Genomic DNA, 115,343 nt, shown 5'->3' on the forward strand with positions numbered 1-115,343 from the left:
TGGTCGATCGTCTCGATGCCGGGTACATTCGCGGAGTCGCGAAAGCGAGCACGGGCTTACCCGGGGCTTCCCGCCCCCGAGGGCGCGGTCTTCGGACCGCGCCCTCTTTACTTTCCCCGCGCGCCGAGTTCACCGCGCTCTCCTGCCGGATCCGCGAGGTGAGGGGCGACGAACTCGTCGCCGTCGAACACGGCGGCCAGGCCGCGCTCGTGCTCGTAGAACGAACCGACCCGTCTCTTGATCCAGCGACCAGGGCAATCGTCCTGGCCGCCTGAACCTGCCCGCACCGGGGTGCGGCAACACCCGCACTCCGGGATATCTGCCGCACCTTGGGAGCGACCCCATCAGATCTAAACGAGATACATCAATTGGTGATGATACACGCATATGTGACAGTCACAAGATTTAACCTTGTGTATCATATTCACAACATGATTCACTGGCGTCGCACAATCGCCCCCACCCCCGGAAAGCGAGCCCCGCCATGCACGGAAACCCGCAACATCCGCAGTACGGCTACCCCCAGCCCCCTCCGCAGACCGTGATCGTGCAACGGAGGGGAGGCGGCTGCCTGCGCGCGTTCCTCATCGGCGCCGCCGTACTGGCCGGCCTGGTGGTGATCGGCGGGCTCCTCGGCGGAGGCGACAAGGACGGCGGGGACCCAGCGAGTTCGGCCGACACCACGGTCGCCGAGGCCGCCCCGGCGGAGAAGAAGAGCAAGCCGGCGGGACTCGGTGACACCGTCAAGGACGGCAAGTTCGCCTTCAAGGTCACCAAGGTCGAGAAGGGCGTCGCGCGGGTCGGCGACGAGTACGTCGGATCCGATGCCCAGGGGCAGTACATCCTGGTGCACGTCACCGTGAAGAACATCGGTGACGAGTCCCAGCTGTTCAGCGGCTCCTCGCAGAAGCTCATCGACACCAAGGGCAGGCAGTACGACCCCGACTCCGGCGCCGCCGCCCTCGGGCTGAAGAATTCCAACGCCTTCCTCAACACCATCAACCCCGGCAACGCGGTCAACGGGATCCTGCTCTTCGACGTCCCGAAGAACTTCAGGATCAAGGCGATCGAACTACACGACTCCCCCTTCTCCGGCGGTGTCACCGTCGCCCTGAACGACTGACCACGCGCCCCCTTTCGGACCGAACCACCGGTAAGATCCGGATCCGGCTATCCCCAACGGGCGCCCGATGCCCAACCTCTGGCAAGAGGAGTCCCATGTTGGTCGCGCAGCGCTACGAGCTACGGCAGCCGATCGGCCGGGGCGGCATGGGAGAGATCTGGGAGGGCGTCGACACCCACCTGAACCGCAAGGTGGCCGTCAAACGTGTCCGGCGCGACCGGCTCACCGAGGAGACCGTCCGGCGATTCAGGCGCGAGGCCCGGATCATGGCCTTGCTCCGCCATCCCGGGGTGCCCGCCGTCCACGACTTCGGGCAGGACGACTACGGGTTCTTCCTGGTGATGGAGTTCGTCGACGGCTGGCCCGTCACGCACGTGCTCGACGCGCACGAGAGCCTCCCCGTCTCCTGGGCCGCGCTGATCGGCGCGCAACTCTGTGCCGTGCTGTCGGCGGCGCATGCTCGCTCGCTCGTGCATCGGGATCTGAAGCCGGGCAATCTCATGCTCTGCCGCGACGCGACCCTCGTCGTGCTGGATTTCGGAGTCGCGACGGTTCAGGGTTCACCTGACTTCTCAGTGATCACCGGAACGATGGGGGCGCCGGGCACCGAGCTGTACATGGCTCCCGAGCAGTTCCACGAGGGCAGGACCAGCGCGCTGACCGACCTGTACTCGGTGGGCTGCGTCCTCTACGAGATGCTCACCGGTCGGCGTGCCTTCCAGCCGGTGGGCTTCGTCACCGAGATGGGCGGACATTTCAGCCGCCCCTCGGCGCCGCTGGGAGCCGCGGTGCCCAAGGAGCTCGACGCGCTGGTGACGGCCCTGCTGGAGCGGGAACCCGGCCGACGTCCGCAACGCGCCGACGAGGTCTTTCACCGCCTCCTGCCGTTCGTACGGGACCTGCCTCCGCTGCCCGGCGTGGTCGATCGGGTGATGAGGCCAATCCACCTGTATGCCGGAGCGCTGTCCCGGGTCAGCTGGTGACCCGCATCATCACCTCGGCGGCCGTCGGCCGGCCACCCGGGTCCTTGGCGAGGCAGGCGGCCAGCGGAGCCTGGAGCGCTGCCAGCAGCACGGACAGATCCGGATGACCCGCCAGCGCCGCCGCCGTCCCGATGGCCAGTCGGGTCAGGCTGTCACCGCCCCTCGGCCCTTCCTCTCTGACCAGCCGTTCCAGTGACGGGCCGGGCACGTACTCGCTGATGATGTAGGCCACGTCCCCGACGACGCCGACGTCGATCACCCTGGCCGTGGCGAAGGGGCGCACCCGCCGGGCCATGGCGGCCTCCCTGATGAAGCTCTCGCGTTCGGCCGCACCGCCGATGATCCGGCTGTGCAGCACCTTGACCGCCACCGGCTGCCCGCCAGGACCGTACGCGAGATAGACCGCGCCCTGGCCTCCTTCGCCGATCTTCTGGTCCAGCCGGTACGGCCCGATGCTGTCGAAGGGACGAGAGCCGGACGCGGTGTCCGCCGGGTACCACGGAGACGGGGAGGACGGCGGGGTCGGGGTCGCCTGGTAAGGCTGAGGCGTGGATGCTTGATAAGGCCGGGGTGCTGGTGGCGGACCGTCGCCATCTCGGAAGGCCCGAGTTCCAGGGTGAGGCGCGGGTGCGTGGTAAGGCCCGGTCGGGGGCATCGGAGTCCGGTGGTGGTGCGGCGGCACGGGGGTGTACCGCCAGGTCCCCGAAGGGAAGTGAACCGTCGGCCGAGTCCGGAAGACGGATGATCGAAGAATGAACGCGTGCACCGTTGCGCCCAGCCAGTTCACAAGGATGAAGACCCCCACGATCACGTCGACCTCCGGCTCCTTGGTCGTGGGGTCATTGTCGCTATAAATTCCGGAAATGATGACGAACGCAAGCAGGAGAATGCTGTAGATACCGGTCGCGAATCCGGCGATTCGGCTTTTCAGCCGCACCGCTGCGTGTCCGATGATGAGGGGGGTCGCGAATCCGGCGGTGCCCAGTGGGACCAGCGCCCAGACCACGCTGAGCGGGAGGTTCCACCAGGGAGGCTTGCCGGGAACGCGCCCGTCGGCGCCGTAGTGATGGTGGAAGGCAGGACCACCGGCTGGGAACACAGCGCACATGATACGGACCCACCACTGCCGACGGGGCGGGGCAGACGACGCCCCAGGCGACCGCCGGTGCGATCCGGCGGTCGCGGCGGGTCGTCGCGGCCGGTGACTCCGCACGGCTCGAACCGGTCGTCACCTTGCCGTTCACCCCGCATTCCACACGTGACCCGATCGACCCGGGATGATTATCCACAGTGCTGAGCCAGATATAGCCGATGACCTGAAACGACCTGATAAGTACGGAAAACAGGTGAGAGCGGTCAGACGGAGCCGATGGCCCGAAACCGCAGCGGACGAGCGTTTCGCTCCAAACCAGGAAATCGGCGTCCGTACCGCGCGGAGCCGCGGAGTCATCTCATTACGGGAACGATCCATTCCTTCACGACCCGGCCACCACTAAAATCTCGTCCACTCGGAATCGTTCCTCCGAAGAGAAGCCCTGCTCGCGCCCGACCTCTGACGTCGCTCGTATCCCCAGGTGCCCATCACCTCGCCTCACCCCCACGACTCGAAGGAGAAGGGAAGCACGTGAGCGTGCAGCAGTCCCGGGCCCGCGATCCCCAGCTGATCGACTCCAGCACGCGCCTGGTGGAGTTTCTCCGCCACCTCGCGTCGGCCCGCCGGGCCCCGATCCGGGATCTCCGCCACCACAGTCAGGTGCTCTGGCTGGCAGACCTGCCGAACGAGGTCAAGCCGGATCGCGAGGCCGGGCTGGGCGAGGTCTTCCTCTCCGTCGATCCCGTCCGGAGCGCGCCACACCCGGCTCCCCCGGACAGGCTCGACGGCTGGCTGCGCCACGAGGAGCTCATCGACGCCGAACTGGACGCTCCGGAGCTGTCCGAGACCGGTCCACGCCGCATCGAGGAAACGGACGAGAACGGGCAGACGACGTCCCGCCGGGAGACCCGGCAGGACCGGCCCGAGGTGGTCAGGGCCTATGGCGACTGGCTGCCTTCCTGGCAGGCCTGGGCGGAGGCGGAACGGGAGCGGCAACGGCAGCAGCACTGGTACCGCGACCTCTACTCGATCTCCAACCAACTGGACCAGGTCGAGGACCAGTTGGAACTGGTGCTGGCGACCGGCCTGCTCTCCTGGGAGGTGCCTGGCGGCCCGCGCGTCCGTAACCATCTACTCGCCACCCGCCTCCATCTCCGGGTCGACCGGCACACCCAGCGGGTGGACGTCCTGCTGGGCGAGACGGCGACCGTACTTCAGGACCGTGAACTGCTGGCCGACCTGGATGGGTTCGCCCCGCAGCGGACCGACCACCTCCGCCGGCGTGTCCGGGAGGGCGAAGGCGTCGGCCTGCGGGATTCGATGGCAGAGATCCTGGAGTCCTGGTGTGACCGGGGCCTGGACACCAACCCCGGCCCTCGATACCGGCACGACTGGTCTCCGGGCGACATGTCCGCCAGAGACGCCGAGGTACGGCCGGCGCCCGCGCTCGTGCTCCGGAAACGGGACCACGGTTCCCTGATCTCCTACTACGACCAGATGATCTCCACGCTGACCGGACCGGCACCCCAGACGCCCCTTGGGCTGGCGCAACTCGTCAGCCCTCTCGAACCGGCGGAGCGGATGGCCTTCATACGGGACGGAGGGACCGCCTCAGCGGATACTCTCGGCCAGGATCCGCTCTTCCCGCTGCCCGCCAACCCCGAGCAACGCACGATCATGACTCGGCTGCGCTCGGACAACGGCGTCGTCGTACAGGGTCCACCGGGAACCGGGAAGACCCACAGCATCGCCAACCTGCTGTCGGCGTTGCTCGCGCAGGGACAGCGAGTGCTGGTCACCAGCCAGAAGGCGCAGGCGCTGCGCGTCCTGCGGGATAAACTCCCGCAGGAGATCGCCGCGCTCTGCGTCTCCATGACCGACATCGGCCGTGGCGGCTCCGCGGAACTCGAAGGCGGCGTCAAGGCGCTGTCGAGCCGTTTCTCCTCCTTCGACCCGGCCCGGCAGGCCAGGGCCATCACCGAGAAGCGGCACCAACTCGACTCCGCCCGTCGTGCGACCGTCGAACTGACCGAGAAGATCCGGGCGCTGCGCGAGTCCGAGACCTACCAGCACGCCGAGATCGCGGCCGGCTACTCCGGCACTCTCGCCTCCGTGATCCGGCGCCTGCGGCAGGAGGAGCCGGAGTGCTGCTGGATCCCGACCCCTCTTCCCGCCTCGGCACGCCCCGTACCGCCGATCTCGACCGGTGAAGCCGCGGAACTCATCACCCTGCTCGCCGGAGAGACCCCCAGGCGCAGGGCGAGGCTCTACCAGCGCCTCCCCGACGTGGCCGCACTGCCCGGCACTGAGACGCTCAAGGCCCTGATCGCGGCGGAGAGCAGCGCGCACAGTATGGCCCGGCACGCCCAGACGGGCATCTCCGCGCGCCTTGAACACCTCGGTCTCGATCTGCTCTCCCGGCTTGAGGCGGTGGCGACCGATGTCACCCTCCGGCTGCGACAGCTCGGCATGCCCGAGGAGCCGTCGGCCTGGGATCCAGCCGACTGGACGGTCCGTGCGCTGGACGATGGATTCGGCGGCCGCGAGACCGCCGTGTGGGACCAGCTGGCGGCGCACACCCACCGTCTTGACGCGGCCCGGGACGCGATCAGCCGCATCGGCTTCCGCGAAATCCGGTACCCGTCGCTGGACGCGCCGGGCGCGGCGGGTTCGTACCTCCAGTCCGTTCAGGCATTGCGCGACTACCTCGCCGCGGGCAACCACCTCAAACGCGGCCTGTTCAAGCCCGCCGTGCAGAAGCAGGCCGAGCCGTGGCTGGCCGGCACATCGGTCGACGGAATCACACCGTCCAACGCGGAACTGCTCTCACTGGTCATCGCCGAATTCGAAGGCCGGGCCGCCGTCGGAGAACTCCTGCGCGGCTGGCGGCTGGTCGGAGTGGAGTTCCCGCGAGACCAGCCCCTGCAGCGTACGGTCGCACAGCTCGCCGATGCCTTCGACCGGCTCGATCAGGTGCGTCAGGTCGTGTCGGCGGTGACGGAGACGGCCCGGCTGCTCGCCTCGACCGGCGCGTACGTCGCCCTCGGCACTCCCGCGCAGTGGGCGTCGTACGTGGCGGCTCTGCACGCCGTGCGGCTCCAGGTCGAAGCCGAACAGGCCACCTCGGAACTCCAGGCCCTGTACGAGAGGATCCAGCGGGAATCCCAGCTCGGCCCTCCGCCCCCGGAGCTGCTGGAGGCCGGACACGCGGTGAAATCACGTGACGACATCACCTATCAGCTCTGTCTCGGCCTGCTTGCCGACGCGCACCGAGAGCAGGCCGAACAACGACGCTGCGACGAGCTCGCCGGCCGGGTCCGCGACGCGCACCCGGCACTGCTCGGCCTGCTCACCGAAGCTGGAACCTGGCAACCGCACTTCTCCACCTGGGGCCGCGCCTGGGCATGGGCCAAGGCACGGACGTTCTTCACCGAGCAGCGCCGGCCGGGCCTCGAACAGCAGCTGGAGTCCGACCTCGAAGCCGCGACCGCCCGGGAGATGCGCCTGACCGCGGAACTCGCCGCCGAACAGGCCTGGCAGGCGGCGCTGAGCCGGATGAACTCCCGCCAGACGACGGCGCTGCGGGCCTACCAGGATCACATCGGCAAACTGGGCAAGGGCACCGGACGGTACGCCGACAGGTTCCAGTCCCGCGCACGCGAGGCCATGCACGACGCGCGCGACGCCGTCCCCGCCTGGATCATGCCCATCCAGCAGGTGCTGGAGACGATCCCGCCGACCCGCGACTCCTTTGACGTCATCATCGTCGACGAGGCCAGCCAGGCCGGTATCGAGGCGCTCTTCCTGCTCTGGCTCGCGCCTCGGGTCATCGTCGTCGGCGATGACAAGCAGTGTGCGCCCTCGACCGTGACCCACGGCGAGCTGGAGCCGATCTTCGCGAAGCTGGCGACCTATCTCCCGGACATGCCCGCCTACCTCCGGGACGCGTTCACCCCCAAGTCCAGCCTCTTCGACCTGCTGGCGACGAGATTCGGCACGGTTCTGCGGCTCAAGGAGCACTTCCGCTGCATGCCGGAGATCATCGACTTCTCCTCCCGGCAGTTCTACGCGGACGAGCCGCTGGTACCGCTCCGGCAGTTCGGCGCCGATCGGCTGCCGCCGCTACGGGTGGTGCGCGTCACCGGCGCGCTGAGCGAGGGAACGGCGACCCGGCTCCGTAACGTCGCGGAGGCCGAGGCGATCGTGGATCGGATTCTCACCTGCGCGGAGGATCCGGCGTACCACGACAAGACCTTCGGCGTCGTGGTCCTGCAGGGCACCTGGCAGACCCAGCTGATCCACAACATGCTGCTCGATCGGCTGGACACCAAGGAGTGGGAGCACCGGCGCCTGCGGGTCGGCACACCCCCCGACTTCCAGGGCGACGAACGTGACGTGATGTTCCTGTCCATGGTGATCGCCGAGAGGCGTTCGGCGGTGACGAGCACCGAGTGGCAGCGCAGGTTCAACGTGGCCGCCTCCCGGGCCAAGGACCAGATGTGGCTCTTCCACTCCGTCAGCCTCGACCTGCTCTCCCCGATGTGCCTGCGCCGATCGCTCCTCGGCTACATGCTGAACCCGCCGACGACACCGCTCAGCAGCTCGTTGAGCGATGTGACCCCCGACAGCCGTCATCCGGAGTTCGACTCGCTCTTCGAGCAGCGGGTGTTCCTCCGTATCCAGGAGCGCGGGTACAACGTCGTTCCCCAGGTGGAGGTCAACGGCCGCCGGATCGACCTCGTGGTGAGCGGGGCCGAGGGGCGACTCGCGGTCGAATGCGACGGCGACTTCTGGCACGGCACCCCCGAACAACGCGAGGCTGACCTCGACCGGGAGCGCGAGCTCAAGCGCGCGGGGTGGCGGTTCTGGCGCATCCGCGAGAGCGAGTTCTACTTCGATCCGGCGACGGCCATGGAGTCGCTCTGGGCCGAACTCGACCGCCGAGGCATCTCACCGGGCACGACCGTCGACGAGGGGAACGGCTTGCCACTGTCCTGGAGCGCCCTGGCCCTGTCGGAGAAAATCGGCTGGGACGGGCTTGAAGACGGAGACTTCAATGAGATGGACGAATCACCGATCAGGATGGTGACGGCGGCCCGTCTCGGTAGCCCCTCCTCAACCGGGGTGCCCACCGCGCAGATACGCACCTGGGCCCGCAACCAGGGGTACTCCATCGGCGACCGCGGCCGCCTTCCCGTAGAGGTGATCGAGGCATACCGGCAGTCGATGAACCCGGAACGGGCTTTCCCCGTTTCAGAACATGGCTGACACTGAACGCATGTCGAGACGCACACTGGTCTGGTTGGGCGTGACTGGGGTGCTACGAGGGTCCCGGACAGATCCGGATGATGAGGGAAGATCTCCCGGTAGACGAGGGGTGTGGAACCGGCGTCGAAGAATATGGCCGCGGCCCATTTGCTCTGCGCGTTGGGCGAGTCCAGGTCGCGTTGGCCACCGTGCTGATCGGATTGGCGGCTTCGTGTTCCATTGCAGCAACCGCGTTTTCAGCCTGGCCACAAGGCGAGCGTCCTAGGGCAGGCCTCGGCGTCCGGGTCTGGGCCGGCGTCCTGCCCGCGGCGCCGGATACCCCGGAAAGCCGGGTCAGACGGCGCTGGTTCGCGCCGCGGTGACCGCCATCGTGGTGTAGGGCATCGTGAAGCCGCCCCCGATCGCGTCGATGGCGGCCCCGACGCCTGCCAGCACTTCGGCCAGCTTGTCCGCCGGGAGCCGGGTGAGGCCACCGGTCGTGGGCAGCAGATCCAGCCATTCATCGCGGCTGTAGAACCGCTCCCAGTCGAATCGCCACTGCTCCGGGTCGCCGAACTCATCCGCCTTTCGGATTCCGTCGGCGAACATGGTGAACATCGCCTGGTAGATGTCCTGGGTCTGCTTCGGCGGTTGGCCGTTGAACGGCGAGTCGGGCACCACCCGCCGATAGACCGTCGTGAAGGCTTCAGCGATGGCGGGCGGAGGCTCGAAGACATGCGCGAACACCGCCAGCCGGCCGCCGGGCCGCAGGACCTGGGCCGCCTTCACGGCGCCCGCGACCGGGTCCACCCAGTGCCAGGCCTGGCCCGCGATGACCGCGTCGAACGTTCGGCCGGCCGGATCCCAGGCCTCGAACGTCGCCACCTGCACCTCGACCCCGCTGCGCCGCGCGAACTCGGCCATTCGCTCATCGGGGTCGACGCCCAGCACCGTGCAGCCGGCCGCCTGGAACTGCCGGGCCTCTATGCCGGTGCCGCAGCCGACGTCCAGGACGTCAGGCCCGGGGCCGGCGGCGACGATCCGCTCCACGAGGGCGTCGGGATAGCGGGGTCGGGCCCGGTCGTAGCGTTCGGCGTCCGCCCCGAACGACTCCGCCACCTGTCTGGCCTTGTGCGGCTCATTCTCGGAAGGGTGCGATTGTCCCTGCGGTATAGTGGGCATGCGCCCACCATAGTGGGCACATGCCCACTCGCCAACAGGGTAGCGATTCGCGATGAGCGTAAGGAGGAACGCGCGGTGCCGACCGGGGTGCACATCCGTGACGCCCGCCGGCAACTGTTCGACGCCGCCGAGCGCGTCCTGCTTCGGGACGGGCCGAACGCGTTGACCAGCCGTGCGATCACCACCGAGGCCGGCGTCGCCAAGGGCGTCCTGCACCGGCACTTCGCCGACTTCGACGCCTTCCTCGCCGAGCTCGTGCGAGACCGTATCGCCCGGATCGACGACCAGGCCGCCGCCTTGCGCGAGTCCGCCGGGACCGGCACCGTCGCCGGCAACCTCACCGGCGCGCTGACAGACCTGTTCGACCCGGTCGCGGTGGCGATCGTCAGTCTCGTCATCTTCCGGGACGAGCTGCGCGCCCGGCTGCGCCACACCAGGCCGGGCCACGGTATCCCGGTCATGACGGAAGCCGCGGCCATGATCGCCTGCTACCTCAACGACGAATGCGAGCTGGGCCGTATCGCGGCCGACGCCGACGTCGACGCGCTCGCGCTCTCACTGATCGGGGCCGGGCACCTGCTGTTCGCCGGCCGGGAAGGCGCCCCGGTGGAGGCTGGAGCCGTCGGCAAGGTGGTGACCACGGTCATCGCCGACGTCGTACAGAGACGGCTGTTGTGAACCACCCACCGGAGTGCCGTCCAACATATGCTCCGCGCAGGTAGAACGTACAGCCAAGCCGAGTGGAGGCGGGCATGGCTCGTTCCTGGGAGGCTGGCCCTTCCGCGTCATTCGAGCGGCGATTAGGGAAGTCGGCCAAAGAGTTAGACCGTTCGGACGGCCGCGACGAATGCCCAGACATCTGGCAACTCGACAACGGTGACATCGCAGCGATCGGCTGCCGGAAGTGGTCATCCTCGGCGGCCGAACTCTCTACCACGTTCTCTACACCGAAACCGGCGTCCCGAACGGTGCGGTTCGCTACACCGATCCCGGCCTCATCGGCGGTTGGGAAAAATACATCAAAAGCCTCTACGAGGCCGGTGAAGATGTGATGTCCTACTTCAACCGCGAGGTGGCACCCCTTCCCTCGCCCACAACGAAGACGGAGTAGGCGGCAAAAAGCCCGGAGAAGACGAGAAGCGCCCCGGCAGTTCGCATTCCGAACTGTCGGGGTCTTCGCGTGATGTCGTACAGGCCAGGGGTGTCAGTGCCGGTACCAGGCCCCCCTCAAGGTGGTGCAGCTCCACCGCCTCCAGATCCGAGGGCAGCAGAGCCGTCCACTCCGGCACATGCCCTCCAGCGTCGAGCAGGCGAGATGGGCCATTGGCGGACTTTGGTGAAAAATAAATAATTATTCGATGAATTGTCCACTTATGGTCGTGAATCGCAGATCGAGCACCCGTCGAAACGCTGTCAATAATTCTTTTTCCGTTGACACGGAAGAGCGGAAATGACACGTTTATCAATGCCTGGCGCCATTACCTGAGATCAGCACCGCGCACATTTCCAACCGCCAGACAGGATTCGCACGACAGCTCCTGCCCCTGCTCGACTCGACTCAGCACGGAGGTACGATCATGCGTCAATCACTCCGCAAGATCTCCATGACGGCTGGCATCGTAAGCGCAGCGCTCCTCGGGATGTCGCAGACCGCGGCGATCGCGGTTCCGTCGGCGTCCGTCCTCGCACCCCCTCCCACCCCCGCTCCGGCTCCCGATACCGGCCGGGCTCCCGCGGGGAGCGAGGCGAGCCTGGAGAACACCGGTTCCGCGACGAACACCCGGGCGCTGTGCGTCTTCAACACCGCGGGGGACTACGTCCACGTCTCCTCGTCCGCCTTCGAGGCCTCCGGGCACGGCTGGTGGGTCAACGGCAACTGCAACGCCACCCTGGCGGTCGTCACGGTGCAGCTGCAGCAGTACTACTCCGACGGCAGCTGGAGAAACGCCGGCACGGCGGGCAGTGCGACGGTGCGGTCCGGCGGCGGCGCCGGCAACCGCGCGACCGGACGCGGCGGCTGTAACAGCAACAGCCTGACGGGATGGCGTAGCGTCGTCGACGTGGACCTGGTCGGCCTGGCCGACGACCCGGGCAAGCTCTACACACCGAGCCGGAACATCTACTGCAGGCGATAGCGGAAGAGGGCGACGTGAGCATCAGACCCGACAGCACCATGTTCGCGGCTCTGCACGGCGAGCTGGCGTTGCATCCGTGGCGAGATCCTCGCGTCGCCTCCTCGGACGCGTACAGTCTGTTCGTCGCGAGGTCGTCCGCGATGGGATGGCTCACCGAGGCCATCGAGAACGCGTCCGGCGGCCTGTGGGGGATGAACGACGCCGGGCAGGGCCCGGAGCCGTCGCGCATCGCGTGGTTTCAGGTGTCGTTGACCGAACCGGTTCCCGACCGCCGGCCGTTGCCGGTTCAGGCGTTCCTCTCGTGTGCGGGCGACGTGGTGGCGCGTATCGGCACTCCGCGCCTGCGAGCGGTTCAGCTCCTGCTGCCGGTGCAGAGCCTTGACGCCTCGTCGCGGGTGAGCGCTGTGCTGCCCCTGTTCCAGGACGCCGGCTGGTTCGCCGACGTTGACCCGCGGTGGAGAACACCGGTACGGGTGACGTTGGACGGCGGGCAGGATCCGTCCATCCACTCGGCGGCACCCGAGATGCTCCGGTGGATACGGAGTTTCACGCAGGACGTCTTCGCGTGCGACTCGTTCTCCCTGACCGACGACCTGACCGACGACGGCATGGTCCTGGAACCCGCCGTCATCGACGAACTGTGGCGCGGGCCCGCCCGGCACCGGGCCACATTCCACGGTCTCCTCACCGAATGGTCGTTGGACGCGCTGGGATGGCTGGCCGCCTTCCTCGCCGAGGCGGCCTCCCGGAACGGGGTCGGCACCCCGTTGATGCTCACGGCCGACCGGCTCGAAGGATCGCGTTCACGAGTCGATTGAGTTCGGCGGCGCCCATCGACTACGAAGCGGCGCTTCCCTGGGCCGACCTGGGAGAAAGCGAGGACCGCTCCTCATCGGGCAGGCGGACCTCAACAGCACGAGGACCCGGCGACATGACAACGGGGCACAGATCCAGGATCACTGTTTCAGACGAAGGACACTAGCGGCCCCCCAGTTCGGCGGTGATGGTGTCGGCGTAGCGGCGGACGAGGACGCCGATCTCGGCGACGGCGTCGGCACGCATCTCGTGCTTGAGCGCCGTCACGCTGATCGCGCCGACGCAGGTGCCCGTGCGGTCGAGCACGCTCGCACCGATGCACACGACTCCGGCTGTGTCCTCCTCGTCGTCGACCGCGTAGCCTCGTTCAGCGGTGCGGCGGAGGTCTCGTAGCAGGGTGTCGACATCGACGATGGTATTGGGGCCGCGCGCCGGGAGGCCGGTCGACTTGATGATCCTATGGATCTCGTCGTCGCCAAGGGTGGCGAGCATCGCCTTGCCGATCGCAGTGGCGTGTGGCAGCTCGCGGCGGCCGAGGAACGGGGCGATACGGATCGTGCCGGGGCCGTCGACTCGTCCGATGGCCACGGCGTACCCCTCATCGAAGATCGCAAGACGTGAGGTCAGGCCGGCGGCTCGGGTCAGTTCCTCCAGATAGGGCATCGCGACCTCGCGGAGCCCGGTCTGGGAGGTCACCCGGTCTCCCAGGTAGGCGAAACTCAAGCCGAGGCGATACCTCCGAGTCGGGCCACTCCCCTGGCTGGCCACGAATCCGCGTCTCAGCAGCGTCTGCAGGATGGAGTAGGCGCTGCTCTTGGACATGCCGACGGCGGTCGCGACCTCGGTGACGGCGAGGCCGTCGCGCCCGCCGTCCGCGAGCGCCTCCACGACGTCGATGGCGTGGTCCAGGCTCTTCACGCGGTACTTGTCGGCGTTGTCGGTGTTTGGGGTCACCGAACGATTATCGGTATCACCGAACGCAGACGTCAAGCTCCTCACCTAAAGTGGCACATACCTCCTTGACGTCCGTAATTTCCGAATGCCATAGTTTCGTATCACATAACCCCGTTTGGTGATACCGAACAAGATTTAGGGTGGAACGTATGCTCCGCTATCGCTCCTGGTCGTTAGGCGTGGCCGGCCTCACGGCCGTCCTCGTGGCCGCAGGTTGTCAGAGCCCGGAAACGCCGACCGCCACGGGGATCGAGGTGCCTGCCGAGGCGATGTCACACACGTTCCCGTGGGGTGGGTTCAAGCTCGCGCCGCGCATCGCCGAGAAGATCAAGAAAGGCGAGCAGGCGAACATCGTCATCGACATCCAGGGCACCGCACTGCCGATCCAGGGCGCGCAGATGCGCATCGGCATGCAGCGCGGCTGCGAGAAGGAAAAGGCCCGGCTGGGGATCGCGTGCCGGCTCACCGGCCCCGTCACCACCAACACCTCGGCACAGCTGGCCGAGCTGGAGACGCTGCTCAGCGGCAACCAGGTGGACTGCCTGGGCCTTCAGTCCCCCCTCCCCGACCAGTACGTGGGCATCATCGACAAGTACGTCCAGGCGGGCATCCCGGTCTTCACCCTGAACAACGATGTCCCCAACTCGAAGCGGTTCGCGTTCTACGCCCTGAACGAGCAGCAGTCCGGTGAGATCAACGGCAAGACCACCGCGGCCATCGTCAAGGCCAAGGGTTATCAGCTCGACACCGTCGCCCTGGGAAGCGGCCAGCCGGCCGGGCCGTGGGCGCAGGCCCGCATGACCGGCTTCGTCGCCGGGTTCACCTCGGTCTTCCCCGACGCCCGCTTCTTCAACGATCCCAAGAGCGGCATCCCCACCGGCGACAACTTCACCACCCAGGAAGTGCTCAACAGCGTCGGCCCGTTCCTGCTGGCTCACAACGACGTCAACCTGTTCTTCCACACCGACCAGGGGGTCGAGGGAGTCGGCGACATCATCAAGAGCAAGAACCTGGCAGGCAAGGTGTGGACCTCCGGCTTCAACGTCAGCGGTCCGATCCTCGACTCGATCGACGCGGGCCGGACGCTGGTCACCATCGACCAGGGCTTCGACAACCAGGCCGAGGCGCCCGTCTCGGCGTGCGTGGACTACCTGACCAGCGGAAAGGTCCCCGCAGAACCCCTGCAGTACCTGGAGCCGATCGTGATCACCAAGGACGGCGGCTCCGGGCTCATGACCACCGCGGAAGCACGCAAGCGCCTCGCCGACGCCACGACGCCGTAGACGTGCGTCTCGTCGAAACAGTCGTCACGCCGACGAACCGCCCAATGCGCATCGAGTGCCAGGAGGTGTCACATGTCAGCCACATCCGACGTCGTTAGCCCGCCCGCCCAACGCGCGGCGCTGCCCTTGGAGCGCCTGCGAACCCTCGGGCTGGTGCTCGCGATCATTCTGATCGGCCTGTTCTTCCAGTCGCAACGGTCGACGTTTCTCAGCGGCGACAACCTGCTGACCCTGCTGCGCTCGATGTCCTCACTCGGCATCATCGCCTTCGCGCAACTGCTCGTCATCCTGCTGGGTGAGATCGACCTCGCTGTGGGCGCGATCTACGGCCTGGTCTCGACCTCCCTGGCGGTGCTGTGGCTGGGCGGCGGAAGCCTCCCCTTCACGCTTCCGTTCCTCCCCGCCCTGGCGGGGGCGTTGCTCATCGGCCTGTTCGCCGGCGCGCTGAGCGGGTTCCTGACCGCCTATCTCAAGATCCACTCATTCATCGCGACCCTCGGGCTGCTCAGCCTCGCCTCCGGCACGGAACTGCTGATCAGCAACGCCTCCACTTTCAACCCCGCGTACAACACGCCGCCCCCGCCATCATGGGAGCTGCAATTCTTCCAGGCTCTCGGCGGTACGCAGCTTCCGTTCGGCATTCCGATCCAGGTGCTGTGGCTCGCGCTCTTCTTCGGCGTCTTCTGGTTCCTCCGCCACCGGAGCATCGCCGGGTTCCGCCTCCTGGCGATCGGGGGCAATCCCAAGGCCGCGGCGATCGCGCGTCTGCCGATCCGGCGCTACCGGATGGCGGTATTCGTGATCAGCGCCCTGATGGCGGCCATCGCCGGCATCCTGGACTTCTCCTACGTCGGCTCGGTCGGGCCGAACTCCGCCGGCCAGCTCAACCTCCAGGTGATCGCGGCCGTGGTGATCGGCGGCGCGAGCCTCATGGGTGGGCGCGGGACCATCTGGGGAACCCTCCTCGGAGCGATGCTGCTCGCCGTACTGGCCAACGGTCTCGCCCTGCTCGGCATCGGCGCCTTCGCCCAGTTGCTCTTCGTGGGCTTCGTGACCATCGGAGCGGTGATCCTCGACCGGGTGACGAGTGACCTCGGGAGCCGTCGGCGAGGACTGGCGGTTGCGGGGGCGGCCTCGTGACCACCATGGAGATCCGGGGGGTACGCAAGCGGTTCGGAGGTACGCAGGCGCTGGCCGGAGTCGACCTCACCCTGCGCGGTGGCGAGATCCTCGGCATCGCCGGGCCCAACGGCGCCGGTAAGAGCACCCTGACGAAGATCCTCTGCGGGGAGGAGTCGATGGACTCCGGCGAGATCCTCGTCGACGGACGCCCCTGGCAGCCGGGAGACGCCTCGGACCCGATCGCCATCGTTCACCAGGAACCCCAGGTGTGGACCAACCTCACCCTTGAGGAGAACCTGCTCGTGGGAAACGAGGGCTCCCGCTGGCGAGCCCCGGCGGCGGGAGAGGAGCAGCGGCGCATCCTGCGGTCGCTCGGCGTGGCCCACCTCGCCGACCAGCCACTGGAACGATGCACGCTCGCGGTGCGGCAGCGGACGGAGATCGCTCGCGCTCTGGTCAGGTCGGCCCGGTTCTTCCTCTTCGACGAGCCGAACTCCGCCCTCACCGACGAGGAGTCCCATGCGCTCTTCGCCTTCATGCACGGTCTGGCGGATCAGGGCTACATCGTGGTCTTCATCTCCCACCGCCTGTCCGAGATGGTCGCGCACTGCGACCGTGTCGTGGTGATCAGGGACGGCCTGCCCGCGGCGACCCTGACCGGGGACGCGCTCACGGAGACCGCCATCGCCGTCGAACTCGTCGCCGGCCAGGCGGTGCGTACCGAGCACCGCGCGACCTCCCGGCTCACCGATGGCGAGACCTCCGCCGCGGAGGTGCTGGCCGTGACCGGTTGGAGTGACGGGGCCGGGTCGTTCCGCCCATTGGACCTCGTGCTTCGCCAGGGAGACGTGCTGGCGGTCGTCGGCGTGGAGGGGTCCGGCGGGCGTGAGCTGGTGGCCTCCCTGGGCGGGCATCGTCCCGCGACCGGCACGGCACGTCTGAACGGCGCGCACGGCGCCAAGGCCCTGCGGGCGAGGACCTCCTATCTCTCGGCGGACCGCCAGGAGATGCTGTTCCAGCACATGTCCGTGGGTGAGAACCTCGTTCTCCGTCTCGGACGGCGCGAGATCTGCGGGCCGTTCGCACGCCTGCGCCGACGGGAGATCCAGTCCCGGTCCCGTCAGATGATCGAGCGGTACGGGGTCCGCACCTCCGGACCTGCCCAGAACCTGTCGGCGCTCAGCGGTGGGAACCAGCAGAAGGTGGCCATCGCCGCCGCGATGGCCACCATGCCCGACGTGCTGGTCATCGAGGAACCCACCCGCGGCGTGGACATCGGCAGCAAGGCCGAGATCTACACCATGCTCAACGAATTCGCCGCCGACGGCCGCGCCGTCGTCGTGTTCTGTACCGAGGCCCCCGAGGTCTTTGAGGTCGCCAACCGGGTGATGGTCCTGGAAGGCGGCCGGATCGTCCAGGAGCTGGCGGTCCGCGACTACGACACCGTCGACGCCTTCGCGCACGCCCTCGCGCTGCTCGAAGGCGTCGACACGCCCCAGGACCAGCCCTCGACCGGTCTTACGACCCTCGTCGGCCCGTCCGAGAGAACGGAGAAATCATCGTGACGACCTCGCCCCGCTGGCGCGTCGGGATGGACACCGGTGGGACGTTCACCGACCTCGTCGCCCTGTCCGACCAGGGACAGTTGCTGCTACGGAAGGTCAGCTCCACTCCGCGGCGCCCCTCGGACGCCGTGTTCGCCGCCCTGGAGCGCACCGGTCTGGACCTGACCCGCGACCTCGACGACTTCGTCCTCGGCACCACGATCGCCACCAACGCGGTCATCATGCGCCGCGGCGCCCCCGTCATCCTGCTGACCACGGCCGGTTTCGAGGACGTTCTCTACATCCAGCGCATCGACCGGCCCGGCCGGTACGACCTCCAGTGGGTCAAGGCGGAGCCCTATGCCTCCCGCCGGAACACGGTCGGGGTCGAGGAACGGGTACTCGCCGACGGGACGGTCCGCCTCGCGCTGGCGGACGAGGAGGTCGACCGGGTCATCGAGACCGTCGGCGGCCTGCTGGCCGAGCACGAAGGCGCCGCCATCGCGGTCTCCCTGCTCAACAGCTACCTCAACCCCGACCACGAGCGTGCCCTGGCGGCGAAGCTGCGTGCGGCGTTCCCGCAGGTGGCGGTCTCGCTGTCCGCTGAGGTGGCCCCCGTGTGGCGCGAGTACGAGCGCACCGCGACCACCGCGATGGACGCCTACGTGAGCCCCATCGTCCAGCGGTTCGCGCACACCCTCGCGACGGGCCTGAACGAGCGGGCCATGTCCGGATGGCACGCCCTCATGAAGTCCAACGGCGGCCAGGTGCCGCTGGAGCACTCCGCCGACCGTCCCATCGAGCTCGTCCTGTCCGGGCTGGCCGGCGGCATGATGGGCGGTGGCTACTGGGCGCGCGCGGTCGGGTCGGAGAAGGCCGTCACCCTCGACATGGGCGGGACCAGCGCGGACGTCGGAGTGGTCGTGGACGGACAGCTTCAGTACACCGGGCTGTTCGAGGTGGAGTGGGGCGTGCCCATCGCCGTACCGATCATCGACGTCTCGACGATCGGCGCGGGCGGAAGCTCGCTGGCCTACGTGGGCAACGACGGGCTGCTGCACGTGGGGCCGGCCAGCGCCGGGGCCGACCCCGGCCCGGTCTGTTACGGCCGGGGCGGCACCCAGCCGACGGTGACCGACGCCAACCTGGTCATGGGACGGCTGCATCCCGATCACTTCCTCGGCGGAGAGCTCACCCTGGACGCGGAGCGCGCCGGGACGGCGGTCGCCGAACTGGCGGACTCCCTGGAGCTGGGAGTCGACGCCGCCGCCGAGGCGGTCCTCACCTTGGCCGTGGAGAACATGGCCGGCGCGGTCCGGCTGGTCACCGTCGACCGGGGGCACGACTACCGCGAGTTCGACCTGGTCGCCTTCGGCGGTGCCGGCCCGCTCCACGCGGCGGCCATCGCCCGGCACATGCGGATGCGGCGGGTCATCGTGCCGCCGACGCCCGGTCTGGTGTCGGCATTCGGAACGATCATCTCCGACCAGCGCGTGGACCGCAGGATGACTGCCGTCCGCCGGCTCGACGCCCCGGAGGCGACGGATCTGGCCGGTATCCTCGCCCGCCTCGCGCGCGAGGCGCACGCGGAACTGGCCGCGCAGCGCCGCGCCGACGCGACCGGCGACATCGTCGTCACCACCTACGTCAGCTGCCGGTACGTGGGGCAGAACTACGAGCAGGAGATCCGGACCTACCGGGGCCACCTGGACCGCTCCTACGAGTCACTGCTCCCGGCCTCTCCGGACGATCCGGATCTGGACCGGCGCCTGGTGGAGATGTTCCACGCCTCGCACGCCCGCGTGTACGGGTACGACCTTCCCGAGCAGGCCGTCCAGAGCGTCTACGTCGGCGCGACCGCCCTCCTCTCGGGAGGAGAGGTGCGGTTCGTCCCCTACACGCGTACCACTCAGAACCCGCGGATCTCCACCAGGAGGGTCCAGGTCGGCGAGGGCGTCTGGGCCGACACCGTGGTCGTCGACCGCGAGGAACTCCAGCCGGGCTACACGCTGAACGGGCCGGCGATCGTGGAGGAACCCAACTCCACCACCTTCGTCCCTCCCGGGTACCGCATGGAAGTGGACGGGACGTACTGCCTGATCATCGAGGCCGTCAAGGGTCTCGGGGAGAACCTCGACACGGGAGCGGACGCGTGAGCACACGGACGGGCACGGACGTTGACAAGATCACCCTGACCCTGGTCCATCGCCAGCTGGTCAACACCTGCGACGAGATGGCCGTGTCCATGATGAGGACCGCCTACTCGCCGATCTTCTCGGAGGGGCTGGACTTCTCCACGCTCATCCTCGACCGGGACGGCAACCTCGTCGCCAACGCGGGCCTGAATCCCTCGATGCTCGGGGCGTCGCTGTACGCGGCGACCTGGATCGTGCGAGAGGTCGGCGCGGAGAACTTCGCCGAGGGCGACGTCTACATCCACAACGACCCCTACCGGGGCGGGTCGCACATGCCCGAGCACATGATGGTCATGCCGATGTTCGTCGACGGAGAGCTCGTCGCCTTCATCGGCAACATCGCCCACATGGCCGAGATCGGCGGGATGGCGCCCGGGTCCTTCGCCGCCACCGCCACCGATGTCTACCAGGAAGGGCTCCGGCTCCCCCCGGTCCTGTTCTACCGGGGCGGTGAGCCCGTCCGGGACATCTGGCGGATCATGCTCGCCAACCACCGGACGCCCAACGACTCCTGGGGCGACCTCCACGCGATGTACGGGTCACTCCAGGTGGGCCGGCGGCGCCTGGAGCAGCTGATGGAGGAGCGTGGCATCGATCTGGTGACCGGCGTGTTCAGCGGCATCCAGGACTACACCGAGGCGGCGCTTCGGGAGAACATCCGGGCGCTGCCCGACGGCGTCTACCACGGGATGGAATGGTTCGACGACGACGGCATCACCGCGACCCCGTACGCGATCCGCCTCAGCCTGATCGTCGACGGTGACGAGATCATCTTCGACTACTCCCGCTCGGATCCCCAGGCGACCGGGCCCATCAACGCGCCCTACGTCGTGACCATGTCCGCGTCGCTGAACGCGCTCCTGTACATGATCGGAACCGACCTGCCGGTCAACGCGGGGCTCAACCGCCCGGTACGGATCGTCACCAAGCCCGGCACCATCTGCTGCGTCCAGCTGCCGGGTGCCTGCGTCGGCGGCCAGACCGAGTACCAGCCCCGGGTCATGGAGATGATCATGGGTCAGGTCCTCGGTCCCCTCCTGCCGGAGCGGGCCGCCGCGTCCAGCGGCAACACCTCGCTCAACTTCCTGTTCGGCGGCACCGACCCTCGGACGGGCGACTACTACGCCCACTACCACTTCGAGGCGACCGGCTGGGGCGGCCGGATGAGCACCGACGGCAACAACGCGACCATGCCTCCCCACGCCAACTGCCGCAACACGCCCGTTGAGATCTTCGAACTGCGGTGGCCGTGGATCCACGAGAGCTACCGGCTCGCGCGCGACGAGGTCGGGGCCGGCAGGCTGCGCGGCGGCGCGGGTGTGATCCGGGTGCTGGAGGTCGCCGCGGACACCATCTCGGTGAGCGCGCTGTCCGACCGGGCCAACCAGGAGCCGTGGGGCCTGTTCGGCGGGTCCGACGGCAGTCGCACCAGGATCGACATCAGCCCGGCGGGAAGCGACGAGTTCGTCAGCTTCCAGCAGCACTTCGGGCTGGTGAGCCCGACCAAGTTCACCAACGTCCGCCTGCACCGGGGCGACCGGGTACGCCTGACCTCCCCCTCGGGCGCCGGTTACGGCCCGGCGTCCGAGCGCCTCCCTGAGCTCGTCGCACAGGACGTCCGTGAGGGCTACGTGAGCCCCGAGGACGCGGAGTCGGTGTACAGGGTCCGCCTGGACGCCGCCGGCGACGTCGACCCCGTGTCCACCGCCCGTCTCCGTGAAGGGACATCCGCATGAGCTGGCAGGATCTGACCAAGAGCTGGCAGGACACCTCCGTCGACTACTGCGACGTGTGTGGAAACCTCCTGATCCACACGTACTGGCAGTTCACCGACGGCGACGCCACCCTGCGGGCCTGCCGGCAGGGGGACGAGGCACTGTGGCACCGCCTCAAGCGCCTGCGGGCCGACTACCCGCCGATCGACCGCACCTCACCGGCCGGCCTGGTGGCCGCGCGCGACGCGCGCGAGTGAGACCCGTCCCACCGGCCGTCCGCCTTCCCTCCCTCCCAACCTTGGCGTTCTCATCGAGGAGAAAAATGCCAGCGCTACTGAACCAGACCTACCGACTGCCGTACCGGCACGGCGTCCCTTTGAGCGGTGGTCGCTTTCCGGACGGCGCCGGCTTCCGCATCGAGATACCCAGCGTCGAGGGCCCGGCGGTCCTTGAGGCGGTCCTGTCCGCCGCCGCGGAGTACGGCGTCGTGGTGAACCGCGTCTCGCAGGGATCGGGAGCCATGCTGCTCACCGTGTCCGAGCTACGCGACATGGCCGCGATGGGCGCCGAGAACGGCCTTGAGGTGTCGCTGTTCGTGGGGCCGCGCGAGTCCTTCGACGTCGGCGCCAACGCGCGCACCCCCGAGGGGGCGGGCCGCGGAGGGCAGCTGCGCGGGCTGCGGCAGCTCATGTACGGGGTCGAGGACATCATCCGCGCCGTGGACGCGGGCATCCGGAGCTTCCTCATCGCCGACATCGGACTGCTCGTCGCCCTCCGCGACCTCCAGCGGACCGGTGACCTCCCCGAGGAGTGCGTGTGGAAGATCAGCGTCTCCCTCGCCCCCTCCAACCCGGCGGCGCTGCGGGTGCTCGCGGACCTCGGGGCGTCCACGGTCAACGTCCCCTCGGACCTGACCTACGCCGACCTGGCCGAGATGCGGGCGGTCACCGACCTCCCTCTCGACCTCTATCTCGAGTCGTCCGACGGCCTCGGGGGCGTCGTCCGGGGTCATGAGATCGCGGACCTGGTCGCGATCGGGGCACCGCTGTACGCGAAGTTCGGCCTGCGCAACGCCCGGGACGTCTACCCGTGCGGGGAGCAGATCCTCGAGGACGCGATCCGCAACGTCCGCGCCAAGGTCCATCGGGCGGCGGTCGCCCTGGAATGGCTGGCCCGCTCCGGTGCCGACGCGGTCCAGTCCGGACCGCACGCGGCGGGGCTCGGCGTTCCCCGCCGGGTGGCCTAGCGTGCGCGCCGACCGTGGACGAGGGGTGCGGGACGACCGGAGGCGGTGGTCCCGGCCGTGACGCCGTCATTGCGCAGCGCCGCGTGGTTCGAGGGTGACGACGAGGTCGCCGTCGAGCACCGGGCCGCCCTCGGGTCGCTGGGGATCGCCGTCTCGCCCGGCGACCCCCGGCCGGTCATCGGCATCGCGCAGTCCGTCAGCGACCTCAACCCCTGCAACGAGGGACTCCGCGACCTCGCCGAGGCGGTGAAGGAAGGGGTGCGGTCCGCCGGGGGAATTCCCCTGCAGTTCCCCACCATCAGCCTGGGCGAGGACCTCATGAAGCCCAGCGCCATGCTGTACCGCAACCTCATGGCCATGGACGTCGAGGAGACCCTGCGGGCCCACCCGATCGACGGGGTGGTCCTGCTGGGCAACTGCGACAAGACGATCCCCGCCCAGCTCATGGCCGCCGCGAGCGCGGACCTCCCGGCGATCCAGGTCGCCGGTGGGTCCCGGCCGGTCGCGACCTTCCGGGGAAGGCCGATCGGCGCGGGGACGGACCTGTGGCGGCTCTGGGAGGAGTACCGCAACGGCCTGCTGAGCCCGCAGGACTGGGCCGCGCTGGAACGCTGCCTCGGTTGCGGTCCCGGCGCCTGCAACACGATGGGGACGGCGTCGACGATGGCGCTGCTCACCGAGTCCATCGGCATGTCCCTGCCCGGAACGGCGTCGATCCCGACCGGCGACCCGCGCGCCCGGGTAGGAGCGGAACAGGCCGGTCGCCGCATCGTGGCCATGGTGGAGGAGGGACTCCGCCCTTCGGCGATCATGACCTCGGCCGCCTTCGACAACGCGGTCACGGTGCTCGCCGCGATCGGCGGGTCGACCAACGCCGTCATCCATCTCTGCGCGATCGCCGGTCGGCTGGGACTGCGAATCCCTCTCGAACGGTTCCAGGAACTGGGCCTTCGAGTACCCGTCCTCGCCGACGTGTCGCCGTCGGGGCAATACCTGATGGACGCCTTCGATCGGGCCGGCGGGCTGCCCGCCCTGCTCGCCGAGATCGCCGACCATCTCGACCTTCGGACGATGACGGTCACCGGAGGCCCGCTGGGCGACTACGTCGCCGCTACCGGAGGATCCCCGCGCGGCGCGATCAGAAGCCTGGACTCCCCGGTCCGGGAGCACGGCGGCATCGCCGTGCTGCGGGGCAACCTCGCTCCGGACGGGGCCGTCCTGAAGACCTCCGCCGCGAGCCCCGAACTGTTCCGCCACCGTGGCCCCGCCCTCGTCTTCCGGGGGTGGCACGATCTGCGGCGGCGGCTGGACGACCCCGACCTGCCGCTCAGCGCGGACACGGTCCTCGTGCTGACCGGTTGCGGCCCCAAGGGCGTGCCCGGAATGCCGGAATGGGGGATGATCCCGATTCCCGCGCGCCTGGCGGCATCCGGGGTCAAGGACATGGTGCGGATCAGCGACGGGCGGATGAGCGGGACGAGTTTCGGGACCTGCGTGCTCCACGTGGCACCCGAGGCGGCGGCCGGAGGCCCCCTCGGGCTGGTCCAGGACGGGGACATGATCGAACTCGACGTGGAGGCCGGCCTGCTTCAGGTCGATGTCTCCGAGTCGGAGTTCGAGGCGCGCCGCCGACTCGCCGAACCCTTCCGCACCCCGCATCTACGCGGCTGGCCTCGCCTCTACCAGGACCACGTGACCCAGGCGCCCGAAGGATGTGATCTCGACTTCCTCCAGGCTCCGACCCCTGAACACCGCCGCTTCGTGGAACCCGTCGTAGGGCGTTCTTGAAGATCTACGAGGCCGCCTTCGTGCGGCCTCGTCCGAATCGCACTCCCAAGGAAACAGCTCCGATGCCCCCTCATGCCCCCGGCCAGACGGCCGAGCCGACGACCTTCCGTGCGACGTCTCCCCTCACGGGCGAGAAAGGTCCTTCGATTCCCGAGACCACCGCAGCCCAGGTCACGGCCTCCGTGGCGGCCGCCACGGACGCGTACCGGGTCCTGCGGACCTGGCCGCCGTCCCGGCTGGCGGCCCTCCTGAACGCCGTCGCCGACGCATTCGAGCACCGGAGCCACGAGATCGTCGCCGCGGCCCACCTGGAGACGGGCCTCGCCGTGCCCGCCCTGGAGGGAGAGTCCGTACGCACCATCGGCCAGCTCCGGATGTTCTCCCGCCTGGTGCTCACCGGTCGCCACCTTGAGGCGACGATCGACCACGCGGATCCCGGTGCCCGCCCGCCTCGCCCCGACCTACGCCGGATGAACGTGCCGGTCGGTCCCGTCGCGGTGTTCGAGGCCAGCAACTTCCCCCTCGCCTTCGGGGTGGCCGGCGGCGACACGGCGTCGGCTCTGGCCGCCGGGTGCCCGGTCGTCGTCAAGGGCCACCCGCTGCACCCGGTCACCTCGACGCTGTGCGCGGAGGTCGTCCACGCCGCCCTGCGCGATGTGGCCGCACCTCCTGGCACGTTCTCCCTGCTCCAGGGAGGTTCCCACGCGGTCGCCCGCCAACTGGTCACCGAGCCGGGGATCAAGGCCGTGGGCTTCACCGGATCGACGGGCGGCGGACGGGCGCTCCACGACCTCGCCGCGGCCCGCCCGGAACCGATCCCGGTCTACGCGGAAATGGGCAGCGTGAACCCATTAGTGATCTTCGAATCCGCGTTGAGGGTTCGCGGCGCGCGGATCGCGACCGAGCTGGCCGGATCGCTGCTGACCCGCGCCGGCCAGATGTGCACCAGCCCCGGCCTCCTCTTCGTTCCCGAGGGAGAGCCCGGCGACGCGCTGGTGGCCGCGCTCCGCCGGGAGCTGCTCGCCGGCGGCCGCGGGCCGATGCTGAGCGCGGGCATGGCCGAGTCGCTAACCTCCGCGCTTGAGGAGGCGTGCGCGACACCGGGAGTGCGTCTCGCGGCCGGGGGCCACCGGCTGTCGGCCGTCGAGTTGGAGAACACCCTGGTCATCGCGGACGCCGACGCCTTCTTCGCCGGTCCGCACCTCCGGGAGGAGCACTTCGGCCCCGCGTCCGTCGTGGTCCGATTCGGTCCACCGGCCGAGCTCCTGTCGATGTTGGACCTCCTGCCGGGCAGCCTGACGTTCACCATCCACGCCGAACCGGAGGACGCCCTTGCCCCGGTGGTCGCCCTCGCCGCCGACAGGGCCGGGAGGATCGTCTGGAACGACTACCCCACGGGGGTCGCGGTGACGGAGGCCATGCATCACGGCGGCCCGTACCCCGCCACGAGTTCGGCCGCCCACACCTCCGTGGGACCTGCGGCGATCCGTCGATTCCTGCGACCGGTGTCGTACCAGAACACGCCCGAAGCCGTCCTACCGGCAGCGCTGCGAGAGCTCAATCCGCTCGGTCTCCCCCGCCTGGTCGACTCCGAGTGGACTCCCGCCAGCGGCACGGGGCCCGAGCCGGCGGTCGGGTGAAGAAGAGGAACTTGGCGGTTCATCCGGTAAGAAACGTCGCACTAGGGGATCTGTCCGGGTTCGTCGACGACTCCCGACGCGACCTCGGCGGTCGCGAAGAAGCTCCCCTCCGGGAAGGCCACCTCACCGTTGATGAGCTGGTCCCGCAGGTAGTCCGTCCGCGAGCCGAGATAGCGATAGGTCGTGCTGTCGAGGATGACGTAGGACCGCTCGGTGACCTGACCGTTCTCGTCGCGCCGCGTGCCGAAGCCCGGAGCGCCGACCTCGTAGGCGATGCCCATACCTGACCTGCCCGCCGCGTCGCGGATGCCGAGGTCCACCCGGACTCCCGGAATCCGGGCGAGAGCGCGGAAGATCGCAGCCTCCAGCTTGGGCGGCAGGGGGAACTCCTGGCTGAGGTAGACCGACAGCACCCCGAATGCCCGCGCGTCTGGGTAGTCGGCGCGCCCCCGCTCCTCGTCCGGCTTGTCCTTCCAGTGCCGGTCGCCCTTGACATGGGCCAGCAGCCGGTCCGGGTCGGTGGGCAGCTTGGCCAGCCTGGCCGCGTACTGCCGGGGGGACAGGTCGTCGTCACCCGGGTCCGGCCCGATGGTCCGCGTCTCCATCGGGCGCCGGCCCAGCCGGGTCGCCTGCCGGGTGCCGTCGTAGCGCGTCCAGTACTCCTGGGTCTCGACCGAGCCGTCAGCGGGCTGCCTGACGACGCTTTTGCGGTACAGCCACTGGTCGGGACGGGGCGAGATGCCGTCCGGCAGGCGCTTCTCGGCCATCAGCGCCGCCTGCCTCAGCATGACCTCCGCGCTCACCGGCGTCGCCTCCGCGGTGTCGGGTGGCCGCGTGACCGGCCGTTCGTCGTCGTGCACCACCACGACCACCGCCGCGATCACCGCGACGGCCGCCGTCATGGCCAGCGGCAGTGAGAGCACCGGCCGCAGCCGGCGGCGGCGCCGCAGGGAACGCGCCCGCAGCGCGCGCAGGCGGTCGGCATCGGGCTCGGGCGCGTCCGCCCGCAGCGCGCTCAGCAGTTCCAGGTCATCCACGGCCGGTCTCCTCCGAGATAGCGGACGGATCGACCCCGCCCAGGGCCTCACGGGTCTTCCTCCTGGCGCGGTGCAGGCGCGAGCGCACCGTGCCGATCGGGATGCCGAGTGCCCGCGCCGTCTCCTCGTAGCTGAGATCCGCCCAGGCGATCATCAGCAGCACCTCGCGATCCTTCGACGCCAACGCGGCGAGTGCCCTCACCAGATCGCGCTGCGCCGCCGAGGCCGTCACCCGGGCCTCCACCCGGTCGGCGTAGCTCTCGGCCACCTCGTCCACCCCGGTCCTGGCCAGCGAGAGGTACGCCCTGACCTCGGCGCGGTGGTGCTTGCCGATGAGGTTGGCGGCGATGCCGTACAACCAGGGGCGGGCATCGCGATAGTCGGTGTCGTAGCGCCCGAGCCGCCGGAAGGCGGTGAGGAACGTCTCGGCCACGATGTCGTCGGCCATCGAGTCCCCCAGGCGCCGCGTCACGTAACGGTGCAGGGCGGGGGCATGTCGGTCGAACAGCACCGAGAAAGCGGCGGAATCACGCCGGGCACGCCTGATCACCTCCGCGTCGTCCAGATCTGTCTCCGCACTCAAGCGTGAACTCCGTTTCCTGGGTCCGGTCACTCCCTTTCACCCGATGCCGCGGATCGAGTTCTCCACGCCTCCGTTTCACGGACCTGACCCACCGTGCCGCACGGCACCGTCCGCGCCCGCCGTCGTCGGTCCGGCGTGCTCTCCTCCGCAGTGGACCGTTCTTTCCGCCGACATGCGCGCCATATGCCAAAATGATCACGCCTCTCGGAGGCGTGAATCGGTCCATCCGGATTGCCGAAAAGGCGCTCGGCGCCATCAGGAGAGGATGTCGGTTGTCCGTGACGGATCTGGAGCTTGCCGGCGAGCTTCGCGAGCTCGCCGATCACCCCCACCTGGCGGCCCGTCAGGACCAGCTACGTGATCTCGCGGACGCGGTCACCGATCCCGACATGGCCGGACACTGGTGCGAGGTCGATCTGTTCGCCGCCTTCTCCCCCGACGACACCATCCTGGTGGACGGGGAATCGGCGGGAACCACGTCCTCGCCGAGGAGACCGGGATGGCGACGAGGGCTCAGCGGCGCCATCGGTCCCGCCCTCGTCTTCGTACCGATCTTCATCACCTGGCTCGGCCTGATGATGGCCACCGGCGCCTACGGCGACGTCCTCGCGGCCGGCGGCCTGGACGCGGCCCGACGGCCCTTCCTGGAGATGTGGCAGCAGGGCTTCGACGGCAGGTTGCCCGGGTTCTTCGAGTTCGACAACATCGCGCTCTGCACCCTCGCGGCCATCTTCTGCCTCATCTGCTGGACCGTGTTCGACAACATCACGCAGAACAGCAGGGAGGAGGCCGCGGAGCGGGAGCTCCGCGGCCTCCGCGTCCGGCTCCGCGGGGCGCTGACCGAGGCGAGCCTGGTACTCGGCCAGGTCCGGCTCTCCTCACCGGAGCGGTTCGGCGCCGAGCTCAACAAGGCGGCGGCCGACATCGGCTTCGTCGGGACCACGGCGCGCAAGGTGCACACCGAGCTGGTCGAGGCGCTCACCCTGACCCTGGAGGCCACCCGCAAGACCACGGACGCGCTGGCCGGCAGTGCGATCGACGTGCGCGACGCCGTCGAGCATCTGGGCGGGCACCTGGCGGCCGTCAACAACACCTGTGACGACCTCGCCTCGGCGGTGGCCCGGTTCTCGGCCATGATCGACACCGCGGGCTCCACGACCGGCCAGGCCGTCACCGATGCCGGGAACCAGTTGTCGACGACCATCTCCCGGACCACCCTCGACATGCGCCAGGCGTTCAACGACGAACTCGTACGGTCCATGAAGTTGGTCCAGGGCAGCGTCTCCGGCCTGGACCTCCGGATCAACGAGCTGGTCGGCGCGACGGCGGGCATCGGCCACGCCGTCGACCGCGCGGCCATCTCGATCGATTCGGTCGGCTCGTCGACGGAGAAGGCGGTCGACCTGCTCGGCGCACGGGTCACCGACACCATCGCGGGCACGGCCAGGGAGTTTCACCGGACCTTCGAGGGCGCCGGTACGGAGATCCGGGAGGCCCTTGAGAGCTGGTCCGCCGCCACCGGGATGCACGCCTCCCGGATCGACACCACCGTCGAGACGGTCGCCTTGCTGGAGCGGACGCGGGAGGTGCTCGACCGGCTGCCCACCACGCTCGCCGGCGCGCTGGCCGACCTGCCCTCGAAGGAGCTCGCCGAGCGCGAGGCCACCGACTCGGAGCGGGCGAGCACCAGGCTGCGGCTTCCGGCCGACGGCCTCTGGGCTCTCCCGGCCGGCGGTCCCGGCAAGGACGGGGAGAGCGACAAGGGCAGCGGCGACGGCGAGGGCCCCAGCGGCGGCGGGGACAGCGGAGGCGTCCGGGCCGACGGCGGCGACAAGGACCAGGCCAACGGCAACGGCAACGGCAACGGCAACGGCAACGGCAACGGCAACGGCAACAACGAAGCAGACGACAGCGGTGACGACGAGCCGGACTCACGCCGGAGAGCTCGGACCCCGCTGTGACCGCCCGCCGAAGAACCTCCAGCACGACCATGATGGCCGGCTGGCTCTTCGCCGACCTGCTGCTCGGGCTCACGATCATCATGTTGGGAGCGCAGGCACCACCCCCCTCACCCACCGACCCCGTGACGGACACCGCCCGGTTCCAACCGGACCCCTTCCAGCCTCTGCCTGACTCCACCCGGCCCCCGTCCGAAGAGCCCTCGACCGAAGAGCCCCCGGCCGAAGGGTTGCCGGCCAAAGAGCCCCTGGCCGAAGAGCCTTCAACCGAGAAGCCGCCGGGGAAGAAGGCCCCGGAGAAGGAAACCTCGGAGAGAGAACACCGGCCCGAGGAGCCCACGGAGAAGAAGAGCCCGGTCAAGGAAAAGCCCGGCCCCTCGCCGTCCCCCTGCACCGGCCTCGTCGGAGGCGTCCTGGCGAAACCGGTCACGCTCTCGTTCCGGGTCACCCCAGGCGCCGCTGACGGCGTCCTGGCCGCACAGGTCCGCCAGGAACTGCGCAGGCACAAAGGCAACCTGGCCGGACGGCGCGTCGGCATGGTGCTGACCTTCGGCTCCGACTCCGACGGCGGCGCCAGCGGCGGCGTTCAGCTGGCCACCCGGGTCAACACGGCCATCCGCGAGACGTACCCGCGCATCTTCGGAACGGCCGTGACCCGGAACTTCCACGACCTCTCCGCCCCGAGCGGGTCGATCTCCATGGAGATCTACTTCGTCACCCACGGCTGCCCCGCCACGTCTCCGGGGACACCCGGTCACTAGAACTCAAGCTACGTGACTGCCGTGATCACGGAGACACTGACGGCGGCGGCGAGAACGGTTATGAGGATTTCCGCATCTGTGCTCCTCCTCGGGGAACGATGTTGAACAGGCCACAGACGCTGTCTCGCTTCTGGCCGAGCTCGTCTGAATAGGAACCGTGCCGCCACGGCGCAGCCGAATCGAACGACACATGATCCACAGCACTCACCCAGTCGATTGCGTCCTCCGCACCCATGGATGCCCCACGCCGAGCGTCGTCATCGGCGCGGCTCCCAGCGGAAGATCCGGGAAGCCAGCGCGACGGCGACAACGACCCAGCTCAGCGTGGGCGCCAGGAGAACCAGGGACTCCGTGACGGGAACGCCGCCGTTCCAGGCGTTGACGACCAGTTCGGTGGCCGAGCCGCCGGGAAGCAGCCGCTTGAGCAGGGTGAGCTCCTCAGTGCCGGTGATCCCCACCCAGCTGGTCACGGCGATGGTGCCGAGGCTGATGGGCAGCGTGGTCACCTGGGCGTGCTCGGGGGAGTCCGTCAGTCCCGCCGTGGCCAGTCCCAGGCCGAGCATCATGATCACCATCGAGAGGACGGCCGCCGCCAGGAGGAGAATGTTGTCCGGCCGGCCGGTGACCACGGCCAGCACGGTCATGATCACGACCACCTGGACCAGCGAGATGACGGTGACCGGGAGCAGCAGCCCGGAGAGGATGCCGGCGTCGCTCGCCGCAGTGGAGCGCAACCGCTTGAGGAAGAGGTTCTGCCGGCGGGAGGCCAGCGTGGTCACCGCGGTGGTGTAGAGCCCGAACGCCCCCACGGTGAACATCACCACCGCCGCGATGTATCCGAGGCTGCCCAGGGCCGCGAAGCCCTCGTGCTGGTAGATGAAGAACGCGCTGACCACCGCGGGCATGACGACACTGGTGACCAGAACCAACCGGTTCCGGAAGATCTGGACCAGCTCACTGAGAGCGATCGAGAGCATGGCGAAGGTCCTTTTCCTGAAAGTCGGGGAGTGGTCTAGTCGCTGTCGAGGGCGCGGAAGACATCGTCGAGCCGGGTCGGTCCGGCTTGGAGTTCCCGCAGCTCCACCGCGTGGTCCTGCGCCCAGCGGAGCAGGGTGTACAGGTCCTTCTGCAAGCCGAAGGTCTCGATGAGGAACTTCCCGTCACTCTCGCGCGTGGCCTGCAGCGGCAGCGCCGGTGCGGGGGCCGCAAGGGAGAAGCGGATGGCGGCCGGCAGGGTCCGCGTCAGTTCGGAGACGGTCCCCTCCCGGTGGAAGGTGCCCTTGTGCATGAGACCGATGCGGTCGGCGTACTGCTGCGCCTCTTCCAGGTAGTGCGTGGTGAGAACGACGGTGGAGCCGTCTTCGCGCAGCTTGTTCACGGTGTCCCACAGATCGTCGCGGGACTGGATGTCCAGGCCGGTGGTGGGCTCGTCCAGGAAGATCAGCTCAGGCGTCCCGTACACGGCGGTGGCGAAGTCCAGACGCCGCTTCTCGCCGCCGGAGAGCTGGGACACCTTGATGCCGGCCTTGCGAGTGAGATTCACAACGCTGAGCACGCGTTCGACCGTGTCCGTGCGCTGGGTGAGTTTTCCGATCAGCCGGACCGATTCCTTCACCGTCAGGTCCGGGGAGAACCCGCTGTCCTGCAGCATGATGCCCATCCTGGGCCGCACGGCGCGCCGGTCTCGTGGACTCTGCCCGAAGACCCGCACGGTGCCCGAGGTGGCCGTACGGTGGCCTTCGATGGTCTCCAGGGTCGAGGTCTTCCCCGCCCCGTTCGTGCCGAGCAGAGCGTAGAGCTCTCCGCGCTCCACCTGGAAGGACAGGTCCTTCACGGCATGGAAGTCGCCGTAGGTGAGGTTCAGACGTTCAACGTCGATGACTGGTGTCGAGGACATGCTGTTGATCCCAGCAGCCGCCGCGCTCACCGGGCAGTGCGACCACGTCATGACCTCGCCATGACATTTCTTGGGTGAACGTATGACGCAGCGTCACTGGTGCCGCCACGAGACCGGAAGAATACTGGACAGACTCTGCTGTTCGATCCCGGAGAGCCACCCATGGGCACCGAACCCCTGCGCCTGGTCTGCGCGGCGTTCTTCCTCCACTACCTCGGCGTCGGTCTCTTGCCTGACGGCGGGGAGTCGTGGTTGGAGAACAACCAGTGGCTGATGTGGACGGCCGCGGTCCTCACTGTGGCGAGCGCTGTGGCGAGCGCTGTGGCGAGCGCTGTGGCGGTCCCGCTGTTCAGCCTGACGGCTCGGCGGCCAGGTGAGGACCGGTGAGGCCGGCCCGGGCAGCGGCACACCCGATGTCCGAGCACACCGAGGCGACGCGGGGACGGCTGCGCAGACTCAATCTCACCATGTTCCTCCCGCTGCTCGCTGTCGTAGGGGCGCTGCGGGTGGCGACCGATGCCCAGACCTGGTGGCACGTCATCGTCCTGGGTCTGGGCGTGGTCGCGGCCCTGGTGGCCTTCGTGTGGTGGGCGGCGCGCGACGTCTCCCGCGTCGCGCTCCCCTGCCTGATCATCGCCGCGGCCGTGTGGCTTCTCGGAGTGCTGGTGATGGACAGCAACTCGGCGTTCTACGGCATTTTGATCGTGGGCTCCCTCGCCGTCCCCCAGCTGCCGCGCCACCGAGGCTGGGCAGCCCTGGGGCTGATCGCCTACGTCGCCGTAGTAGGCGCGGCGAGGCTGTTGGTCACCCAGGAAGATCTCTCCGGTGTTCTGATCGGATACGTCATCGTTCCCGCGGGCGCCACAGCGGTGCTGACCGGCCTCATGTTCCCCAACCAGAGGTTCTACGGCCTCGTTGCGGAGCTGGAGGAGGCACGAGAACGCGAAGCGGAGCTGGCCGTCATCCGGGAGCGCATGCGTTTTGCCAGTGATCTGCACGATATCCAGGGCCACACGCTGCATGTGGTGAAGCTGAAGATCGCGCTGGCCCAGAAGCTGGTGCACAGCGACGCCGAACGAGTGGAGCAGGAACTGCGCGAGGTGCATGCCTTGGTCAGCGACACCATCACCCAGACCAAGGAGCTCGCCTACGCGCAGCGGCGGCTCAACCTGTCCGCTGAGCTGGAGAACGCGAAGAACCTCTTCGAGGCCGCGGGCATCCGCGTGCGCGTCGACCGTGAGGCCGAGGTCGACGCGCACGCAGGCGAGTTGCTCGGCCAGGTCCTGCGGGAGACGACGACCAACATCCTGCGGCATGCGCAGGCCGAGCAGGTGCGCATCACCCTGTCGGAGTCGGGCATCACCATCGTCAACGACGGCGTGCAAGAGGGTCCGCTGCCCGAACTGCGGGGGCTCGCCACGCTCAAGGAACGAGTGGTGGGCAACGGAGGCGAGCTGACGGTGGAGCAGAAAGACGGGCGTTTCCTGACGGCTGCGGCATTCCCGCACGGTCGTTCGGACGCTGCCCTCTAAAAGCGGGAAAGGACGACTGATGACCACCGTGGTACTCGCCGACGACGAGGCACTCCTCCGCAAAGCGCTGGCGTCGTTGCTCCCACTCGAGGGCGAGATCACCGTGCTCGCCGAAGCGGAAGAGGGTGCGGCGGCCGTCCAGGCCACGCTGCGACACCGGCCCGATGTGCTCGTCATCGATCTGGAGATGCCAGGTGTGGACGGACTCGGCGCTGTCGCGGAGATCCGCCGCGAGCGGCCGGAGCAGGTGATCCTCATGCTGACCCGCCATGCCAGGCCCGGCGTGCTGCGCAGGGCACTGAAGCTCGGAGTCCAGGGTTTCGTCAGCAAGTCCGCGGAACCGGCGCACATCGTTTCGGTCATCAAAACCCTGCACGAGGGCAGGCGATGGATCGACCCGGATGTCTCCGCACTCGCCGTCGTCGACGACTGCCCGCTCACCGACCGCGAGATCGATGTGCTGCGGGCGACCGGCGAAGGCTATTCGGCCGCCGACATCGCCACCCGACTTCACCTGGCAGAGGGCACGGTGCGCAACTACCTCTCGAATGCGATGCAGAAGACTCAGACCCGGACCCGGCACGAAGCGGCGCGGTACGCGCGTGAACACGACTGGCTGTGAGCGCCGATGGCGGGGGATTTGGAGATCGAGCAGTGGGTCTTCCTGGAGCGCTTTGAGGGAAAGGGGTACGCGTCCGTGCTCGATATCGACGTCGAGGATTTCGGCGGTGACCTCTTGGCCGATGGCCGATATCAGGCCCCTCGGCGGCGAACCCGACGCGTCCGTGGCGGACCGCGAACTCGCCGCCGATCCCCGCCGGGCGTCCCGTGGAGATGAACCGGGTGACCTCGCGATCACCCGCTCCGGCAGGACGGCACACCGGGACACCTCCCTGCTGCCGGCCGCCGGCCGCAGAGAGGTGTCGTACGCGGCTAGTAGCGGGGTTTGCGGCTCAGGGCCACGCCGGCTACCAGGAAGATGCCGCCGACGACTCCGGAACCGATGGCTCCGGGGGTGTTGGCGGGGGTGGTGCTGGCCTGGATGACGGCGGTGACGAGGCCCATCACCGCGCTGATGTAGCAGAAGATCGTGATGAAGATCTTGACGTTGGTGTTCACTGGATTCCTTCGGTGGGGTGACGGCCGTTCTGAGAGGCGTCGGGGGCGGTACCGGCTGCGGTGAACCCGAGGAGCATCACCCAGGCGTTGGGATCTGCGCGGAACCGGTTCCAGCGGTCGGCGGCGAGGGCGAACTCGCGGAGCGACAACACTCCGGCGGTCACGAGCGGCTGCAGCCGTCCTGGGCCGAGGTGGGGGGCGAAGTCATCCGTGGGCCGGGTGTCGTTGGTGGTGGCGAACGGGCGAAGGGCGACCTCCGTGAAGCCGGCGTCACGGAGCAGGCGGGTGAGACGGCGGCCGATCGTGCGATCACCGCCGGCGGCCTGCTGGGTCGCCGCCATCTTGGCGTGCACTCCCACCAGTTCCGGGTAGACCGGGTCGGCCAGCCCCCAGCAGGAGGCGTCCACCTCGGTGACCAGGATGCGGCCACCGGGGCGGAGGATCCTGCGTGCCTCGGCGAGGGCCGGTCCGGGATCGGGAAGGTGCTGAAGGACGTACCTGAGGAGTACGTATTGCGCGCTCGCCGTCTCCAGGGGCAGGTCGGCGGCATCGGCGACGATCAGTTCGGCGTCGGCGCCCTCGGCATGGGCGAGCAGGTCCGGGTCGATGTCCACGGCGACCAGTGACAACTCGGGCAGCGCCCGCCGCAGCCGCCTGGTGATCGCGCCGGACCCCGCGCCGATCTCGACCAGCGGGCCGCCCGACGCGGTCAGGCCCAGTTCGCGCAGCAGGCTCAGCTCCTCGTCGAACGAGAGCTCCGCCTGTGCCTCCAGCCGCGCCAGCTCTCCCGCCAGCCCACCCGCGGTGGTGGTGGCGGGGTTGTACGAACCGGCGTTCGGGGTCGGGGTGTTGGGATCCGGCCGGTCGGCGGGGCCGGGCGGACCCGCGTACGGCGGGGTGGCGGGGTGGTACGGACCGGCGTACGACCTCGGAGTACCGGAGTCCGGGGCCGGGGTGTCGAGAGCGGCGCCACGGTCGGTGACGGTGGCCGGGGGGTGCGGGGGTGTGGGGAGAGTGGTCATCGGGGGCTCACGATCATGTGCATGCCGTGCTTCGGCCGTAGCGTCACCAGCGCCTCCGGTTCCACCGGGAAGCCGGGTTCCAGCGTCAGCCGTACCGTCTGAGACAGCATCGCCAGGACCAGCGTCGCCTCGATCAGCGCCAGGTGCCGGCCGATGCAGACGCGCTCGCCGCCGCCGAACGGCAGGTACAGATGACTCGGGAGGTCGACGCCGTCGAAGCGGTCGGGTACGTACGCATCCGGGCGGTCCCAGTAGCGGGGGTCGCGGTGCAGAACCCACTGGCTGACGCAGACGAGCGTGCCCGGCCGTACCGGATGGCCGTCGAGCTCGTCGGGGCCGGTCGCACGGCGGGAGATCAGCCAGACCGGGGGGTACAGGCGCATCGCCTCCTGTACGGCCCGGCGGCAGAGCGGCAGGTCGGGCAGGTCCGCGGCCGTGGGCGGGCGTCCGCCCAGCACCCGGTCGACCTCGGCCCGGACCCGTTCCGCCTCTTCCGGATGGCGGTCCAGTAGATAGAAGGTCCAGGTCAGGGCCTTGGCGGTGGTCTCGTGACCGGCCATGATCAAAGTCAGCACCTGGTCGCGGAGGTCGGCGTCGGACAGGGCGCCGAGCATGGTGTCGAGCAGGGTGCCGGTGGCGGTGGGAGCGGCCCGGCGGGAGGCGATGACGGTGCGCGTCATCATGTCGAGCAGGGCGCGGGCGCGTGCGTACTCCCGCCGGCGGCGGCTCGTGTCCGCCGGGTCGGGGTCGGGGTCGGGTACGTAGTGGCCGATGAAGCGATTGACGGCGTCCACCGCGCGGCCGAACCCGTCGCCCGCCGCGCCGAGGTCCACGTCGAGCACCGCGCGGGTCAGGATCGACAGGGTCAGCGAGGTGAGGTGGTGGTCGATCGGCTGGGGTGCGCCGGTCTCCGCGGCGGCACGCCAGCGGGCCAGCAGCGCCGAGGTCTCGTCGGTGATGATCTGGTCGAAGGAGGCGACCGCGCTGCGGCGGAAGGCCGGGGCACAGAGCCGGCGCTGCCGCGCCCATTCCGCGCCGTCGCTGGTGAGCAGGCCGTTTCCGAGTAGCGGGCGGAGCATGTGGTCGTCGGGCGTGTTCTCCTTCGTGTAGTTACCGACGTTGTCCTTGAGGATGTGCCGGGCGAGATCCGGGCGATGCGCCATGAACACGGTCTCGCCGTTCGCGTGGTGGCCGGTGACGTCCCCGTAGCGACGGGCCAGGCCGGTCACGAACCCCAGTGGGTCGCTACGCATGCGTTCCATGTCCACCGGGCCGGGCGGTCCCGGGGGCAGCTGCGTGCTGGTAGTCGTCACCGACGCCTCCGCTTAACGGTGCTTAAGTATCTCTGATACGTATTCACGAGTACCGGATATACGTATTGAATGTCATTGATGAGCACATCCGTACTGTGGCATGCTGCTAATGTAACACTGCGTTGATGAACGTATCAATACTTACATCAATGGCGAATAACTTAAGTCTTGGTATGTGCCGCGCGCCATGCGACAGTCCTTTCAGTTGCCGACGCAGAAAGCAGCGGTAAACAAACAGAGGGAGAATGACATGGCGCTCGAACCGCAGGAGCGGGCGGAATTCATCAACGCCTACACCCGCACCCTCATCACCGCCTGGTCGGACGAGGAGTACGCGGCCCGGCTGAACGCGGACCCGCGCGCCGCGCTGGCCGAGTCCGGTCTGACCATCCCGGAGGACGCCGAGATCGTCATCGTGCGCCACATTCCCGAGGGGCACGAGGAGGGCAACCTGGACGTCCAGGTCGGCCTCTGGGAGGTCGGTCTGGCGACCGGCCAGTACGAGCTCCACATCCCCGAGACCCCGGTGGTCGACGCGGCCGAGCTCAGCGAGGGCGACCTGTCCGACATCGCGGCCGGCGCCGCCGACGCGGCCGCCTGCTACTACTGCTGCTGCCCGTGCTGCTGCTGCACCTGATTCACCGCATCTCCAGCATTCACTGAATTCACTGAATTCACTGGATTTCCAAAATCGCCATGCCGTTCCCGTTCCCGTCTCCATCGGAGGAGTAAGTCGATGGTTTCCGCCGCCGCGGAAAACGACCCGGTCGCTGTCACCGGCCTGAACAAGCGTTATGGAGAGCACCTGGTGCTCACCGATCTGAGCCTGCGGGTACACCGCGGCGAGGTGTTCGCCTTGCTCGGGCCGAACGGCGCGGGAAAGACCACGACCGTCGAAATACTGACGGGAGTACGGCGGCGGAGCGGTGGAGACGTGGAGGTCCTCGGCCAGGATCCGGCCAGGGACCCACGGGAATGGCGGGCGCGTATCGGGGTGGTCAGCCAATCCACCGGCGCCTACCCCGATCTCACCGTGGGTGAGGTGGTCAGGCAGTTCGCCGCCATGTACCCCAGGCCGCTGCCGCCCACGCAGGTGCTCGACATGGTCGGTCTGGGAACGTACGAGAAGAAGAAGACCACGGAGCTCTCCGGCGGCCAGCAGCGCCGTCTGGACGTGGCCGTCGGCGTGATCGGCGACCCCGAGTTGATCTTTCTGGACGAGCCCACCACCGGGCTCGATCCGGTCGCCCGCCGCGAGGCGTGGGACCTGGTGCGGTTCTTCGCCGCGCGCGGCTGCACCACGGTGCTCACCACCCACTACCTGGACGAGGCCGAGACGCTGGCCGCGCGGGTCGGTGTGATCGCGGGCGGCCGGCTGGTGGCCTGCGGACCGCCGAGCGAGCTGGGTGGGCGTGCGACGACCTCGGCCGCCGTGTCGTTCCGGCGCTCCGAGTCGCTGGCCGGCCGGGAACTCCCCGAGCTGCCCCGTGGAGCGGTGCTCGAACCGGGACCGACGGGCGCGGGTGACCTGGTCACCGTGCTGACCTCGGAGCCGACCCGGCTGGTGAGCCTGCTGGCGTCCTGGGCCGAGGCCGAGCTGCCCGAGCTGATCGTGCACCGTCCCACCCTGGAAGAGATCTACCTCAACCTCATCGACCGGCATCGACAACAGCCGGAGGAGAACAAGTGAGCCTCACCGATTCCGTTCGCGCCCCCGGCCGGGAACTCGGGGAGGGGTTGCTGCCCGGGCTGTGGCGGGCCAGTGTCGCCCGGTCGTCGGTCGAGCTGAAGTCGTTCTTCCGCAACAGGCAGTCCCTGGTCTTCACCCTCTTCTTTCCGGTGATCCTGCTTGTGGTGTTCGGCGCGATCTTCACCGGCAAGGTGGAGGGCACCCAGACCGATTTCCGGCAGGTCTTCATGGCGGGCATCGTGGCCGCCGGTGTGATGAGCACCGCCTTCTCCGGGCTGGCCATCAACATCGCCATCGAGCGGGACACCGGCCTCATCAGCAGGCTGGCCATGACGCCGATGCCCAAGCCCGCCTACTTCATCGGCAAGCTGGTCAAGGTCGTGGTGACCACCGTGGTGGAGACGGTGCTGCTGCTCGGCATCGCGGTGACCGCGTTCGGGTTGCCCTGGCCGAGCACCGCGCACCGCTGGTTCACCCTCGCCTGGGTGCTGACGCTGGGTACCGTCACCTGCGCGCTGGCCGGGATCGCCTACAGCGCGGCCATCCCGAACAGCCGGTCCGCCGCGGCGATCGTGACGCCGGTGTTCATGGTGCTGCAGTTCATCTCCGGGGTCTTCTACCCCTTTCACCAGCTTCCCGAGTGGATGCAGAACACGGCCGCGCTCTTCCCGGTGAAGTGGATGGCGCAGGGGTTCCGTTCGGTGTTCCTGCCGGACGGCTTCACTGTCGTGGAACCGGCGGGCGGGTGGGAGCTCGGCCGCATCGCGCTGGTCCTCGGACTGTGGGCGGTCGGCGGCCTGCTGCTGACCGCGCTGACGTTCGGCTGGCGCAACGCGCGTGTGCGCTGATCAGGTAAGCGATCGCAAGGGAGACTGACGCGTGACGGTAGGCACCCAGATCCGGTTCCCTGCCCACCTGGCTCACCCCTTCTCCCCCGCGGGACGGGCCGATCCCTATCCGGCCTACGACTGGCTGCGCGCCCGCGCTCCGGTCCACTACGACGCGGCGTCGCGGCTCTGGCTGGTGACCGGGCACGCCGACTGCGCCGCCGTACTGCGTGACCAGGGTTTCTCGGCGAGTGCCGGGCAGCAGGGGCGGGCGCGCGACGAGGAGTTGCCGCCGTCGATGCTCACCACGGACCCGCCCGATCACACCCGGTTGCGCGCGCCGGGGCTGCTGCTGCTCGGACCCGCGGCGATCGCGTCGGTGGCCGAGGCGATCGCCGCCGACGTGGACGGGCTTCTCGACCGGCTGGCGGAGCGGACCGTGGTCGACGCGGTCACGGAGATCGGGAGCCCGCTGGCCACCTCGGTCTTCCTGCGGCTGTTCGGGCTGGCGGAGAGCGACCGGAAGGTCTTCGCGCAGCTCGCCCAGGCGGCCTCGATCAATCTGGATCCGCTGGCCGGGCCGCAGGTGGCGGCGCTGGGCAGGTCGGCCATGGGAGAGCTGACCCGGTTCCTGGACGCGCACTGCGCGTCCGCGCCGCCCAGCCCGCTGGCCCGGCTGGCCGCCGACGACCGGCTGAGCAGGCGGGAGATGCTGGGGGTGCTCGGGCTGGCCGTGGTGGGCGGGTGGCAGCCGCTGGCCGAGGCGATCGGCAACGCGCTGTACTGGCTGCTGCCCCGGCCCGAGGCGCTGGCCGTACTGCGCGAGGGCGGCCGGGAGCCGGCGCGTACCGCGATGGACGAGTTGCTGCGGCTGGAGGCGCCCATTCCGTTCACGGCCAGGGTCGCGATCCGGAACGTGGCGCTGCCCGGGGGGCAGGTGCCCCAGGGGGCCAGGGTGCTGGCGATCGTGGCCGCCGCCAACCGGGATCCGGTCGTTTTCGAAAGGGCCGGGGAGCTGCTGCTCGACCGGACGCCCAACCCGCATCTGGCCTTTGGCGGAGGGCCGCACTTCTGCCTGGCGGCGCAGCTCGTCCGGCAGACCGGGGCGGTGCTGCTGGCCCGGCTGGCCGAGCGGTTCCCCGCCGCGTCGCTGGCCGATCCGGAGCCGGTCTGGGCCGCCACGCTGATCCCCCGGCGGCTGCGCGCCCTTCCGGTGCGGCTGGGAGGCGGGGATGCGTGCTGAGGTCCTCGTGATCGGCGCCGGCGTCAGCGGACTGACCTGTGCCGACCGCCTGGCCAGGGCCGGGGTGCGCACCGTGGTCCTTGAGGCCAGGTCACGGATCGGCGGGCGGATACTGACCTTCCGTCCCGCGGACGGCGGGCCCCCGCTGGAGCTGGGCGCGCAGGTCGTCCACGGTGACCGCAACCCCGTCCACGGGCTGGTGGAGACCGGGACGGCACCGCGGCCGACCGCGGCCCGGGTGATCAGCGGGCGGGTGGGCCGTCCCATGGGGGCGCTGGCCCGCACACCGCATCCGCCCTGGCTGCTGGAGGCCAGGCTGAACGCGGAGGGCGCCGAGGCCGGCGGGTCGGTGCACGGCTGGCTCGGCGACGTCGGCGGGCCTTACCCGGTGGCGAGCGAGTGGTTCCGGCAGATCTGGGCCGCGGACCCGGAGCGGCTCAGCGCCGCCGGTGTGGCCGCGGCCCAGCGGGGGGACGACGCCGGGCAGGGAGAGTACGTCGTGTCCGGCGGGTTCGACCTGCTGCCGCGACGGCTGGCGGCGGGGCTGGAGGTGCACACCGGACGCCCGGTCCAGGTGCTCGGCTGGTCGCCGGGACGGGTCGCCGCGCTGACGCAGTCCGGGACCGTGGAGGCGGAGCGGGTGGTGGTGACCGTGCCGCCCGCCGTGGTGACCCACGGCACGCTCACCATCAAGGATCTGCCCGAGCACAAGATCGAGGCCGCCCGGGAGCTGGCGGCGGGTGACGGCTGCTGCGTGGTCGCGACCCTGTCGGTGCCCGCGCCGGAGACCGCGTCGGTGTTCGACGCGGACGGGGTCAGCGGCTTCGTGAGCTGCCGCGAGGGGCGCCCCGAGGCGTTGATCGTGGCCAAGGACGCGGCGGCCGCCTGTGTGCGGGCCGCCACCGGTCCCGACCTGTCGGCCATGCTCACGGTGGCGCTGCCCTGGGCGGCGGGGGCCCGGGTGCTGGGCAGGCGGATCGCCGACTGGGGGGCCGACCCGTGGAGCCGGGGCGCGTTCACCGCGCCGCTGCTCGGCGCCGAGCGGGCTCCCGCGCGCTGGGCCGAGCCGGTCGCCGACACACTCTTCTTCGCGGGCGAGGCCACGGTCTCGGGAACGCGGCTGCCGTGGGTTCAGGGGGCGATCGCCAGCGGGGTGCTCGCCGCCGACCGGCTCCTGGAGGCGATGGGCTGATGACAGCGCAGTTGGGGACACCGCATTCCGGCTGGTACCTACCGGCCTTCACCTCCGAGCTGACAGCCGAGGTGACCCCCCTGGAGATCGGGACCCGGCGGCTGGTGGCCGTGCGGGACGAGACGGGGATCCGGGTCTTCGACGCCGACTGCCCGCATCGGGGCGCGCATCTCGGCTACGGGGGACGGCTCTCGGGTGACTGCCTGGTCTGCCCGTTCCACGGCCGCCGGATCGCGCTGGGCGACACCACCAGGCGGTGGTCGGTACGCGAGCACCACGTGATCGTCTCCGGCGAGGCCGTGTTCGTACGGCTCGCGGACACCCCTGACGACGACCGGGGACTCACCCGGGCGATCAAGGAGCTGGGCGGGACCCACCCGCTCACCGCGGCCGTGGTCAGGCCGGTGGACGTCGATCCGGCGATGATCGTGGAGAACGCCTTCGACATCGACCACTTCACCGAGGTGCACAAGGTGCCGCGGCTCCGCGGGATGGCGCATCGGGACGGGGACGAGGGCGAGCTGGTCATCGAGGGCGAGTTCGTCATGGGGGCCAAGCCGGGGAGCACCTCCGGTCCTTCGGTCACCCGGGCGCGCTTCCTGGCATGCGCCTACAGTCCCGGCGTGGTCGTCACCCGGTTCGGGCCGCCGGGGTGGGAGCAGGTCATCGTCACCGCCGCCGTGCCCCGGGAGAGCGGCGGGTGCGTGGCGCGGGTGGCGATCGGCGTCCGCCCCGAGCAGCAGGGCGAGCTGCCGCTGCTCATCAGCGGCAGCGAGCGGGCGCTGGCCGAGGACGCGGTGGTCTGGGAGCGGTTGAATCCTCGGGTGGTGCCCCGCTTCGACGGCGGGGACGCGGCCGTGGTGGCCTACCGGAGGTTCTGCGCGGGCTTTCGGGAGCCTGCGTGAGCGGGCTGCGCGTGGTCGAGTCGGGGACGGGTCCGGCGGTGCTGTGGGTGCACGGCTACACCATGGACCTCACCCTGTGGGAACCGCTGTGGAGGCTGCTGCCCGGCTGGCGGCACATCGGCGTGGATCTCCCCGGTCACGGCGGCTCCGAGCCGCTGCGGCCCGGTGTGACGCTGCCCGCCCTGGCGGTACGGCTGGCCGAGATCGCCTCGGCCGAGCGGGCGGACCGGGTCGTGGGGCTCTCCTTCGGCTCCTGCGTCGCGCTGCAGATGGCCCTGGAGGCGCCCGAGGTGGTGCGGCACCTGGTGCTCGCGGCGCCGACACTCGGCGGTGCGCCACCCGACCCCGCGGCCAGGCGGCGTTACCTGGAGCTCATGATGTTGCGCAGGGCGGGCGGCGCGCGGGAGCAGATGGCCGAGCTGTGGATGAGCTCCCCGCCGGACATCTTCCGCGGCACCGAGGCTCATCCGGAACTGCGTGCCCGGCTACGGGAGGTGATCGGCAGGCACTCCTGGGCCGAGCTGGACAGCGGGGCGATGGCGGGGCTCACCGCACATCGGCACTCGGCCGAGGATCTGATCCGGATCAGGGCCAGGACCACGGTGATCATCGGAGATTCGGACATGCCGGTCTTCGTAGACAATGCCAAGATGCTGGGAAAGACAGTGGCGCAATGCGATATTCGTACGATTCATAACTCCGGGCATCTCCCCCTGCTTGAGTGTCCGGAAATGTCGGCAAAAGCGGTATTTGCGGGACTGGCGTTATCTGAGAGAGTAGACACTGCTTGACCTGATTGTAAGAATGCCTAGATTAGGACACCCGTAAGGGGGGGATAGTTGCCCCTGTTATTGAGTTTCTTCGGTATGACCATCATGGTGCTGACCAAACTCGACCCCACCGACCTGGCGTTCCTGTTCGGCCCCCATCTGGTGGAGGCCGGCGAAGCACAACTGGTCGTGAAGCTTCTCACCAGTAAGGCCGCAGAGGGAGAACTGCTGGTCCAGCGTCCCGACGGGATGTTGCTGCAGCGTCGCGTGTTCCGGGGATGGAGCACCATGCCGCCACCGCTTCCTCCGTTCGCCGTACTCGACCATCTCTACCTGGTGATGCGTGCCGTCGTCATGACCAAGGACGACGTGACGGTCGCGCTGATCGGCAGTGCCTGCTCGCCCGGCGCCGGCGTGGCGGCCGCACTGGCCGGCCGGTCCTGGCGGCCGGTGTCGGGGCAACTCCTCGTGGTCGACCGGACCACCGGGCACACGCTCCCCTTCCACATCCCGCTGGACCTGCGCGGCGGCGCCCTGGAGTCGGCGAGGAGCGGCGGGCTGATCGGCCAACCGGACCCGGCGACCTGGCGGCAGGCTCATCCCGCACTGGCCGGGGAGTCCGTTCTGGTCCGCCCCGAGCGGCTGGGCCCGCCCGTCCCGATCACCGCCAGGCTCGCCCCGCCCACGCTGGTCAGGCTCTGCCAGGGAGACGACGACCGCTGCAGGCTTGAGCCCTGGTCGTTCCAGCCGCACATCTGGCCGCCGGCCGCCACGGAACTGGCCGACGCGCCCCGCTACCGGCTGCTCATGCCGGAGTTCGGCGGCGCGGAGGAGGCCGCGGCACTCATCGACGACAGGATCCAGAAGGAGCCCCCATGCCCCGGCGGACCGCGTACGGCCCGGGAACACCGTGCTGGGTTGATCACATCACCGTCGATCTGACCGGCGCGAAACAGTTCTACGGCGACCTCTTCGGCTGGGAGTTCACCAGGGAGAACAGCCGCGGCTACCACCTGATCACGTTGCGCGGAGAGATCATCGGTGGCCTCGGCCCCAGCCCGATGGGCCCGGCCTTCGGCTCGTCCTGGAACGTCTACCTGGCCGCCAAGGACCTCGGCCACACCCGGGCGGAGGTCGGGCGCCTGGGCGGCCGGATCGTGATGGGCCCGGTGCCCGCGGGCGAGAACGGCCGCCTCTGCCTGGCGGTCGACCCCTCAGGTGCGGCGGTCGGCTTCTGGGAGGGCGGCAGGGACGAGGGCGTGGTCCTGGTGGACGAGCCCGGCGCCCTGTGCGCCTGCGAGCTGCACACCTCCCGCCAGGAGGCGGCGACGGAGTTCTACCGGAGCCTGTACGGCGACGCGCCCCTGGTGATCCGCCCCTCCGCCAGGACCGGCTGGGTGCCGTTCTTCGGCGCCGGTGCCGGTGACGGTGCCAGCGCCAGTGACGGCGACGCCGCCGTCGCGGCGGCCCTGGCGGCCGGGGCCCGCCCGCTGGAAAGCGGCCTGCTCGCCGACCCGCTGGGCGCGGTCTTCGGCCTCACCAACCTGAATTAATCCATAAATGCGTATAAATACGTATTAACAATATTCACCGCACTTTGCGAGGATTCAACGGTTAGCAGTTTTCCTGCGGGAGGGGTATTCCATGGCGCCTGACGTGGTGGTCATAGGAGGGGGCCCGGCGGGAGCGATCTCCTCGGCGCTGCTGGCCCGGGCCGGCGCCCGGGTGCGCCTGCTGGAACGGGACTTCTTCCCCCGCTACCACATCGGCGAGTCGATCTCCTCCTCCTGCCGGGCCATCATCGACCTCGTCGGCGCGCGGGAGAAGGTCGAGGCCCGCGGCTACCAGGTCAAGGAGGGCCTGCTGCTCCGCTGGGGCGCGGAGCGCGACTGGACGATCAACTGGCCGGACCTCTTCGGCGACCAGGTTCGATCCTGGCAGGTGGACCGCGCCGACTTCGACGACGTCCTGCTCAAGCACGCCGCCGAGCAGGGCGTGCAGGTGGTCCACGGGGCCCGCGTGCGGAAGGTCGGCTTCGACGACGGCCGCGCCGTGGGCGTGGAATGGGTGCACGAAGGGCACCGCCAGGAGACCGCGGCCGACTTCGTGGTGGACGCCTCCGGCCGCGCCGGCGTGCTCTCCGCACAGCACTTCCGCAACCGGCGGCCGCACGACGTCTTCCGCAACGTCGCCATCTGGGGCTACTACCGGGGCGGCGCCCTGCTGCCCAGCACTCCCAGGGGCGGCATCAACGTGATCTCCTCCCCCAACGGCTGGTACTGGGTCATCCCGCTCAGCGGCGACGTCTACAGCGTGGGCTTCGTCACCCACAAGGACCAGTTCCTGGCCCGCAGGTCCGGGTTCTCCTCGCCGGACGAGATGTTCCTGACCCTGGTCGCGGAGTCGGAGACGGTGGCGGAACTGGTGGCGGGCGGCGACTTCCAGGGCGAGGTCCGCGTCGAGCAGGACTTCTCCTACTCGGCTGACAGCTTCTGCGGCCCCGGCTACTTCCTGGCGGGCGACTCCGCCTGCTTCCTGGACCCGCTGCTCTCCACCGGCGTGCACCTGGCCATGTACAGCGGCATGCTGGCGGCCGCGACCATCCTGTCCGCACACGCGGGGGAGGTCACCGAGCGCGAGGCGCTGGGATTCTACGAGTCCCACTACCGCAACGCCTACGGCCGGATGTTCTCCATGGTCGCCGGCTTCTACGAGCAGTACCGGGGCAGGAACAGCTACTTCTGGCTGGCGCAGCGCCTGGCCAGAGGCCAGTATCCGGAGCTGATGAGGAAGCGCGTCAGCGGTGCCCAGGCACCCCCCGACGGTGCCTTCGCCTCGATCACCGCGGGCCTGACCGACCTGGACGACGCCACCCGCGTCGGCGGTGCGGCCCCGCTGGACGCGATGGTGCTGGCCGGCGAGCTGACCGCGGGCCAGGACCGCGAGGACCGCGAGAACACCGACGGCACCGCCGACAGGCTGTACCTGGTCACCGAGCCGAGGCTGGGCATCGGACGGTCCACCGAGCCGGTGTCACCGCACTGATCAGGGGCCGGTCACAGTCCGAGGGCGGCGGCCAGCTGGTGCCGTCCTCGGATACCGAGCTTGCGGTAGATGCGGCCCAGGTGAGTGTCGATGGTGCGCTTGCTCAGGCAGAGCCGCTCGGCGACCTCCATGCTGCTCATGCCCTGCCGTACCAGCTCGACGACCCGCTGCTCGGCGGGGGTGAGCAGGATCTGGGCCTGCGGCGGCTGCGCGTCCGGCGCGTGCTCCGGGCTCGCCGACGGTTCGGCGGCGATCGTACGGGCCGCGGTGTGCTCGCCCAGCGCGTTGTACGCCTTGGCGGCGTGCGCGCGCCAGGGCAGGCAGGCGGGGTTGGTGATGCCCCGGGCGGAGAGCCGGTGCCCGCAGTCGAGGAACAGGCTCAGCGCGGTGACGTGGTCGCCCGCCGCCGCCGCGATCAGTCCCTGAACCTCCAGGATCAGGCTCTTGATCAGCGGATGGGCGTCCGCGGGCATCGTCATCTCACGTACCAGCTCCGCGGCGTCCTGCGCGCGGCCCATCCGGATCAGGGCCCGCGCGCCACAGGCGCGCGCCGCCGTGGTCAGCACCCGCGCGCCGATCCGCTCGGCCCCCTCCCGCGCGTCGAGCGCGTCCCGCAGGCTGTCGGCCGAGTCGCCCCGCCGGTGGCCGATATCGGCCCGCAGGAGCAGCCCGAGCGCGTGCAGATCCGGCTGGTCCCAGGTGCGGGCGTCCTGCAGGATCCTGCCGCACACGGCCAGCGCCTCCTCCGGCTGCCCCGTCCAGCCGAACGCCAGCGCGGCGCCCACCAGCCCGGTTCCCGCGGGCCGATCCCGGCGAGAGCGTTCCCGGGTGGCCCGCGTCGCCAGCCGCCTTGCGGTGCCCGGATACCGCCCGCTCGCCGCGACCATCGCCGCCAGCGCGCCGGCGAGCTCCTTCGCGGCCGAGTCCGGCACGCCCGAGGAGGCCATCCGCACCGACCTGCGCAACCCGGCGCGGTACCCGGACAGCACCCCCTGCGCGGTCAGCCGGAGCAGCGGCTCCCTCGGCGGGTCCGCCATGGCCGCCAGCTCGTGGGCCACGGTGACGAACGGCCGGACCCCCACCGTGCTGGCGACCAGCGCGGGGCTGGCCAGGTTCAGCAGCGACCTGGCCCGCCTGACGGGGTCGGGCGCGGTGCTGACCAGTGTCTCCGCGTGCCGGACGCAGGCGTCCAGGTCGTGGCGGAGCTCGACCGTGCCGAGCTGCAGGGTCAGCTCGTGAATGGTGGCCGGATCGTCGGAGCAGGCCAGCGCGCGGCGCAGGTAACGGGTCGCGTCGTCGTACTCGCGGGCCGCGACCGCCTCGGTGGCCGCCCTGCGCAGCACCGGAACGCCCCAGTCGGAATCGGTGAGCATCAGGTGCTCGGCGGTCTGGGCGGCCGGCGCGCCCAGCCTGGCCAGCAGCGCGGCCCCGCGTTCGTGCAGGCCGAGCCGGGTCTGGTTGTCGATGCGCGACAGTACGGCCGTGCGGATCAGGGGGTTGTGGAACCGTACGGGCGACCCCGCCGTGATCAGACCCGCCTGGGCGAGGGCCCGGCGGGCCTGCCGGATCTGCGGCTCGCCCTGACTCAGCAGGATCGCCGCCACGGTGACGTCGGTGTCCGGTCCCATGACGGCGAGCTGGGTGAGCAGTTCGTAGGCCACCGGGTCGTGGTCGTGCAGCCATTCGAGCACGGTGGCGGACAGGGCCGCCGTGCCGATCTCCAGCACCTGGTCGGGGTCGGGCTCGCCCGGGCTGATCCTGGCCTGCCGCATCCGGCTGGTCAGCTGGCGCAGCACCAGCGGGTTCCCCTGCGAGAGCGTGTGACAGAGCGCGGCCAGCTCCACATCGGGCGGCGCACCCAGCGCCTCGGCGACGAAGTCGGCCGTGCAGGTGGCGCAGAACGGTCTGAGCTGGACGAACCGCGCGTACGGCAGCTTGGCCAGATCCGTGCCCAGCCCGGCCGGGGGGCTGCCGGGCAGCGTGGCGATCATCATCACCGGCAGGTCGTCCAGGCGGCGCGCGATATAGGAGAACCAGCGCAGCGACGGCATGTCGGCGAAGGACAGGTCGTCGATCGCGATGACCACCGGCTGCTCCGCGACCAGGTCGCGGGTCATGTGGAACAGGCTGATCAGCAGGTCCTGGGTGGCGGCGCCGTCATCGTCGGCGGCGCGGTCGAACTGCCCGCGGGGCCGCTCGCCGGCGGACATCACCGGGTCGAAGAGCTGGCGGACCATACCGTAGGCGAAATGGCTCTCGCTCGGATGACAGCGTGCCCGCAGCACCAGACTGCGCGGGGGAAGCATTTCAGTCATGGCGCCGAGCAGGGAACTCTTGCCCATTCCGTTTCCGCCCAGGATCGCCGCGACGGTAGGGCGGCCGGACCGTAGTTCGTCGAGAGCCTCTCGGAAGACAGCCAGTTCTCTGTCTCTGTGAAGAAGCGGTGCCATACCTCATCGTCCCATTCTCCCGATACGGATCTCAACGGGTTCGGTGCCCGTCTTTCTCGGCGGTACCGGTTCAGAAGTGGGCCACGGGCGCCGATCCCGGGCGTCCGGCGCGGTGATACCGAGGCGAATACGTCGGCGCCCTAAGTATCGGCCGCGCGATGCGTACGATTTTTTGCGCATTCACCATCCAGGTCCCCCCGTGTTTAAATCCGCACTGAAGAGGGTTGTCGAGAGCTTGTTATAAAAAGGCGGATGCTGATGGAGAGTCCACGACTAAAGGCCCATTTCCATGTCGAGGTCGTGGACGGATCCCGGGTCTTCCTGTTCGCCGAGGGGAAGGACTTCCTGGTGCCGGGGAAGGCCGCCGTGGCGGTGCTCCCCTACCTCGACGGCCGCAGGAGCGTGAGTGAGATCGTCCAGGAGCTGTCCGGGAGCGTGCCATTCACCACGGTGCTGACCACGCTGCGCCGCTACGAGGCGGCGGGGCACCTCGCGGAGGGCAGGCCGGACCTGCCGGAGAAGGTGCTGGCCTACTGGGACGCGCTGGGCATCGATCCGGCGGCCGTCACGAAGGGCACGCCGGTCACCGTCGCGGCCGCCGAGGGGGTGGACGCCACACCGGTCACGGCCGCCCTGACCGAGCTGGGGTTGAAGGTGCTCACCGGCGCGATCGACGAGGTGCCCGCCGAGGGGGTCTCGGTCGTGCTCGTGGACGACTACCTCGACCCGGCCCTGGAGCGCCGCAACGCGTCGCAGCTGGCATCCGGACTCCCCTGGCTGCTGGCCAAACCGGGCGGTGTCAGCCCGTGGCTCGGCCCCTTCCTCGATCCCGACCACACGGGCTGCTGGTCGTGCCTGGCGCAACGGCTCAGCGGCAACCGCCAGCTGGAGCGCTACCTGGCGGGGAAGCGGGGCGAGCGGACGCCGTTCCACCCGGTGCGCGCGCAGATCGCGGCCGGACCGCTGGCGCTGGCCGGGATGCTGGCGGCCGAGGTCGCCAGGATCGTGGCGACCGGCGAGCCGGGTGCGCTCTGCGGTCAGATGGTCGCCCTCGACCTGGCGACCATGGAGACCAGCAGGCACATACTGATCCGCCAGCCGCAGTGTCCCTCGTGCGGCACGCCGTCCGACGGCAACCCCAAGATCGTGCTCGCCCCGCGGCAGGCCAACCACGTCACCGACGGCGGTTACCGGGTCAACCAGCCACAGGAGACGTTCGCGCGGCTGGAGCGGCACATCAGCCCCCACCTGGGCGCGATCACCAAGCTGGTCTCGATCGGTGCCGACCCCAGCGGCCTGACCTACAGCTACGCCGCCGGCCACAACTTCGCCATGGTCAACGACAGCATGGACCTGCTCCGCCGCAACCTGCGCGGGCAGAGCGGCGGCAAGGGGCGCTCGGAGATCCAGGCGAAGGTCAGCGCGGTCTGCGAGGCGATCGAACGGTACTCGGGGGTCTGGCGGGGGGACGAGGTGGTCATCCAGGCCGCCTACGCCGACCTGGATCCGGCGACCGCGGTGCACCCCGACCGGTTGCTGCTCTTCTCCGACGAGCAGCGGGCCGGGCGCAAGGAGTGGAACGCCGACCCGGCGCACCGGCTGCAGCAGGTGCCCGACCCGTTCGAGGAGAACGTGCCGTTCGACTGGTCGCGGGCCTGGTCGCTGACCCGCGACGAGGAACGGCTGGTCCCCGCCGCCTACGCCTGGTACGGCCACCCCGACCTCTACCGCCACTTCTTCTGCATCGCCGACTCCAACGGCAGCGCGGCGGGCAACACCCTGGAGGAGGCCATCCTGCAGGGCATCTGCGAGCTGGTCGAGCGCGACTCCGTGGCGCTGTGGTGGTACAACCGGCTGCGCCGCCCCGCCTTCGACCTCGACTCGCTGAACGACCCCTACGTGGGCGAGCTGCGTGACTTCTACGGGGCCATGGACCGTGACCTGTGGATGCTCGACCTCACCACCGACGTGGGCATCCCGGTGTACGCCGCGGTCTCCCGGCGCCGCCACGAGGTGGAGGACATCATGGTCGGCTTCGGCTGCCACCCCGATCCGCGCATCGCGGCGTTCCGCGCGCTCACCGAGCTCAACCAGTTCCTGCCGACCGTGGAACGGCGTGACGAGCAGGGCAACACGCTCTACCGGGTGGACGACCCGGAGATGCTGGCCTGGTGCAAGGAGGCCAGGCTGGAGGGGGAGCCCTGGCTGCTGCCTGCGGAGGACCTCGCACCGGTCACCGTCGGCCCGCCCGCCCCCACCGACCTGGCCGTGTGCGTGCGCCGATGCGTGGACTCGATCGAGGCGGCGGGATCCGAAGTGATCGTCCTCGACCAGACCCGTCCCGACCTGGACCTGAACGTCGTCAAGGTGATGGCGCCCGGCCTGCGGCACTTCTGGCGCCGCCTGGCACCGGGCCGCCTCTACGACGCACCGGTACGGCTCGGCTGGCTCGACCGGCCGACCCCCCAGGACGAGATCAACTCCTGGAACGTGTTCTTCTAAGTGAACGGTCCCCCCATGAACCCCATCATCGTCTCCCGGCTGCGCCGGGACGCGTCGTTCTCCGGTGAGCGCATCCAACTGACCACCACGGCTCTCGAACTGAGGAACCTGTCACCGGGACAGGGCACGGCCCTGAAGCTGCTGGCCGAGGGCGACCACGATGACGCCGCCCTGGCAGGCGCGGTGACCACGGCGGACGGCGAGGCGGGACTGCTCCGCTGGCACCTGCTGTTCCGCGGGCTGAACACCTCCGGGCTGCTCGAACACGCCGCGGCGGTGGACGGCGCCGTGGTGGCCAGGCTCTTCTCCGTCGGCCGGGGCTCGACGCTGCTGGCCGCGGCCCCCGCGGGCCCGGTACGGCTGTCGCGCTTCGCCGAGGCGCGGGTGGTGGACGGCACGCTGACCCTGCAGACCCCCGGCCGGCACCTGGCCGTCGAGCTGATGCCGCAGGCCGCCGGACTGCTCGGCGAGCTGGCGACCTGGAGCACCTCGGTGCCCGCCCCGGTGCTGCGGCTACTGGCCACGGCCGGCCTGCTGGCGCCGGGCGGTCCCGATGAGGACGTGGAGGTGGCCGAGCGCCCCTACGCCCAGTGGCACCCCGCCGACCTGGCCTTCCACTCCCGTACCCGCTTCCCCGCCTCGGTCGGCGGATACGGCGGGACCTATCCCATCAAGGACCGCTTCGCACCGGAACCGGTCTCCCCGCCGCCCGCCGGTACCCGGACCGTCGCGCTGCCGGTGCCCGACCTGGACGAGATCGCGGCCGGGGACCCGTCGCTCACCGAGGTGCTCGAACGACGCCGCTCGCTCCGCGCCCATGACCAGGACAGACCGATCACCCTCGCCCAGCTCGGCGAGCTGCTCTACCGGAGCCTGCGCAGGCGGGGCACCATGACCGGCGGCGACGGCCAGGAACTGGCCGACCGGCCGTATCCGAGCGGCGGCGCCGTACACGAGCTGGAGGTCTACCCGCTGGTGACGGCGTGCGAGGGACTGCCGCCCGGCCTGTGGCACTACGCGACCGACCGGCACGAGCTGGAGCTCGTCGCCGAGCCGGGCAAGGCCACCGAGGCACTGGTCGGCCAGGCTCGGGGCGCCGCCATGCTGGAGGCGGATCCACAGGTGGTGCTGCTGGTGGCGGCCCGGTTCGGCCGGGTGATGTGGAAGTACGAGACCGTCGCCTACCCGCTGGTCCTCAAACACGTGGGCGTGCTCTACCAGACCCTCTACCTGGTGGCCACCGCGATGGACCTGGCCGTGTGCGGCCTGGGCGGCGGGGACGCCGCGGCCTTCGCCACCGCCTCGGGACGCGACCCGCTCCTTGAGGGCACGGTCGGGGAACTCGTACTCGGCTCCCGGCCCCGGACGGAGGAGTAGACCGCGATGAGATTCCGCTACCAGGCGCTGCAACGGATGCGCGAGCCCGACGAGCTGGACTCCCCCACCCTGCTGGCCACCCCCCGGGGCTGGATCGCGGTCTTCGTCGTGATGATCGTGATGGCGGGCGGGCTGGCCTGGGCGTTCGTCGGCGAGTTACGCATCTCGGTCGCCGCCCCGGGTGTCCTCACCCACCCGGGCGGTACGGCCCGCATCCAGAGTCACTACTCGGGGCTGGCCCGCCGCGTGCTGGTCCGGCCGGGCGACCGGGTGATCGTCGGCCAGTCCGTCGCCGAGCTGCAGGACGCCGACGGCAAGACCCAGGAGGTGGCCAGCCCGTTCACCGGCCAGGTGGTCGGCACCACGGTCAGCGACGGCCAGGTGGTCGCCGTCGGCACCACGGTCGCCACGGTCGAGCGGACCGACCTGCCCGACGACCGCCTGGTCGCCATGGTGTTCGTACCCGCCGACCGGGCGGCGTGGATCGCCCCCGGCCGCCCGGTCGACCTGGAGGTGTCCACCGCGCCCGCCGCGGCCTTCGGACTGCTGCGCGGCCAGGTCACCTCGGTCAGCCGCTACCCCCTGACCGGTGAGGCGCTGGCCGGGCTGGTCGGCGGCGAGCTGGCCGCCAAAAGATACGCCGCGGTCCAGGCCCCCCTGATGATCATCGTGGACCTGATCCCCGACCAGAACTCGCACTCGGGATACACCTGGTCGACCGCGCAGGGACCGCCCGTGCAGCTCGACTCCCAGGTGACCGTGTCGGCCTCCATCCACCTGGGCGAGCAGACGCCGTTCGACCTGGTGCTCGGGCGCTGAGCGGAGGAGACACCGATGACGAACACGACATTGAACCCCGCGGAGCCCGCCAAGCCCGCGCCCAAGAACCAGCCACGCCCCCCGCGCCCCCGCAGGAAGAACCGGCACCGGGTGCCGACCGTGATCCAGATGGAGTCGGTCGAGTGCGGCGCGGCCGCGCTGGCGATGGTCCTGGGCCACTACGGCAAGCACGTGCCGCTTGAGGAGCTGCGGGGCCGGTGCGGGGTGTCCAGGGACGGGTCCAAGGCATCCTCGATGCTCGCGGCGGCCCGCTCCTACGGAATGATCGCCAAGGGGTTCCAGGTCGAGGCCGAGCTGCTCCGCGACCAGAGCGGGCCGGTGATCATTTTCTGGGCGTTCCAGCACTTCATCGTGGTCGAGGGACTGGTGACCCGGTTCGGCCGCACCATGGTCGCGATCAACGACCCCTCCTCGGGTCCGCGGCTGATGGAGTGGTCGGAGTTCGACTCCGGCTTCACCGGGATCATGCTGACCTTCGAACCCGGCCCCGATTTCAAGCCGGGGGGCGAACGCGCCAAGCTCAGCAAGGCGCTGCTCCAGTGGCGGCTGCCGTCCGGACGCGCACTGCCGCTGGTGCTGCTGGCCAGCGCGCTGCTGTTGCTGCCCGGCATCGCCGGGCCCGCCTACTACCGGGTGTTCATCGACCGGGTGCTGAGCGGCAACTCCCCTGACATCCTGCCGCCGCTGCTGATCGTCATGGTGTTCACCGCGGCGGCCACCTTCGTGCTGACCTCGGTGCAGCAGTACTACCTTCTGCGGCTGGAGATCAGGGTCGGGCTGGTCGGCTCCGCCCGCTTCTTCCGTCACCTGCTCCGGCTGCCCATCGAGTTCTTCCTGCAACGCCGACCGGCCGAGGTCGCCAAGCGGATCTCCACCAACGACACGGTGGCCGAGATCCTCTCCCGCGACCTCGCGCTGACGGTGATCAACATGGTCCTGGTGGCGTTCTACGCCGCCCTGCTGGTCCGCTACGACGTGCTGCTCGGCGTCATCGGCGTCGGCATGGCGGCGCTGAACATCCTGGTGCTGCGCTGGGTCGCCCGGGCCCGCAAGGACGCGGTCACCGCACTCCGCACCGACCGCGGCAACCTCACCGGCACCACCTTCGCCACGCTCAGCATGATCGAGACGGTCAAGGCCACCGGCGCGGAGCCCGACGCCTTCACCCGCTGGGCGGGTTTCCTGGCCAAGGTCGTCTCCGCGCAGCAGCGGCTCGGCGTGCCCACCGCGGTGCTGGTCGTCGTCCCGCCCCTGCTGGCCACGGTGAACACCGGCCTGATGCTGCTGATCGGCGGGCTGCGGGTGGTGGAAGGCGTGCTCAGCATCGGCATCCTGATCTCCTTCCAGACCCTGCTGGCCGCGCTGAGCAGGCCGGTCACCCAGCTCACCAACCTCGGCGGCCGCCTGCAGGACCTCAGCGCCGACGCCAAGCGCATCCACGACGTGGAGCGGCACCCGATCGCCCGCTGCTTCGAGCGTGCCGGCGGCGAGGCGGAACTCGGCACCCGCCTGGAGGGCCGCCTGGAGTTGCGGGAGGTCACCTTCGGGTACGGCCCGCTGAGCGATCCGGTCATCAAGAACCTCTCGCTGAGCATGACACCGGGCAGCCGGGTCGCGATCGTGGGCGGTTCCGGCAGCGGCAAATCCACCCTGGGCCGCCTGCTGACCGGCCTGTACGAGCCACGCGCCGGCCGGATCCTGCTCGACGGCCACCCGCTGGACGAGATCCCGCGCACCGTGCTCGCCAGCTCGATGGCCTACGTCGACCAGGACATCGTGCTGTTCGCCGGGACCGTACGCGACAACCTGACCCTGTGGGACGAGGCGGTCCCCGACGAGGTGGTGCTCGACGCGCTCCGCGACGCCGCCGTCTACGACGCCGTGCTGGCCCGTCCCGGCGGGATCAACTCGTTCGTCCGCGAGGACGGCCGCAACTTCAGCGGCGGCCAGCGGCAGCGGCTCGAACTGGCCCGCGCCCTGGCCGCCGAGCCGACCCTGCTGATCCTCGACGAGGCCACCAGCGCCCTGGACCCGGAGACGGAGTACGTCATCATGGACAACCTGCGCCGCCGCGGCTGCGCCTGCCTGCTGATGGCCCACCGGCTGTCCACCATCCGCGACGCCGACGAGATCATCGTCCTGGACCGCGGCGAGGTCGCCGAGCGCGGCATCCACGAGGAGCTGCTCGCCGCCGACGGCATCTACACGCGGCTGTTCAACACCGGAGGAGGACTGTGAGCCCCGCTGCTCTCGCCGGGATCGCCATCCCGCTGGACCTCGGCACCGAGCGGTTCACGATCCTCGACAACCCCGGGCGGATGCTGCTGGTCGAGGCCGGCGCGGTGGACCTGTTCGCGGTCCGGACCGCCGACGACGAGCTGGACGGCCGCTGGAACTTTCTGGGCCGGGCCGAAGCGGGCACGGTGCTGGCCTGCGGGGTGCGGTCGGGGCCACGCCACGTGATCGTGGCCCGCCCGGTGCCCGGCGCCGTACTCTCCGACGTCCCGGTCGCGGTTCTGCACGACCTGCCCGCCGAGGCCGCCGCCTGGCTGGTCAAGGGGCTCAGCCGCGGCATCGAACTGCTGGCCCAGGCGCTGCCCGCTCCCCTGCCGCCCCGCCAGTTCGTCCCGCTGCCCGGCAACGGGACGGCCGAGCTGGACGCGGGCCGCGCCGTGCGATCGGTCGACGGCGTGCGCTGCGTGCGCGTCGAGGCGGGTGACGTGGAGGTCGGCGGCAACGATCTGGTGCTCGGCGCGGGCAGCGACATCTGCCTGACCGAAAGGGACTGGCTCGTCGCCCGCACCAGGACCCGGCTGCGGACCCGCTCGCTGCACTCGGTCTTCGACGAGGGCCTGCTCTGCGAGTTCCTCGCCGCCCACGCCGTCCGGCTGCTCGACACCGTCGACGAACGCCTCGAACGGCGACGCGAGGAGGAGCGCGCCGCCCTGACCGGCCTGCGTGAACGCGAGAGCACCGTGCTGACGCAGGCCGTACGGAGCTTCGACGCCGTGCTGCGGGACACCGAGGTCCAGGTGAAACTGGCCGACGTGGCCAACGATCCGCCCGCGCTGGCCGCGGCCCGGCTGGTGGCGGCGCACCTGGGGTTCGAGGTCCGGCCGCCGGTGCGGCGCGGCAGCCAGGACCGCCCGGTGGGCGACCTGCAGGCGATAGCGCTGGCCTCCGGCGTCAGGACCCGGCTCGTACGGCTGGACGGCCCGTGGTGGACGCAGGACCTGGGGCCCATGGTGGGCAGCAACTCCGCGGGCCGCCCGGTGGCGCTGCTGACCATGGGCCGCGGCTACGTCATGGTGGACGACGGCGTGCTCACCCCGGTCACCGCGGCCGTCGCCCGCAACCTGGAGAACCGGGCGCACGTGCTGTACCGGCCGCTGCCCGCCTCGATCAAGACCGTCGGCGCGCTGCTGCGCCTGGGGCTCCTCGACAGCGGCAACTACCGTGACCTGCTGCGGTTCGCCGCCATGGGGGTGCTGGTCGCGCTGCTCGGACTGCTCGTCCCGATCATGACGGGCAAGGTGCTCGGCGTGTTCACGGTCCGGGCCGAACTCGACCTCATCGTGCAGGGCTCCCTGGTGGTGATCGGTTCCGGGTTCGTGATCGCGGCCCTGTCGGTGGTGCAGAACATCGCGGTGCTGCGGGTCGAGAGCCGCACCACCTCGGCCCTGCAGTCGGGCCTGTGGACCCGGCTGCTCTCCCTGCCCGCCGGGTTCTTCGCCCGCTACTCCACCGGTGAGCTGGGCACCACGGTGCTGGGCATCAGTTCGGCGCAGGAGATGCTCTCCGGGATGCTGACCACGGCCACGCTGGGGCTGCTCACCGGATCGGCCAACCTGGTCCTGGTCTACTTCTACGACGTGCGCCTGGCCCTGGTCGCCACCGGGCTCATGCTGTTCGGGCTCGGGTTCGCCATCGTCGCGGGGCGGATGCAGCTCCGCTGGCAGCGGCAGTCCTACGAGCACGAGCGGACCATGTCGGCCCGGGTCTTCCAGATGCTCACCGCGATGCCGAAGCTGCGGGCCGCCGCCGCCGAGGAACGGGCGTTCGCCGAGTGGACGCGCGAGGTCACCAGGGGCCGCTCGCTGACCGCCTCGGCCCGTCGCATCCAGAACGCGGTGACCACGTTCAACGCCGGATTCCCGCTGGTCTGCACCGGGGTCGTGTTCGCGGTGGTGGCGGGACCGATGGCGGGCCAGGTCTCGGTCGCCACCTTCCTGCCGTTCTTCACCGCGCTCAGCCTGCTGCTGGCCTCCAGCCTCCAGTTCACCGCCGCCGCCGTCACCGCGATGGGCGTCGTGCCGATGATGGAGAACATCAAGCCGATCCTGGAGGCCCGGCCGGAGACCGACGGCACCAAGGCCGACCCCGGCGACCTGTCCGGACGGCTCGCACTCAGCCAGGTGTCGTTCCGCTACGGCCAGGACGGTCCGCTGACCCTGGACGGGGTCGCCCTGTCGATCGAGCCCGGCGAGTTCGTGGCCCTGGTCGGCCCCTCGGGCAGCGGCAAGTCCACGGTGCTGCGGCTGCTGCTCGGCTTCGAGATTCCGCTGTCGGGCACCGTGCTCTACGACGGCCAGGACCTCGCCGAACTCGACGTCTCCGCCGTCCGCCGCCAGTGCGGGGTGGTGCTCCAGAACGGCGCGCTGCAGGCGGGCAGCATCCAGGCCAACATCGTCGGCAGCAGCATCCACACGGTGGACGACGCCTGGGCGGCGGCCGAGATGGCCGGGCTCGCCGACGACATCAGGGCCATGCCGATGGGCATGCACACCGTGCTCTCCGAGGGCACCAGCACGCTCTCCGGCGGCCAGCGGCAGCGTCTCATGATCGCTCGGGCGCTGGTCGCCCGGCCCCGCATCGTCTTCTTCGACGAGGCCACCAGCGCGCTGGACAATCCCTCCCAGAGCCGGGTCGCCGAGAGCACCCGCCGGCTCAACGCCACCCGGGTGGTGATCGCCCACCGGCTCTCCACGGTGGTGGCCGCCGACCGCATCGTGGTCATGGACGAGGGACGGATCGTCCAGCAGGGCACCTACGACGAACTACTGGCCGTGAAGGACGGCCTGTTCGCCCAGCTGGCCACCCGTCAGCTCTCCTGAGTGCGGCTCGGCGAGCCGCCGCGGCGCCGTGATCTCACTGATGGGCGGCCGGGCCGTTCTCCGCGGGTTCGGTCAGCGCGTCCTCCATCTGGTCGTGCAGGGCGTCCCAGACCGGCCGGTGGTACTTCCGGAACCACCCCAGCGTCCCCTCCTCGAAGGCCGCGTCGAAGCGGGCGAAGGCGTCGCGGTCCGACGCGTCCAGGTAGCGCAGGACATAGTCGTGAGAGCCGGGGAAGTCGTCGATGACGCCCATTCCTCAGCCCCCGACCAGCGGAACGAGCTTGATGAATGACACCACCGGGTCGACGGTCAGGTCGATCATCTCGGACAGGTCGTCGATCTGACGCTCCCCGACGAGCAGCAGGAACCCGTTGCGCTGGAACGCCCGCTCGGCGGTGTCCGCCTGCCGTTCCCAGTCGATCCGCCGCTTCGCGCCCATCCGGTAGCCGTTCAACTCCACCTCGGCGTCCTCGGGACGGACCAGGCCGTTGAACCGGGCGGCGGGGGCCGCGTTGTACCGGGCGACCTCCTCGCGGACCCTGAGCCGGACCAGTTCCCGCGCCGAGATTCTCTCCGGCAGGTCGGGGAGGGTGAACTCCTCTATCGGCTTTCCCGTCGCGGTCTCATCCCTGAAGGTGACCGTTGCCATCTGGCAGCTCCACAAATAATTGGAATCACTGTGACGGCCATCAGTAGCATTTCAATCCGACAGAAACCGATGTCACCGAACCGGGGGTCCGCCCGGTCGGCCGTGTCCAGCCTGATCCCGTCGGCCCTGAGCACCTCGTGGGTGTCGCGCGTGTCATTCGTTACGCGAAGCGGCAGAGATCTGAATTCATCGCGGATGACGGGTGACCGAAAAAGCGGAACTCGGTGAGCCGGTGGAGCAGGGGGGCCACTGCCATGCGCGGCCCGTCACGGTATCGCGATCAACGACACCATGTGTCGGCGTACGGGCTGACGTGCACAGCGAGGTACGAGCGAACATGCACAGCTCATACGGCCGTTAGGGTTCATGGATGCTGCTGACAATCCTTGGCGGATGCGGTGCGTGGCCGGGGGCGGGCCAGGCCTGCAGTGGTTACCTCGTGGAGCACGATGGGTTCAGGCTACTCGTCGACCCTGGATATGCGACGGTGCCGCGGCTGCTGGAACGGATCACCGCCGATCAGGTCGACGCGGTGTTCATCAGTCACGGACATCCCGATCACTGTGCCGACCTGAACCCGCTGTTGCGGGCGCGGGCATTGCGTGATGACCCGCCGGCACCGTTGCCGGTGTACTCGCTGCCCGGCGCCCTGGATGCGGTACTCGCGCTGGACCGCCCGGGGATGCTGACCGACGTCTATGTCCTGCACGAGTTCACCGCCGGCGACTCGCTCGACATCGGCCCGTTCCGCGCGCGGACCCGTCTGCTGCCGCACTCGGTGCCCAATGCCGGCATACGGCTGACAGCGGGCGAGCGGGTGCTCGCGTACACCGGTGACACCGGCCCGAGCCCCGATGTGGTGGACCTGGCGCGCGGCGCTGATCTGCTTCTGGCCGAGGCCACCTATGTGGACCGGGTTCCGGAGGATTCGCGGCGCCACCTGTCGAGCGCCCGCCAGGCAGGCCGGCAAGCCAAGGAAGCCGGCGCCCGACACCTGTTACTGACTCACCTGCAGCCAGGCACAGACGCCACAGCCGCGCAAGCCGCCGCCGGGGCCGAATACGACGGCGAGATCGGCATCGCCACTTCCGGTCTCGCCATCGATCTTTCCTGAGCAAGGCCTCCTCCGGCTTCGACCGCGTTTACGCCGATGCGGCATGAGGTGCGCGTCTACGATCGCATCGATCCTCGCGCGCATGGCGGCCGGACTGCTTCGGTGATCGACCTCGACCGACATTGCAGGGGCGAATCGCTGTGCATGTCAGCCTGTACACCGGCACCATGTGTCCGAAGCTCTCGATCTCACCCTGAGTCACACGATCATCGAGAGTGGGTCAGAGCCCACTCTCGTGTCGCTTGGCACGACGCGTACGGTTGTCATACGGACGCCCGCCGACGAGGAGCGAGAGAACTTCCGGTGAATGACGAGCTACCGCCCGAGCTGCTGAACAGCGATCCGAAGGGCTACGCCTGGCAGGTCTGGCACGATCGCACTCCGAAGCTGGTAGCGAAGATCAAGGACACGAATTCGTACGGTCCGAAAGAGCACGATGCGCTGGACGCGTTGCTCGCCGAGATCTTCTCCGGGGTGATGGAGCCGCTCGGCGCGCAGGCCCATGATCGGGAGGTGTGGGCGGGCTGGGGAGCCGAGCATTTCGGAAAACCCTGGTCGGACGCCCCTTTCCTCTGGTCGGAGTCGTACTTCTACCGGCGGGTGCTTGACGCGGTCGGGTTCTTCGAACCGGGACCGTGGCGGGGAGTGGACCCGTTCGCCCCTCTCAAGCGGGCCGAGCTGGCATCCCTCGACGACCTTGAGTGGCCGACGGCCGGCGCGTCCGGTCAGGCGAAGCTGCTGGCCGCGCTCTGGGGCAACCGCGCCGACCTGAGTTTCGCAATGGGCACCCTCACCGAATCGTCGAGTACCGAGCTGGTCTGCGACGACAGCACGAAGATGTGGAACGCGCTCGCTCCCGGGGCCGAGGTCGTGGTGGTGGCCGACAACGCCGGGCGCGAGCTGCTCGCGGACCTGATCCTCATCGACCATCTCCTGGAACACGGGCACGCGGCCTCGGTCGCTCTTCATCTGAAGCCGCATCCCTACTACGTGTCCGACGCGACCACCACCGACCTCGCGGACACCCTGGACCGCCTGGCCGAAACAGACGGCGCGCCCTTCCACCGGCTCCGGAAGGCGACCGCGGACGGGAGACTCTCGCCGTACGTCCACGACTTCTACTGCGCGCCCTGGTCCTTCCGCCGGCTCCCCGCCGACCTCGCGGTTCTGTTCGAGCGGGCGTCGCTGACCATCATGAAGGGCGATCTCAACTACCGGCGGCTGGTGGGTGACCGGGCCTGGCCGGCCACCACCCCGTTCGCCGACACGGTCGCGTACTTTCCCGGCCCGGTCGCCGCGCTCCGCACCCTCAAATCCGACGTGGCCGTCGGCATCCCCCCGGCGACCCTGAGAAACCTCGACGCGGACACCCCGGACTGGCGCGTTACCGGCGGCTACGGGCTCCTCCAGGCCGACCTCCGGGAAAGGGTGCCCGGGAGCGGTTCCTGACGTGCTTCCCGATCCGGTCCTCGACATTCCCGCCGTCCATCGTCACGGCCCTGAGCAGTTCCCGACGGCCTCGACAGGTGTCGTTGTACCGCGCCCCGTCACCCCGATCCGCCGGGCGGGGCCGCGCTGGTTTCGGACCGTAAACCCCTCCCGAACCCCGCGAACGAAGAAGTTCCTGCCCGCGCCTGGCTCCTTCGCCCGGCATCGGTTCGGTGTCGGCCGTCTGGATGTAACATACATTGTTACAGGCAAGGAGGACGATGGCTGCGAACAGCCGGCTGACGATCGCCGTACACGCTCTGACCTGGATCGCGCTCGCCCAGCGGCGCGGGCAGGAGTGGCTGACCTCGGAGCAGGTCGCTGCCAGCGTCAACACCAATGCGGTGATCATCCGGCGCAGCCTCGGCGATCTGCGCCGGGCGGGCCTGGTGGAGGTCCGTCACGGGGCCGGGGCCGGCTGGAGCATGGCCCGCGCACCCGAGGACATCACCCTGCTCCAGGTGTACGACGCCGTGGAGCGAGAACCGCTCTTCGCCATGCACCGCACCGAGCCCAACCTGGAGTGCCCGATCGGCAGGGGCATCCGGCCCGTGCTGGGCGTGGTCTACGAGCAGGCCGACCAGAGCCTGCGCCGCGAACTCGGTCGCACCTCGATCGCCGATGTGCTGCGGGACTGCCTGTAGGCGCGATGACGCACGCCTTCAGTAGTAACAATGTTTGTTCCAGCAACACGGAAGGATCTTCACCGGTGAAGGACAGCCGATGCCCGATCGTCGAGCTCAGGCAGTACACCCTGCACGAGGGGGGACGTGATGTGCTGATCGACCTCTTCGAGAGGGAGTTCATCGAGTCCCAGGAGGCGGCGGGGATGACCGTCATCGGCCAGTTCCGCGACCTCGCCGCTCCGAACCGGTTCGTCTGGCTGCGCGGATTCCCCGACATGGAGCACCGGGCCGAGGCACTGCGCTCCTTCTATGGCGGTCCGGTCTGGAAGGCGAACCGGGATCGGGCCAACGCGACGATGATCGACTCCGATGACGTGCTGCTGTTGCGTGCGAGAGAGGACTTTCCAGCATCGGCACGGCCTCCGGTCGGCGATGCCGCGCCGCCGTCGATCGTCACCGCGACGATCTACCACCGCGACCGGCCGTTCGACGACGCCTTCGTGGACTTCTTCGACCGCTCCGTACGACCGGTGCTGGCCGAGACCGGAGCACGGCTGCTGGCCTGCCTGCGGACCGAGTACGCCGAGAACACCTTCCCCGCCCTGCCGGTCCGCACCGGGGAGAACGTCTTCGTGTGGTTCTCCCGGTTCACCGGTCCTGACGATCTCGCCGATCATCGGGACCGGCTGGCCCGCTCGCGCCCCTGGCGTGATCGGGTGCTCCCGGAACTGTCGGAAACGCTCACCGGCACTCCCCAGCGGCTCCGTCTGGCGCCCACCGCGCGATCACTGCTGCGTTGAGACGCGGTCGCCCTCGGGTCAGGCTCAAGCAGGACACGCGTGTGACGTGGGGCGCCTGGTAGCGTTCGCGAACGGGTGTGTCCGCATGTCGTTCACCCGGACCGATCGAGTGGAACGGGACCTGCGATGAGCTCCGAGTCGACGCTGCGCCAGGCGATCGCCGAGCACCTGGTCGAGATTCCCGCCGGGAGCATCTTCCTGCGGGACGAGGGCACGAAGGCGATCTGGAAGGTCGAGGTCGGGGCCTTCTGTCTGGCGCCGTATCCGGTGACCCGCGAGCTGTACCGCGCCGTTCGAGGCGAGGTGCCCGCGAGTCCGGCGGGGCCGTGGACGCCGGTGACCGAGATCTCCTGGATGGACGCCGTCCGGTTCTGCAACCTGCTCTCACGGACGACGGGGCTCGAACCCTGCTACGCGATGGGCGACGACCCCGACGGCCAGGACGTGGTCTGCGACTGGGCGGCCGACGGCTACCGCCTCCCGTCCGAGGCGGAGTGGGAGTACGCGTGCCGGGCCGGGACCTCCGGCGTGCGCTACGGGGAGCTGGACGAGATCGCCTGGCACCGCGGGAACTCCGGCGGCGAGGTGCACGACGTCGCGACCAGGGCGCCGAACGCGTGGGGCCTGCACGACATGATCGGCAATGTGTGGGAGTGGTGCTGGGATGTCTACGATCCCGAGGTCTACGGCCCGTACCGGGTGTTCCGGGGCGGCGGGGTGTACGACCACGCCCGGGGATGCCGGGCGTCGTGCCGCCGCAAGAGTCACCCGACCTTCCGCATCGACGACCTGGGGTTCCGGCTCGCCCGATCGCGGTGAGTGGGCGCCCCGCTCGCCGTCCATGTCCTGAGGGCAGGGCTTGCCCTTTGTGACGCCGCGGCGGCTTGGCGAGAAGCCGCTCCCTTCGGGGAGCGGAGGAGTCACGAAGGACAGGTATTGCCCTTGATGAGCCCCGCACCGGCCTTGGTCCGGGAAAAGTCCCAAGGTCGAGGGTTTGCGGCTCGACCCGAGATGGGCACTCTCACTCCTGCGGCCGGTTGTCCGGGGCCGGGGATTCCGGCCTCGACAGGCGTTCCCTCGGCGTCCCAGCACGGAACGGACCGCGTACGGAAGGTCGCGTAACCGTCACCGTCCGGGGCGTGAGACGCCGACGCGAAGAGGAGAGATCATGTCGAACCCGCCGCTTCCCGAGGAAGCAGTCGCCATGCTGAAGAGGCCGAATCCGGCCGTCATCACAACGCTCCAGTCCGACGGCCGGCCGGTGTCCACCGCCACCTGGTATCTCTGGGACGACGGCCGGATCCTGGTCAACATGGACGAGAGCCGCAAGCGGCTGAACCACCTACGCGACGACCCACGGGTCAGCCTCACCGTGCTCGACGAGGGCAACTGGTACACACACGTCAGCATCATCGGGCACATCGCCGACATACACGACGACAAGGATCTGACCGACATCGACCGGCTGGCCCAGCAGTACCTCGGGAAGAAGTACCCGCAGCGGGACCGCGGCCGGGTCAGCGCCTGGATCGAGATCGACCGCTGGCACGGCTGGGGCAAGCACAAGGACAGCAGCCAGCCCGGCTGACACCCGCAATCGACCCGGAGTTCGGCAACGCCCCCGTGCCGGTGAGTGTCCAGATGGACGGCCTTGCCCTTAGTCGGTTGTGCCCAGGTAGGCGAACAGGTTCTCCTCGATCAGGAGGAGGACCTGGGGTGACAACTGTCCGAGGTAGTCACCGAGTTCCTCCTTGAGGAAGGGTTGGGCGCAGATCGTCCTCGCCCAGCATTTGCTCGGTAGGTTGCCGGTGCCCTGGGCGAGTTTGACACAGTATTCGGTCCTGAGCGTGGTCGACGTCGATGTGGGGACGACGTAGACCAGAGACCAGGTGGCCTGCTCGTTCTTCGCGTCGCCGCTGAGAATGATCACTGGCCGTTTGAGATGGTAGTTGCGTTGATCGTTGGGGGGCATCGTGAGCGACCGGTCGGAGACGAGGTAGACGCCACCCTTGCGGATGGATCCCTTCATCGATCATCCAGCATCTTCGTGTTGGCCCGTCGGAGACTGGCCCTCATCTCCAGAAACTCCGCCCTGAGCGCGTCATCCACTCCGGGATCGTCCTCCACCGGAGGCCGTGCCGCACGCCGCGATCGGAAGCGCTCAAGACGCGCCCTCACCTGCTGACGGCGCCGTGCCCGGTTGAGATCGAGCAGCACCCCCCGATCCCCCGCCACCTGGGCCTCGATCACGGGCGCGGTCTCGGCGGACAACTCTTCCAGGTCGGCCGCGCTCTTGCCCCCGTGGAGGCGCACCACACTCTGGACGCACTCCATGTCTGCCGCGCTCAGCGGATCCTCGATGTCGACGGTCACGGTGAGCACGTACGAACCGCGATCAACATACGGCGTCTCTCTCCGCTCCACCAGCTCGCTCTCGACCACCCAGTCCTCGGCACGGGTGAGCGCGTGATCGTAGGGACCGGAGTCGTCCCATCGCCAGGTGGCCCCACTGAACTGCGTCCGCCCCGACTCGATGGCATCCAGGTCCGCGAGATAGAGGAGCCTCGCCAGCGTCTCCGGGGTGAGCTCGACATCCGTCTCACGAGCCGCCTTCAGCATCGCGAGGACCGCACTGGCCAGGGGATTGGGCGACTCAAGGGGTCTGCTCATCACGGCGCCTCCCCGAATCCGTCCCAGTGCCACGCTACTCCTATCAGTCGTTTTCAGCTCTTATCGTCGTTCGCCCGCCACCAGGGATAGTTAATGGCGGTACGTGAGGCCATCATTACACTCGGCTACGACAATGTCAGCGGATCACGACAACGCGTCCCGTTCAGAAGGGCCAGGTCGCGTTACGGCCGGATTCCAGCAGCGGGATCATTCGGAAGGCCGCGTCGGTCAGGCCGTCGAAGGTGTGCCGGTTCTCCTTTCCCGGCGGGGTGGCGCCGTGCCGGATCGACGGCGACCGGTCTACCGGCACAAGCGTGCGGCCGTCGAGTGCGGGCACGCCGGCCAGCGAGTGCGCCAGTGCCCGCTCCAGCGGGTAGGCCCGGCGCAGCGAGGGCGCGGCCCGGTAGGCGGCCAGGAGGAAGGGGAACTGGCGCGAGCGGGCCACCTGCTCGGAATCCGCTGGCTGGGCGGCGACGCGCGCGGCCACCTCTGAACCCGTGAGGGCCGGAGATTCCACATCGCCGAAACATCCAATACCACCCTATTAACCACCGATATTGCGGAACCCCCTCCCAAATAAGCGTTCATGCCGCACTATGCGCACCTGCGGGAACCTTCGGGCCTCGCTGACATCCAACCTCGTACGCGCCGACGTCCATTCACCGGACGCGAGCCGTACTCCCCGATGTTGATGAAGGTGTCGTGATCATGACGTCGAATGTGACGCGGTTATATCAGGCGGTGCTACGCGACCCCACCCCTCCGATCTCGATCCGGCTGCGCCGCAGCTTCTCCGACTGGGTCGTACGGAAGGGGTTCCCGCCGCCGAGCGCCGCGGTGGTGAAGGACGAGGCCGAGGCCGGCGGGGCCCGGCTGGTGATGGAGCGGCGCGGCGACTGCGGCCGTTACACGCTGGACGAGCCGTACGGGCAGGGGCGCCTGCGGACCCGGGTGACCTACACCGAATCGACGCCGAACATGACCGGATGGGTGGTCGTCGCCGTGGAGCAGCACGGGGGGGCTGACCCGGCCGCGAGACGGGAACCGGAGCGGACCGGGAGACGGAGCGCGAAGCAGCGCGGGAAACAGGGAGCCGAACAGCAACCGGAACCGGCGATGGTGAAGGCACCGGGTTTCCTCCCGGCGTACCTGAACACCGCGCGAATCAGTGACGGCGCCGTCCAGGTGGAGGGCGCCGCGGTGCTCCTCACCGAGGACGACGTGCAGCGGTTCGTCTCGGTGATGACCGAGCCCCGACGCCGGGTACCGATACTGGTCGTCTCCTCGGACCCTCGCGACCCCGAGGTGGCGCGGGAGCGCGCCGATCATCTGGCCCACGGCGTCGCCGGCGCGGGCCTGGTCGTACGGCTGGCCGACCTGCGCGCCCAGGACCGGTTCAACGAGGCGATGGGCCCGGAGCTGGGCGTGTTCAGCGGGGCGATCCGCACCTACTTCGCCCCCTTCGATCCCGCCGGGGAGCACTATCCCCGCCGGCACCCGCCCATGGGCGACGCCGCGATCCGTGGCCGGGGCGCCGCCGCCCTCGACCGGATCGTCGACGGGACGATCGGTGAGACCGCACATCGCAAGGTCCCCGACGACGTGCGGCGCACGCTCGACGTCGTCCACCGCGTACTCGCCGGACGGGCCGAACTGGGCGAGATCGCCGACGCCGCCGCACCCCGGCCCTCGAAGGTCGATTTCGCCCGTGAGGAGATGCGGCGGCGGATGATGGCCATGACCAGGCGTCCTACCGTTCCGAAGGCCGAAACCGTCACCACCGCGGAAACCACCGCGGAGGCCACTGCGGAGGCCACTGCGGAGGCGGCCGGGGGGACCGTGGAAACCGGGCCGGTCTCCGCCACGGCGGAGATCGCCCAGAGTGTCGCGGACATGGTGGTCAAGGAACTGCGCGGGGAGTTGGAGACGGCGCTGGGACTCGCCACCTCGTCGCAGATCGCGGGCGACTCCGGCCAGGTGCTCCGCGAGATCCGCGTGCTCGGCGCGCACCTTTCCGGCCTGCGTGACATCGTCGCGGAACGGCGCGGCGACGGGCCTGCCGCCGAGGCGGAGAAGAACCTCCGCGACGAGCACCGGTTGCTCAACGAGGAGTACGCCGAGGCCGTCACGAGCGCCAGGAAGCTCGCCGAGCGGGTCCGCTGGCTGGAGCGCAGGCTCGCCGAGGCGGGCCAGCCGGTGTACGGGGTGACCGAGGACGATCCGGTGTTCGAACCCGGCGGCCTGGTCGAGGTTCTGGCCAAGGCCCGCGAGAGCCTGCATCACATCGGTGTCGGCGACACCGACGGCGCCGCCGCCCGGCTGGACCTGGAGCATCACATCCAGTGCCGTACCTGGGCGGCGAAGGCGTGGGACGCGCTGCGCGCCCTGGACGACTTCGCGGGGGCGCGGTCCAGCGGGAGGTTCGCGGGCGGCTTCTACGACTGGTGCGCCGGTGACTCTCCCGGTCGCCGCACCATCCCCACCGGGATGCTCTCCATGCGCGAGTCGAAGAGCGTGGTCACCCGTTCCAAGTTCAGCGCCCCCCGCAGGTTCGCCGTCCCGCCCGAGGTGCATCCGAGCGGGCAGGTCCTGATGGAGTCGCACATCAAGCTCCGGTCCGTCGGGTACCCGGCCCCTCGGATGTACTTCCACGACGACTCCGCCGGCACCACCGGCAAGATCTGGATCGGCTACCTGGGCGAGCACCTCCCCAACACCCGTACCAACTGACCGAGGAGCTCATCCCGCCGGGGCCGGCTCGGCGTCCGGCCCGAACCGCCGCCGGTAGGCCAGCGGGCTGAGCCCGGTCTGCCGCCGCATCCGGGCCCGCAGGTTCGACGCGGTTCCGAGCCCGCTGAGCCGGGCCACCATGTCGAACCGGAGCTCGCCTCGCTCGATCAGCCGGCAGGCCAGCGCCACCCGTTCGGCCGTGAGCCAGGCCAGGGGGGTGATGCCGAGCTGGGCGGCGAACCGCCGGTGCAGGGTGGCGGGGCTGACCGCCGCGCGTGCCGCCAGGTCCGCGACGGTCAGCGGCCGGTCCAGCCGCTCCTGCGCCCAGGCGAGCACGGAGCCGAGGGAGGCGTCGGGGACGGCGGGAACCGGCCGTTCGACGAACTGCCGCTGACCACCGTCCCGATGCGCCGCGAACACCAGGCGACGGCTCACCGTGTTGGCTACCTCCGCGCCGTGGTCGCGGCGGATCAGGTGCAGGCCGAGGTCCAGCGCCGCCGCGCTGCCCGCCGCGGTCAGCACGTCGCCGTCGTCGACGAACAACACGTCGGGCTGGAGCCGGACCTCGGGGTAGCGGGCGGTGAACGACTCCGCCCAGCGCCAGTGCGTGGTGGCCCTGCGATTGTCGAGGACGCCCGCCGCGGCCAGGGTGAACGTGCCGGTGCAGAAGCTCACCAGCCGGGCGCCCCGCCCGGCGGCGCGCCGGATGGCGGCCAGCACCTCCGGAGCCGGCTCCACCAGCGGATCCGGCCGGTTGGGCACGATCACGGTGTCTGCCCCGTCGACCGCGTCAAGCCCGGCCACGTCCGACAGCGTGAACATTCCGGCGTGCATGCGGACGGCGGGCAGCGCGGCGCTGAGCGTGAAGTCGTACCACGGCACGTCGATCTCGGGGCGGCGCAGCCCGAACAGCTCGGTCGCCACGCCCAGCTCGAACGGGTTCGAGCCGTTGTCTACGATCACGGTCACCCGGTGAGGCCGGCCCGCCGTTCCCTGCGAGAATCCATGCGACATGTGCGATTCCTAGCACTCGCGCCGCCTGGACGCCACCCGCCACGATGGCCCCATGAACGCTGAACCGATCCTCCTGCGGACCGCGCTGGCCGGCTTCGACAGGCTGTGGAGCCCGCGAATCGTCACCCGGGTGAACGACTACGAGGTCCGGATCGCGAAGGTGTCCGGCGAGCACATCTGGCATGTCCACGAGAACACCGACGAGTTCTTCATGGTGCTCGACGGCGAGTTGTCCATCGCCCTGCGCGATGCCGACATCGGCGAACGCGTCGTCACGCTGCCACAGGGTGCGGTGTTCGTCGTACCTCGCGGTGTCGAGCACCGGCCGTCGTCGGCCCGGGGTGCCTCGATCCTGATGTTCGAACCGACCGGCACCCCATCGGTCGGCGACCGGCACGACCCGATTCCCGGCCACATCGACGCCACCACCGGCCACGCACTCGGCTGAGCCGACGCGGCCGGGCGGAAGCCGCTACCCGGCGGCCGGTTTCCTGGCCGCGAACCGCTCGATGGTGCCGAGTTTGAAACGCTCGTGCCGCTCCACCGCGAATCCCATCTCGCGCACCCCGATCAGGGGCCGGCGGCAGTAGTGCTCGCCGGCCGCCGGCACGCTGAAGAGGTCGACCAGCCGCTGCCCCATTCGCAACGGCCAGGACGACGAGGCCACGTGGTCGGCCAGGAGCAGCAGGCCGCCCGGTTTGAGCACCCGGGCCATCTCCTCCAGCGCCGCCCGCTCGTCGGAGATGCCGCAGAGTGAGAACGTGCAGACGACCGTGTCGAAGCGCTCGTCGGGAAAGGTCAGTGCGCGCGCGTCGCCCTGCCGCAGGTCGGCCGCCCGGCCGAGAGTCTCGGCCCGGTGCCGGGCCACCGCGAGCATGGCGGCGCTCCACTCCACCCCGGTCAGCCGGACGTCTCCTGAGTAGTGGGCGAGGTTCATGCCGGTGCCGACCGCCACCTCCAGGGTGTCGCCGGACGCCTGCCCGCACAGCCACGGACGGCTGCCGGCGAAGAAGCGGCGCTCGACGAACTCCATCCGCCGGTCGTACGAGTCGGCCTGCCTGTCCCAGTATCGACGCGACCGCGTGTCCTGCATTGAGGAGTTCGTCATGATTTCAAAGTAACTCTCCGGCGGCTGCCACGCGGCTGAGCGACTCGGCGGTGGACGACCACGGTCGTTTCGCGGGTGGACGCCGCACAACCGGTGTCCGTACGCCACCGGCGCCTGGCCGGGGATGCTCTCCTGGGAAGAGTCCACCGCGAAGACCACACTCAGGACTAAGGTTCACATAAAAAATCTTTGTGCGTTCAGTTCACATTTCTTGGAAGATGGTCTACGGTCCATGAGTGTGACGCGGCGCACACTCGATCGGATTACCGAGCGGAGTCCCCTCGCTCCGGTCCGGTTCGGGCCGCGCGTCCCGTCGAGGGAAACCCCCAGTCCAGCAGTGCCGCCGGGCACCGACCTCGGAGGAAACATGGGCAGCGTCGACCGTGCCACCCTGACCCGGGGCGGCAACCCCGTCGCCCTGGCGGCCAGTGGTGACCGCGCCGCCGGAGCGGCGAGTGGCGACCGGACGAGCGGGACGGGCGCGGGCATCCGTGCCCTGGTGATCCCGCACGAGGAGCGCATCGCCGTGATCGCCGAGGAGCAGCGCGCCGTCGACCACGCGTACGACTGCGTCGAGCGCAGACGGCTCGGCGCCGACCGGGTCAGGAGCACGCACGGCCAGGAGCACCCCGACACCGGCCTCCCCTTCGTCCCGGACGTGCCCCCCGAGTTCGGGGTGGAGGACGACCTCGGCGAGCAACCGCTCGTCTTCATGCGCGTCGACGTCGCCGACGACCCGGACGGCCGGGAGAGCTGGCGCATCGGACGCCGCGCGGTCCGCGACGCCGAGGGCGATCTCGTCGTGATCAGCTGGACCACCGAGCAGGCGGTCCGCTGGATGAAGGCCCGTGCCTCCCGCCCCGGCGAGATCCGGCTCCGCCGCAAGCTGCGCCTGCACGGGCGCACGGTGACCGACTACCTCGACGACATCCGGCCCCGGGTCGCGAACCGCAGACTCCAGGAGGTCCCCGAGGCCGTCTCCCCCATCGAGGAGCCGCCCGGCGAGAACGCCGACGCCTTCCTCCTCGCCGACCTCGACCGGGCCCGCGACGGGCTGATGCGCGACATCGTGGAGACCATCCAGCGAGACCAGCTGGACCTGGTCTCCGACGGACGGCCGGGGGTGCTGGTCGTGCAGGGCGGCCCGGGGACCGGCAAGACCGCGGTCGGCCTGCACCGCGTCGTCTGGCTGCTGGACCCGACGAACCGGGGGCTCACCCCGGACGACGTCCTGGTGATCGGACCGCACCGGGGGTTCCTGCGCTACGTCAGCCAGGTCCTGCCGAGGCTCGGCAGCCGGGGGGTGGCGACGGTGGAGGTGGCGCGGCTCTGGGACGGCGAGGTCCGCGCCGTCGACACTCCCGCGGCGCACCTGGTCAAGTCGGACGAGCGGATGGCCGAGGTGCTGCGCCGCGTCGTCGAGAGCGGCATCCGGCCCGAGGCGCCGGCCTCGCACATCAGCGACGACGTCTTCAGCACCCCGTACCGGGGAGCCGCGCTGACGCTTCCCGGCACCGAGATCGAGGCGCTCGCCGTCGAGGCGCGCGACTCCAGCGGCCCCTACCTGGTCCGCCGCCGCAAGTTCGTCGACACGTTCGTCGACCGCCTGCTGAGCAGATACGCCAAGGCGCTTCCCGGGCAGCGACCGGACGGCGCCCTGCGGTCCGGGATCGAGAAGCACGGCCGGGTGGCCTCCCTGATCAACGCGATGTGGCCCGCGCTCAACGCCGAGACCATCCTGCGCAGGACGTTGAACGACCCGGACGCGATCCACGCGGCGGCTCCCGGCGTGCTGACCGAACAGGAGCGGGAGGCGGTGCTGCGCCCCCGGGTGAGCCGTGCCTCCGAGGAGCCCTGGACTCCCGACGACCTCGTCTGCCTTGAGGAGCTGCGCCACCTGTTGTCCGGGGACGAGCCGCGCCGCTACCGGCACATCGTGGTGGACGAGGCCCAGGATCTCACCCCCATGCAGGCGCGCTCCATCGCCCGCCGCTGCCCCGGCGGTTCGATGACCGTGCTCGGCGACCTCGCCCAGACCACCGGCGCCCGCCAGTACGACGTGTGGGGACGGCTCGCCGGAATCCTGAGCGGGCGCGACGGCTGGCACCTGGCCGAGCTGGCCGTGGGCTACCGGGTCCCCGACGAGGTCATGCGGTTCGCGGCGCCGCTGGCCAGGGCCGTGTCCCTGTCCACCACGGTCCCGGTGTCGGTACGCCCCGCCGACGAGACCTCGCTGACGATCGCGCGCACCGGACCCGAGCGGTTGGCGGACGAGGCCCTCGCGCGGGCGCTGGATCTCGCCACGGCCGACCTGGAGCGGTCGCGGTCGGTCGCGCTGATCGCCCCCGACGGCACCGCGTTGCTGGAGGAGCTGGAGCGGAAGGTCGCGGCGCTGCAGGGAACCGTCGCGGCGGACGACGTACCGCCGGTGAGCGTGCTGCCCGCGACCATGGCCAGGGGCCTGGAGTTCGACCACGTCGTGGTGGTCGAACCCGCCGCCATCGCCGACCAGGGGCCCGCGGGGCCGCGCCGGCTCTATGTGGCGATCACCAGGTGCACCCAGTCGCTCACCGTCGTCCACGCGGCGCCGCTCCCCGCGGTGCTGGGCGGACCGGAGGCCCCGGCGCTCGCGGCGCCCGGAGAACCGGCTACTACCACGATCACGGTGCAGAACGGGTCGGCACACCCCGTACCGAAAGAACTCGCCACCTCAACGCTCACCGTGCCCGGGAAACCGGCCACTGCCACGATCACCGCGCAGAACGGATCGGCACACCCCGTACCGGAGGAATTCACCAGCGCCGAGGAGAACACCACGATGAGGCCCGACACCCCGGCCACGGATGAGAGCTTCCGGTCCTTCGTCTCCTCGCTGGAGGAGCGGGTCGGCGCCGACAGGCAGTGCCACGTCCACGAGCAGGTGCGTTACCGGCTCATCGCCGAGCTGCACGGGGCCAGGCTCGCCCCCTCGCAGTCCCCTCTCGCCGACATCACCTGCAAGGGTCCGCGGGGAGCGGTCCTGTACGAGGTCCTGGGAGAGGGCGGGCACACCTACGAGCGGATGCGCGAGGCGGTACTGCGGATCATGGAGGTCGAGCACGTCGGCGGGGACCGCGCGGAGCACCTCTTCCTCGTGCTCCCCCAGGCCCCCGAGCCCGCGTGGGCGCCGGCGATGCTGACCACCGCCTTCGGCATCACGACGATCTGGAGAGACGGCACCGGATGGGCCGGGGAGGATCTGGCCACCGCCCTCGGCCAGGCTCCGGGCTGACCCGCCGCGGCCGGGTGGATCACCCCGCCCGAGCGCCGTGCTCCCTACCGGAGGGACCGCTACGGCGGTGTTAACGTTCGCGTTCACATCCCGGCAACGGCATGATCGCGATGCTCGGCGGCATGAGAAACAGGAAATCGTTCGTCGTCGCGGTCGCGCTGGCCGCCCTCATCGGTTCCGGGGCCACCGGCGCGAGCGCCGACCGCGCGGCCGGCGGCCGGCCACCGGCGTGCACGCCCCCGTCCGGCCCGTCCGGACCTCCGGCGCTGAAGCCGACCACCGTCACCACCATCGAGCAGGCGTACCGCTGCGTCTTCGCCAACTACTACAGCGGTCCGGTCCTGGACCCCCGCGCGCTGCTGGTGCCCGCGTTCACCGCGCTCACCCAGGAGTTGCAGCGCCGCGGGCTGGACCGGCCGAACGCGACGCTGCCGGCGCTCACCGGCCGCAAGGACGCCGACTGGGCCGCGTTCCGCACCGTCTACCAGAAGGTCGTCGACACGTTGCCGACCGACCCCGAGGTACGGCAGGCGGTCGCGGAGGCGACGATGCGCGGCATGGTGAGGAGCCTCGACGACAACCACGCGAACTGGGATCGTCCGACTCCTGGCGGAGTGTCGCTCGGCGCCCGCCTCTCCGGCATCCGTCCTCCGGGAGTGGCCGATCCGGCGGCCACCCCGCCGGCCTTCATCACCGACGTTCTTCCTGACGGCCCGGCCGCCAAGGCGGGGATCCGGCCGGGCGACGAGCTCGTCGCGGTCGACGAGGTGCCGCTCTTCGTCAACGGGGTGCTCTCCCAGGGGGTCCTTGACGGGATCATCAGGCCCCCGGCGGGGAAGGCGATCCGGCTCACCCTGCGCCGTCCCTCCACCGGCGGCACCGTCACCGCCTCGGTGACGCCCGCGCCCGTCTCGGGACCGGAGCCGAAGGTCGAGTCCAGGCTGCTGTCCGGCGCCGTCGCCTACGTCGCGCTGCCGGCCTTCTTCCCCGGCGCGGCGGACAAGGTCCTGCAGGCCATCGCCTCCCTGCGCGAGCAGGCGCCCCTGCGCGGGGTGGTGCTGGACCTGCGCGGCAACGGCGGCGGCAGCCCGCAGGAGGTCGCCAGGCTGCTCGGCGCCTGGTCGCACGGCAAGGCCACCAGCTACTGGTGCGACGTGCGCGACCGCTGCACCGCCAACCGGAGCGACGACACCGTGCCACTGCTGGGCCTGCCCCTGGTCGCGCTCATCGACCGCAACTGCGCCTCGGCGTGCGACTCCTTCACCAGTACGGTCAAGGATCTGCGCCTCGGCACCCTGGTCGGCACCCGTACCGCCGGCGCGGTGTCCGGCCCCGGAGCCGGCTATCTGCTCGACGACGGCAGCATTCTCATCCTGCCCAGGGTCCACGAGATCGGAGCGAACCGGGAGGTCGTCAACACCATCGGCGTCGCCCCCGACCACCAGGCCCCGATGACCTCCGCGGACCTGTCCGCCGGACGCGACCCGGGCGTCGCGAAGGCCCTGACCCTGCTGAAGTAGGCCCTCCTCGATCACGGAGCCCGGCGGCTGCCGGGCTCCGCTCCGGTGCTGGGGACGGGGAACCTCACGGTCAGCTCAAGGCCGCCACCGGGGTTGGGCCGGGCGGCGAGAGCGGCGTGGTGGGCCTGGGCGATCGAGGCCACGATGGACAGGCCGAGACCGGCGCCGTCGGCGCTCCGGGTCCGGGAGTGCAGCCTGCGGAACGGCTGGAACAGCTCGGCGATCCGTTCGGCGGGCACGTCCGGGCCGGTGTTGCGGACGGTCAGCACACCCGCCTCGGTGAGGCCGACGTGCACGGTCCCGCCGGGACGGTTGTAGCGGACCGCGTTCTGCAGCAGGTTGGTCAGGAGCCTGCCGAGCAGCACCGGGTCACCCGCGACGACGACCGGCCGGGTGCCTGAGGTGATGACGACACCCATGACGACACCGTCGGCGGCCGTCTCCTCGACCGTCTGGCGGATCAGCGCGTCGAGGGCCACCGGCTCCATACGGTCCAGGCCGTGTTCCGCCTGGGAGAGAAGGAGCAGCGAGTCGATCAGCCGCTCGGTCCGCCGGTTGGCGGTCAGCAGTTTCTCCCGTACCGGGATCAGCCGGCCCGGCAGCGGGTCGTCCAGCCCGATCTGGATCGCGGCCCGCTGGACGGCCAGCGGGGTCCGCAGTTCGTGGGCGGCGTTGGCGATGAAACGGCGCTGGCTGTCCACCGACCGTTCCAGCCGTTCCAGCATCGCGTCGAAGGTGTCGGCGAGATCGGTGAGCTCGTCGCGGGGACCGGCCAGCGCGATCCGCTCGTGCAGGTTGGACAGGGAGAGACGGTGCGCGGTGGCGGTGATGTGCCGCAGCGGGCTCAGCACCCGTCCGGCCAGCCACCAGCCCGCGGCCACCGAGACGACGGCGAGCAGGGCGATCACGATCGCGCTGACGGTCCACTGGTACCGCAGCACCGCACCGGACAGAGCGTTCATGGTGTCGACGACCTCGGGCCGCACCAGGCACCCGGGGCACCCGGGCGCCCCGGGTGCCCCGGGTGCCCTCGGCGCGGGGAGTTCGCCGAAGGGCGGAAAGTCCTCCGCGATGGAGCTGACCCGGCTCTCCAGCGCGCTCGTGAGCAGCAGGTTCACCACGGTGAGCAGGATCGTCGAGGTGACCAGGAACAGGCCGGTGTACAGCAGGGTGAGGCGCGCTCGTACCGTGCCGAAAGGTTTCCAGGCCGCGTGCCGGGTCACGGCGGAGTTCCCAGACCGTACGCCGGGTCACGTCGGACATCCGGCACCGCACGTTCCCAGGCCGTACGCCGGGTCACAGCAGGTACCCGGCGCCCGGCACGGTCCTGATGCACGGCGGGTCGCCGAGCTTGGCGCGCAACCGGCTGATGATGACGCGCACCACGGTGGTGAACGGGTCGACGTGCTCGTCCCAGGCCGACTCCAGCAGCGTCTCGGCGCTCACCACGCTCCCGTTCGCCCGCATCAGCACTTCAAGCACCGCGTACTCCTTCAGCGACAGCCTCAGGAAGCGGCCGTCGCGGGAGACCTGCATCCGCTGGGGGTCCAGCACGATCCCGTGCCGTTCCAGCACCGGTGGCAGCGGCGCCTGGCTGCGCCGTCCCAGGGCCCGCACCCGCGCCACCAGTTCGGTGTAGTCGAAGGGTTTGGGCAGGTAGTCGTCGGCCCCCAACCCCAGCCCCGCGACCCGTTCGGGCACCGACGCGGCCGCGGTCAGCATCAGGATGCGGGTACGTGCCCCGGCCCGCACCAGATCCCGGCAGATCACGTCGCCGGGTATCCCGGGCAGGTCCCGGTCCAGCACCAGCACGTCGTAGTCGTTGACGGCCAGCCGTTCCACCGCGGCCTCGCCGTCGTAGACCACGTCCACCGCCATCGCGTGCCGCTGCAGCCCCATGGCCACCAGGTCGGCCAGATCCCGCTCGTCCTCCACCACCAGTATCCGCATGATCGAAGTCGTATCCGACCACCGGTAACAGCGGCGTTAACGCCCGCGCCACACCTCTGTCGTCACCGCTCCGGCCATACCCGCCGATGATCGTACGGGCTCATGCCCCGGTCCGTACCGTGTGGTGGTACGTCGAGTTCTCCTCGTCGAGCCGGTCGAGACCCGGGCCTCGGTGATCTGCCCGCCGGTGGGTCAGCGGTGGGTTCACCCGCGTTTCTGCAGGGTGTAGAGGCGGATCTCGATGCCGTCGGGGTCGGTCACCCCGCTGATCAGCCATCCGATGCTGGCCTCGGTGATTCCGGAGTGGGCGGCGCCGACGGCGCCGAGGTGATCCGACCACTCCACCAGCGCGTCGTAGGTCGGCACGCCGAGTGCGACGGGGTCGAACCCGCGCAGTTCCCCGGCCAGCCGGGGCTCCTCGCGCAGCGCCAGCATGAGGGTGCCGTCCCGGTCGCGCAGCGCCACACCGCGCAGTACGCCCGCCTCGACGAACTCGATCGCCACGTCAAGGCCGAGCACCCGCCCGTACCACTCGATGCTCTTGCGCACGTCCGAGACCGGCAGTTTGACGTGGTGGAATCCGCCCAGGACCGTCATCGGTCACCCCTTCCCGGCCGACGGGGGGCGCCGACGCGGATCTGAAGACATTGGAGTCACACTTTAAAGCGTGGCTCCGGTTCGGTGTCGGATGTCGACGGCCGGAGCCGAAGGTCCGCGTGGACCGGGCTCCGCGTCCATCGAGGTGGGACGCCGGCCCTGGGAACCCCGTCCCCAGGACCGGCGCCCTCAACGAGGCGCCGCGCTCAGAGCCAGTACCACTCGATCTTCGCCTTGGCTCGCCGGTCGGCCATGAAGGCGGAAAACGCGGCTCGCCCCGCCACGGCGAGCGTGGCGGCGTCGGGCTGGGCGGGGCGGCGGTGACGTACGGCGCCGAAGAGGAACGAGTCCCGGTACGGCACGGGGCCGACCGCCACGCCCTCGGCGATGTCGCGCAGTGGCGCGGGCAGCTCGGCCGCCACCCGCTCGGCTACCTGGACGGCGAGCTCGCCGGAGGGATTCGCCACCGCGGCGCCCAGCGCCGCGAAGGGGTCGTCCTGGACGGCCAGCTCGCCGAGCCTGGACTCCGGACCGACCGCCCACGCGGCCGACACGTGGTCGAAGTCCGCGGTGTGGTCCTCGAAGTAGGCTCTGGCCGACTCGGTCTCCTTGCGGCTCCTGAACCGGCCCGTCCTGGCCAGGGCGAACAGGTGGTTCTGGTACGCCTGGGGGGTCAGGCCGACCTCCTTCAGCCATCGCAGCATGTCGGCGCGGCTGTGCAGCCCGCGCCGCCGCCGGAAGTGGTCGGACGCCCGCTGCAGCTCCTCCTCGGACGGCGCCTCGTCGTCCCAGGTCTCCAGCGTGAGGAGGCAGTAGTCGATCAGGTCGTCGTGCAGGGTCCGGTCGCGCTCGCCGTACGCCCGCATCGTGAGCAGGGCCGTCTGCACCGACAGCTCCTGACCGTCCACGCTCAGTACCTTGCTCGCCGCCCAGTGCGCGGAGTGGTCGATCGTCCATGGGACGCCGTCCTCGACGGACGCGGTGACCGCGACGGTGCCGCCGTCCGGATGGTCGACGAGCAGATCGTAGTCGACCAGCGGCGTGCCCGGCCGTACGTCCACGACGAGCTGGGCGCGGGAGCCGGGGTTGGCGGCGCGCCAGGCGGCCACGGTCGTGCGCGCCTCGGGCACGGCGTCGCGGTGGCGCGGCAGCCCGCGCAGCAGTTCGACGGCTGCGGCGAGCGTCTCCGGGTAACCGGTCACGCGGTCACCTCCCGGACGGCCGGCTCTCCGGCGGCCAGCCAGTCGGCGACCGCGTCGGAGATGCGCAGGTCGGTGAACTCCTCCAGCCACCCCCACTGACCGTTGGGGTTCAGCTCCAGGTACACGTACTCGCCTTCCGGGGTGACGATCACATCGATGCAGCCGAAGGCCAGGTTCAGCGACCTGACCAGCTCGACGCAGCGCCGCTCCACGTCCTTGGGCAGGTCGTGGACGGCGTACTCGGTGAAGTTGCCTTCGTAGTGGCGGAAGTCCTCGCGGGTCATCCGTGACCCCTGGGAGTGGATCTCCACGGTGAAGACCTGCTCGCCCACGACGGTGATCCGCAGTTCCGTGGCCTTTTCGATCCTCGGCTGGAGGATCACGGGGGCGTGCGCCAGGCGGTGGCGGCTGGTGAGGTGCCGCCGGGTGAGCGGCGTGGTGTAGAAGCTGTGGCCCCTACCGTCGAGCTGGTACGGCACGAACTCGACCTCCTTGGCGATGAGCCGGCCCTCCGTCTCCGCCCACGCCTCTGCGAGCCCCTCGGGGTCGTTGGTGAAGGTCGTCTCGGGCACGGTGAAGCCGAGCCTGGCCCCGGCGGCGAGGTTGACCAGCTTGTTCTGGGCATGCATCAGAACGCTCATTCGAGCGGGGAACCAACGGGCGTCGAGCGTCTCCTCCCAGCCGTCGAGGTAGATCCGCCCGATCTTCTTCACGAAGTCGCGGTAGTCGGGGTTTTCGACGGTCGACGCCGCCTGTGGCTGCTCGGGGCGGCGCACCCAGACGGTGCTGATGTCCGACGAGTCGATCTCCGCGTCATCCGTCACCAGCGTGTGCCGCCACGTTCCGTTGACCAGCCGGGAGGTGATTCGGGTAGCGGAAGGATAGTCGCCGGGGTCCCACCAGTACACCTCGAGGCCGCGCTCGACGAGCTTGGGCAGAACGAGGTTGACCCCCGCGTCGCTCTTCGCACTGAGTATCAGGATCACCAGGTTCTCCAGGGGGAACGGGCGGCACCCGCGCGGGCGCCGCCCCCGATCGATCAGAAGTCGTAGCACCTGTCCGGCTGGCCGTTGTTGATGGAGGTGCACACCCTGGGGCTGGGCGGGGTCATCGGCTCACGCCCACCGATCACGCTGTCCATCGCGTCGTCGGACAGCTCAGCGGCACCGTGCAGATCGTCGATACGAATGGTCACTACTTCAACCTCATTCTCTGTGTCACGAACTTTCCTTGCGTTTCCCGATCATGATGATGTGCTCTTGCAAAGGGCTTGTATCCAACTTGGATCTTGTGGACACGGCCTACCGGCGACCACCTGGGCCGACGTCCGCGGGTCGGCCCCGGAAGTCGGGGAAGCCCAGGCGGAGGCCGCTCGTCGAATCGCCGAGCGGGCCGCCGATCAGGCCCGCGGCGGCGTCCTGGCCGTGTTGGATCGGTTCGTCGAGTCGGGGGTGCGGTCGGTCAACGTGCCCCCACCTGGATCGCGCCGACCGGCTGGACGAGATCGGGGTCGACGCCGGTAACCCTGATCCTGCCGATGACCTTGGCTTTCCTGTCCGGTCGCCGACGACAGCCAGGGCGGACCGTCGCTGTTCTCCTGCCGGCGTACTCATCCGAGCTCAACCCGGACGGGTGGGTGCGAAAGAGCGTCAAGCATGACCGGAGCGCCCCGCTTCTTGGCCGGCGGCGTCGAAAAGCTCAAGACCCCGACGCTGGGCGCGCCGCGGCGTCCATAGAAGACGCCCGCTCTGGTGTGGTCCTTCTTCGCCGATCCACATCCCACCTACATCGGCGATCGCCATTCCTGAGTCCAGGAACCTACGAACTGATTAGATCCTTCGAATACTAGATCTTGGCGGACGCCGGGAAATCATCATCAAGGATTTTCATATTTCTGTGCATATCCGCTTTTTTCGGCATAATTCAGCATTTGTCTGCCGGGGGAGTGTGGCGGAAACGGGCTCGGGAATTATTCGGGAGTACTGGCAACGCGAGATCCCTGGATGGCGACACACGCTGGATCTTGGGGGTGCACGGTGTTCGGATTGCGCGAGTTGGGCTCAGGCCTGGGTTACCGGGCCGAGCTCGCAGAGATGATCGACCAGCATGCCGACCGGATCGACTGGCTGGAAGTGATCACTGAGCACTTCCTGTTCGCCCCGGCCGACAGGCGGGAACGGTTGCGCGCGCTGGCCACCCGGTTCCCGATCGTGCCGCACGGGGTGGAGATGTCCATCGGGTCGGACCGCGAGGTCGACGGGGACTACCTTGAGGCGCTGGCGGCTCTGGTCGCCGAGGTCGACGCGCCGTGGTTCAGCGACCATCTCTGTTTCACCCGGACCGATCAGGTGGCGCTCGGGGTGCTCGTACCGCTGCCCCGCACCCGGGAGACGGCACGCCGGCTGGGACGCCGGGCGCAGAAGGTGCAGGACGCGGTGGGGGCGCCGTTCCTGCTGGAGAACATCACCTACTACGTGGATCTGGCCGGCCCGCTCAGCGAGGCGCAGTTCATCGCCGAGGTGATGGAGAACTGCGAGTGTCATCTGTTACTGGACCTGACCAATCTCGACATCAACGCCCGCAATCACGATTTCGATCCGCTGGAGTTCCTCGGCACCATCCCGGTGGAGCGGGTGGCGCAGGTGCACCTGGCGGGCGGTGAGGACTCAGACGACGGCGAGCCGTCCCTCGACACCCATGGTGAACCGGTACCGCCCCGGGTGTGGGGGCTGCTGGCCGAACTGGTGGGCCGCACCACCGTTCAGGCCACCCTGGTGGAACGGGACCGGAACTTCCCCGATGATCCGTACGAGCTGCTGGCGGAGGTCGACCGGGCCCGGACCCTCCTGGCAGGGAGCGTCTGATGGGCCTGCTGGAGGCCCTGGCCGCGGTGCTGACCCGCGAGGCCGAGCTGGCGACGTTGCGTGAGCACCCTGCCCGGCTGCGGCACCGTTACGGGCTGAGCGACGCCGAGCTGGCCATGCTGGCAGGCGCCTCCCCCGCGGGATTCCGGGTCACCGGCGAGAGCGTCCGCGGCAAGCTGGTACAGAAGGTGACGGCCTGCCTGCCCGCCACCGCCGCCGAGCTGAAGGCCCACCATCCGGAGCTGCTGGACGGGTTCGCCGCCGCCACCGTTCGCCGGCCGCGACCGGGCGAGGGGGTTGTGGATTCCGGGGAGGCCGGGCAACTGGTGATGTGGATCGACGGCCGGGTACCGGCGCCACTGGTTGACTTCGCCCGCTATGAACTGCTGTGCGGACAACTCGCCGGTGACCGGCGGGCCGCCCAGGCAGCCGGAGAACCGGTCCTCGCGCCGGACGGACCGGTACGTGGGATGCCCGGCGTCTCCCCCACCGTCCGGACCGCCTCCTTCGGTCACGACGTCACCGCCGAGGTGCCGCCCTCGCGACTGCCCGCCCGGCACACGTCGATCCTGCTGCAACGCCAGTGGGGTGAGCCGACCGTCCGGGTCTACCGGATCAACGACGCCACCGCCGCCCTGCTGAGCCGCTGCGACGGCACCCGGAACGTCGCGGAGGTGATCGCGGCGATCGGCGCCGACTCCGACCAGGTCACCGGCATGCTCACCCGGTTCGCGGCGGCCGGCGTGCTGAACCTCACCCCTGACCGTTACTGAGACGGCTCCTGGATGGCCATCTCCATCAGGCTCCGCGCCGACCTCACCGAGGTCACTCGAACGGCGCGGAAATCGGCCCGGCAACGGGTCGTCGAGCTGTGGCCCGCCCACAGCGGGTCACACTGTGAAAGGAAGCCCATGAGCACAGAGACACCGGTCGATGTCATCACCGATCAAACATTCGTGTTCGAGCCCATCGTCGATCTCACCTCCGACCAGGCACCGGACCACTGTGGTGGGAGCAGCTGCAGCCGATGTGGTCATTAGCCATAACCACGGCAACGGCTAGAAGAGGAGCGGGGCGTCGACAACCCCGCTCCTCTTCCAGTTGCCGTGGCCGGCCGGTTCACGTCCTGGGAGATCTCGTGGCCGAGTCCAGTACGCGGTTTCCCGGAAGTCGCCGGAACAAACAGAAATCGCGGGGAAATTGGCTTCGCCCATACCTACTTCAAGAATGAGAAAGCGAGCAATCAGATCCCTTGCCGCAAACGGTTCGCCTTATATCGTGCCTGGTGCCCATGGCCGCCAAGTGATTCACACTCGCGGCCATTCAGAGGAGGAACCCATGTACGGCAAGCGACAACTGATGGTTCTCGGTCCGGCGCTTCTCGCGGTCCTGGCCCTCGGACCGGTCTCGATCTCACCCGCCTCGGCCGCGCCGGATCCCGCGTCACCAGCGGTGAGCACCCTGCCGGCCAGGGTGACGGAGCCGACCCCACCGGCCAGGGACCCGAGGGGAGGGTACTGGAACGGCTACCGAGACGGCTACCGGGCCGCCGGCCAGGACTGCTCAAGGCCACGGGCTAAATCAGGAGAATTGCCCGGCCTCGCACTAAGAATAAGTGACTACGACAGAGGCTGGCTGGACGGCTACGACGACGGCTACGACAGGTTCTGCCGATAACCACGAACAAAACACCGAACGGCAGAACCGCGCGGTCAAACGCGTCTCACCGGTCGGACCGGCCGTGAACGAAGAAGCGGAGCTCCAGCCCAAGGACTTTCAGGGGCTGGAGCTCCGCTGTTCGCGTACTCTGCCGTCGCTCGCGAAATCCCCCTGACCAAAGGGCCGTTCGCCCCGATGCACGCGGGCACGAAACGGAGACCGGCGCCCCTCACGGCACGGCCACACCGGCCGTGATCGCGCGAGGGAGCGGGGCGGACCTCATCGGGGCATGCCCGGTCGCCCCCGAGGAACGGTTCCGAGGGACCCGGATCGCCATCGGCGCACCCGACGTTCCCATGCCCGTTCGTGGGTGCGGTGTCGCGGATCGGCACGCCGCCCGGGTGGATCCGCAGGTTCGGACCGCTCATCGCCGCATCAGGGACACAGTCGATCTTCGCTCACCCTGCCCAGGTCGACGCCCGCCTTTCCGGATCTTCTTCGTGAAGCCCCAGAAAACGGTCACCGTAGATCATTCACTCACTCAAGTGAACATCTCATTGCATTTAGTTAGATTTCCCTATATATATGCCTGCAGAGGTTAGACCTCTGGACGTCTGGCGAAGGGAACGACGTGGTCATCCGTGAGAACCTCGCGGCCAAGGTGGCGGCCGAGCTGCGTGTCTTCATCGCGGACGACCTTCAGCCGGGTGCGCAACTCCCCTCGGAGAAGGACCTGGCCGAGCGCTGGGGCGTGAGCCGCACCACCCTGCGTGAGGCGCTCTGGCTGCTGTGGAGTGAGGGCCTGCTGGTCAGGCGGTGGGGTGTGGGCACGTTCGTGGCCGACAGCTCCGAGCCGGTCGTGATCGGCTCCAGCTCGATCATCCCGATCCGGGACGCGATCCGTTCGGCCGGGCACGAGCCGACGGTGTCCTACGGCCGGGTCGAGCGGGTCGGCGCCGACGCCGAGGTCGCCCAGGCCCTCGCGCTGGACGGAGTGGCCACCGTGTGGCGGGTCGACCGGGTCTTCGACGTGGACGAGACCCCGGCGGTCTTCCTGCGCGACTACGTGCCCACCCGGCTCAACGGGCGCGAGCTCGACCTCACCCCGCTGACCGATGTGAACGTCGACCTGCTGACCCTGCTGTCGGGGATGGGACGGACCCGGGTCATCCGGATGGAGGTCCAGATGGAGGCCGCGGGAGCGAGCGGCGAGATCGCCACCCTGTTGAAGGTGGCCCCCGGCACTCCCCTGCTCCGCGCCGTGCAGTCCAGCTACAGCGAGACCGGGCACCCAGTGATCTTCAGCGACATTCACTACCGGACGGACACGGTCCGACTGAGATTCGTCCGTACGGCGCGCACCTGACCGCCCCCGCTTTTCACGATTCACCTCAAGATCCACGGAGTCCTCATGTCCACGAGGCGTTTTCACCCGTTTTCAGTAGCTATGGGAGCCGTCGCGCTGTTCGCGCTTGCGGCCTGCGGCAGTAGCACCACCCCCACCACCGACGGCGGCACCGGGGCGAGCGCGGCGCCGGCGACGGTCCGCATCGCCACGAACAACTTCCTGCTCGGCACCCAGATGTGGGTGGCCCAGGAGAAGGGCTACTTCGCCGAGGAGAAGATCCAGGTGGAGTCGCAGATGTACCAGGAGGGCATCGACGGGGTGAAGGCCGTCGTCGCCGGCCAGGCCGATCTCGCGCCGGCGCTGGACTTCGCCGCGCTGAGCGCCGCCTCCGACAGGCTGCGGATCCTGGGCGCGATCGCCTCTCCGGCACCGGGCTTCCACAAGCTGGCCGTGACGAAGGGGATCTCCGACGCCAAGGACCTCGTCGGCAAGCGCATCGGCTACGTCGACGGCACCCTGGAGTCGTACGTGACCATGAAGTACCTGGAGCAGCAGGGCATCGCGCAGAGCGACGTCAAGCTCATGTCCATGCCCGGCCTGTTCGAGATCGTCGGCGCGCTGAAGACCGGCCAGCTCGACGCGGCCTGGATCTGGGCGAACGGCGTCGACCAGGCGACCGCCGACCCCAACATCACGATCATGACCGACGACAAGTCGGTGCGCCAGGTGCAGTCGATCTTCCTGGTCGGCGGGACCGACTTCGTGGCCAAGAACCCCGCCGCGGTCGAGGGCGTGCTGCGGGCGTACCAGAAGGCCACCGACCTGGTCACCGCCGACCCGGCCGAGGCCGCGCGGATCGTCGCGGCGGGCACCAAGGGTGACGTCAAGGCGCTGGAGACCGGCATCCCCGGCCAGGGCTACGGGCTCGGGCTCAGCAAGGGCCAGATGGAGCAGCTGGTCAACCTGCAGAAGTACCTGGTCGACCTCGGCAAGCTCACCGGCGTCACCGACGTCTCGCAGATCGTGGACCTCACCGCCATGCGGGCCGTGGCCGGAGAAAAGGTCGAGGTCGACAAGTGACCGGCGTCGGGCGGAACGAGGCCGTCTCGTTCCGCGACATCGGCATCGACTTCACCGGAGGCCGGGGGGACTGGGTCCTGCGGCACCTGGACCTGACCGTCGACACCGGTGAGTTCTTCGTGATCGTCGGCCCCAGCGGGTGCGGCAAGTCGACGCTGCTCCGCCTGATCGCGGGCATCGCCGACGCGACGGAGGGCGACGTCCGCACGCCCGAGGGGCCGGTCACCCGGCCGGGGGCGGACCGGGCGATGATCTTCCAGAACGTCGACGTGCCGCTGATGGAGTGGCTCACCGCCAAGCAGAACGTCGAGTTCGGCCTGCGCATGCAGGGCCGTCCCCGCGCGGAGCGCTCGGCCGTCGCCGACGACTACCTGCGCAAGGTCGGGCTGCAGAACGCCGCGGGCAAGTACCCGCACGAGCTGTCCGGCGGCATGAAGCAGCGGGTGCAGATCGCCAGGGTGCTGGCGGTCTCGCCGGGGATCGTGCTGATGGACGAGCCCTTCGCCGCCCTGGACGCCCAGACCAGGAAACTCCTCCAGCACGAGGTGTCGCGCCTGTGGCGGGAGGAGGTGCGGACGGTGATCTACGTGACCCACGACATCCGCGAGGCCGTACTGCTCGGACAGCGGATCGCGGTGATGTCCGCGCCACCGGTGTCGGGTATCAAGAGCATGTACCAGGTCGACCTGCCCTACCCGCGCGACGAGTTCTCCCCCGGATTCGTCGAGCTCGCCCGCCAGGTCGAGATCGACATCGAGGAGGAGGTGAACAAGCTGTGGGCCGACTCCGCCGTTCCTCGCTCTACTCGGTAGCCGCCGTGGTGGCGTTCGTCATCCTGTGGCAGCTGGCGACGCTCGGCACCGACCCGACGCTGTTCCCGCCGCCCACCACGGTGGCCGACGCCGCGGTCGAGCTGATCTCGAACGGCACGCTCGGCAGCGCGATCCTGATCAGCCTGCAGCGGGTCTTCCTGGGCTGGATCCTCGGATCGGTGATCGCGATTCCGCTCGGCATCCTCGCCGGGACCTCGCGGGTCGCCAGGGCCATCGTCGATCCGTTCATTCACTTCTTCCGGTTCGTCCCGGCACTCGCGCTGGTGTCGGTCTTCATTCTCTGGTTCGGCATCGGGGAGGCGTCGAAGGTCAACCTCGTCGCCTACTCGGCGGCGTTCATCGTGATGGTGAACACCGCCAGCGGCGCGGCCTCGGCGCACCCCGACAAGCTCAACGCGGCGCGCAGCATGGGCGCGGGCAGGGTCACCCTGCTGCGGGCCGTGGTGTTCCCCGCCACCGTCCCGCACATCTTCACCGGTATGCGGCTGGCGCTCGCCAACGCCTTCCTGGTGATCGTGGCGGCCGAGGCCCTCGCGACGCAGAACGGCATCGGCTTCCTCATCTGGAACGCGCGCACCTACTTCAGGACCGACCAGATCTTCGTCGGCATCCTGTGCTTCGGAATCCTCGGCTTCATCGTCGACCGGCTCTGGAAGCGCATCGGGTCGACGTTCCTGCGCCGTTACCTCTTCTCCGCGGGCGGCTACTGATGTCACAGCTAGGAGGACCAGTGCGTCCCAATGTCCTCGTCGTCTTCCTCGACGACCACGCCTCGTGGGCGCTGGGCTGTTACGGCAACTCGGAGGTGCAGACCCCGACGCTGGACTACCTGGCCGCCACCGGTGTGCGGATGGAGAACTCCTTCACCCCCACCCCGGTCTGCTCCCCCGGGCGCGCGGCCTTCCTGACCGGGAGGCTCTCCTCGCAGCACGGGGTGCACGACTACCTCAACGTGTGGGACCCGGAGGTGGACCGGCGCAACTGGATCGCCGACGAGCTGACCCTGCCGGAGATCCTGCGTGATCACGGGTACACCACGGGGCTGGCCGGCAAGTGGCACCTGGGCAGGTCGTTCGAGCGCGCCCCCGGTTTCGACTTCTGGTACGAGGTCGCCGACGAGCGCACGCACACCGAGCACCTCGACAGCCCCTGGGAGCACTCGCCCGCCTTCCGCGGCGGCTACAACCGGCACGGCGTCACCGACCGGGCGATCGACTTCCTGCGCGCCCGCGACGAGGAGAAGCCGTTCTTCCTGCACGTCGGCTACGTCGGCACGCACAGCCCGTGGGAGGGCCGCCCCGAGCGGCACGTGTCCCGCTACCGGCAGAGCACCTTCGCCGACGTTCCGGACGAGGCCACCTACCCCTTCGGGCGGATGGCCTCGGAGTCGCTGATGCCGAGCCGCAGGAACCGGCGGGAGGCGCTGGCCCAGTACTACGCCTCGGCCTCGGAGGTGGACGAGCAGGTCGGCCGGCTCATCGACGAGCTGGAGACCCAGGGCCTGCGCGAGAACACGCTGGTCGTCTACACCTCCGACCACGGCCTGAACATGGGGCACCACGGCATCTGGGGCAAGGGCAACGGCACCAAGCCGTACAACATGGTGGAGGAATCCATCCGGGTGCCGCTCATCCTGAACCGGCCGGGCGCGCTGCTCGGTGACCAGTCCAGGTCGGAGATGGTCACCCACTGCGACCTGTTCCAGACCATCCTGGAGCACACCGGCGTCTCCCTTCCCGAGGAGACGCTCGCCGAGCGCGACTACCCGGGCCGCAGCTTCGCCCCGCTGCTGGCCGGGGGGCACGTGGCCGAGTGGCCCGAGGAGGTGTACGGCGAGTACGGGAACCTGCGGATGATCCGCACCAGGACCCACAAGCTCACCCTGCGCTACCCGGACGGCCCCGCCGAGCTGATCGACCTGGTCGCCGATCCGCGCGAGACGGTCAACCTCTACGCGGACCCCCGGCACGCGGATCTCGTCGCCGACCTGACCGGGCGGGTGGAGAGATACTTCGGCCGGTACGAGGACCCGGTGAAGTCCGGGCTCCGGGTCACCGAGCTTCCCCAGCACAACGCGGAAGAGGTCTGGCGTTTCCCGGACACCGACAGCATCTGGTGGGAATGATCTCTCTCCCACCGGATGCCGTCGAGGGGTGGCCCCGTCTGCCCGGGGCCACCCCCTTGGCTTCATCGATCGAGACACCGCAGGGAGGAACGCGATGAGCGGACACTGCTGCGCGCCCGGCCGTAGCGGAGACGAGGACGGCCGTGAACCGCGGCCGGTGGCCGTCGCCCCCGCGCCCCGGCGGCCGAGCGGGCTCATCCGGCTGGACGGCGGCGCGTTCCGGATGGGGACCGACGACGCCGAGGGGTTCCCCGCCGACGGGGAGGGGCCGATCAGGACCGTGACGGTGCGGCCCTTCCTGCTGGCGCGCACCGCGGTGACCAACGCGCAGTTCGCGGCGTTCGTGAAGGCGACCGGATACGTCACGGACGCCGAGCGGTTCAACTGGTCCTACGTCTTCCACCTGCTGGTCGCGCCGGACCTCCGGAGGCGGGCGCCCTCCCCGGCCGAGACTCCCTGGTGGCTGGTGATCGAGGGCACCAGCTGGCAGGCGCCCCAGGGTCCCGGCAGCACGATCAACGGCCGGCAGGACCACCCGGTGGTGCACGTCTCCTGGCGGGACGCGGTGGCCTACTGTGCCTGGGCGGGCGGCAGGCTGCCGACCGAGGCCGAGTGGGAGTACGCCGCTCGGGGTGGCCTGGACCAGGCACGATACCCGTGGGGCGACGAGCTGACCCCGCGCGGGCAGCACCGCTGCAACATCTGGCAGGGCCGCTTCCCCACGCACAACACCGGAGCGGACGGCCATCTCGGCACCGCGCCGGTGAAGTCGTACCGGCCCAACGGCTACGGCCTGCACAACATGGTCGGCAACGCCTGGGAGTGGTGCGCGGACTGGTTCGGCACCGACCATCTCTCCCGGCCGCTTGAGGATCCTCGCGGACCCGAGACCGGAACCTCGCGGGTGATACGGGGCGGCTCCTACCTGTGCCACGACTCCTACTGCAACCGCTACCGGGTCGCCGCCCGGAGCTCCAACACCCCGGACAGCAGCTCGGGCAACACCGGCTTCCGCCTCGCCGCCGACCTGTGATCCGGCAGCCGGCGCGGTGGTGAACCTGTCATCGTCCGGCCCACGCCCCCGGTCGAATGGCCCCGATGCCCGCGGATGACCGGGAACGCCCGAGGCGGTCGCCCGGTGAGAGCCCCCCAAGGGCTTACGGTCCGCTTATGAGCCGAGGTCAGCGGGTTCCACGTCGCCCGCCGGCAGACGGAGACCTCGGTAAAGGTTTCCAACCCGATAGCGCAATGTATTGACGCGATAACCACACCAAAGCATAATTCCCCTCATGCATGCACAAACTTCCACAGAAGTGGGCAGTCGTGCTGCCCGCTGAGCGGCATGCGCGCATCGGGGAGGCACTGCGGATCTCCCGCGTCGTCAGCACCGACGACCTCGCGCACGAGCTCGGCGTGTCAGCGGAGACGATCCGCCGTGACTTCGTGGCGCTTGAGCGCCAGGGGAGGCTGTCGCGCGTGCACGGGGGCGCGACCATCACGCTCGGGCAGGCCGCCGGCGAGGAGGCCCCCTTCGCCGAACGCACCGGGACCGCCGCGGACGCCAAGACGCGCATCGGCCGTGCCGCCGCCGGGCTGGTGCACCCCGGCCAGACCGTGGTGATCGACGTGGGAACCACCGCCGTCCAGGTCGCCCGTGCCCTGCCGCTCGACTTCACCGGGACCGTGGCCACGTGTTCCCTGCTGGTCGCGGCGGAACTCTCCGAGCGGCCCGGCATCGAGGTCCTCGTCTGCGGGGGCAGGCTGCGCGGCGGAGACCTCGCGCTCTCGAACTCGGTGGCCCAGGCGTTCTTCGCGGACCTCAACCCGGACGTCGCGTTCCTCGGGTCGGGCGGCGTCGACGCCGCGGCCGGCCTGACCGACTACTACCTGGACGAGATCGCGGTCCGGAAGATCGTCCTCAGGAACGCGACGCGTTCGTACGTACTCGCCGACTCGAGCAAGTTCGGCCTGGTCGCCAGGCACCGGGTCGCCGAGCTGGGCGAGCTCGGCGGTCTCATCACCGAGGCGGAACCACCCTCCGGCATCCAGGACGCGATCACCCGCGGGGGCGGGGTGATGGTGCTCTCTTGAACGTTCTCCACCGTCGAAGGAGCCGGGCGGCGCGGCAACGCCACCCGGCTCGGACCAGCACGCCGATGCACCATCTGACAGGAAACACAGGAGTTGTAGGTCCATGACCCAGTATTCACCACCCGCGCCGGGCAATCAGGAGAGCGGCGCAAGTGTTGCGGAATTCGGTTACAAGCAGGCGATGAAGCGCGGCACCGGGCGTTTCGCCTCGTTCGCCGTGGCATTCGCCTTCGTCTCGATCGCCACCGGCATTTTCACCACCTACGGCTCGGTGCTGAACACCTCGGGCCCCGCGGGCATCTGGACCTGGCCGATCGTGATCGTCGGTCAGCTCGCCGTCGCGTTCATCTTCGGCTCGCTGGCCGCGCGCATCCCGGTGACCGGATACTCCTACCAGTGGATGTCCCGGCTGGCGAACCCCGTGCTCGGCTGGATCATCGGCTGGGTCTCGTTCTCGTTCCTCGCGGTCGTGGTCGTGGCGGTGGACTACACCATCGCCTCCACCGTGATGCCGGTGCTGCTCGGCTACGAGGGCACCGCGCTGAACGCCTGGGTGATCACCGGTGTGGTCATCATGTGCCAGGCGCTGCTGGTCGGGCTCTCCACGAAGTGGACCGAGCGGGTCAACAACTTCGCCGTGACGGCGGAGCTGATCGGCATGATCGCCCTCGTCCTGCTGCTGCTGATCGTGGGTTTCATCGCCAAGGAGGTCAACTTCGCCAACCTGTTCAGCACCGGCGCCATCCCGTCCGAGGGCTACCTCAGCATGGGCACGCTCACCTCGGCCGGTCCGTGGATGCTGGGCTTCCTGCTCGGCGCGTTCACGATCGTCGGTTTCGAGTCGGCGGCCAACCTCGCCGAGGAGACCAAGGACCCGGCCCGGGTCGTCCCCCGCGCCATGTGGCAGGCGGTTCTCGCCTCCGGTGTGCTCGGCTTCCTGTTCCTCGTCGCCGTCACCCTGCTCGCCGGCGACCCGGTCCAGCTGGCCAAGTCGGGAACCCCGGTCGCGGACGTGATCAGCCGGTCGCTCGGCCCCGTGGTGGGTACGGCGCTGCTCGTGCTGGTGGTCATCGCGATCTTCGCCTGCGGCATGGTGATCCTGATGACCGGCGTGCGGCTGGTCTGGGCGATGTCCCGCGACCAGCGCTTCCCCGGCTGGCAGGGCCTGCACAAGGTCTCCCCGCGCTTCGGCACCCCGCTGAACGCCACCGTCTTCATGTTCGTCATCGGCGAGCTGATCCTGGCGGTCTTCTCCACCCGGACCGACGCCCTCTTCGGCCTGTTCGCCGCCGCCACCCTGCTGCCGGCGATCATCTACACCGGAACCGTCATCATGTACGTGGTCAAGCGGAAGTCGCTGCCGCCGAGCAAGGGGTTCGACCTGGGTCGCTGGGAGATCCCGGTGATCGTCGTCGCGCTGATCTGGCTCGCGTTCGAGCTGCTGCTCTTCCGTGACGCCTCGTTCGTGGAGCCGTGGGTCTACGTGCTCATCATGCTCGCCATCGGCGCCGTGTACTTCGCCTACCTGCTGTTCACCAAGGGCACGAAGGGCCTGGTGATGCCGGACATGCACTCCATCGACGCGGAGCTGACCGCCGATGCCGCGGGGGCGGCCAAGGGCAGGCGCACGGAGGGGACCCACCGGCGGTGACCACGGTACTGGCGATAGACCAGGGAACATCCGGCACCAAGGCGATCGTCGTCGACGCCCGCGGCGAGGTGCTCGGCCTCGCCGAGGTCCCGGTCCGCCCCACCTACCTGCCCGGAGGCGGAGTCGAGCAGAACCCCAGGGAACTGCTCGACTCGGTACTCAACGCCGGCCGCCAGGCCGTCGCGCGGGCCGGGGTGCGGATCGACGCCGTCACGCTGGCGAACCAGGGCGAGACCGTCCTGGCGTGGGACCCCGTCACGGGCGAGCCCCTCTCGGCCGCCATCGTCTGGCAGGATCGCCGCTCGGAGGGCGTCTGCGCGGAGCTGGAGGAGTTCAAGGACCGGATCGCCGCGACCACCGGGCTGATCCTGGACCCGTACTTCTCCGCCCCAAAGATGGCCTGGCTGCGCCGGAACGTGACGGGTGAAGGGGTGGTCACCACCTCCGATTCCTGGATCATCCACCATCTGACCGGGGAGTTCGTCACGGATGTCGCCACGGCCAGCCGGTCGCTGGTCACCCGGCTCGACGACGCCGAGTGGGACCCGGAACTGCTGGAGCTGTTCGGGCTCGGCACCGAGCGCCTGCCGCGCATCGTCTCCTGTGACGAGGTGGTCGGCCACACCTCCGCGTTCGGCGGGAACGTCCCCGTCGGCGGGCTCGTGGTCGACCAGCAGGCCGCCCTGCTCGCCGAGAACTGCCTGAACTCCGGAGAGGCGAAGTGCACCTTCGGCACCGGCGCGTTCCTGCTGGCCAACACCGGCACCTCCGCCGCGCGCTCCACCGCCCACCTGGCCGCCTCGGTCGCCTGGCGAGTCCGGGGGGAGACCTCGTACTGCTTCGACGGCCAGGTCTACACGGCCGCCTCCGCCGTACGGTGGATCCAGGATCTCGGCTTCATCCGTAGCGCCGCGGACCTGGACGTGGTCGCGGCGGCGGACGCCGAGGGGGTGCTGTGCGTGCCGGCGCTGGCCGGCCTGGCGGCCCCCTGGTGGCGTCCCGACGCCAAGGCCTCGTTCTCCGGGCTGACCCTCTCCACCGGTTCCGGGCACCTCGTGCTCGCCGTACTGCAGGGGATCGCGGCGCAGGTCGCCGAGCTCGGCGACCTCGTCGCCGCCGACCTCGGGCAGCCGCTGACCCGGCTGCGGGTGGACGGCGGGCTCACCCGGAGCAGGGTCCTCATGCAGGCGGTCGCCGACCTGATGCGGATCCGGATCGACGTCTACCCCTCCCAGCACGCCACCCCGATGGGGGCGGTGGCGCTGGCCCGCGCCTCGCTCGACCCGTCGCTCTCCCTCGCGGACGCGGTCCACCCGTGGGAGCCCAGCACGACCTACGAACCCCGATGGTCCGCCGATCAGGCGGCCGACTTCCGCTCCCGCTGGGCGGAGGCGGTCAACGCCACCCTGGCGCGGGAGGGAACACGATGAACACCACGTTCGACGTGGCGGTGATCGGTGCCGGCATCGTCGGCTCGGCCATCGCCAGGAAGCTGGCCGGCTACGAGCTGAGCGTCGCGCTGCTCGACGCGCGCGACGACGTCGGTGACGGTACGAGCAAGGCGAACACCGCCATCCTGCACACCGGTTTCGACGCCAAGCCCGGCACCCTCGAATCCCGGCTGGTCGGTGAGGGCTACCACCTGCTGTCGGAGTACGCCGAGCTGACCGGCATCCCGGTCGAGCACACCGGGGCGCTGCTGGTGGCCTGGACCGCCGAGGAGCTCGACGCGCTGCCGGGCCTGCGCCGGAAGGCGGAGCAGAACGGGTACGGCAAGACGGAGATCGTCGGCCCCGAGGAGGTGTACCGGCAACTTCCCCACCTCGGGGAAGGCGCCCTGGGCGGTCTGACCGTTCCCGACGAGTCGATCATCTGCACCTGGACCACCAACCTCGCCCTGGCCACGGACGCGGTCGGCCGCGGCGTGACGCTGCTGCTGAACCGGGCGGTCACCTCGGTCGAGGACCTCGGCGACCGCACGGTGCTGCGCGCTTCCGGCGGGGATGTGCACGCCCGCTGGGTGGTCAACGCGGCCGGGCTCGGCGCCGACGTCATCGACCGGCTGTTCGGCCACGACCGTTTCACGGTCACGCCGCGCCGCGGCGAGCTGCTGGTCTACGACAAGCTCGCCCGCCCGATGGTCAACAAGATCATTCTGCCGGTGCCCAGCTCGCGCGGCAAGGGCGTGCTGATCAGCCCCACCGTCTACGGCAACGTGCTGCTCGGTCCCACCGCCGAGGACCTCGTCGACCGCACCGACACCGGGACCTCGGAGCAGGGAATCGAGTTCCTGCTGGGCAAGGGCGAGAAGCTGATGCCCGGCCTGCTGCTTGAGGAGGTCACCGCGACCTACGCGGGCCTGCGCGCGGCGAGCGACCACCCCGACTACCTCATCGAGGCCGACGCCGGGCGGCGCTACGTGCTGGCCGGCGGGATCCGCTCGACCGGCCTGACCGCCGGCATCGCCATCGCCGAGCACGTCGCCGACCTCGTCCGCGACGCCGGGCTGGCGCTCGTACCACGGGAGAACCTGCCGGAGCCGCCCCGCATGCCCAACCTCGGGGAGGCGTTCACCCGCCCGTACCAGGACGCCGCCCGGATCGCCGCCGACCCCGCCTACGGCAAGGTGGTCTGCTTCTGCGAGCGGGTGACCGCCGGTGAGATCCGCGACACCTTCCGGTCACCGATCCCACCGGCCACCCTGGAGGGGCTGCGCCGCCGTACCCGGGCGATGAACGGGCGCTGCCAGGGGTTCTTCTGCGGCGCCGAGATCAAGAAGCTGCTGGAGAGCAGGGGCGAGAGCGCCTGCGAGCAGCGCCACGCACCGCTGGAGGCCGGCCGATGACACCCGGCGACATCACCACCCTCACCCCTGCCGTCGTCATCATCGGCGCCGGCCCCTCCGGGCTGAGCGCCGCCCGTGAACTCGCGCCGAGGATCAACGGTGACGTCCTCGTCCTCGACCGGGAGAGCACGGCCGGAGGCATCCCCCGGCACAGCGACCATCCCGGCTACGGGATCAGGGACATGCGGCGCTTCATGAGCGGTCCCGCCTACGCCAGGAGGCTCGTCCGGCAGGCCGAGGCCGCCGGTGCGAAGATCCTGACGAACGCCACCGTGACGAACTGGGCCGGTGACCGGACGATCGAGGCCACCACCCCGCGGGGCCGCATCCGCGTCGAGGCGCGGGCCGTCATCCTGGCGACCGGTGCCCGGGAGCGCCCACGACCGGCCCGTCTCATCCCCGGAGACCGCGCCCACGGCGTCTACACCACCGGGCACCTGCAGAATCTCGTCCACCTGCAGCACGGGAAGGTCGGCAGGAGGGCCGTCGTCGTCGGCGCCGAGCTGGTCAGCTGGTCGGCCGCGCTGACCCTGCGCGAGGCCGGTTGCCGGACCGTCCTGATGACCACCGAGTATCCCCGGCCGGACTCCTACTCCCTGTTCAGCATCCCCGGCAGGATCCTCTTCCGTACCAGGGTCGCCACCCGCACCCGGGTGACGAAGGTCATCGGCCGGCCGGAACTGCGGGCCGTCGAGATCGAGGACCTCGACACCGGCGCCAGGCGGGTCGTCGAGTGCGACACACTCGTCCTCACCGGCGACTGGATCCCCGACCACGAGCTGGTACGCGCGGCGGGAATCACCATGGACCCCGGCACGAACGGCCCGCTGGTCGACAACGCGCTACGTACCGACAGGCCGGGCGTGTTCGCCGTGGGCAACCTGCTCCACCCGGTCGACACCGCGGACATCGCGGCGATCGACGGCGCCCATGTCGCGCGCTCCGTCATCGACTGGTTGCGCGGCAGGAGCGCGCCGGCCGAGCAGGTGCGTCTCGTCGCCGACGCGCCCTTCCGCTGGGTGGCGCCGGAGATCTTCCGTCCGGGGGATCCGGCCCCGGCCCGTCGCCGCCTGCTGCTGTGGAGCGACCGCTACATCCCGTTCCCCCGGATCGTCCTCAGGCAGGAGGGAAAAGTCATCGCACGGAAGCGGCTGTGGTGGCCGGCGGCACCCGGCCGGGTGTTCCGCATCCCGACGAGCGTCCTCAGCGCGGTCAGACCGGATGCCGGTCCGGTGCACATCGGCGTGGAGACCTGACACATCCCCAGCGAGCGGCCCCCGACCACACCGGTCGGGGGCCGCTCGCATGTGCAGGGTCATGTGCAGGGTGAGGGGACAGGCCGGCGTCATCCGTGGCGACGGATATGCCGAGGGTGTGGTCTGCGGGCCTGTACGGGGGTGAAGGTCAGAAGCGCAGCGAGGGCAGGTGGGGTGGGTGGGCGCCGTTGATGTCTGCGGCACTGCCCGGGGTGAACGGAATCTCTCGGAGCACCGTCTCCCACTACCTTGATGACTGTCGGTGGCAGGCCGTCTACCCAGGCCGAGGCGTCTATGCGACTTTTACCGGACCGTTGAGCCGAACCGCTGAGCTGTGGGCCACGGTTCTCGCCTGCGGGACAGGCGCGGCCTCCGAGCGCGAGTTCTTCAAGCTGGTCAGGGAACGCAAGAAGCACGGGTGATCGATCCCGTCCGGCACCCGGTGACGAGTGCGGGACGCCGAGGTACGCGGCCGGTGGGCCACGTACAGAATGTCGGTTATGGAAGCCCGAATCGCGATAGCCCCGTCCCCGGAGGCGGGGGCGGCCTACGACCGTCCCAACTCCCCCGGCCTCGACCGCCTGCGCCTTGAGGTCGAGGAGGCCGTGTCCGGCGGCGGTGGCGTCAATGTCCCGCTCGCCGAGGCGAACGGCCTGGTGTGGCTCATCCCCGGTGAGCCGGAACTGCTCCGCTCGGCTCTGGACGCCCACCCCCGGATCAACTGGGTGCAGTTCCCCTGGGCGGGGGTGGAGAGATTCACCGCGTCCGGCGTGCTCGACCGGCCGGTGGCCTTCAGCTGCGCCAAGGGGTCGTTCGCCGGGCAGGTCGGCGAGCACGCGCTCATGCTGATGCTGGCCTGCCTGCGCAACCTCGCCCGGCAGGCGCGCACACCCCGCTGGTGTTCGGTCGATCCCGTCTCCCTGCACGACCGGCGGGTGACGATCCTCGGCGGCGGCGGTGTAGCGACCGAGCTCATCCGGCTCCTGCGGCCGTTCGGGTGCCGGATCCGGGTGATCCGCCGCCGGGCGGAGAGCATCGAGGGCGCCGAGCAGACGCTGCCGCCCGAGGCCCTGCCCGCCGTGCTTCCGGAGACCGACATCCTGGTACTGGCCCTCGCCCTGACGCCGGAGACGACCCACGTCATCGGTGCCACCGAGCTGGCCCTGCTGCCGGCGCACGCCGTCGTCGTCAACGTCGCCCGCGGCGCGCACGTCCAGACCGACGCGCTCGTCGAGGCCCTCCGCGCCGGGACGATCTCCGCCGCCGGGCTGGACGTGACGGACCCGGAACCGCTCCCCGAGGGGCACCCGCTCTGGGCCGAGGACAGGGTGCTCATCACCTCGCACTGCGCCGACTCCGCCGAGTACGTCACCCGGATGTTCTGCGAGCGGGTCGAGCGCAACGTACGCAACCTGCGGGCGGGCCTTCCGCTGGAGGGGGTCATCGATCCCGCCGCGGGATACTGACGGGCTCCGCGATCGCCTGCGTCCCGGACCGCGGAACCGGCATCGCGGTGGATCGGGAGCGAGGAAAGCGATAGGTTCGCCCGCATGCCGGAAGAGCCGTCACGCGTGCTGGCAGGCCGGTACCTCCTGCGGGCCCCTCTCGGGGAAGGCGGCATGGGCGTCGTCTGGCGGGCCAGGGACGAGCTGCTCCACCAGACCGTCGCGGTCAAGGAGATGCGGCCACCCGCCGGGCTGCCCGCCGAGGACCGCGAGCGACTGCTGCTGCGGACGCTCCGCGAGGCCCGTACCGCGGCGACGCTGAGGGGCCACCCCGGCATCGTCACCGTCTACGACGTGGTCGAGGAGGACGGCCGTCCGTGGATCGTCATGGAGCTGGTCGAGGGACCGTCCATGGCGGAGGTGCTCAGGGCGGAGGGGCGGCTGGCCGAGGCCAGGGTCGCGGAGATCGGGCTGCGGGTGATCTCCGCGTTGGCCGCGGCGGAGGCGGCGGGGATCGTGCACCGCGACGTCAAGCCCGCCAACATCCTGCTCAGGGGCGACCGGGCCGTGCTGACCGACTTCGGGATCGCGGCGGCGGTGCACGACACCACGGATCTGACCGGTGCCGGGCAGTTGCTCGGCACGATCCCCTACCTCGCGCCGGAACAGCTCGGCGGCGAGCGCGCCTCGGCCGCCTCCGACCTGTGGGCGACGGGCGTGACGCTGTACGAGGCCGTGGAGGGCCGCAGGCCGTTCGAGCGGGAGAGCCCGATGGCCACGATCGCGGCGATCATCAGCCACCCGGCGGCGCCGGCCCGGTACACGGACCGGCTCGGTCCGGTCATCGAGGGCCTGCTCAGGAAGGATCCCGCCGAGCGGCTGACGGCCGGCCAGGCCGAGGCGCTGCTCGCGCCGGTGGCCGCCGGAGCCGCACCGGACCGGGTGGACGCGCGTTCGCCGGAGGACGGACGTTCCTGGCAGATCCCAGGTCCGACCGGGTACGCCGAACCCGCCTGGCAGGCCCCGGGTCCGGCCGAAGGCGGCGGACGGGCCGGGAGCGCCACCCCGGCCGGGACCGGGCCGACCTCTTCGAGCGATCATGCCCGGTCCGGCGCCTCCCGGTGGCCTCGCCCCCAGGTGATGGTGGCCGCGGGGGCGGCTGTGCTGGCGGTCGCCGTGGCCGCCGCGGTGATCTGGGGAGTCCAGGGCGGCTCCGCCACGCCGGAGAGCGCCGGAACGCCCGGTCCCGGCGCAGGTTCGACGGCCCCCACGGGCTCCGGCCAGGACCCGCCGTCCTCCCCGGTACCTGGCTCGCTGCCGCGCGGCTTCACACTCCACAAGGATTCCCGTGGATTCTCCATCGCGGTGCCCGACGGCTGGACCAAGGACGAGGCCGAGGACCAGGTGAGCTGGAGCCGGCCGGAAAGCTCGATCCTCTCCTCGTCCTCCTGGTACCTGGGAGCCTTCGCGAACCTCAGCCGGAAGGAGACCCGGGCCCCTGCCGCCATCCTCGACGAGCTGCGCGACGCGCTCAGGAAGGACACGTTCGCGCCCGACTCCTACCGGGAACTCGTCCGGCGCCCGATCTCCTTCGCCGGGGGCGACGGTGCCGAGCTGGAGTTCGGCTTCGCGCACAAGGACGCGTCGGGCATGCCCTTCCGGCTGTACGCTCGATGCGTCATCCGTGACTCCGGCGGCGTCGGGATGTTCTGGTTCTTCGCACCCGCCGGGCAGTGGGCCGAGGCCAGCCGGCACGTCGACACGTTCGTGGAGACCTTCCGGCTCGACTAGGCGCTTCCGGCCGGCGGTGTGTCGCCCCCGCGCTGCCCGGCTCCCGGAGATGGCGCCGGTAGGCCGCCGTGACCGGGAGAACGGTCCCGCGACCGGATCAGTGGCCCTGGCCCGCGCCGATCACCTGCGCGGCGCCGAGGTAGCCGGCGAGCAGGCTCTCGGCGAGCGCCCGCACCGTGTCGTCTCCGGGCAGGAAGTACGGGCTGTGCAGCCCCGCCTCCGTGTCGGTGCCCACGAACAGCATCAGCGACGGCACGACCGACGCGAAGTGGGCGAAGTCATCGGCACCGCAGGAGCGCAGCGTGGCGGGCATGTGGTGGGCGGCGTCGACGAGGATGCAGCCGGTCTCCTCGGCGAGGCGGGCGTCGTTGACGAGCACCGGATCCCCGTAGATGATCCGCACCTCCGCCTCGCAGCCGTAGGCGCGGGCGACCCCCTCGGCGAGCTCGTGGAAGCGCTGGTGCAACCGGCGGCGCCAGGACTCCGACATCGTCCGGATGGTGCCGCGGGCGGCGGCCTGCTCTGGAATCGCGTTCGGAGCGGTGCCCGCCATCACGGTCCCGAAGGTGACCACCGTCGGCGTCATCGGGTCGGCGTCGCGGCTGACCAGTTGCTGGGCGGCCACGATGACCTGGGCGAGTGCCAGGATCGGGTCGCGGGCCAGGTGGGGATAGGCCGCGTGCCCGCCCTGCCCCCTGACGATGACGGTGAACTGGTCCGCGGAGGCGTTGACCGCGCCGGGAGTGCAGGCCGTCTGACCGGCTTCGAGCACCGGCTGGACGTGTGCCGCGATCATGGCGCCGATCTGGTTCCGCTGGAGCGCGCCCGACTCGACGATGTCACGGGCGCCGGAGGGGGGACCCTCCTCGCGGGGCTGCAGCACCGCGACCATCGGCGCCGGCGCCTTCACGTGGTCGATCGCCCTGGTCAGCGCGACCAGGGCGGCGAGGTGGACGTCATGGCCGCAGGCGTGCATGGCACCGTTCCGCGAGGCCCAGGGCACCCCCGTCTCCTCGGAGATCGGCAGGGCGTCCAGCTCTCCGCGCACCCCGACGGCCAGGCCGTCGCCGCCGACCCGCAGGAGCGCGCCGGTCCCGGCCACCCGCTCCATCGCGCTGCCCTCGGGCAGCGCGTCCAGCACCCGTTTGAGCGTCGGCTCCTCCTGGCCGGACAGGCACGGCTCGGCGTGCAGTTCCCGCCGCAGCCGGAAGGCGGCGGGCAGCTCGGCGTGGAGCGCGTCGCGGAGCCGCGCGCCGATCTCGTTCACGGTCTCTCCCCGAGCCCGCGGGGGTGGCCGGCCCTCATGCGCCCTCCCCGCCGAGCGCGCGGGCCACGGCCGGACCGACGCCCCCGCTCACGCCGTCGACCACGGCGATCCCGCCGGACGGGTGCGAATCCATCAAAGACTCCTCTGTGGTCGGCAGGCCCGGCCATCGGGCATGACAAGGCTCGTCATACCCTTCTGAACCTCCTGAAGCACTCGAACCGCCGGTGGGAGCCCGGCGATTCGGGTGGACACGGCGGGTCAACCCGTGAGGCGAGGATCCCTGGGCGGGCCACCGACCGCCTCACCGTCCGCACCATCTGTCACGACACCATCTGTCACGACACCGCCTGTCACGACGCCCGCACGCCCGGCCCGGATGCCGTACGCGAGGGTGACCGCGACGATGGCGAGCGGGAAGGCGGTGGCGACGAGAATGCCGGTGCGCAGACCCGAACCGCCGTCGTCGGGAAGCACGGCCGACAGATCGCCCAGCAGCCCGGTGGCCGCGGCGGAGGCGTCCGCGGCGGCTCCGGCGATCCAGGGACCGGCCGCGCCGCCGGCGTCGCCGAAGACGGCCAGCACGCCGAACATGGCCGCGCCGCCGAGGGGGAAGCGGGCCGCGGCGAGGCTGAAGGTCCCCGGCCACAGCAGGCTGACGGCCAGGCCGCACACCGCGCAGCCGACGAGGCTGACCACCGGGTCGGCGGACAGGCAGGCCACCAGGTAACAGACGGCCGCCAGCGCACCGCACGACGTCATGGCCGGTACCAGCGGGATCCGCTCGCCCCACAGGCCGTAGACGATGCGTCCGATGCCCATCAGGACCGCGAACAGGCACGGACCCGCCAGGTCACCCCAGACCTTCGAGACCCCCAGGCCCTCCTCCGCGAAGAGGGAGGACCACTGCGACATGGTCAGCTCGGCCGCGCCGGCGCAGAGCATCAGCACGACGGCCGCGGCGAAGGCGGGGGCGCGGAAGAGTTCCCGCAGTGCGGTGCGGTGCTCGTCGGGGACGGTCGCGGGCAGCGGCACCCTCAGGAAGGCCACCATGTTGACCAGCGGGACGAGTGCCCAGGCGACGGGCAGGACCTGCCAGGCGCCCTGGCCGATCCAGGCCAGCAGCAGGGTGCTGCCCGCCACCACCGCGACCTGTCCCCAGCAGTAGAAGGAGTGCAGCAGGCTCATCGCCGCGGCCTTGCCCTCCTGCGGGCTGGGCAGCGCGTCCACGACGGGGCTGACGAGCACCTCCAGCAGACCGCCGCCGACGGCGTAGACGACGATCGCGACACACAGTCCCAGGTACGGGGAGGGTGACAGCTCCGGGGCCACCGCCAGCGACACCAGCCCCATCGCCGACAGGACATGGGCCAGCACCAGCGGGATGCGGTAACCGGTCCGGTCCACGAACTTCACGGCCACGATGTCGGTGACCAGCTGGGTGGCGAAGTTGAGCAGCACCAGCCGCCCGAGCATCTCCAGCGGCAGCTGGTAGCGGGTCTGGAACACGATGAACAGCAACGGGGCCAGGTTGTTGACGATCGCCTGGGTGACGTACCCGGTGTAACAGGCGCGACGGGTGTGGTCGTACGTGGTCATGGGCGATGCGCGTCTCTCCCTGGAAGGCCGGCTGTCCGCAGCCTATGGGGCGATCCGCCGAGATTGCGCACCTACCTGCTGAAGTGCGGGAACACGCTCCTCAGGGCGCCGGGCGGCCCGCTCCCGGCGCGGGAGCCCCCATCGGCGGGGAAACGGGGTGCCGCTAGAGCCGCAGGGCCGGGACGCCGGTGGGATGAGGGCGGACGGGTTCGGGGAGGCTGAGGATGAACCAGACGGTCTTGCCACCCGAGGGGGAGTGCGTGACGCCCCAGTCGTCGGCGAGGGCGTCGACGATCTGCAGGCCCCTGCCACCGGTGGCCTCCATGTCGCGGGCGCACACGCGGGGCGCGCCCGCCCCGGGGTCGAAGAGCTCGCCGTGGACCAGGCCCCCGTCGCCGCGGATGCGCAGTGCGCACGCGGCACCACCGTGCTTGACGGCGTTGGTGACCAGCTCGCTGACGACCAGCACGCAGTCGTCTATGAGGTCGTCCACACCCCACAGGGAGAGCTCCCGGCGAACCATCGAGCGGGCATCACGCACGCTTGACGGGGCGGCGGACAGCAGGCACTCGGCCGCGTACTCGGGGACCGCGTCAAGATACGCCGCGGATGAGTTGTGGTGGAGAGACACTGCGCCTCCTTCTTGTGGGAGCGCTCCCACAACAAAGGTAGAACATCTAACCGCATCTGTGAATTGATTTCGCCCTAATTGTTTCCGTCCTATGTCGCAAAAGTGAGGAAAATTCACTTCATTGGCCATCACCCAAGGTCACCGGAAACCGCCCCGACCTCTTCGGTACGGGTTCCTCCCTGGTCGCCGGAGCGGCCGGGCACCGCGCCGGCCCCGGCGGCGCGGCCGCGCCGTACCGGGGTCAGCGCAGTTGGGGAAGGACCTTCGCGCCGAACGCGTCGATGAAGGCGTCCTGCTCCTGGCCCACGTGGTGCAGGTAGATCTCCTCGAACCCCAGGTCCGCGTACTCGTTGATCCAGGCGGCATGCCGGCCCAGGTCGGAGGAGACGTTGACCACCTCGGCCACCTTCTCCCGCGAGACGTCCGCGGAGACCACGTCGAAGAGTTCCGCGGTCTCCAGATCCCAGCTCACCGGCGGGGAGAAGACGTTGCTCCGCCACTGGTCGTGGGCGATGCCCATGGCCTCGTCCTCGTTCTCGGCCCAGCTGAGGTGAACCTGGAGTGCCGCCTTTCCGCCGCCTCCGGCGTCCCGATAGGCACCGACGACCTCGCGCAGCCGGTCGACGGGCCCGTTCACGGTGATCAGTCCGTCGGCCCACTCCGCGCACCAGCGGGCCGTCTCGGCGCTCACCGCCGCGCCGACCAGCTTCGGTGGGACGTCCGGGCGGCTCCACAGGCGGGCGCGGTCCACGGTCACCAGGCCGTCGTGGCTGACCTCCTCCCCCGCCAGCAGCGCCCGGATGATGTCGACGCACTCTCGCAGCCGCCGCTTGCGGAGTTCCTTGCGCGGCCAGCGCTCACCGGTGATGTGCTCGTTGCTCGCCTCGCCCGTGCCGAGCGCGGCCCAGAAGCGCCCGGGGAACATCGCCCCGAGGGTGCCGATCGCCTGGGCGATGATCGCGGGATGGTAGCGCTGTCCGGGGGCGTTGACCACGCCGAACGGCAGGCCGGTGGCCTGCAGCGCCGCGCCCAGCCAGGACCAGGCGAACCCCGACTGCCCCTGCCGCCCGCTCCACGGGGAGAAGTGGTCCGACGACATCGCCGCCCCGAACCCCGCCTGCTCGGCCCGGGTGACCGCCTTCAGCAGTTCCGCCGGATGGATCTGTTCGTGTGAGGAGTGAAAGCCGTAGGTCGTCATCGTCCCCGGCTACCCGGCGGAGGGACGTCCATTCCGGAGGATGCGCCCGAGGGACCGACGGATGGCGGCGGGCGGTGAGGGTGAGGGTGGCCGCGGCACCAAGAGTACGGACACGGACTACAGAGACGGGCACAGACACGGCACGGACCGGGGGCGCGGTCCCGGCCGAGGTCCGGCCGGGACCCCGCCCCGGTCTCAGAAGGCCGAGGTGTAGGTGACCAGGGACGGGTAGTCGAGGCGGGTGCCGGCGTTGTAGCAGACGACGTTGCGGACGATCGCGGTGCCACCGCTGGTGGCCCAGAGGGTCAACAGGTTGCAGAACTCGGGGCCGGGTCCGTACGCGGTGGCCTGGACGTGGTCCTGCAGGACCCCGACCGCGGGGAAGAGCACCATGCGCTGGCCGGTCCCGGAGGTCTGGACGGTGTTCACCGCCGTCTGGGAGTTGTAGTTCACCGGCGGAGGCACCGGTGCGTACGGGCCGGGGTTGGCCGGGGTGTTGTCGAAGGTGTAGGCGAAGTTCTTCGGCGGGATCGCCGCGCCGGTGATGGCACGTTCACGCTGGTAGGTCAGGGTCCACCCGGTGTTGAGCGGCGTGCTGGTCGCGTTGTGGCAGCGCACCTGGACCGTCTGCGCGCCCACGGCGGGGGCCCAGCCGCCGACCTTGCACCGGGCGGGCTGGCCGGGGTCGACCGCGGTGACCTGAAGGTTGCCGGCGAAGCCGGTTGAGCCCAGGCCGGGCAGCGTGACCGTCCAGACACCCCCGCCACCGGCGACGGTGTTCACGCCTCCGGCCGAGTTGAACTGGGTGGCGATGGCCCCGCCGTTGTAGTGCACGTAGCCGAACGCCTGCGGCGCGGGCAGGGTGCCGGTGCTCTGCTCGAAGACGATGCTGTACGGAGTGAAGACCGGAGCCCCTCCGTACCGGTAGCACTGCACGGCCACCACCAGGTCGACCCCGGACGGCCCCCAGGTCTGCGCCTGGCACCAGTAGGCGTTCGGGGAGATCGCGGTGACGTGGACCACGCCGCCGCCGATCGCGATCTGCGGGAACCTCACGAATGTCTGCCCGGCCCCGCCCGGGGTGACGGTGACGCTGAAGCCGCCCGGCCAGCTACCGGCCTGGTGGCCGGGGTTGGGAATGCCGGAGGTGACGTCGACGACGGCGAAGCCCCATCTGTTGGGGACGGCCGCCTGCGCGGTCGTGACGCCCGTCGCCAGCATGGCGACGACACAAAGGATTCCCATGACCACTCTGAGTGACTGACGCACGCGGTTCTCCATTGGCTCGGGGGGGCTGGACGACCAGACGTGACGGTGGCGCCGGGAGTGCGGCGGCAGAGGGTGAACCGTCTGGGATCACAATTCGCTCCGAGTTCTTGATAACCCGCGCGGCATCCCTTGAGAAGACCCAACCTTACCGGGAAGATGACCCATCTTCGCTGATCAGGTCAGTGTTCGAACCAGATGAGCGGATCTTCCCGGGGGGAGATCAGCGGTCATTTCGCCGAGTACCGTATGAACATGCACAGCCGATCCGCCAGGATCCATGAGACAGGGTGTGAGACCGTGCCGGAGCACGAACCGAACGTTCCGCGTGTCATGTGGCAACTGCTGGAGCCCCTGCACGCCGTCACCTACTTCGCCCCGGAGGCTCGGGCGGCGTCCGACGCGGTAGGCATGCGCGGCTTCTGGATGGGGTACTTCGCGACCAGGGCGGCACCACTCGGACCGGTCGGCCCCGACGTCGTCACGGCCGCCTTCCACGGCTTCCCTCCGGCCAAGGTCTCCAGGGCACTCCCCGACGCGTGGACGTTCGCGACCCCCGGCGACGTGCTCCGCGCCCGGCTCGACGGGGCGAGGGCGGCGCTGCGGAACCTGCTCACCGACGAGGTGGCCGGCCCGGACGACCTGCGCGCGGCGGCCGACCTCGCCTGGCGGGCCGCCCGGCTCGCCGACACCGCGGGCCGGGTGCTGAGCGCGGCCAACCAGGCACTGCCGGCGCCGGACGAGCCGCACCTGCTGCTCTGGCAGGCCGCGACCACGCTGCGCGAGCACCGGGGAGACGGGCACGTGGCCGCGCTCGTCGCCCACGGCGTCTCCCCGACCCAGGCCCACCTGCTCAAGGTCGCCGCCGGTGAGACGGACCTGGACCTGCTGCGCGTGGCACGCCCCTGGCCGGACGAGGAGTGGGAGTCCGGCGCCGCCGCCCTGCGCGAGCGCGGATGGGTCGACGCCTCCGGCGCCCTCACGGCCGAGGGCACCCGGGTGCGCGCGCGGATCGAACGGCTGACCGACGAGGCCGCGGCCGGCCCCTGGCGGGCCCTCGGTGACGAGCGGACCTCCGCCCTCGCCCGGCTGCTCCACCCGCTGACCGAGGCCGTCGTGAAGGCGGGCATCCCGCCGACGCTGAGCCCGATCGGCCTGCCCCTGCCGTCCGGAGGCGAGAACGGCCGGGAGCTCTCGCTCCCGGCCTTCCCCTCAAAGATCAGCTGAGGTCGGGGCGGCGGAAGACCCGCCGCCCCGTCACGGATCAGCTGAACGGCAGCCGTACGAGGGACTGGTTGCCGACGCCGAGGGCGGTGGTGCCGTTGCCGATGGCACTCCAGACCTCGACCTTCACCTGGCCTCCCGACAGGTTGCCGAGCGCCCCCGAGGCGGACTGCGGCCCCGCGCCCTGCGTGTAGTGCTCCCAGCCCGTCACCGGGTCGGTGGCGAAGTAGGCGTAGGTCTCCACCCTGTCCCAGCTCCCGTTGCCGGTCAGGTCGTAGGAGACGCGGATCTGGGTGCCGTTGGCGACCGTGGTGCCCGCGTCCACGAAGAGGTCGAACGTGGTGGAGCCGCCGTTGTAGGTGCCGGTGAGGCCGGTCGCCGTGAAGACCTGCGCGTTGGTCGGGGTACCGTCGCGGTTGCCGTTGGCGGCGGCCAGCGTGACGGTGCCCGCGGTGCCCGCCGTACCCGGCAGCCCGCCGCCGGACTGCAGGTAGCGCGTCGCGGTGAAGGGACCCACCGTCGGGGTCGGAGTGGGGGTGGGGGTGGGGGTGGGGGTGGGCGTGGGAGTCGGGTCGGGGCCGGTGCTGCCTCCGCCGGCGTTGCCGCCGCTCCAGGTGAGGGCTCCCGAGGTGACGGTCTTGCCCGCGGGCACGTTGAGCGTCGTGCCGTTGGAGAAGGTCACCGTGATCGCGCTGCCGGTGATGTTGGACGCGACGTAGGTCCGGGCGCCGTTCTTGCTGAACACCTTGGCCAGCGGGTGGTTGGCGGTCACCGAGTTGTCCACGTTGCCGAGAGCGGCCAGGTTGCGGATCCAGTGGAAGGTGTGAGCCCTGCTCTCCCCCTCCTCCGGGGTGAAGCCGCTGTTGGCCCTGAGGTTCGCCAGTGCCGTGTCGCCGTTGCCCAGGGCGAGGAACTCCCAGATGATGTCCTGCCACACGGTGGGCGGGCCGCCGTTGTTGCGTACCAGCTCGTTGTAGTTGGTGGTCACGTAGCCGGGGTTGTCGCCCAGGTAGAAGTGCCCGCCGGTGACCGGGAGCATGTTGATGCCCTGGATCATCTCCGGCTCGGCGCTGAACCAGGTGGCGTAGGCGGCGCCGGAGCCCCAGACCATGCCGACGGTGCTGTGGCCGAAGGCGGCGGGGAAGTTCTGGTCGCGCACGTCGAACCAGTACTCCTGGATCGCCGCGTTCTGGGTCGTGTAGATGTAGATGCCCGCGTCGCGGACCGCGGTGTTGCCGGTGGCCTGTCCCCACTGGATGAGGGCGTTGGCGAAGTTCATGCCCTCCGACGAGGACTCCTGGTTGTTGCCCGAGCCGAACGATCCGTGCCCGGCCGCCCAGTCGTGGCCCGCGTAGATGTCGAAGTCACGCAGGTAGGGGAAGCGGGTGTCGTTGCGGTCGTAGTTGTTGGCGTCGCGGATCAGCAGGTCCACCATGCCGCCGTACTGGCTGGTCTTCGCCCAGTTGGGGTCGAACTTGGCCAGGGTCGCGGCGGCGGCGATGTAGTAGCCGTAGTGGAAGTGGTGGTCGTTGAGCTCCAGGTCGGAGCCGTACGAGGCCGGGTAGCCGAGCAGGGTCCCCCAGGCCGGGTTGTAGTAGAAGACCCGGGTGGTCTTACCGGGCGAGGCGGTGAACCAGTCGTTGAGGCGGCTGCGGATGGCGTTCAGCGCGGCGGCGCGCACCGACGTCAGGTTGAGCTGGTCGGCGATCTCCGCGATGCGGGCGGCCCTGCCCAGCCCCTTGCCCGTCCAGTAGGTGTCGTCGCCGCGGATGTCCATCGGGTTGCCGAGTTCGGCGTTGAGATGGTTGGTGATCGTGGTGAGATCGGCGCCCGAGTTGTCGGCCACCGCGGGGACCTCGGGCAGCACGCCGGTGTACTTCATCGACGTCCTGAACTGCGTACCGGTGACGATCTTCATCTGGCCGCGCGCCGAGACGTAGGTCTGCGCCAGCGGTGTCGAGCCGGTCAGGTAGTTCCACTGGTGCGGGTAGAGCGCGATGACCGTGCCGGTCGCGCTGCCCTGCCTGGCCGTGGTGGTGAAGGCGTACGTCGTGGTGAGCGTGCTGTTGGACGGCGTGTAGGAGTACGAGACCTGGGTGCCGGTGACGTGCGCGTGCGCGTACTGGCCGTAGGTGTTCGCCAGGGCCACCCGGTCGCCGCCGGCGGGCAGCGCCGCCACCGAGAAGAAGCCCTTGCCCGCCAGGGACGAGCTGATCGTCGTGCCGCTCACCGACCAGGTCGCGCCGGTCGGGGCGTAGGCGACGTAGTCACGGCCGCCCGCGGTGAAGCCGATGGTGGCGCCGCTGTTGGACCAGACCGAGGGGGTGCCGGCCGCGGTGATCTGCGCGTCACCGCCGGTGATCTGGAAGTAGGCGAACGGCAGGCCGTGGCCGATGGTGGCCTTCATGGTCCGGCCGCCACCGCTCCAGTACGGGGTGACGGTCCAGTCGCTCCAGCCGTCGACCTTGACGTCCGGCGAGCTCAGGCCCGCGACACCGACCCTGATGTTCTCGACGTACGGGTAGTGGTACTCCCCCACCCCGGTGGCGGTGCCACTGATCTGCGGGGTGGTGTTGTAGGAGAAGCCGAGGCCATTGCCGAAGGTGTCGTAGGAGATCGGGTGGGCGTGCAACGGCTCACCGTACGCGCAGTCGGTCTTCTTGAACAGGATCGACGACCACCAGTCGTTGGTGGGCACGGCTCCGGCGGGGGCGTTGGCCGTCACCCACTGGCGGGGGTTGGTGGAGAGGGAGCCGCAGCCGGTCGGCAGCGAGCGGCCGGCCGGGAGGGTGTCGGCATAGCTACCGGCGCCGACCGTGGCGGCCTCGGCGGAGTGGACGGCGCCGAGGCCGAGCAGCCCGGCCACCATCGCGACGACCACGCCGGCGGCGAGGCGCCTGCGGCGGGTCCGGATGCGGTGGGCGAGTCGTCCTTCACGGGGGTGCGCGTTGTCCGGACCCGTGGTCCGGATCGAGGGATCCATTGGGGGGTGCCTCCGGGGAGAGGAGTCGGGCTCCGAAGCGGACCGGCATGAGAGAGCGCTCTCTCACCGCAAAGTAACGGCCCGAGTCACAGCAGTCAACGTTTCGCGTTGGTAACGAATAAGTAAAGAGCAGATATGCAGGCGGGACGGCATAGGCCCAGAAAACAGGGCGTTCCATCGCACGACACGCTCACCAGGCACCCGCAGGCGGCACATCGACCCGCTGGCCAACAATCAAGAAATGGGCCTATCCTGATCTGAGAGCGCTCTCAGAACTGATCGACATCCAGCGCCGGCCAACCCTTGGCCGCACCCACTTCCACCTCCCGCGCGACCCACCCCACCGGACCCGGCACCTCCACCCGCGCGCGCCGCCCGGCGCGCACGCCTGCCCACCGGCGGGGCGGCCGCAACTGACGGGACGGTGACAAAATCAGGGCTGGACACTCAGCGTGATGACGCATTTACTTTGCGTGACCATCCAGGCACTCCCCGTCCCAGGAGACATCATGCGAAGCAGGAAGCTCATGACCGCCACCCTGAGCGTCGCCGTCGGCATCGCGAGCCTGACCGCGATAACCGCCTTCGTACCGGCCGCCGCCGGTACGAAGGCCGCGGCCGACTTCACGGGCTACCAGATCGTCAAGCTCCCGAACGCCAACGTCCCCAACTTCCAGCGCCGCGTGGTCCGCTGCCCCGCCGGGAAGAAGGCCGTCGGCGGCGGCGCCGAGGCACAGGGCAACCAGGCCGTCCTGGTGGGTTCCTTCCCCACCGATGACGGCGGCGGCTGGATCGGCCTCGGCCGCCAGCCCGGTTACAACGACGTCGGCATCAGCGTCTACGCGATCTGCGCCAACGTCGGCTGATCACCACCCCGGAGGATCGCGGGCTCAGGTCCTGGCCGTGACGGCCCGGACCTGGGCCTTTCCCCGAAACCGGGGGTTCGGCGGCGATCCGTTCCTCCGGCCGGGAGCGTTCTTCTTCGCCCCCGTTCCCGGGGCACAGCGATTTCCCCTCCCCAGCCACCCCGCCGGATCGGGCCGGGCCGTCGCGAACATCGCCGCCCGAGCCCGTGTCGCATGCCCGTGAGGCCCCACGGCCTACCATCAGCTCCAGCGAGGGGACTGCCGGGTTCACCCGGCAAGGGAATCGCTTCCTTGATACGGTTTCCAGGTTCGAAACGGGCAGGGCTTGTCCGTCGCCTACCTCATCCAAGGGAAGCGAGAAGCCGCTCCCCTTCGAGAGCGGAGGAGTCACGTAACGGTGCCGCGACCAAGCGAGTTCGCCGACCGCATCAGTGAGATCCCGGACGCCCAGCACGCTCCGGCGTCCGGGGGCACCGAGCCCGGCTCGCTCGCCCATGACCCGGGAGAGCGCCGGCCGCCCTCGGCCGAGCGCATCGGGCGGGCGATGACGGCGTTCGCCGCGGGCGACGCGCTGGGCGTCCCCTGGGAGGGCTCGGACCCGACGGCGATCGACGCCGACCGCATCGACGAGATCCCGGCCACCCGGCAGGGCTGGCCGCGCGGCGCGACCTCCGATGACACCGCCCAGATGCTCCTGGTCTGCGAGTTGCTGGCCGACACCGAGGGGAACCCGACCGCCGAGGCCTTCCTGACCCGGCTCGCCGCCGCGGCGGACGAGATCCGCGGCATCGGCCCGACCACCCGCCGCGCCCTGGCCCACTTCGGTGAGACCGGCACGCTGCCCGAGCCGATCCCCGGCGAGCGCCCCACCAACGGCGCGGCGATGCGCATGCTCCCCGTCGGCTGGACCACTCCCGCCGCCGAGGAGGACCTGCGCCGTCACCTGGTGGAGGCACTGGCGATCGGCACCCACCGCGCCCCGGAGGCCATCGCCGCCGCCTGCCTCGTCGCCGCGATGGCCGCGTGGGCGATCGAGGGCGCGGGAATCGACGCGGTCCTGGCCGCCGCCGAGGCCGAGGCCGGCTGGGTCGCCGGCCGCTACGGGGAGCCCACCGCCGTCCGCGCCGCCCTCGCCGGCACCTGGACCCCTCCCGCCGGAGGCGTCGGCCTCGACGCGCTGGAGACGACCGCCGCCGTGGTCCACGTCCTGAGCACGGCAACGGATCTGGACTCGGCGCTGCGCCGCTCCGTCCTCCTCGGCGGCGACACCGACACCGTCGCCGCGCTGGTCGGCGGAGTCCGCGGCGCGCTGGCCCCGGACGAGCTCGACGCCCTCACCTGGCTCCCCTTGGTGGACTTCGACCGTCCCACCGACCTGGTCGAGCGGCTCCACCGGCTGAGCATCGCCCGGCACAGTCGATGACCCCTCGTCACCTGTGCGACGACGGCGAGGTCAGGATCAGCGCGGCACCCTTCTCGCCGATCATCATCGACGGGGCCTGGGTGTTGCCGCTGATGATGTTCGGCATGATCGAGGAGTCGATCACCCGCAGTCCGGACATGCCGTGTACGCGCAGCTCGGGGTCGACGACGGCCAGCTCGTCCACGCCCATCTTGCAGCTCCCGACCGGGTGGTAGTCGGTCTTGGCCCACTTGCGGATGAACGCGCGGATGTCCGCGTCGCTCCGGACCGACGCGCCGGGCAGCCTCTCGTCCTTGAGCAGGCCCTTGAACGCGGGCGCGTCGAAGACCTCGCGCATCCGGTGGAAGCCCTCGACCGCGATATCCCAGTCGCGCGGGTCGTCCAGGTAGTTCGGGTCGACTGCCGGAGGGGCGTCCAGCTCCTTGGAGACCAGGCGCACCGAGCCGCGGCTGCGGGGCCGGACATTACAGGCCAGCAGCGTCACGCCGTGGCCGGGGACGTGCGCGGCCGTGCGCGAGTTGTCCTTCCACACCACGTAGGCGGGCAGGAAGTGGAGCTGGATGTCCGGCGAGGTCACCTGCTCGGAGCTGCGGATGAACGCGCCGGCCTCGGTGATCGTCGCGGTCGCGGGCCCCGTCCGGTACAGGCCGTACTGCACCGCGTGCCGCAGCGCCCGGTCCCACCTGTCCTCGCCGCTGTAGCTGATGGGCTTCGCGCACTCGCGCGTGATGTAGACCTCAAGCTGGTCGTGCAGGTTCCTGCCCACCCCGGGAAGGTCCTGGACGACGTCGATGCCGAGTGCGCGCAACTCGTCGGCGGGGCCGATGCCCGACCTCAGCAGCAGGCGCGGCGAGTTGATCGCCCCGGCGCTCACGATGACCTCGGCGTCGGCGAAGACCGTCTCCTGGCGCCCGCCGCGCAGGTAGGTCAGCCCGACCGCCCGGCCGTTCTCGACGATCAACCGGTCGGCCCGCGCGCCGGTGAGCACCGTCAGGTTCGGGCGGTGCCGCACGGACCGCAGGAACGCCGACGACGCGCTCTCCCGGCGCGCCTTGCGCTGGGTGACCTGGTGGTAGAAGACCCCGTCCTGGGTGGCCCCGTTCGGGTCGGCCGTGTACGGGATGCCGACCTCCTGCGCCGCCCGCAGGAACGCCGCCGACATCGGGTTGTGCTGTACCTGGTCGCTCACGTGCAGCTCGCCGCCGGTGCCGTGGTAGGCGTCCGCGAGCCGCTCGTTGTCCTCGTGCGCGGTGAAGTACGGCAGGACGTCGTCGTACCCCCAGCCCTTGTTGCCGAGGTCGCGCCAGGTGTCGTAGTCCTCGCGGTTGCCACGGACGTAGAGCATCGCGTTGATCGAGGTGCTGCCGCCCAGGACCCGGCCCTGCGGCAGGAACATCCGCCGGTCGTTGAGGTTCTTCTGCGGGACGGTGTCGAAGATCCAGTTGACCTTCGTGCCCATCAGCTTGGAGAAGCCCGCGGGAATGGTGATGAGGGGCGACCGGTCGCTCCCGCCCGCTTCGAGCAGGAGCACGCGCGCCTCCGGGTCGGCGCTCAGCCGGTTCGCCAGGACGCAGCCGGCGGCTCCGGCTCCGACGATGACGTAGGTGTAGGTGGTGCGTGGCATGATGCCTGTCCTCTCAGGGATTGGGATGCTCAGTCGCGCCGAGCGAGGCTGTGATCGACGCCGCGGCGGCACGGAGCCGGCCCTGGTCGGTGGCCTCGGCCACCCCGGCCAGCCCGAGGGCCGCCGTGTCCGCGGCGTCGAGCCGGGACTGGCCGACGACCGCCCAGACCGGGACGCCGACGCCCGCGGCCCGCCGGGTGACACCGGAGATCACCTTGCCGTCGGCGGTCTGCGCGTCGAGACGCCCCTCACCGGTGACGACCGCGTCGGCCCCGGCCAGGAGCGCGTCGAAACC

At 70.0% G+C, this 115,343-nt stretch carries 97 protein-coding genes (1 of these 97 running past the window's edge); 65 read left to right on the forward strand and 32 right to left on the reverse strand.

Translation table 11 applies throughout. The features are described from left to right. Positions 1-484 precede the first annotated feature (484 nt). Together ACWD3H_RS11775 and ACWD3H_RS11780 are read left to right on the forward strand one after the other, a co-directional pair. Positions 485-1,123, forward strand: a complete 639-nt coding sequence (locus ACWD3H_RS11775; RefSeq protein ID WP_451954910.1) for a DUF4352 domain-containing protein — start codon at positions 485-487, stop codon at positions 1,121-1,123. A 95-nt stretch (positions 1,124-1,218) separates the two neighbouring features. Beyond that, positions 1,219-2,106, forward strand: a complete 888-nt coding sequence (locus ACWD3H_RS11780; protein WP_451954911.1) for a serine/threonine-protein kinase — start codon at positions 1,219-1,221, stop codon at positions 2,104-2,106. Here ACWD3H_RS11780 and ACWD3H_RS11785 read toward each other — a convergent pair. Next, on the reverse strand, positions 2,096-3,214 hold the full coding sequence (locus ACWD3H_RS11785) for a protein kinase domain-containing protein (protein WP_451954912.1): 1,119 nt from the start codon (positions 3,212-3,214) through the stop codon (positions 2,096-2,098). The two genes, ACWD3H_RS11780 and ACWD3H_RS11785, sit on opposite strands and share 11 nt — an antisense overlap. 516 nt (positions 3,215-3,730) lie before the next feature. Here ACWD3H_RS11785 and ACWD3H_RS11790 point away from each other — a divergent pair. Then, on the forward strand, positions 3,731-8,467 hold the full coding sequence (locus ACWD3H_RS11790) for an AAA domain-containing protein (protein ID WP_451954913.1): 4,737 nt from the start codon (positions 3,731-3,733) through the stop codon (positions 8,465-8,467). Positions 8,468-8,800: 333 nt separating this feature from the next. Here ACWD3H_RS11790 and ACWD3H_RS11795 read toward each other — a convergent pair whose 3' ends face one another. After that, positions 8,801-9,628, reverse strand: coding sequence for a class I SAM-dependent methyltransferase (locus ACWD3H_RS11795; RefSeq protein ID WP_451954914.1), 828 nt, complete (start codon positions 9,626-9,628; stop codon positions 8,801-8,803). A gap of 75 nt (positions 9,629-9,703) precedes the next feature. On the opposite strand from ACWD3H_RS11795, the gene ACWD3H_RS11800 reads away from it, so the two are divergent. The 4 genes from ACWD3H_RS11800 to ACWD3H_RS11815 all read left to right on the forward strand — a co-directional run bounded on the left by ACWD3H_RS11800 (position 9,704) and on the right by ACWD3H_RS11815 (position 12,581). Next, the gene (locus tag ACWD3H_RS11800) at positions 9,704-10,306 is read left to right on the forward strand and encodes a TetR/AcrR family transcriptional regulator (RefSeq protein ID WP_451954915.1); all 603 of its coding nucleotides are present in this window, start codon (positions 9,704-9,706) and stop codon (positions 10,304-10,306) included. A 226-nt stretch (positions 10,307-10,532) separates the two neighbouring features. Further along, positions 10,533-10,739 (forward strand): DUF6879 family protein, encoded by a 207-nt coding sequence (locus tag ACWD3H_RS11805; protein ID WP_451954916.1) that lies wholly within the window; start codon positions 10,533-10,535, stop codon positions 10,737-10,739. 466 nt (positions 10,740-11,205) lie between these two features. Beyond that, positions 11,206-11,763: a hypothetical protein gene (locus ACWD3H_RS11810; RefSeq protein ID WP_451954917.1), complete on the forward strand. Its 558-nt coding sequence runs from the start codon at positions 11,206-11,208 to the stop codon at positions 11,761-11,763. A gap of 14 nt (positions 11,764-11,777) precedes the next feature. Continuing rightward, on the forward strand, positions 11,778-12,581 hold the full coding sequence (locus ACWD3H_RS11815; RefSeq protein WP_451954918.1) for a hypothetical protein: 804 nt from the start codon (positions 11,778-11,780) through the stop codon (positions 12,579-12,581). Positions 12,582-12,741: 160 nt separating this feature from the next. On the opposite strand, the gene ACWD3H_RS11820 is transcribed toward ACWD3H_RS11815, so the two are convergent. After that, entirely contained in the window at positions 12,742-13,533 is a 792-nt protein-coding gene (locus ACWD3H_RS11820) for an IclR family transcriptional regulator (RefSeq protein ID WP_451954919.1), read from the reverse strand. Between the two features lie 269 nt (positions 13,534-13,802). Here ACWD3H_RS11820 and ACWD3H_RS11825 point away from each other — a divergent pair, with 269 nt between their 5' ends. The 9 genes from ACWD3H_RS11825 to ACWD3H_RS11865 all read left to right on the forward strand — a co-directional run bounded on the left by ACWD3H_RS11825 (position 13,803) and on the right by ACWD3H_RS11865 (position 26,066). Beyond that, entirely contained in the window at positions 13,803-14,816 is a 1,014-nt protein-coding gene (locus ACWD3H_RS11825; protein WP_451954920.1) for a sugar ABC transporter substrate-binding protein, read from the forward strand. Between the two features lie 72 nt (positions 14,817-14,888). After that, positions 14,889-15,956, forward strand: coding sequence for an ABC transporter permease (locus ACWD3H_RS11830; protein WP_084195441.1), 1,068 nt, complete (start codon positions 14,889-14,891; stop codon positions 15,954-15,956). A 5-nt stretch (positions 15,957-15,961) separates the two neighbouring features. Beyond that, positions 15,962-17,503, forward strand: a complete 1,542-nt coding sequence (locus ACWD3H_RS11835) for a sugar ABC transporter ATP-binding protein (protein ID WP_451955066.1) — start codon at positions 15,962-15,964, stop codon at positions 17,501-17,503. Next, positions 17,500-19,638 (forward strand): hydantoinase/oxoprolinase family protein, encoded by a 2,139-nt coding sequence (locus tag ACWD3H_RS11840; protein WP_451954921.1) that lies wholly within the window; start codon positions 17,500-17,502, stop codon positions 19,636-19,638. Before ACWD3H_RS11835 ends, ACWD3H_RS11840 begins: the two co-directional genes overlap by 4 nt. Then, on the forward strand, positions 19,635-21,413 hold the full coding sequence (locus ACWD3H_RS11845; RefSeq protein WP_451954922.1) for a hydantoinase B/oxoprolinase family protein: 1,779 nt from the start codon (positions 19,635-19,637) through the stop codon (positions 21,411-21,413). The genes ACWD3H_RS11840 and ACWD3H_RS11845 overlap by 4 nt, the downstream gene beginning before the upstream one ends. Then, positions 21,410-21,649, forward strand: coding sequence for a hypothetical protein (locus ACWD3H_RS11850; protein ID WP_451954923.1), 240 nt, complete (start codon positions 21,410-21,412; stop codon positions 21,647-21,649). The genes ACWD3H_RS11845 and ACWD3H_RS11850 overlap by 4 nt, the downstream gene beginning before the upstream one ends. Before the next feature lie 65 nt (positions 21,650-21,714). Further along, positions 21,715-22,638 carry a hypothetical protein gene (locus tag ACWD3H_RS11855; protein WP_451954924.1) on the forward strand — a complete coding sequence of 308 codons (924 nt, stop codon included), beginning with the start codon at positions 21,715-21,717 and terminating at the stop codon, positions 22,636-22,638. Positions 22,639-22,695: 57 nt separating this feature from the next. After that, positions 22,696-24,426, forward strand: coding sequence for a dihydroxy-acid dehydratase (locus ACWD3H_RS11860; protein ID WP_451954925.1), 1,731 nt, complete (start codon positions 22,696-22,698; stop codon positions 24,424-24,426). Between the two features lie 62 nt (positions 24,427-24,488). Next, positions 24,489-26,066 carry an aldehyde dehydrogenase (NADP(+)) gene (locus tag ACWD3H_RS11865; RefSeq protein WP_451954926.1) on the forward strand — a complete coding sequence of 526 codons (1,578 nt, stop codon included), beginning with the start codon at positions 24,489-24,491 and terminating at the stop codon, positions 26,064-26,066. A 41-nt stretch (positions 26,067-26,107) separates the two neighbouring features. On the opposite strand, the gene ACWD3H_RS11870 is transcribed toward ACWD3H_RS11865, so the two are convergent. Both ACWD3H_RS11870 and ACWD3H_RS11875 read right to left on the reverse strand, forming a co-directional pair. Then, complete coding sequence (locus ACWD3H_RS11870) at positions 26,108-27,103, reverse strand: CU044_5270 family protein (protein WP_451954927.1); 996 nt, start codon at positions 27,101-27,103, stop codon at positions 26,108-26,110. After that, positions 27,096-27,686, reverse strand: a complete 591-nt coding sequence (locus tag ACWD3H_RS11875; protein WP_030913272.1) for an RNA polymerase sigma factor — start codon at positions 27,684-27,686, stop codon at positions 27,096-27,098. Before ACWD3H_RS11875 ends, ACWD3H_RS11870 begins: the two co-directional genes overlap by 8 nt. A 272-nt stretch (positions 27,687-27,958) precedes the next feature. On the opposite strand from ACWD3H_RS11875, the gene ACWD3H_RS11880 reads away from it, so the two are divergent. Both ACWD3H_RS11880 and ACWD3H_RS11885 read left to right on the forward strand, forming a co-directional pair. Then, positions 27,959-29,647 (forward strand): hypothetical protein, encoded by a 1,689-nt coding sequence (locus ACWD3H_RS11880; RefSeq protein ID WP_451954928.1) that lies wholly within the window; start codon positions 27,959-27,961, stop codon positions 29,645-29,647. Further along, entirely contained in the window at positions 29,644-30,405 is a 762-nt protein-coding gene (locus ACWD3H_RS11885) for a hypothetical protein (protein ID WP_451954929.1), read from the forward strand. Before ACWD3H_RS11880 ends, ACWD3H_RS11885 begins: the two co-directional genes overlap by 4 nt. A gap of 257 nt (positions 30,406-30,662) precedes the next feature. Here ACWD3H_RS11885 and ACWD3H_RS11890 read toward each other — a convergent pair whose 3' ends face one another. Beyond that, positions 30,663-31,382, reverse strand: a complete 720-nt coding sequence (locus ACWD3H_RS11890; protein ID WP_355548850.1) for an ABC transporter permease — start codon at positions 31,380-31,382, stop codon at positions 30,663-30,665. A gap of 35 nt (positions 31,383-31,417) precedes the next feature. Then, positions 31,418-32,302, reverse strand: coding sequence for an ABC transporter ATP-binding protein (locus tag ACWD3H_RS11895; RefSeq protein ID WP_451954930.1), 885 nt, complete (start codon positions 32,300-32,302; stop codon positions 31,418-31,420). Between the two features lie 162 nt (positions 32,303-32,464). Here ACWD3H_RS11895 and ACWD3H_RS11900 point away from each other — a divergent pair, with 162 nt between their 5' ends. Genes ACWD3H_RS11900 through ACWD3H_RS11910 form a run of 3 tightly spaced genes read left to right on the forward strand, consistent with a single transcriptional unit; the run spans position 32,465 to position 34,456 of the window. Next, positions 32,465-32,689 carry a hypothetical protein gene (locus tag ACWD3H_RS11900; protein WP_451954931.1) on the forward strand — a complete coding sequence of 75 codons (225 nt, stop codon included), beginning with the start codon at positions 32,465-32,467 and terminating at the stop codon, positions 32,687-32,689. Positions 32,690-32,715: 26 nt separating this feature from the next. Next, positions 32,716-33,834: a sensor histidine kinase gene (locus ACWD3H_RS11905; RefSeq protein ID WP_451954932.1), complete on the forward strand. Its 1,119-nt coding sequence runs from the start codon at positions 32,716-32,718 to the stop codon at positions 33,832-33,834. 19 nt (positions 33,835-33,853) lie between these two features. Continuing rightward, positions 33,854-34,456, forward strand: a complete 603-nt coding sequence (locus ACWD3H_RS11910; RefSeq protein WP_355548838.1) for a response regulator transcription factor — start codon at positions 33,854-33,856, stop codon at positions 34,454-34,456. 311 nt (positions 34,457-34,767) lie between these two features. Here ACWD3H_RS11910 and ACWD3H_RS11915 read toward each other — a convergent pair whose 3' ends face one another. From ACWD3H_RS11915 to ACWD3H_RS11925, 3 genes are read right to left on the reverse strand one after another with little or no spacing between them, the layout of a single operon-like run. After that, complete coding sequence (locus ACWD3H_RS11915; protein WP_030913265.1) at positions 34,768-34,953, reverse strand: hypothetical protein; 186 nt, start codon at positions 34,951-34,953, stop codon at positions 34,768-34,770. Further along, positions 34,950-35,975, reverse strand: coding sequence for a class I SAM-dependent methyltransferase (locus tag ACWD3H_RS11920; RefSeq protein ID WP_451954933.1), 1,026 nt, complete (start codon positions 35,973-35,975; stop codon positions 34,950-34,952). The genes ACWD3H_RS11915 and ACWD3H_RS11920 overlap by 4 nt, the downstream gene beginning before the upstream one ends. Continuing rightward, on the reverse strand, positions 35,972-37,288 hold the full coding sequence (locus tag ACWD3H_RS11925; protein ID WP_355548831.1) for a cytochrome P450: 1,317 nt from the start codon (positions 37,286-37,288) through the stop codon (positions 35,972-35,974). Before ACWD3H_RS11925 ends, ACWD3H_RS11920 begins: the two co-directional genes overlap by 4 nt. 250 nt (positions 37,289-37,538) lie before the next feature. Here ACWD3H_RS11925 and ACWD3H_RS11930 point away from each other — a divergent pair, with 250 nt between their 5' ends. The 10 genes from ACWD3H_RS11930 to ACWD3H_RS11975 all read left to right on the forward strand — a co-directional run bounded on the left by ACWD3H_RS11930 (position 37,539) and on the right by ACWD3H_RS11975 (position 46,960). Continuing rightward, on the forward strand, positions 37,539-37,925 hold the full coding sequence (locus tag ACWD3H_RS11930; protein ID WP_350912396.1) for a hypothetical protein: 387 nt from the start codon (positions 37,539-37,541) through the stop codon (positions 37,923-37,925). A gap of 99 nt (positions 37,926-38,024) precedes the next feature. Continuing rightward, on the forward strand, positions 38,025-38,978 hold the full coding sequence (locus tag ACWD3H_RS11935) for an ABC transporter ATP-binding protein (protein WP_451954934.1): 954 nt from the start codon (positions 38,025-38,027) through the stop codon (positions 38,976-38,978). After that, positions 38,975-39,826, forward strand: coding sequence for an ABC transporter permease (locus tag ACWD3H_RS11940; RefSeq protein WP_355548823.1), 852 nt, complete (start codon positions 38,975-38,977; stop codon positions 39,824-39,826). Before ACWD3H_RS11935 ends, ACWD3H_RS11940 begins: the two co-directional genes overlap by 4 nt. 31 nt (positions 39,827-39,857) lie before the next feature. Further along, entirely contained in the window at positions 39,858-41,048 is a 1,191-nt protein-coding gene (locus ACWD3H_RS11945) for a cytochrome P450 (protein ID WP_451954935.1), read from the forward strand. Further along, positions 41,038-42,240: a flavin monoamine oxidase family protein gene (locus ACWD3H_RS11950; protein ID WP_451954936.1), complete on the forward strand. Its 1,203-nt coding sequence runs from the start codon at positions 41,038-41,040 to the stop codon at positions 42,238-42,240. The genes ACWD3H_RS11945 and ACWD3H_RS11950 overlap by 11 nt, the downstream gene beginning before the upstream one ends. After that, the gene (locus tag ACWD3H_RS11955) at positions 42,240-43,145 is read left to right on the forward strand and encodes a Rieske 2Fe-2S domain-containing protein (protein WP_451954937.1); all 906 of its coding nucleotides are present in this window, start codon (positions 42,240-42,242) and stop codon (positions 43,143-43,145) included. The genes ACWD3H_RS11950 and ACWD3H_RS11955 overlap by 1 nt, the downstream gene beginning before the upstream one ends. Then, on the forward strand, positions 43,142-43,936 hold the full coding sequence (locus ACWD3H_RS11960; protein WP_451954938.1) for an alpha/beta fold hydrolase: 795 nt from the start codon (positions 43,142-43,144) through the stop codon (positions 43,934-43,936). Before ACWD3H_RS11955 ends, ACWD3H_RS11960 begins: the two co-directional genes overlap by 4 nt. Positions 43,937-44,011: 75 nt before the next feature. Further along, complete coding sequence (locus tag ACWD3H_RS11965; RefSeq protein ID WP_451954939.1) at positions 44,012-44,857, forward strand: hypothetical protein; 846 nt, start codon at positions 44,012-44,014, stop codon at positions 44,855-44,857. Further along, a complete protein-coding gene (locus ACWD3H_RS11970) occupies positions 44,791-45,468 on the forward strand; it encodes a VOC family protein (RefSeq protein WP_451954940.1) in 678 nt (225 codons plus the stop codon). Before ACWD3H_RS11965 ends, ACWD3H_RS11970 begins: the two co-directional genes overlap by 67 nt. A 91-nt stretch (positions 45,469-45,559) precedes the next feature. Next, positions 45,560-46,960: an NAD(P)/FAD-dependent oxidoreductase gene (locus ACWD3H_RS11975; RefSeq protein WP_451954941.1), complete on the forward strand. Its 1,401-nt coding sequence runs from the start codon at positions 45,560-45,562 to the stop codon at positions 46,958-46,960. Between the two features lie 11 nt (positions 46,961-46,971). On the opposite strand, the gene ACWD3H_RS11980 is transcribed toward ACWD3H_RS11975, so the two are convergent. Continuing rightward, entirely contained in the window at positions 46,972-49,410 is a 2,439-nt protein-coding gene (locus tag ACWD3H_RS11980) for an ATP-binding protein (RefSeq protein WP_451954942.1), read from the reverse strand. A 252-nt stretch (positions 49,411-49,662) separates the two neighbouring features. Here ACWD3H_RS11980 and ACWD3H_RS11985 point away from each other — a divergent pair, with 252 nt between their 5' ends. The 5 genes from ACWD3H_RS11985 to ACWD3H_RS12005 are packed head-to-tail and all read left to right on the forward strand — an operon-like array spanning position 49,663 to position 59,243. Then, positions 49,663-51,912 (forward strand): TOMM precursor leader peptide-binding protein, encoded by a 2,250-nt coding sequence (locus tag ACWD3H_RS11985; protein ID WP_355548796.1) that lies wholly within the window; start codon positions 49,663-49,665, stop codon positions 51,910-51,912. A 15-nt stretch (positions 51,913-51,927) separates the two neighbouring features. Beyond that, on the forward strand, positions 51,928-53,289 hold the full coding sequence (locus ACWD3H_RS11990) for a SagB family peptide dehydrogenase (RefSeq protein WP_451954943.1): 1,362 nt from the start codon (positions 51,928-51,930) through the stop codon (positions 53,287-53,289). A 6-nt stretch (positions 53,290-53,295) separates the two neighbouring features. Continuing rightward, positions 53,296-54,108 (forward strand): HlyD family efflux transporter periplasmic adaptor subunit, encoded by an 813-nt coding sequence (locus ACWD3H_RS11995; RefSeq protein WP_355548790.1) that lies wholly within the window; start codon positions 53,296-53,298, stop codon positions 54,106-54,108. 15 nt (positions 54,109-54,123) lie between these two features. After that, the gene (locus tag ACWD3H_RS12000) at positions 54,124-56,367 is read left to right on the forward strand and encodes an NHLP family bacteriocin export ABC transporter peptidase/permease/ATPase subunit (RefSeq protein ID WP_451954944.1); all 2,244 of its coding nucleotides are present in this window, start codon (positions 54,124-54,126) and stop codon (positions 56,365-56,367) included. Further along, positions 56,364-59,243, forward strand: coding sequence for an NHLP bacteriocin export ABC transporter permease/ATPase subunit (locus ACWD3H_RS12005; RefSeq protein ID WP_451954945.1), 2,880 nt, complete (start codon positions 56,364-56,366; stop codon positions 59,241-59,243). Before ACWD3H_RS12000 ends, ACWD3H_RS12005 begins: the two co-directional genes overlap by 4 nt. Positions 59,244-59,277: 34 nt before the next feature. Here ACWD3H_RS12005 and ACWD3H_RS12010 read toward each other — a convergent pair whose 3' ends face one another. Both ACWD3H_RS12010 and ACWD3H_RS12015 read right to left on the reverse strand, forming a co-directional pair. After that, complete coding sequence (locus ACWD3H_RS12010) at positions 59,278-59,496, reverse strand: hypothetical protein (protein WP_451954946.1); 219 nt, start codon at positions 59,494-59,496, stop codon at positions 59,278-59,280. 3 nt (positions 59,497-59,499) lie between these two features. Further along, the gene (locus ACWD3H_RS12015) at positions 59,500-59,892 is read right to left on the reverse strand and encodes a hypothetical protein (protein WP_355548778.1); all 393 of its coding nucleotides are present in this window, start codon (positions 59,890-59,892) and stop codon (positions 59,500-59,502) included. Between the two features lie 370 nt (positions 59,893-60,262). Here ACWD3H_RS12015 and ACWD3H_RS12020 point away from each other — a divergent pair, with 370 nt between their 5' ends. The 6 genes from ACWD3H_RS12020 (at position 60,263) to ACWD3H_RS12045 (ending at position 65,508) form a co-directional block, all read left to right on the forward strand. Then, on the forward strand, positions 60,263-61,006 hold the full coding sequence (locus ACWD3H_RS12020) for an MBL fold metallo-hydrolase (RefSeq protein ID WP_451954947.1): 744 nt from the start codon (positions 60,263-60,265) through the stop codon (positions 61,004-61,006). A 303-nt stretch (positions 61,007-61,309) separates the two neighbouring features. After that, positions 61,310-62,455 (forward strand): damage-control phosphatase ARMT1 family protein, encoded by a 1,146-nt coding sequence (locus ACWD3H_RS12025; RefSeq protein ID WP_451954948.1) that lies wholly within the window; start codon positions 61,310-61,312, stop codon positions 62,453-62,455. Between the two features lie 260 nt (positions 62,456-62,715). Continuing rightward, entirely contained in the window at positions 62,716-63,138 is a 423-nt protein-coding gene (locus ACWD3H_RS12030; protein WP_355548769.1) for an Rrf2 family transcriptional regulator, read from the forward strand. A gap of 65 nt (positions 63,139-63,203) precedes the next feature. Continuing rightward, positions 63,204-63,920, forward strand: a complete 717-nt coding sequence (locus tag ACWD3H_RS12035; RefSeq protein WP_451954949.1) for an NIPSNAP family protein — start codon at positions 63,204-63,206, stop codon at positions 63,918-63,920. A 126-nt stretch (positions 63,921-64,046) separates the two neighbouring features. After that, positions 64,047-64,739, forward strand: coding sequence for a formylglycine-generating enzyme family protein (locus ACWD3H_RS12040; protein ID WP_451954950.1), 693 nt, complete (start codon positions 64,047-64,049; stop codon positions 64,737-64,739). Positions 64,740-65,088: 349 nt separating this feature from the next. Then, positions 65,089-65,508 carry a PPOX class F420-dependent oxidoreductase gene (locus ACWD3H_RS12045; RefSeq protein WP_451954951.1) on the forward strand — a complete coding sequence of 140 codons (420 nt, stop codon included), beginning with the start codon at positions 65,089-65,091 and terminating at the stop codon, positions 65,506-65,508. A 69-nt stretch (positions 65,509-65,577) separates the two neighbouring features. Here the strand turns inward: ACWD3H_RS12045 and ACWD3H_RS12050 are convergent, their stop codons facing one another. The 3 genes from ACWD3H_RS12050 to ACWD3H_RS12060 form a co-directional block, all read right to left on the reverse strand. Beyond that, complete coding sequence (locus ACWD3H_RS12050; RefSeq protein WP_451954952.1) at positions 65,578-65,949, reverse strand: type II toxin-antitoxin system PemK/MazF family toxin; 372 nt, start codon at positions 65,947-65,949, stop codon at positions 65,578-65,580. Next, positions 65,946-66,590, reverse strand: a complete 645-nt coding sequence (locus ACWD3H_RS12055; protein WP_451954953.1) for a hypothetical protein — start codon at positions 66,588-66,590, stop codon at positions 65,946-65,948. Before ACWD3H_RS12055 ends, ACWD3H_RS12050 begins: the two co-directional genes overlap by 4 nt. A 163-nt stretch (positions 66,591-66,753) precedes the next feature. After that, a complete protein-coding gene (locus ACWD3H_RS12060; RefSeq protein WP_451954954.1) occupies positions 66,754-67,077 on the reverse strand; it encodes a hypothetical protein in 324 nt (107 codons plus the stop codon). A gap of 221 nt (positions 67,078-67,298) precedes the next feature. On the opposite strand from ACWD3H_RS12060, the gene ACWD3H_RS12065 reads away from it, so the two are divergent. After that, the gene (locus tag ACWD3H_RS12065; protein ID WP_451954955.1) at positions 67,299-69,320 is read left to right on the forward strand and encodes a hypothetical protein; all 2,022 of its coding nucleotides are present in this window, start codon (positions 67,299-67,301) and stop codon (positions 69,318-69,320) included. Positions 69,321-69,329: 9 nt separating this feature from the next. On the opposite strand, the gene ACWD3H_RS12070 is transcribed toward ACWD3H_RS12065, so the two are convergent. Beyond that, positions 69,330-70,289, reverse strand: coding sequence for a helix-turn-helix domain-containing protein (locus ACWD3H_RS12070; protein WP_451954956.1), 960 nt, complete (start codon positions 70,287-70,289; stop codon positions 69,330-69,332). Between the two features lie 97 nt (positions 70,290-70,386). Here ACWD3H_RS12070 and ACWD3H_RS12075 point away from each other — a divergent pair, with 97 nt between their 5' ends. Then, entirely contained in the window at positions 70,387-70,782 is a 396-nt protein-coding gene (locus ACWD3H_RS12075) for a cupin domain-containing protein (RefSeq protein WP_451954957.1), read from the forward strand. Positions 70,783-70,806: 24 nt separating this feature from the next. Here the strand turns inward: ACWD3H_RS12075 and ACWD3H_RS12080 are convergent, their stop codons facing one another. Beyond that, positions 70,807-71,442, reverse strand: a complete 636-nt coding sequence (locus ACWD3H_RS12080) for a class I SAM-dependent methyltransferase (protein WP_355548739.1) — start codon at positions 71,440-71,442, stop codon at positions 70,807-70,809. A 367-nt stretch (positions 71,443-71,809) separates the two neighbouring features. Here ACWD3H_RS12080 and ACWD3H_RS12085 point away from each other — a divergent pair, with 367 nt between their 5' ends. Together ACWD3H_RS12085 and ACWD3H_RS12090 are read left to right on the forward strand one after the other, a co-directional pair. Further along, positions 71,810-74,713 carry a HelD family protein gene (locus tag ACWD3H_RS12085; RefSeq protein WP_451954958.1) on the forward strand — a complete coding sequence of 968 codons (2,904 nt, stop codon included), beginning with the start codon at positions 71,810-71,812 and terminating at the stop codon, positions 74,711-74,713. A gap of 122 nt (positions 74,714-74,835) precedes the next feature. After that, the gene (locus ACWD3H_RS12090; protein ID WP_451954959.1) at positions 74,836-76,233 is read left to right on the forward strand and encodes a S41 family peptidase; all 1,398 of its coding nucleotides are present in this window, start codon (positions 74,836-74,838) and stop codon (positions 76,231-76,233) included. Positions 76,234-76,244: 11 nt separating this feature from the next. On the opposite strand, the gene ACWD3H_RS12095 is transcribed toward ACWD3H_RS12090, so the two are convergent. From ACWD3H_RS12095 to ACWD3H_RS12120, 6 genes are all read right to left on the reverse strand, one after another. Then, positions 76,245-77,456, reverse strand: a complete 1,212-nt coding sequence (locus ACWD3H_RS12095) for a sensor histidine kinase (protein WP_451954960.1) — start codon at positions 77,454-77,456, stop codon at positions 76,245-76,247. A 73-nt stretch (positions 77,457-77,529) separates the two neighbouring features. Then, positions 77,530-78,183 (reverse strand): response regulator transcription factor, encoded by a 654-nt coding sequence (locus tag ACWD3H_RS12100; RefSeq protein WP_355548727.1) that lies wholly within the window; start codon positions 78,181-78,183, stop codon positions 77,530-77,532. Between the two features lie 204 nt (positions 78,184-78,387). Next, positions 78,388-78,780 (reverse strand): VOC family protein, encoded by a 393-nt coding sequence (locus ACWD3H_RS12105; RefSeq protein WP_451954961.1) that lies wholly within the window; start codon positions 78,778-78,780, stop codon positions 78,388-78,390. 206 nt (positions 78,781-78,986) lie between these two features. Then, positions 78,987-79,982, reverse strand: coding sequence for a TIGR04500 family putative peptide maturation system protein (locus ACWD3H_RS12110; protein ID WP_451954962.1), 996 nt, complete (start codon positions 79,980-79,982; stop codon positions 78,987-78,989). Further along, positions 79,979-80,968 (reverse strand): MvdC/MvdD family ATP grasp protein, encoded by a 990-nt coding sequence (locus ACWD3H_RS12115; RefSeq protein WP_355548718.1) that lies wholly within the window; start codon positions 80,966-80,968, stop codon positions 79,979-79,981. Before ACWD3H_RS12115 ends, ACWD3H_RS12110 begins: the two co-directional genes overlap by 4 nt. 53 nt (positions 80,969-81,021) lie before the next feature. Further along, a complete protein-coding gene (locus ACWD3H_RS12120; protein WP_451954963.1) occupies positions 81,022-81,177 on the reverse strand; it encodes a hypothetical protein in 156 nt (51 codons plus the stop codon). An 850-nt stretch (positions 81,178-82,027) separates the two neighbouring features. On the opposite strand from ACWD3H_RS12120, the gene ACWD3H_RS12125 reads away from it, so the two are divergent. From ACWD3H_RS12125 to ACWD3H_RS12200, 16 genes are all read left to right on the forward strand, one after another. Further along, complete coding sequence (locus ACWD3H_RS12125; RefSeq protein ID WP_451954964.1) at positions 82,028-82,846, forward strand: DUF692 domain-containing protein; 819 nt, start codon at positions 82,028-82,030, stop codon at positions 82,844-82,846. Next, positions 82,846-83,619 (forward strand): hypothetical protein, encoded by a 774-nt coding sequence (locus tag ACWD3H_RS12130; RefSeq protein ID WP_451954965.1) that lies wholly within the window; start codon positions 82,846-82,848, stop codon positions 83,617-83,619. The genes ACWD3H_RS12125 and ACWD3H_RS12130 overlap by 1 nt, the downstream gene beginning before the upstream one ends. A gap of 565 nt (positions 83,620-84,184) precedes the next feature. Then, positions 84,185-84,523, forward strand: a complete 339-nt coding sequence (locus tag ACWD3H_RS12135) for a hypothetical protein (RefSeq protein WP_350966070.1) — start codon at positions 84,185-84,187, stop codon at positions 84,521-84,523. A gap of 613 nt (positions 84,524-85,136) precedes the next feature. After that, positions 85,137-85,871, forward strand: coding sequence for a GntR family transcriptional regulator (locus ACWD3H_RS12140; RefSeq protein WP_451954966.1), 735 nt, complete (start codon positions 85,137-85,139; stop codon positions 85,869-85,871). A gap of 81 nt (positions 85,872-85,952) precedes the next feature. Beyond that, positions 85,953-86,933 carry an ABC transporter substrate-binding protein gene (locus ACWD3H_RS12145; RefSeq protein WP_451954967.1) on the forward strand — a complete coding sequence of 327 codons (981 nt, stop codon included), beginning with the start codon at positions 85,953-85,955 and terminating at the stop codon, positions 86,931-86,933. Further along, positions 86,930-87,745, forward strand: a complete 816-nt coding sequence (locus ACWD3H_RS12150) for an ABC transporter ATP-binding protein (protein ID WP_451954968.1) — start codon at positions 86,930-86,932, stop codon at positions 87,743-87,745. Before ACWD3H_RS12145 ends, ACWD3H_RS12150 begins: the two co-directional genes overlap by 4 nt. Continuing rightward, complete coding sequence (locus ACWD3H_RS12155; protein WP_451954969.1) at positions 87,709-88,476, forward strand: ABC transporter permease; 768 nt, start codon at positions 87,709-87,711, stop codon at positions 88,474-88,476. Before ACWD3H_RS12150 ends, ACWD3H_RS12155 begins: the two co-directional genes overlap by 37 nt. A 20-nt stretch (positions 88,477-88,496) precedes the next feature. Beyond that, a complete protein-coding gene (locus ACWD3H_RS12160) occupies positions 88,497-89,891 on the forward strand; it encodes a sulfatase-like hydrolase/transferase (RefSeq protein ID WP_451954970.1) in 1,395 nt (464 codons plus the stop codon). Positions 89,892-89,985: 94 nt separating this feature from the next. Continuing rightward, positions 89,986-90,924: a formylglycine-generating enzyme family protein gene (locus ACWD3H_RS12165; RefSeq protein WP_451954971.1), complete on the forward strand. Its 939-nt coding sequence runs from the start codon at positions 89,986-89,988 to the stop codon at positions 90,922-90,924. A gap of 260 nt (positions 90,925-91,184) precedes the next feature. Further along, complete coding sequence (locus ACWD3H_RS12170) at positions 91,185-91,982, forward strand: DeoR/GlpR family DNA-binding transcription regulator (protein WP_451954972.1); 798 nt, start codon at positions 91,185-91,187, stop codon at positions 91,980-91,982. A gap of 103 nt (positions 91,983-92,085) precedes the next feature. After that, positions 92,086-93,633 (forward strand): amino acid permease, encoded by a 1,548-nt coding sequence (locus ACWD3H_RS12175; protein ID WP_451954973.1) that lies wholly within the window; start codon positions 92,086-92,088, stop codon positions 93,631-93,633. After that, complete coding sequence (locus ACWD3H_RS12180; protein WP_355548691.1) at positions 93,630-95,063, forward strand: FGGY family carbohydrate kinase; 1,434 nt, start codon at positions 93,630-93,632, stop codon at positions 95,061-95,063. Before ACWD3H_RS12175 ends, ACWD3H_RS12180 begins: the two co-directional genes overlap by 4 nt. Then, entirely contained in the window at positions 95,060-96,478 is a 1,419-nt protein-coding gene (locus ACWD3H_RS12185; protein WP_451954974.1) for an FAD-dependent oxidoreductase, read from the forward strand. Before ACWD3H_RS12180 ends, ACWD3H_RS12185 begins: the two co-directional genes overlap by 4 nt. Then, entirely contained in the window at positions 96,475-97,734 is a 1,260-nt protein-coding gene (locus ACWD3H_RS12190; protein WP_355621041.1) for an NAD(P)/FAD-dependent oxidoreductase, read from the forward strand. The genes ACWD3H_RS12185 and ACWD3H_RS12190 overlap by 4 nt, the downstream gene beginning before the upstream one ends. Before the next feature lie 500 nt (positions 97,735-98,234). Beyond that, positions 98,235-99,200, forward strand: a complete 966-nt coding sequence (locus ACWD3H_RS12195) for a D-isomer specific 2-hydroxyacid dehydrogenase family protein (RefSeq protein ID WP_451954975.1) — start codon at positions 98,235-98,237, stop codon at positions 99,198-99,200. Positions 99,201-99,284: 84 nt separating this feature from the next. After that, positions 99,285-100,970: a protein kinase domain-containing protein gene (locus ACWD3H_RS12200; protein WP_451954976.1), complete on the forward strand. Its 1,686-nt coding sequence runs from the start codon at positions 99,285-99,287 to the stop codon at positions 100,968-100,970. A gap of 97 nt (positions 100,971-101,067) precedes the next feature. On the opposite strand, the gene ACWD3H_RS12205 is transcribed toward ACWD3H_RS12200, so the two are convergent. The 5 genes from ACWD3H_RS12205 to ACWD3H_RS12225 form a co-directional block, all read right to left on the reverse strand. Then, positions 101,068-102,237, reverse strand: coding sequence for a M20 metallopeptidase family protein (locus tag ACWD3H_RS12205; RefSeq protein ID WP_451954977.1), 1,170 nt, complete (start codon positions 102,235-102,237; stop codon positions 101,068-101,070). Between the two features lie 258 nt (positions 102,238-102,495). Then, entirely contained in the window at positions 102,496-103,833 is a 1,338-nt protein-coding gene (locus ACWD3H_RS12210) for an MFS transporter (protein ID WP_451954978.1), read from the reverse strand. Between the two features lie 163 nt (positions 103,834-103,996). Further along, positions 103,997-104,464 carry an ATP-binding protein gene (locus ACWD3H_RS12215; protein ID WP_451954979.1) on the reverse strand — a complete coding sequence of 156 codons (468 nt, stop codon included), beginning with the start codon at positions 104,462-104,464 and terminating at the stop codon, positions 103,997-103,999. Between the two features lie 241 nt (positions 104,465-104,705). Continuing rightward, positions 104,706-105,662: a TIGR03885 family FMN-dependent LLM class oxidoreductase gene (locus ACWD3H_RS12220; protein WP_451954980.1), complete on the reverse strand. Its 957-nt coding sequence runs from the start codon at positions 105,660-105,662 to the stop codon at positions 104,706-104,708. Positions 105,663-105,857: 195 nt separating this feature from the next. Beyond that, positions 105,858-106,931, reverse strand: a complete 1,074-nt coding sequence (locus ACWD3H_RS12225) for a hypothetical protein (RefSeq protein ID WP_451954981.1) — start codon at positions 106,929-106,931, stop codon at positions 105,858-105,860. 297 nt (positions 106,932-107,228) lie between these two features. Here ACWD3H_RS12225 and ACWD3H_RS12230 point away from each other — a divergent pair, with 297 nt between their 5' ends. Then, on the forward strand, positions 107,229-108,155 hold the full coding sequence (locus tag ACWD3H_RS12230; protein WP_355564670.1) for an SCO6745 family protein: 927 nt from the start codon (positions 107,229-107,231) through the stop codon (positions 108,153-108,155). A gap of 37 nt (positions 108,156-108,192) precedes the next feature. On the opposite strand, the gene ACWD3H_RS12235 is transcribed toward ACWD3H_RS12230, so the two are convergent. Beyond that, the gene (locus ACWD3H_RS12235; protein WP_451954982.1) at positions 108,193-111,135 is read right to left on the reverse strand and encodes a glycosyl hydrolase; all 2,943 of its coding nucleotides are present in this window, start codon (positions 111,133-111,135) and stop codon (positions 108,193-108,195) included. Positions 111,136-111,644: 509 nt separating this feature from the next. Here ACWD3H_RS12235 and ACWD3H_RS12240 point away from each other — a divergent pair. Together ACWD3H_RS12240 and ACWD3H_RS12245 are read left to right on the forward strand one after the other, a co-directional pair. Next, positions 111,645-112,001: a hypothetical protein gene (locus tag ACWD3H_RS12240; RefSeq protein WP_350912268.1), complete on the forward strand. Its 357-nt coding sequence runs from the start codon at positions 111,645-111,647 to the stop codon at positions 111,999-112,001. Between the two features lie 397 nt (positions 112,002-112,398). Next, entirely contained in the window at positions 112,399-113,424 is a 1,026-nt protein-coding gene (locus ACWD3H_RS12245) for an ADP-ribosylglycohydrolase family protein (protein ID WP_451954983.1), read from the forward strand. Between the two features lie 7 nt (positions 113,425-113,431). Here the strand turns inward: ACWD3H_RS12245 and ACWD3H_RS12250 are convergent, their stop codons facing one another. Together ACWD3H_RS12250 and ACWD3H_RS12255 are read right to left on the reverse strand one after the other, a co-directional pair. Beyond that, a complete protein-coding gene (locus tag ACWD3H_RS12250) occupies positions 113,432-115,048 on the reverse strand; it encodes a GMC family oxidoreductase (RefSeq protein ID WP_355564658.1) in 1,617 nt (538 codons plus the stop codon). Between the two features lie 13 nt (positions 115,049-115,061). Next, a protein-coding gene (locus tag ACWD3H_RS12255) for a glycerate kinase (protein ID WP_451954984.1) crosses the window boundary here: on the reverse strand, positions 115,062-115,343 show its final stretch. Its footprint extends 729 nt past the window's final position; only the last 282 of its 1,011 coding nucleotides appear in the window; its start codon lies off the right edge, out of view; the stop codon is at positions 115,062-115,064.

It is taken from the genome of Streptosporangium sp. NPDC002607, from assembly GCF_053592655.1.

What these genes read in the sequence shown, in the direction of transcription:
- ACWD3H_RS11970 (WP_451954940.1), top strand. Translation starts at nt 44,791, where the DNA reads ATGCCCCGGCGGACCGCGTACGGCCCGGGAACACCGTGCTGGGTTGAT.
- ACWD3H_RS12135 (WP_350966070.1), top strand. Translation starts at nt 84,185, where the DNA reads ATGTACGGCAAGCGACAACTGATGGTTCTCGGTCCGGCGCTTCTCGCG.
- ACWD3H_RS12050 (WP_451954952.1), bottom strand. Translation starts at nt 65,949, where the DNA reads ATGAAGGGATCCATCCGCAAGGGTGGCGTCTACCTCGTCTCCGACCGG.
- ACWD3H_RS12040 (WP_451954950.1), top strand. Translation starts at nt 64,047, where the DNA reads ATGAGCTCCGAGTCGACGCTGCGCCAGGCGATCGCCGAGCACCTGGTC.
- ACWD3H_RS12165 (WP_451954971.1), top strand. Translation starts at nt 89,986, where the DNA reads ATGAGCGGACACTGCTGCGCGCCCGGCCGTAGCGGAGACGAGGACGGC.
- ACWD3H_RS11780 (WP_451954911.1), top strand. Translation starts at nt 1,219, where the DNA reads ATGTTGGTCGCGCAGCGCTACGAGCTACGGCAGCCGATCGGCCGGGGC.
- ACWD3H_RS12100 (WP_355548727.1), bottom strand. Translation starts at nt 78,183, where the DNA reads ATGCGGATACTGGTGGTGGAGGACGAGCGGGATCTGGCCGACCTGGTG.
- ACWD3H_RS12240 (WP_350912268.1), top strand. Translation starts at nt 111,645, where the DNA reads ATGCGAAGCAGGAAGCTCATGACCGCCACCCTGAGCGTCGCCGTCGGC.
- ACWD3H_RS12195 (WP_451954975.1), top strand. Translation starts at nt 98,235, where the DNA reads ATGGAAGCCCGAATCGCGATAGCCCCGTCCCCGGAGGCGGGGGCGGCC.
- ACWD3H_RS11900 (WP_451954931.1), top strand. Translation starts at nt 32,465, where the DNA reads ATGGGCACCGAACCCCTGCGCCTGGTCTGCGCGGCGTTCTTCCTCCAC.
- ACWD3H_RS12030 (WP_355548769.1), top strand. Translation starts at nt 62,716, where the DNA reads ATGGCTGCGAACAGCCGGCTGACGATCGCCGTACACGCTCTGACCTGG.
- ACWD3H_RS11965 (WP_451954939.1), top strand. Translation starts at nt 44,012, where the DNA reads ATGACCATCATGGTGCTGACCAAACTCGACCCCACCGACCTGGCGTTC.
- ACWD3H_RS12090 (WP_451954959.1), top strand. Translation starts at nt 74,836, where the DNA reads ATGAGAAACAGGAAATCGTTCGTCGTCGCGGTCGCGCTGGCCGCCCTC.
- ACWD3H_RS11785 (WP_451954912.1), bottom strand. Translation starts at nt 3,214, where the DNA reads ATGTGCGCTGTGTTCCCAGCCGGTGGTCCTGCCTTCCACCATCACTAC.
- ACWD3H_RS12010 (WP_451954946.1), bottom strand. Translation starts at nt 59,496, where the DNA reads ATGGGCGTCATCGACGACTTCCCCGGCTCTCACGACTATGTCCTGCGC.
- ACWD3H_RS11990 (WP_451954943.1), top strand. Translation starts at nt 51,928, where the DNA reads ATGAACCCCATCATCGTCTCCCGGCTGCGCCGGGACGCGTCGTTCTCC.
- ACWD3H_RS11930 (WP_350912396.1), top strand. Translation starts at nt 37,539, where the DNA reads ATGGCGCTCGAACCGCAGGAGCGGGCGGAATTCATCAACGCCTACACC.
- ACWD3H_RS12000 (WP_451954944.1), top strand. Translation starts at nt 54,124, where the DNA reads ATGACGAACACGACATTGAACCCCGCGGAGCCCGCCAAGCCCGCGCCC.
- ACWD3H_RS11850 (WP_451954923.1), top strand. Translation starts at nt 21,410, where the DNA reads ATGAGCTGGCAGGATCTGACCAAGAGCTGGCAGGACACCTCCGTCGAC.
- ACWD3H_RS11825 (WP_451954920.1), top strand. Translation starts at nt 13,803, where the DNA reads ATGTCACACACGTTCCCGTGGGGTGGGTTCAAGCTCGCGCCGCGCATC.
- ACWD3H_RS11995 (WP_355548790.1), top strand. Translation starts at nt 53,296, where the DNA reads ATGAGATTCCGCTACCAGGCGCTGCAACGGATGCGCGAGCCCGACGAG.
- ACWD3H_RS11980 (WP_451954942.1), bottom strand. Translation starts at nt 49,410, where the DNA reads ATGGCACCGCTTCTTCACAGAGACAGAGAACTGGCTGTCTTCCGAGAG.
- ACWD3H_RS11910 (WP_355548838.1), top strand. Translation starts at nt 33,854, where the DNA reads ATGACCACCGTGGTACTCGCCGACGACGAGGCACTCCTCCGCAAAGCG.
- ACWD3H_RS12020 (WP_451954947.1), top strand. Translation starts at nt 60,263, where the DNA reads ATGCTGCTGACAATCCTTGGCGGATGCGGTGCGTGGCCGGGGGCGGGC.
- ACWD3H_RS11775 (WP_451954910.1), top strand. Translation starts at nt 485, where the DNA reads ATGCACGGAAACCCGCAACATCCGCAGTACGGCTACCCCCAGCCCCCT.
- ACWD3H_RS12170 (WP_451954972.1), top strand. Translation starts at nt 91,185, where the DNA reads ATGCACAAACTTCCACAGAAGTGGGCAGTCGTGCTGCCCGCTGAGCGG.
- ACWD3H_RS12200 (WP_451954976.1), top strand. Translation starts at nt 99,285, where the DNA reads ATGCCGGAAGAGCCGTCACGCGTGCTGGCAGGCCGGTACCTCCTGCGG.
- ACWD3H_RS11830 (WP_084195441.1), top strand. Translation starts at nt 14,889, where the DNA reads ATGTCAGCCACATCCGACGTCGTTAGCCCGCCCGCCCAACGCGCGGCG.
- ACWD3H_RS12250 (WP_355564658.1), bottom strand. Translation starts at nt 115,048, where the DNA reads ATGCCACGCACCACCTACACCTACGTCATCGTCGGAGCCGGAGCCGCC.
- ACWD3H_RS12080 (WP_355548739.1), bottom strand. Translation starts at nt 71,442, where the DNA reads ATGACGAACTCCTCAATGCAGGACACGCGGTCGCGTCGATACTGGGAC.
- ACWD3H_RS11950 (WP_451954936.1), top strand. Translation starts at nt 41,038, where the DNA reads ATGCGTGCTGAGGTCCTCGTGATCGGCGCCGGCGTCAGCGGACTGACC.
- ACWD3H_RS12190 (WP_355621041.1), top strand. Translation starts at nt 96,475, where the DNA reads ATGACACCCGGCGACATCACCACCCTCACCCCTGCCGTCGTCATCATC.
- ACWD3H_RS12220 (WP_451954980.1), bottom strand. Translation starts at nt 105,662, where the DNA reads ATGACGACCTACGGCTTTCACTCCTCACACGAACAGATCCATCCGGCG.
- ACWD3H_RS11865 (WP_451954926.1), top strand. Translation starts at nt 24,489, where the DNA reads ATGCCCCCTCATGCCCCCGGCCAGACGGCCGAGCCGACGACCTTCCGT.
- ACWD3H_RS11985 (WP_355548796.1), top strand. Translation starts at nt 49,663, where the DNA reads ATGCTGATGGAGAGTCCACGACTAAAGGCCCATTTCCATGTCGAGGTC.
- ACWD3H_RS11920 (WP_451954933.1), bottom strand. Translation starts at nt 35,975, where the DNA reads ATGACCACTCTCCCCACACCCCCGCACCCCCCGGCCACCGTCACCGAC.
- ACWD3H_RS11835 (WP_451955066.1), top strand. Translation starts at nt 15,962, where the DNA reads ATGGAGATCCGGGGGGTACGCAAGCGGTTCGGAGGTACGCAGGCGCTG.
- ACWD3H_RS12085 (WP_451954958.1), top strand. Translation starts at nt 71,810, where the DNA reads ATGGGCAGCGTCGACCGTGCCACCCTGACCCGGGGCGGCAACCCCGTC.
- ACWD3H_RS12045 (WP_451954951.1), top strand. Translation starts at nt 65,089, where the DNA reads ATGTCGAACCCGCCGCTTCCCGAGGAAGCAGTCGCCATGCTGAAGAGG.
- ACWD3H_RS12210 (WP_451954978.1), bottom strand. Translation starts at nt 103,833, where the DNA reads ATGACCACGTACGACCACACCCGTCGCGCCTGTTACACCGGGTACGTC.
- ACWD3H_RS12185 (WP_451954974.1), top strand. Translation starts at nt 95,060, where the DNA reads ATGAACACCACGTTCGACGTGGCGGTGATCGGTGCCGGCATCGTCGGC.
- ACWD3H_RS12130 (WP_451954965.1), top strand. Translation starts at nt 82,846, where the DNA reads ATGGGCCTGCTGGAGGCCCTGGCCGCGGTGCTGACCCGCGAGGCCGAG.
- ACWD3H_RS12015 (WP_355548778.1), bottom strand. Translation starts at nt 59,892, where the DNA reads ATGGCAACGGTCACCTTCAGGGATGAGACCGCGACGGGAAAGCCGATA.
- ACWD3H_RS12065 (WP_451954955.1), top strand. Translation starts at nt 67,299, where the DNA reads ATGACGTCGAATGTGACGCGGTTATATCAGGCGGTGCTACGCGACCCC.
- ACWD3H_RS12175 (WP_451954973.1), top strand. Translation starts at nt 92,086, where the DNA reads ATGACCCAGTATTCACCACCCGCGCCGGGCAATCAGGAGAGCGGCGCA.
- ACWD3H_RS11905 (WP_451954932.1), top strand. Translation starts at nt 32,716, where the DNA reads ATGTCCGAGCACACCGAGGCGACGCGGGGACGGCTGCGCAGACTCAAT.
- ACWD3H_RS11895 (WP_451954930.1), bottom strand. Translation starts at nt 32,302, where the DNA reads ATGTCCTCGACACCAGTCATCGACGTTGAACGTCTGAACCTCACCTAC.
- ACWD3H_RS11890 (WP_355548850.1), bottom strand. Translation starts at nt 31,382, where the DNA reads ATGCTCTCGATCGCTCTCAGTGAGCTGGTCCAGATCTTCCGGAACCGG.
- ACWD3H_RS11855 (WP_451954924.1), top strand. Translation starts at nt 21,715, where the DNA reads ATGCCAGCGCTACTGAACCAGACCTACCGACTGCCGTACCGGCACGGC.
- ACWD3H_RS11955 (WP_451954937.1), top strand. Translation starts at nt 42,240, where the DNA reads ATGACAGCGCAGTTGGGGACACCGCATTCCGGCTGGTACCTACCGGCC.
- ACWD3H_RS12105 (WP_451954961.1), bottom strand. Translation starts at nt 78,780, where the DNA reads ATGACGGTCCTGGGCGGATTCCACCACGTCAAACTGCCGGTCTCGGAC.
- ACWD3H_RS12055 (WP_451954953.1), bottom strand. Translation starts at nt 66,590, where the DNA reads ATGAGCAGACCCCTTGAGTCGCCCAATCCCCTGGCCAGTGCGGTCCTC.
- ACWD3H_RS12235 (WP_451954982.1), bottom strand. Translation starts at nt 111,135, where the DNA reads ATGGATCCCTCGATCCGGACCACGGGTCCGGACAACGCGCACCCCCGT.
- ACWD3H_RS11795 (WP_451954914.1), bottom strand. Translation starts at nt 9,628, where the DNA reads ATGCCCACTATACCGCAGGGACAATCGCACCCTTCCGAGAATGAGCCG.
- ACWD3H_RS11975 (WP_451954941.1), top strand. Translation starts at nt 45,560, where the DNA reads ATGGCGCCTGACGTGGTGGTCATAGGAGGGGGCCCGGCGGGAGCGATC.
- ACWD3H_RS11935 (WP_451954934.1), top strand. Translation starts at nt 38,025, where the DNA reads ATGGTTTCCGCCGCCGCGGAAAACGACCCGGTCGCTGTCACCGGCCTG.
- ACWD3H_RS12145 (WP_451954967.1), top strand. Translation starts at nt 85,953, where the DNA reads ATGGGAGCCGTCGCGCTGTTCGCGCTTGCGGCCTGCGGCAGTAGCACC.
- ACWD3H_RS11810 (WP_451954917.1), top strand. Translation starts at nt 11,206, where the DNA reads ATGCGTCAATCACTCCGCAAGATCTCCATGACGGCTGGCATCGTAAGC.
- ACWD3H_RS12075 (WP_451954957.1), top strand. Translation starts at nt 70,387, where the DNA reads ATGAACGCTGAACCGATCCTCCTGCGGACCGCGCTGGCCGGCTTCGAC.